The 113,612-nt window shown below is 64.5% G+C and carries 99 protein-coding genes and 1 tRNA gene (2 of these 100 cut by a window edge); 56 read left to right on the top strand and 44 right to left on the bottom strand.

Annotated elements, in window-relative coordinates; translation table 11 throughout:
• Both rnhB and D7S89_RS04165 read left to right on the top strand, forming a co-directional pair.
• Positions 1-245: the 3' portion of a ribonuclease HII gene (rnhB, locus tag D7S89_RS04170; RefSeq protein ID WP_121275806.1), read on the top strand. It extends 484 nt beyond the left edge of the window; only the last 245 of its 729 coding nucleotides appear in the window; its start codon lies off the left edge, out of view; it ends in the stop codon at positions 243-245.
• A 101-nt stretch (positions 246-346) separates the two neighbouring features.
• Positions 347-1,159, top strand: a complete 813-nt coding sequence (locus D7S89_RS04165; RefSeq protein WP_121275804.1) for a TrmH family RNA methyltransferase — start codon at positions 347-349, stop codon at positions 1,157-1,159.
• Here the strand turns inward: D7S89_RS04165 and ppsR are convergent.
• Entirely contained in the window at positions 1,153-1,968 is an 816-nt protein-coding gene (gene ppsR, locus D7S89_RS04160) for a posphoenolpyruvate synthetase regulatory kinase/phosphorylase PpsR (protein ID WP_121276086.1), read from the bottom strand. The two genes, D7S89_RS04165 and ppsR, sit on opposite strands and share 7 nt — an antisense overlap.
• 287 nt (positions 1,969-2,255) lie before the next feature.
• On the opposite strand from ppsR, the gene ppsA reads away from it, so the two are divergent.
• The 3 genes from ppsA (at position 2,256) to D7S89_RS04145 (ending at position 6,171) form a co-directional block, all read left to right on the top strand.
• Complete coding sequence (ppsA, locus tag D7S89_RS04155; RefSeq protein ID WP_121275802.1) at positions 2,256-4,664, top strand: phosphoenolpyruvate synthase; 2,409 nt, start codon at positions 2,256-2,258, stop codon at positions 4,662-4,664.
• 84 nt (positions 4,665-4,748) lie between these two features.
• Positions 4,749-5,228: an NfeD family protein gene (locus D7S89_RS04150; protein ID WP_121275800.1), complete on the top strand. Its 480-nt coding sequence runs from the start codon at positions 4,749-4,751 to the stop codon at positions 5,226-5,228.
• A 4-nt stretch (positions 5,229-5,232) separates the two neighbouring features.
• The gene (locus D7S89_RS04145; protein ID WP_121275798.1) at positions 5,233-6,171 is read left to right on the top strand and encodes an SPFH domain-containing protein; all 939 of its coding nucleotides are present in this window, start codon (positions 5,233-5,235) and stop codon (positions 6,169-6,171) included.
• Positions 6,172-6,207: 36 nt separating this feature from the next.
• Here D7S89_RS04145 and smpB read toward each other — a convergent pair whose 3' ends face one another.
• Positions 6,208-6,654, bottom strand: a complete 447-nt coding sequence (gene smpB / locus D7S89_RS04140) for an SsrA-binding protein SmpB (protein WP_121275797.1) — start codon at positions 6,652-6,654, stop codon at positions 6,208-6,210.
• A gap of 100 nt (positions 6,655-6,754) precedes the next feature.
• Between smpB and D7S89_RS04135 the strand changes: the two genes are divergently transcribed.
• Positions 6,755-7,192 carry a type II toxin-antitoxin system RatA family toxin gene (locus D7S89_RS04135; RefSeq protein WP_121275795.1) on the top strand — a complete coding sequence of 146 codons (438 nt, stop codon included), beginning with the start codon at positions 6,755-6,757 and terminating at the stop codon, positions 7,190-7,192.
• Positions 7,189-7,524: an RnfH family protein gene (locus D7S89_RS04130; protein WP_121275794.1), complete on the top strand. Its 336-nt coding sequence runs from the start codon at positions 7,189-7,191 to the stop codon at positions 7,522-7,524. The genes D7S89_RS04135 and D7S89_RS04130 overlap by 4 nt, the downstream gene beginning before the upstream one ends.
• Before the next feature lie 48 nt (positions 7,525-7,572).
• Here the strand turns inward: D7S89_RS04130 and D7S89_RS04125 are convergent, their stop codons facing one another.
• A complete protein-coding gene (locus D7S89_RS04125) occupies positions 7,573-8,559 on the bottom strand; it encodes a DMT family transporter (protein ID WP_121275792.1) in 987 nt (328 codons plus the stop codon).
• 273 nt (positions 8,560-8,832) lie between these two features.
• Here D7S89_RS04125 and guaB point away from each other — a divergent pair, with 273 nt between their 5' ends.
• From guaB to D7S89_RS04110, 3 genes are all read left to right on the top strand, one after another.
• Positions 8,833-10,293, top strand: a complete 1,461-nt coding sequence (gene guaB, locus D7S89_RS04120; RefSeq protein ID WP_121275791.1) for an IMP dehydrogenase — start codon at positions 8,833-8,835, stop codon at positions 10,291-10,293.
• A 225-nt stretch (positions 10,294-10,518) separates the two neighbouring features.
• Complete coding sequence (gene guaA, locus D7S89_RS04115) at positions 10,519-12,102, top strand: glutamine-hydrolyzing GMP synthase (RefSeq protein WP_121275789.1); 1,584 nt, start codon at positions 10,519-10,521, stop codon at positions 12,100-12,102.
• A 277-nt stretch (positions 12,103-12,379) separates the two neighbouring features.
• Entirely contained in the window at positions 12,380-12,715 is a 336-nt protein-coding gene (locus D7S89_RS04110; RefSeq protein WP_121275788.1) for a helix-turn-helix domain-containing protein, read from the top strand.
• A gap of 71 nt (positions 12,716-12,786) precedes the next feature.
• Here the strand turns inward: D7S89_RS04110 and D7S89_RS04105 are convergent, their stop codons facing one another.
• Positions 12,787-13,551 carry an IclR family transcriptional regulator gene (locus D7S89_RS04105; protein ID WP_121275786.1) on the bottom strand — a complete coding sequence of 255 codons (765 nt, stop codon included), beginning with the start codon at positions 13,549-13,551 and terminating at the stop codon, positions 12,787-12,789.
• Between the two features lie 215 nt (positions 13,552-13,766).
• On the opposite strand from D7S89_RS04105, the gene sauS reads away from it, so the two are divergent.
• The 3 genes from sauS (at position 13,767) to D7S89_RS04090 (ending at position 18,259) form a co-directional block, all read left to right on the top strand.
• Entirely contained in the window at positions 13,767-15,212 is a 1,446-nt protein-coding gene (gene sauS / locus D7S89_RS04100) for an acylating sulfoacetaldehyde dehydrogenase (RefSeq protein ID WP_121275785.1), read from the top strand.
• The gene (locus tag D7S89_RS04095; protein ID WP_121275783.1) at positions 15,209-16,798 is read left to right on the top strand and encodes an AMP-binding protein; all 1,590 of its coding nucleotides are present in this window, start codon (positions 15,209-15,211) and stop codon (positions 16,796-16,798) included. Before sauS ends, D7S89_RS04095 begins: the two co-directional genes overlap by 4 nt.
• A gap of 78 nt (positions 16,799-16,876) precedes the next feature.
• A complete protein-coding gene (locus D7S89_RS04090) occupies positions 16,877-18,259 on the top strand; it encodes an MFS transporter (protein WP_121275781.1) in 1,383 nt (460 codons plus the stop codon).
• A gap of 111 nt (positions 18,260-18,370) precedes the next feature.
• On the opposite strand, the gene D7S89_RS04085 is transcribed toward D7S89_RS04090, so the two are convergent.
• The gene (locus tag D7S89_RS04085; protein WP_121275780.1) at positions 18,371-20,008 is read right to left on the bottom strand and encodes a GMC family oxidoreductase; all 1,638 of its coding nucleotides are present in this window, start codon (positions 20,006-20,008) and stop codon (positions 18,371-18,373) included.
• 285 nt (positions 20,009-20,293) lie between these two features.
• On the opposite strand from D7S89_RS04085, the gene D7S89_RS04080 reads away from it, so the two are divergent.
• Together D7S89_RS04080 and D7S89_RS04075 are read left to right on the top strand one after the other, a co-directional pair.
• On the top strand, positions 20,294-21,271 hold the full coding sequence (locus D7S89_RS04080) for an AAA family ATPase (RefSeq protein WP_121276084.1): 978 nt from the start codon (positions 20,294-20,296) through the stop codon (positions 21,269-21,271).
• Complete coding sequence (locus tag D7S89_RS04075; protein WP_121276083.1) at positions 21,268-22,989, top strand: cobaltochelatase CobT-related protein; 1,722 nt, start codon at positions 21,268-21,270, stop codon at positions 22,987-22,989. The genes D7S89_RS04080 and D7S89_RS04075 overlap by 4 nt, the downstream gene beginning before the upstream one ends.
• A gap of 13 nt (positions 22,990-23,002) precedes the next feature.
• On the opposite strand, the gene pta is transcribed toward D7S89_RS04075, so the two are convergent.
• The 3 genes from pta to D7S89_RS04060 form a co-directional block, all read right to left on the bottom strand.
• Complete coding sequence (gene pta, locus D7S89_RS04070) at positions 23,003-24,022, bottom strand: phosphate acetyltransferase (protein ID WP_121275778.1); 1,020 nt, start codon at positions 24,020-24,022, stop codon at positions 23,003-23,005.
• A gap of 132 nt (positions 24,023-24,154) precedes the next feature.
• Positions 24,155-25,972: a sulfoacetaldehyde acetyltransferase gene (xsc, locus tag D7S89_RS04065; protein ID WP_121275776.1), complete on the bottom strand. Its 1,818-nt coding sequence runs from the start codon at positions 25,970-25,972 to the stop codon at positions 24,155-24,157.
• Between the two features lie 165 nt (positions 25,973-26,137).
• Positions 26,138-26,542 (bottom strand): nuclear transport factor 2 family protein, encoded by a 405-nt coding sequence (locus D7S89_RS04060; RefSeq protein WP_121275774.1) that lies wholly within the window; start codon positions 26,540-26,542, stop codon positions 26,138-26,140.
• 677 nt (positions 26,543-27,219) lie between these two features.
• On the opposite strand from D7S89_RS04060, the gene D7S89_RS04055 reads away from it, so the two are divergent.
• Genes D7S89_RS04055 through D7S89_RS04045 form a run of 3 tightly spaced genes read left to right on the top strand, consistent with a single transcriptional unit; the run spans position 27,220 to position 29,843 of the window.
• Entirely contained in the window at positions 27,220-28,032 is an 813-nt protein-coding gene (locus D7S89_RS04055; protein ID WP_245982652.1) for an ABC transporter permease, read from the top strand.
• A 25-nt stretch (positions 28,033-28,057) separates the two neighbouring features.
• The gene (locus D7S89_RS04050; protein WP_121275772.1) at positions 28,058-29,077 is read left to right on the top strand and encodes a taurine ABC transporter substrate-binding protein; all 1,020 of its coding nucleotides are present in this window, start codon (positions 28,058-28,060) and stop codon (positions 29,075-29,077) included.
• Between the two features lie 28 nt (positions 29,078-29,105).
• Positions 29,106-29,843, top strand: a complete 738-nt coding sequence (locus D7S89_RS04045) for an ABC transporter ATP-binding protein (protein ID WP_121275770.1) — start codon at positions 29,106-29,108, stop codon at positions 29,841-29,843.
• A 40-nt stretch (positions 29,844-29,883) separates the two neighbouring features.
• On the opposite strand, the gene D7S89_RS04040 is transcribed toward D7S89_RS04045, so the two are convergent.
• Positions 29,884-30,696, bottom strand: a complete 813-nt coding sequence (locus tag D7S89_RS04040) for an IclR family transcriptional regulator (RefSeq protein WP_121275768.1) — start codon at positions 30,694-30,696, stop codon at positions 29,884-29,886.
• Positions 30,697-30,862: 166 nt separating this feature from the next.
• On the opposite strand from D7S89_RS04040, the gene D7S89_RS04035 reads away from it, so the two are divergent.
• The 4 genes from D7S89_RS04035 to D7S89_RS04020 all read left to right on the top strand — a co-directional run bounded on the left by D7S89_RS04035 (position 30,863) and on the right by D7S89_RS04020 (position 37,122).
• On the top strand, positions 30,863-32,278 hold the full coding sequence (locus D7S89_RS04035) for an NAD(P)/FAD-dependent oxidoreductase (protein WP_121275766.1): 1,416 nt from the start codon (positions 30,863-30,865) through the stop codon (positions 32,276-32,278).
• Positions 32,279-32,439: 161 nt separating this feature from the next.
• On the top strand, positions 32,440-35,394 hold the full coding sequence (locus tag D7S89_RS04030; RefSeq protein ID WP_121275764.1) for a molybdopterin oxidoreductase family protein: 2,955 nt from the start codon (positions 32,440-32,442) through the stop codon (positions 35,392-35,394).
• Positions 35,391-36,131, top strand: coding sequence for a 4Fe-4S dicluster domain-containing protein (locus D7S89_RS04025; RefSeq protein ID WP_121275763.1), 741 nt, complete (start codon positions 35,391-35,393; stop codon positions 36,129-36,131). Before D7S89_RS04030 ends, D7S89_RS04025 begins: the two co-directional genes overlap by 4 nt.
• 43 nt (positions 36,132-36,174) lie before the next feature.
• A complete protein-coding gene (locus D7S89_RS04020) occupies positions 36,175-37,122 on the top strand; it encodes a dimethyl sulfoxide reductase anchor subunit family protein (protein ID WP_121275761.1) in 948 nt (315 codons plus the stop codon).
• Between the two features lie 15 nt (positions 37,123-37,137).
• On the opposite strand, the gene pdxR is transcribed toward D7S89_RS04020, so the two are convergent.
• Positions 37,138-38,670 carry a MocR-like pyridoxine biosynthesis transcription factor PdxR gene (pdxR, locus tag D7S89_RS04015; RefSeq protein ID WP_121275759.1) on the bottom strand — a complete coding sequence of 511 codons (1,533 nt, stop codon included), beginning with the start codon at positions 38,668-38,670 and terminating at the stop codon, positions 37,138-37,140.
• A gap of 272 nt (positions 38,671-38,942) precedes the next feature.
• Between pdxR and D7S89_RS04010 the strand changes: the two genes are divergently transcribed.
• Complete coding sequence (locus D7S89_RS04010; RefSeq protein ID WP_121276080.1) at positions 38,943-39,140, top strand: type II toxin-antitoxin system VapB family antitoxin; 198 nt, start codon at positions 38,943-38,945, stop codon at positions 39,138-39,140.
• A gap of 74 nt (positions 39,141-39,214) precedes the next feature.
• Here the strand turns inward: D7S89_RS04010 and D7S89_RS04005 are convergent, their stop codons facing one another.
• Positions 39,215-40,864 carry a PQQ-binding-like beta-propeller repeat protein gene (locus tag D7S89_RS04005; protein WP_245982651.1) on the bottom strand — a complete coding sequence of 550 codons (1,650 nt, stop codon included), beginning with the start codon at positions 40,862-40,864 and terminating at the stop codon, positions 39,215-39,217.
• A gap of 264 nt (positions 40,865-41,128) precedes the next feature.
• On the opposite strand from D7S89_RS04005, the gene D7S89_RS04000 reads away from it, so the two are divergent.
• From D7S89_RS04000 to flhD, 10 genes are all read left to right on the top strand, one after another.
• Positions 41,129-41,407: a hypothetical protein gene (locus tag D7S89_RS04000; protein WP_245982648.1), complete on the top strand. Its 279-nt coding sequence runs from the start codon at positions 41,129-41,131 to the stop codon at positions 41,405-41,407.
• A 148-nt stretch (positions 41,408-41,555) separates the two neighbouring features.
• Positions 41,556-41,969: a DnaJ family domain-containing protein gene (locus D7S89_RS03995; protein ID WP_121275756.1), complete on the top strand. Its 414-nt coding sequence runs from the start codon at positions 41,556-41,558 to the stop codon at positions 41,967-41,969.
• A gap of 8 nt (positions 41,970-41,977) precedes the next feature.
• Entirely contained in the window at positions 41,978-42,553 is a 576-nt protein-coding gene (gene tadA, locus D7S89_RS03990) for a tRNA adenosine(34) deaminase TadA (protein ID WP_425470732.1), read from the top strand.
• Between the two features lie 30 nt (positions 42,554-42,583).
• A complete protein-coding gene (ldcA, locus tag D7S89_RS03985) occupies positions 42,584-43,510 on the top strand; it encodes a muramoyltetrapeptide carboxypeptidase (RefSeq protein WP_121275752.1) in 927 nt (308 codons plus the stop codon).
• A gap of 184 nt (positions 43,511-43,694) precedes the next feature.
• Entirely contained in the window at positions 43,695-44,645 is a 951-nt protein-coding gene (gene puuE / locus D7S89_RS03980) for an allantoinase PuuE (RefSeq protein WP_121275751.1), read from the top strand.
• Positions 44,642-45,163, top strand: a complete 522-nt coding sequence (uraD, locus tag D7S89_RS03975; RefSeq protein WP_121275749.1) for a 2-oxo-4-hydroxy-4-carboxy-5-ureidoimidazoline decarboxylase — start codon at positions 44,642-44,644, stop codon at positions 45,161-45,163. The genes puuE and uraD overlap by 4 nt, the downstream gene beginning before the upstream one ends.
• Before the next feature lie 89 nt (positions 45,164-45,252).
• Positions 45,253-46,266, top strand: coding sequence for an allantoicase (gene alc / locus D7S89_RS03970; protein ID WP_121275748.1), 1,014 nt, complete (start codon positions 45,253-45,255; stop codon positions 46,264-46,266).
• 11 nt (positions 46,267-46,277) lie between these two features.
• Complete coding sequence (locus D7S89_RS03965; protein ID WP_121275746.1) at positions 46,278-46,790, top strand: ureidoglycolate lyase; 513 nt, start codon at positions 46,278-46,280, stop codon at positions 46,788-46,790.
• Positions 46,791-47,092: 302 nt separating this feature from the next.
• The gene (locus D7S89_RS27355) at positions 47,093-47,233 is read left to right on the top strand and encodes a hypothetical protein (protein ID WP_183085087.1); all 141 of its coding nucleotides are present in this window, start codon (positions 47,093-47,095) and stop codon (positions 47,231-47,233) included.
• 178 nt (positions 47,234-47,411) lie between these two features.
• Positions 47,412-47,705, top strand: a complete 294-nt coding sequence (gene flhD / locus D7S89_RS03960; RefSeq protein WP_121275744.1) for a flagellar transcriptional regulator FlhD — start codon at positions 47,412-47,414, stop codon at positions 47,703-47,705.
• Positions 47,706-47,824: 119 nt separating this feature from the next.
• On the opposite strand, the gene D7S89_RS03955 is transcribed toward flhD, so the two are convergent.
• Positions 47,825-49,027: a urate hydroxylase PuuD gene (locus D7S89_RS03955; RefSeq protein ID WP_121275743.1), complete on the bottom strand. Its 1,203-nt coding sequence runs from the start codon at positions 49,025-49,027 to the stop codon at positions 47,825-47,827.
• Positions 49,028-49,071: 44 nt separating this feature from the next.
• Positions 49,072-49,425, bottom strand: coding sequence for a hydroxyisourate hydrolase (uraH, locus tag D7S89_RS03950; protein ID WP_121275741.1), 354 nt, complete (start codon positions 49,423-49,425; stop codon positions 49,072-49,074).
• 356 nt (positions 49,426-49,781) lie between these two features.
• On the opposite strand from uraH, the gene D7S89_RS03945 reads away from it, so the two are divergent.
• Entirely contained in the window at positions 49,782-51,200 is a 1,419-nt protein-coding gene (locus D7S89_RS03945) for an 8-oxoguanine deaminase (protein WP_121275740.1), read from the top strand.
• A 107-nt stretch (positions 51,201-51,307) separates the two neighbouring features.
• Here D7S89_RS03945 and D7S89_RS03940 read toward each other — a convergent pair whose 3' ends face one another.
• The gene (locus tag D7S89_RS03940) at positions 51,308-52,240 is read right to left on the bottom strand and encodes a LysR substrate-binding domain-containing protein (protein ID WP_121275738.1); all 933 of its coding nucleotides are present in this window, start codon (positions 52,238-52,240) and stop codon (positions 51,308-51,310) included.
• 278 nt (positions 52,241-52,518) lie between these two features.
• On the opposite strand from D7S89_RS03940, the gene D7S89_RS03935 reads away from it, so the two are divergent.
• From D7S89_RS03935 to D7S89_RS03920, 4 genes are all read left to right on the top strand, one after another.
• Positions 52,519-54,114, top strand: a complete 1,596-nt coding sequence (locus tag D7S89_RS03935) for an ABC transporter ATP-binding protein (RefSeq protein ID WP_121276076.1) — start codon at positions 52,519-52,521, stop codon at positions 54,112-54,114.
• A 99-nt stretch (positions 54,115-54,213) separates the two neighbouring features.
• Complete coding sequence (locus tag D7S89_RS03930) at positions 54,214-55,320, top strand: ABC transporter permease (RefSeq protein WP_121275737.1); 1,107 nt, start codon at positions 54,214-54,216, stop codon at positions 55,318-55,320.
• Positions 55,321-55,382: 62 nt separating this feature from the next.
• Positions 55,383-56,312 carry an ABC transporter permease gene (locus tag D7S89_RS03925; protein ID WP_121275735.1) on the top strand — a complete coding sequence of 310 codons (930 nt, stop codon included), beginning with the start codon at positions 55,383-55,385 and terminating at the stop codon, positions 56,310-56,312.
• An 87-nt stretch (positions 56,313-56,399) separates the two neighbouring features.
• Positions 56,400-57,488, top strand: coding sequence for a BMP family ABC transporter substrate-binding protein (locus D7S89_RS03920; RefSeq protein ID WP_121275734.1), 1,089 nt, complete (start codon positions 56,400-56,402; stop codon positions 57,486-57,488).
• Between the two features lie 113 nt (positions 57,489-57,601).
• Here D7S89_RS03920 and D7S89_RS03915 read toward each other — a convergent pair whose 3' ends face one another.
• Positions 57,602-57,811, bottom strand: coding sequence for a dodecin (locus D7S89_RS03915; RefSeq protein ID WP_121275732.1), 210 nt, complete (start codon positions 57,809-57,811; stop codon positions 57,602-57,604).
• Positions 57,812-57,966: 155 nt separating this feature from the next.
• On the opposite strand from D7S89_RS03915, the gene D7S89_RS03910 reads away from it, so the two are divergent.
• Entirely contained in the window at positions 57,967-58,851 is an 885-nt protein-coding gene (locus tag D7S89_RS03910; RefSeq protein WP_121275731.1) for an NAD(P)-dependent oxidoreductase, read from the top strand.
• 47 nt (positions 58,852-58,898) lie between these two features.
• On the opposite strand, the gene D7S89_RS03905 is transcribed toward D7S89_RS03910, so the two are convergent.
• The gene (locus D7S89_RS03905; protein WP_121275729.1) at positions 58,899-59,381 is read right to left on the bottom strand and encodes a hypothetical protein; all 483 of its coding nucleotides are present in this window, start codon (positions 59,379-59,381) and stop codon (positions 58,899-58,901) included.
• 389 nt (positions 59,382-59,770) lie between these two features.
• Here D7S89_RS03905 and D7S89_RS03900 point away from each other — a divergent pair, with 389 nt between their 5' ends.
• Both D7S89_RS03900 and D7S89_RS03895 read left to right on the top strand, forming a co-directional pair.
• Positions 59,771-61,378: a sensor histidine kinase gene (locus D7S89_RS03900; protein ID WP_121275727.1), complete on the top strand. Its 1,608-nt coding sequence runs from the start codon at positions 59,771-59,773 to the stop codon at positions 61,376-61,378.
• 56 nt (positions 61,379-61,434) lie between these two features.
• Complete coding sequence (locus tag D7S89_RS03895) at positions 61,435-63,426, top strand: hybrid sensor histidine kinase/response regulator (protein ID WP_121275725.1); 1,992 nt, start codon at positions 61,435-61,437, stop codon at positions 63,424-63,426.
• Here D7S89_RS03895 and mscL read toward each other — a convergent pair.
• Entirely contained in the window at positions 63,423-63,869 is a 447-nt protein-coding gene (gene mscL / locus D7S89_RS03890) for a large conductance mechanosensitive channel protein MscL (RefSeq protein ID WP_121276074.1), read from the bottom strand. The two genes, D7S89_RS03895 and mscL, sit on opposite strands and share 4 nt — an antisense overlap.
• 215 nt (positions 63,870-64,084) lie before the next feature.
• Between mscL and D7S89_RS03885 the strand changes: the two genes are divergently transcribed.
• Positions 64,085-64,852 carry a class I SAM-dependent methyltransferase gene (locus tag D7S89_RS03885; protein ID WP_121275723.1) on the top strand — a complete coding sequence of 256 codons (768 nt, stop codon included), beginning with the start codon at positions 64,085-64,087 and terminating at the stop codon, positions 64,850-64,852.
• On the opposite strand, the gene D7S89_RS03880 is transcribed toward D7S89_RS03885, so the two are convergent.
• From D7S89_RS03880 to D7S89_RS03860, 5 genes are all read right to left on the bottom strand, one after another.
• Positions 64,849-65,814, bottom strand: a complete 966-nt coding sequence (locus D7S89_RS03880; protein ID WP_121275721.1) for an alpha/beta fold hydrolase — start codon at positions 65,812-65,814, stop codon at positions 64,849-64,851. The genes D7S89_RS03885 and D7S89_RS03880 overlap by 4 nt on opposite strands.
• Positions 65,815-65,916: 102 nt before the next feature.
• Positions 65,917-67,413: a flavin-containing monooxygenase gene (locus D7S89_RS03875; RefSeq protein WP_121275719.1), complete on the bottom strand. Its 1,497-nt coding sequence runs from the start codon at positions 67,411-67,413 to the stop codon at positions 65,917-65,919.
• Positions 67,414-67,615: 202 nt separating this feature from the next.
• Positions 67,616-68,800, bottom strand: coding sequence for a tetratricopeptide repeat protein (locus D7S89_RS03870; protein WP_121275717.1), 1,185 nt, complete (start codon positions 68,798-68,800; stop codon positions 67,616-67,618).
• A 121-nt stretch (positions 68,801-68,921) separates the two neighbouring features.
• On the bottom strand, positions 68,922-69,602 hold the full coding sequence (locus D7S89_RS03865; RefSeq protein WP_121275715.1) for a PspA/IM30 family protein: 681 nt from the start codon (positions 69,600-69,602) through the stop codon (positions 68,922-68,924).
• Positions 69,603-69,891: 289 nt separating this feature from the next.
• Entirely contained in the window at positions 69,892-70,389 is a 498-nt protein-coding gene (locus D7S89_RS03860) for a plasmid mobilization protein (protein ID WP_121275714.1), read from the bottom strand.
• A 403-nt stretch (positions 70,390-70,792) separates the two neighbouring features.
• Between D7S89_RS03860 and D7S89_RS03855 the strand changes: the two genes are divergently transcribed.
• The gene (locus D7S89_RS03855; RefSeq protein WP_121275712.1) at positions 70,793-73,261 is read left to right on the top strand and encodes a penicillin-binding protein 1A; all 2,469 of its coding nucleotides are present in this window, start codon (positions 70,793-70,795) and stop codon (positions 73,259-73,261) included.
• 307 nt (positions 73,262-73,568) lie between these two features.
• Here the strand turns inward: D7S89_RS03855 and D7S89_RS03850 are convergent, their stop codons facing one another.
• The 3 genes from D7S89_RS03850 to mfd form a co-directional block, all read right to left on the bottom strand.
• Positions 73,569-74,585 carry a threonine/serine dehydratase family protein gene (locus tag D7S89_RS03850; protein ID WP_121275710.1) on the bottom strand — a complete coding sequence of 339 codons (1,017 nt, stop codon included), beginning with the start codon at positions 74,583-74,585 and terminating at the stop codon, positions 73,569-73,571.
• Between the two features lie 41 nt (positions 74,586-74,626).
• Positions 74,627-75,880, bottom strand: a complete 1,254-nt coding sequence (argE, locus tag D7S89_RS03845; protein WP_121275708.1) for an acetylornithine deacetylase — start codon at positions 75,878-75,880, stop codon at positions 74,627-74,629.
• A gap of 168 nt (positions 75,881-76,048) precedes the next feature.
• Complete coding sequence (gene mfd / locus D7S89_RS03840; protein ID WP_121275706.1) at positions 76,049-79,531, bottom strand: transcription-repair coupling factor; 3,483 nt, start codon at positions 79,529-79,531, stop codon at positions 76,049-76,051.
• Between the two features lie 169 nt (positions 79,532-79,700).
• Here mfd and ispD point away from each other — a divergent pair, with 169 nt between their 5' ends.
• Together ispD and ispF are read left to right on the top strand one after the other, a co-directional pair.
• Entirely contained in the window at positions 79,701-80,408 is a 708-nt protein-coding gene (gene ispD / locus D7S89_RS03835; RefSeq protein ID WP_121275704.1) for a 2-C-methyl-D-erythritol 4-phosphate cytidylyltransferase, read from the top strand.
• Positions 80,409-80,474: 66 nt separating this feature from the next.
• Positions 80,475-80,954, top strand: a complete 480-nt coding sequence (gene ispF, locus D7S89_RS03830) for a 2-C-methyl-D-erythritol 2,4-cyclodiphosphate synthase (RefSeq protein ID WP_121275702.1) — start codon at positions 80,475-80,477, stop codon at positions 80,952-80,954.
• 19 nt (positions 80,955-80,973) lie between these two features.
• Here the strand turns inward: ispF and D7S89_RS03825 are convergent, their stop codons facing one another.
• The 3 genes from D7S89_RS03825 to ompR are packed head-to-tail and all read right to left on the bottom strand — an operon-like array spanning position 80,974 to position 83,721.
• On the bottom strand, positions 80,974-81,522 hold the full coding sequence (locus tag D7S89_RS03825) for a peroxiredoxin (RefSeq protein ID WP_121275700.1): 549 nt from the start codon (positions 81,520-81,522) through the stop codon (positions 80,974-80,976).
• Between the two features lie 58 nt (positions 81,523-81,580).
• A complete protein-coding gene (locus tag D7S89_RS03820; protein ID WP_121275699.1) occupies positions 81,581-82,945 on the bottom strand; it encodes an ATP-binding protein in 1,365 nt (454 codons plus the stop codon).
• Between the two features lie 41 nt (positions 82,946-82,986).
• Positions 82,987-83,721, bottom strand: a complete 735-nt coding sequence (ompR, locus tag D7S89_RS03815; protein ID WP_425470720.1) for an osmolarity response regulator transcription factor OmpR — start codon at positions 83,719-83,721, stop codon at positions 82,987-82,989.
• A 234-nt stretch (positions 83,722-83,955) separates the two neighbouring features.
• On the opposite strand from ompR, the gene D7S89_RS03810 reads away from it, so the two are divergent.
• From D7S89_RS03810 to D7S89_RS03800, 3 genes are all read left to right on the top strand, one after another.
• Positions 83,956-84,279 (top strand): hypothetical protein, encoded by a 324-nt coding sequence (locus D7S89_RS03810; RefSeq protein ID WP_121276073.1) that lies wholly within the window; start codon positions 83,956-83,958, stop codon positions 84,277-84,279.
• A gap of 89 nt (positions 84,280-84,368) precedes the next feature.
• Positions 84,369-86,060 (top strand): DUF1800 domain-containing protein, encoded by a 1,692-nt coding sequence (locus D7S89_RS03805; RefSeq protein ID WP_121275697.1) that lies wholly within the window; start codon positions 84,369-84,371, stop codon positions 86,058-86,060.
• 25 nt (positions 86,061-86,085) lie between these two features.
• Positions 86,086-87,309 carry a DUF1501 domain-containing protein gene (locus D7S89_RS03800; RefSeq protein WP_121275695.1) on the top strand — a complete coding sequence of 408 codons (1,224 nt, stop codon included), beginning with the start codon at positions 86,086-86,088 and terminating at the stop codon, positions 87,307-87,309.
• An 11-nt stretch (positions 87,310-87,320) separates the two neighbouring features.
• On the opposite strand, the gene hpnD is transcribed toward D7S89_RS03800, so the two are convergent.
• The 4 genes from hpnD to D7S89_RS28250 all read right to left on the bottom strand — a co-directional run bounded on the left by hpnD (position 87,321) and on the right by D7S89_RS28250 (position 90,581).
• On the bottom strand, positions 87,321-88,154 hold the full coding sequence (gene hpnD, locus D7S89_RS03795; protein ID WP_121275693.1) for a presqualene diphosphate synthase HpnD: 834 nt from the start codon (positions 88,152-88,154) through the stop codon (positions 87,321-87,323).
• Positions 88,155-88,268: 114 nt separating this feature from the next.
• Positions 88,269-89,078, bottom strand: a complete 810-nt coding sequence (locus D7S89_RS03790) for an alpha/beta hydrolase (RefSeq protein WP_121275692.1) — start codon at positions 89,076-89,078, stop codon at positions 88,269-88,271.
• A gap of 82 nt (positions 89,079-89,160) precedes the next feature.
• Positions 89,161-89,832: a B3/B4 domain-containing protein gene (locus D7S89_RS03785; protein WP_121276071.1), complete on the bottom strand. Its 672-nt coding sequence runs from the start codon at positions 89,830-89,832 to the stop codon at positions 89,161-89,163.
• 35 nt (positions 89,833-89,867) lie between these two features.
• Entirely contained in the window at positions 89,868-90,581 is a 714-nt protein-coding gene (locus D7S89_RS28250) for a TetR/AcrR family transcriptional regulator (RefSeq protein WP_121275690.1), read from the bottom strand.
• A gap of 45 nt (positions 90,582-90,626) precedes the next feature.
• Here D7S89_RS28250 and D7S89_RS28245 point away from each other — a divergent pair, with 45 nt between their 5' ends.
• A complete protein-coding gene (locus tag D7S89_RS28245) occupies positions 90,627-91,670 on the top strand; it encodes an MDR family NADP-dependent oxidoreductase (protein WP_121275688.1) in 1,044 nt (347 codons plus the stop codon).
• A 74-nt stretch (positions 91,671-91,744) separates the two neighbouring features.
• Here D7S89_RS28245 and D7S89_RS03770 read toward each other — a convergent pair whose 3' ends face one another.
• The 6 genes from D7S89_RS03770 to D7S89_RS03745 all read right to left on the bottom strand — a co-directional run bounded on the left by D7S89_RS03770 (position 91,745) and on the right by D7S89_RS03745 (position 98,364).
• Positions 91,745-93,178 carry a class II 3-deoxy-7-phosphoheptulonate synthase gene (locus D7S89_RS03770; RefSeq protein ID WP_121275687.1) on the bottom strand — a complete coding sequence of 478 codons (1,434 nt, stop codon included), beginning with the start codon at positions 93,176-93,178 and terminating at the stop codon, positions 91,745-91,747.
• Positions 93,179-93,387: 209 nt separating this feature from the next.
• On the bottom strand, positions 93,388-94,032 hold the full coding sequence (phzG, locus tag D7S89_RS03765; protein ID WP_121275685.1) for a phenazine biosynthesis FMN-dependent oxidase PhzG: 645 nt from the start codon (positions 94,030-94,032) through the stop codon (positions 93,388-93,390).
• A 28-nt stretch (positions 94,033-94,060) separates the two neighbouring features.
• A complete protein-coding gene (locus D7S89_RS03760) occupies positions 94,061-95,263 on the bottom strand; it encodes a PhzF family phenazine biosynthesis protein (protein WP_121275683.1) in 1,203 nt (400 codons plus the stop codon).
• A 39-nt stretch (positions 95,264-95,302) separates the two neighbouring features.
• A complete protein-coding gene (locus D7S89_RS03755) occupies positions 95,303-97,225 on the bottom strand; it encodes an anthranilate synthase family protein (protein ID WP_121275681.1) in 1,923 nt (640 codons plus the stop codon).
• The gene (locus tag D7S89_RS03750) at positions 97,222-97,845 is read right to left on the bottom strand and encodes an isochorismatase family protein (protein WP_121275680.1); all 624 of its coding nucleotides are present in this window, start codon (positions 97,843-97,845) and stop codon (positions 97,222-97,224) included. Before D7S89_RS03750 ends, D7S89_RS03755 begins: the two co-directional genes overlap by 4 nt.
• Before the next feature lie 24 nt (positions 97,846-97,869).
• Complete coding sequence (locus D7S89_RS03745) at positions 97,870-98,364, bottom strand: PhzA/PhzB family protein (protein WP_121275678.1); 495 nt, start codon at positions 98,362-98,364, stop codon at positions 97,870-97,872.
• Between D7S89_RS03745 and D7S89_RS27350 the strand changes: the two genes are divergently transcribed.
• From D7S89_RS27350 to D7S89_RS03735, 3 genes are all read left to right on the top strand, one after another.
• Positions 98,354-98,509, top strand: a complete 156-nt coding sequence (locus D7S89_RS27350; protein ID WP_183085086.1) for a hypothetical protein — start codon at positions 98,354-98,356, stop codon at positions 98,507-98,509. The two genes, D7S89_RS03745 and D7S89_RS27350, sit on opposite strands and share 11 nt — an antisense overlap.
• Before the next feature lie 710 nt (positions 98,510-99,219).
• Positions 99,220-103,737: an RHS repeat-associated core domain-containing protein gene (locus tag D7S89_RS03740; RefSeq protein ID WP_121275676.1), complete on the top strand. Its 4,518-nt coding sequence runs from the start codon at positions 99,220-99,222 to the stop codon at positions 103,735-103,737.
• 11 nt (positions 103,738-103,748) lie between these two features.
• Positions 103,749-104,501, top strand: a complete 753-nt coding sequence (locus D7S89_RS03735; RefSeq protein ID WP_121275674.1) for a PoNe immunity protein domain-containing protein — start codon at positions 103,749-103,751, stop codon at positions 104,499-104,501.
• Positions 104,502-104,568: 67 nt separating this feature from the next.
• On the opposite strand, the gene D7S89_RS03730 is transcribed toward D7S89_RS03735, so the two are convergent.
• From D7S89_RS03730 to D7S89_RS03715, 4 genes are all read right to left on the bottom strand, one after another.
• A complete protein-coding gene (locus tag D7S89_RS03730) occupies positions 104,569-105,123 on the bottom strand; it encodes an inclusion body family protein (protein ID WP_121275673.1) in 555 nt (184 codons plus the stop codon).
• Positions 105,124-105,258: 135 nt separating this feature from the next.
• Positions 105,259-105,828: an AidA/PixA family protein gene (locus tag D7S89_RS03725; RefSeq protein ID WP_121275671.1), complete on the bottom strand. Its 570-nt coding sequence runs from the start codon at positions 105,826-105,828 to the stop codon at positions 105,259-105,261.
• A gap of 233 nt (positions 105,829-106,061) precedes the next feature.
• Positions 106,062-107,075, bottom strand: a complete 1,014-nt coding sequence (locus D7S89_RS03720) for a 2-dehydropantoate 2-reductase (protein WP_121275669.1) — start codon at positions 107,073-107,075, stop codon at positions 106,062-106,064.
• A gap of 7 nt (positions 107,076-107,082) precedes the next feature.
• Positions 107,083-107,862, bottom strand: coding sequence for a class II aldolase/adducin family protein (locus D7S89_RS03715; RefSeq protein ID WP_121275667.1), 780 nt, complete (start codon positions 107,860-107,862; stop codon positions 107,083-107,085).
• A 336-nt stretch (positions 107,863-108,198) separates the two neighbouring features.
• On the opposite strand from D7S89_RS03715, the gene D7S89_RS03710 reads away from it, so the two are divergent.
• Positions 108,199-108,285 (top strand) — tRNA-Leu (locus D7S89_RS03710).
• A 60-nt stretch (positions 108,286-108,345) separates the two neighbouring features.
• On the opposite strand, the gene D7S89_RS03705 is transcribed toward D7S89_RS03710, so the two are convergent.
• Positions 108,346-108,798 carry a MarR family winged helix-turn-helix transcriptional regulator gene (locus D7S89_RS03705; protein ID WP_121276070.1) on the bottom strand — a complete coding sequence of 151 codons (453 nt, stop codon included), beginning with the start codon at positions 108,796-108,798 and terminating at the stop codon, positions 108,346-108,348.
• Positions 108,799-108,879: 81 nt separating this feature from the next.
• Positions 108,880-110,046 (bottom strand): glycerate kinase, encoded by a 1,167-nt coding sequence (locus tag D7S89_RS03700; RefSeq protein WP_121275665.1) that lies wholly within the window; start codon positions 110,044-110,046, stop codon positions 108,880-108,882.
• A gap of 349 nt (positions 110,047-110,395) precedes the next feature.
• Here D7S89_RS03700 and tig point away from each other — a divergent pair, with 349 nt between their 5' ends.
• The 3 genes from tig to clpX all read left to right on the top strand — a co-directional run.
• On the top strand, positions 110,396-111,742 hold the full coding sequence (tig, locus tag D7S89_RS03695; protein WP_121275663.1) for a trigger factor: 1,347 nt from the start codon (positions 110,396-110,398) through the stop codon (positions 111,740-111,742).
• Positions 111,743-111,864: 122 nt separating this feature from the next.
• Complete coding sequence (gene clpP / locus D7S89_RS03690) at positions 111,865-112,518, top strand: ATP-dependent Clp endopeptidase proteolytic subunit ClpP (RefSeq protein WP_121275662.1); 654 nt, start codon at positions 111,865-111,867, stop codon at positions 112,516-112,518.
• 210 nt (positions 112,519-112,728) lie between these two features.
• A protein-coding gene (gene clpX, locus D7S89_RS03685; RefSeq protein WP_121275660.1) for an ATP-dependent Clp protease ATP-binding subunit ClpX crosses the window boundary here: on the top strand, positions 112,729-113,612 show its 5' portion. 388 nt of this gene lie beyond the right edge of the window; 884 of the gene's 1,272 nt are visible here — the first part of the coding sequence; the start codon lies at positions 112,729-112,731; its stop codon lies beyond the right edge, outside the window.

Genomic DNA, 113,612 nt, shown 5'->3' with positions numbered 1-113,612 from the left:
CGGCGGCGTCGATTCTCGCGAAGGTCACGCGCGATCGCATGCTGGTCGAACTGCACGAGCGTTTCCCCGTCTATGGCTTTAACGCGCATGCCGGCTATGGCACGCGGCAGCATCTGGCCGCACTGGCCGAGCACGGCCCGTGCGAGCATCATCGTCGTTCGTTCGCGCCGGTACGCGAGGCGTTCGCACTGCACGGCATGCGCACGGCGTTCGATGCGGCCGACGGCACCGGCGGCGCCAACTGACGACGGCATATCGATCGCGCCACTCGCCGCGCGCGTCGATCCGTCTTACCCGATCCCAGATTGATGCGGCTTGCCTGCCGCCTAACCGCCTGATCCGACCCGTGAAAGCCATCACCTCGCGCGACAATCCGTTCTACAAACGCTTAAAAGCGCTGGCCGGCTCGACGCATCAACAGAAAAAGAGCGGCCATGCGCTGCTCGAAGGATTCCATCTCACGAGCGCTTATCTCGACGTCGCGGGGCAGCCCGAAACGTGCGTCGTGACCGATGGCGCGCTCGAGCACGACGAAGCACAGGCGATCGTCGCGCGTGTCGACCCGGCATGCATCGTGACGCTGCCCGACGCGTTGTTCGGCCAGCTGTCGAACGTCATGAATGGCGTGGGGCTGCTGTTCGTCGTGCCACGGCTCGTGGCGCCGATGCCGGCACGCGTGCAGACGAGCTGCGTCGTGCTCGACGGCGTTCAGGATGCCGGCAATGTCGGCTCGATCCTGCGCAGCGCGGCGGCGGCTGGCGTGCGCCACGTGTTTTGCGCGCCGGGTACGGCCTACGCGTGGTCGTCGAAGGTGCTGCGCTCGGGCATGGGCGCGCATTTCCTGCTCGAGGTGCACGAAGACGTCGAACCGCAGACGCTGATCGAGCGGCTCGATGTGCCGGTGGCGATCACCGATTCGCACGCCGCCGAGGCACTCTACGACTGCGATCTGGCGGGGCCGGTGGCGTGGGTGTTCGGCAATGAGGGGGCGGGGGTGTCGGAGGCCTGGCGCGCGGCCGTCACGCATCGCTTGACGATTCCGCAGCCGGGCGGCATGGAATCGCTGAACGTGGCCGCCGCGGCGGCCGTGTGCCTGTTCGAGCAGTGTCGCCAGCAGCGCGCGCGGTACGCGCGAGCCACAGGCGAGCACCGTCAGTAGGTCGGGCGGTCGAGCTTGATTTCCTGCAGGATCGTCGTGGCGATTTCCTCGATCGACTTGTGGGTCGACGACAGCCATTTGATGCTTTCGCGCCGCATCATCGCCTCGGCTTCGTTGATCTCGTAGCGGCAATTCTCGGGCGCCGCGTACTTGCTGCCGGGGCGCCGCTCGTTGCGGATCTCGGAGAGGCGCTGCGGATCGATCGAGAGGCCGAACAGCTTGTCGCGATGGGCGGCGAGCGCACTCGGCAGCTTGCCGCGTTCGAAATCCTCGGGAATCAAAGGATAGTTGGCGGCCTTCACGCCGTACTGCATCGCCAGATACAGACTCGTCGGCGTCTTGCCGCTGCGCGAAACACCGATCAGGATGACATCGGCGTCGGCCAGATTGCGGTTCGATTGGCCGTCGTCGTGCGCAAGCGAGAAGTTGATGGCCTCGATGCGCGTTTTATATTCCTCGGTATCGGCGTTCTGGTGGCCACGGCCCACCGCATGCGAGGATTTCATCTCGAGCTCCTGCTCGAGCGGCTCGACGAAACGCTGGAAGATGTCGAGCACGAGCGCATTCGAATTCTTCACGATGGCATTCGACGCGCTGTCGACGAGCGTCGTGAAGACGATGGGCCGGCGTCCGTCGAGCACGGCCGCTTCGCTGATCTTCTCGACCGTGGCATAGGCCTTGTCTGCGGAATCGACGAACGGTACGCGGACGAGGCGGAATTTCTGATCGAACTGGGACAGGATCGAGTGCGCGAAGGTCTCGGCAGTGATCCCGGTACCGTCGGAGACGATGAATACGGTAGGCGGCATCGCAAACACTTCAGAAGCAGCAGGGCGCTGCAGGACGGGGCGGCGCATTTGTCGGGCGCAATCAACGCGCGTCGGACAAACCTGCGTCAATCTCATGCGGTCGCCACTATTTGGCGAGGCAGCACGGTAGAATAGCGAGAACCTGTTGGATAAGCAATTGCAATCGGGACTGCAAAGCGATTGCTTTTCCAACAGGTTGTGCATGACGCGCGCAGCGCCTCCAATGGGGCCACGTGCGTTCAAGCCCACATGCACGGCCGAGAATTTTTTTCCACTTAGGGGCTTGTATGACTAACGCAGCAAACGTCGCAAAGGATCAGGCGTATGTAGTGCCGTTCGAGCAGTTGCGGATGACCGATGTCGAAGTCGTGGGCGGCAAGAACGCGTCGCTCGGCGAGATGATCAGCCAGCTGGCTGAGGCAGGCGTGCGCGTGCCGACCGGTTTTGCCACGACGGCGCTCGCTTTCCGTGACTTCCTCAAGCACAACAACCTGACCGAGCGCATCGCCGAACGGCTCGAGTCGCTCGATGTCGACGACGTGAAGGCGCTGGCCGCCGCCGGCAAGGAAATCCGTCAGTGGATCATCGACGCGCCGCTGCAGGCCCGCCTCGAGGCCGAAATCCGCGAAAGCTTCGCCACGCTTGAAAAGAGCTCGCCCGAAGGGCTCTCGTTCGCCGTACGCTCGTCGGCAACGGCCGAAGACTTGCCTGACGCCTCGTTCGCGGGTCAGCAAGAGTCGTATCTGAACGTCTCCGGCATCGAAGACGTGCTCGATCGCATGAAGCACGTGTTCGCCTCGCTCTACAACGACCGCGCGATCTCCTATCGCGTGCACAAGGGCTTCACGCACGCCGAAGTCGCGCTGTCGGCCGGTGTGCAGCGCATGGTCCGTTCGGACGTCGGCGCGGCCGGCGTGATGTTCACGCTCGACACCGAATCGGGCTTCAAGGACGCCGTGTTCATCACGTCGAGCTATGGCCTCGGCGAGACCGTCGTGCAAGGCGCGGTCAATCCGGACGAGTTCTACGTCTTCAAGACCACGCTCGCGCAAGGCAAGTACCCGATCATCCGCCGCTCGATCGGCTCGAAGCTCGTCAAGATGGAGTTCACGAAGCCGGGCGAACCGGGCCGCGTGAAGACCGTCGACGTGCCGCACGAGCAGCGCAACCGCTTCTCGATCACCGACGAGGACGTGATCGAGCTCGCGAAATACGCCGTCATCATCGAGAAGCACTATCAGCGTCCGATGGACATCGAGTGGGGCAAGGACGGCCGCGACGGCAAGATCTTCATCCTGCAAGCGCGTCCCGAGACCGTGAAGAGCCAGGCGATGGGCAAGGCCGAGCAGCGCTTCAAGCTCAAGGGCCAGTCGCAGGTGATCGCCACGGGCCGTGCGATCGGCCAGAAGATCGGCGCGGGCCGTGTGTGCGTGATTCGCGATCCGTCCGAGATGGAACGCGTGCAACCCGGCGACGTGCTCGTGGCCGACATGACCGACCCGAACTGGGAGCCCGTCATGAAGCGTGCCGCGGCGATCGTCACGAACCGCGGCGGCCGTACCTGCCACGCGGCGATCATCGCGCGCGAGCTCGGTGTGCCGGCAGTCGTGGGCTGCGGCGACGCGACCGACGTGCTGAAGGACGGTGCGCTCGTGACGGTGTCGTGTGCCGAGGGCGACGAAGGCAAGATCTACGACGGTCTGCTCGAAACGGAAGTGACTGAAATCGAACGCGGCGAACTGCCGGCGATTCCGGTCAAGATCATGATGAACGTCGGCAACCCGCAGCTCGCGTTCGACTTCTCGCAACTGCCGAATGCAGGCGTGGGGCTCGCGCGACTCGAGTTCATCATCAACAACAACATCGGTGTGCACCCGAAGGCGATCCTCGAGTACCCGAACATCGATCAGGACCTGAAGAAGGCCGTCGAGAGCGTCGCACGCGGTCATGCGTCGCCGCGCGCGTTCTACGTCGACAAGCTGACCGAAGGCATCGCCACGATCGCAGCGGCGTTCTATCCGCGTCCCGTCATCGTGCGTCTGTCGGACTTCAAGTCGAACGAGTACAAGAAGCTGATCGGCGGTTCGCGCTACGAGCCGGACGAGGAAAACCCGATGCTCGGCTTCCGCGGTGCCTCGCGCTACATCGCGCAGGACTTCGCGCAGGCGTTCGAGATGGAGTGCCTCGCGCTCAAGCGCGTGCGTGAAGACATGGGCCTCGACAACGTCGAGATCATGGTGCCGTTCGTGCGCACGCTCAAGCAGGCCGAGCGTGTCGTCGGCCTGCTCGCGAAGTTCGGCTTGAAGCGCGGCGAAAAGGGCCTGCGCCTCATCATGATGTGCGAAGTGCCGTCGAACGCGATCCTGGCCGAGCAGTTCCTCGAGCACTTCGACGGCTTCTCGATCGGCTCGAACGACCTGACGCAGCTCACGCTGGGTCTGGACCGCGATTCGGGCATGGAGCTGCTCGCCGTCGACTTCGACGAGCGCGACGAAGCGGTCAAGTTCCTGCTCAAGCGCGCCATCGAAACGTGCCGCCGGTTGAACAAGTACGTCGGCATCTGCGGCCAAGGCCCCTCGGATCACCCTGACTTCGCGCAGTGGCTGGCGGACGAAGGCATCGCGTCGATTTCGCTGAATCCCGACACGGTCATCGAAACGTGGCAGGCGCTCGCGAAGGGCACGAAGGCGAACTAAGCGCGCCACGCCTGGTAGCAATCATCAGGCTTCGTGCTATAACGCCCCGGTAGATCCGGGGCGTTTTTTTTCAGGAGACCAATCATGGGGCCGAGCGACTTTTTCTGGTGGGTCGGCGCGGGCGCGCTGATCGTGGCCGAGCTGCTGACGGGCACGTTTTACCTGCTCATGATCGCGCTCGGCTTTATCGCGGGGGCGATCGCGCACCTCGCCGGCGCGAGCGCCGCCGCGCAGTACGCGTGGGCCGCGCTGATCGCGCTCGTCGCCGTGATCGCGCTGCGCCGTTCGCGCTGGGGCCAGCGCAGGCAGCGGCGCGACGCGACGTCGAATCCCGACGTCAACCTCGATGTCGGCGCGGTGCTCGAGGTGACCACATGGCACGAGCGCCGCGCGCGCGTGCCGTATCGCGGCGCCCAATGGGACGTCGAGCTGGCACCGGACGCGCACGAAGACGCGCGCGTCTACGAAGTCGCGGCCGTGCGCGGCAGCTGTCTCATTCTGGCCGACAAGAGGCCACCGGCGTCAAGCCGCGCTCATCATCCGCTGTCAACAACAAAGGAGTGAACTCATGGATTTGTCCATCGTCGGGCTAGTGCTGCTCGTGATCGTCATCGTCATCGCGGCGAAGACGGTCAAGATCGTGCCGCAGCAGCATGCGTGGGTCGTCGAACGTTTCGGCCGCTATCACGCCACGCTGGCGCCGGGCTTGAACATCGTGCTGCCGTTCGTCGATCGCGTCGCTTATCGTCACGTGCTGAAGGAGATTCCACTCGATGTGCCGGCGCAGATCTGCATCACGCGCGACAACACGCAGCTGCAAGTCGACGGCGTGCTGTACTTCCAGGTGACGGACCCGATGAAGGCGTCGTACGGCTCGAGCAACTTCGTTTTCGCGATCACGCAGCTGTCGCAGACGACGCTGCGCTCCGTGATCGGCAAGCTCGAACTCGACAAGACGTTCGAAGAGCGTGATCTCATCAATCAGAGTGTCGTCTCGGCGCTCGACGAGGCCGCCTCGAATTGGGGCGTCAAAGTTCTGCGTTACGAGATCAAGGACCTGACGCCGCCGAAGGAGATCCTGCATGCGATGCAGGCGCAGATCACGGCCGAGCGTGAGAAGCGAGCCCTGATCGCGGCGTCTGAAGGGCGCAAGCAGGAGCAGATCAACATCGCCTCAGGCGGGCGCGAGGCCTCCATTCAGAAATCCGAAGGCGAGCGGCAGGCCGCGATCAACCAGGCGCAGGGGCAGGCCGCCGCGATTCTGGCCGTGGCCGAAGCGAATGCGCAGGCGATCCAGAAGATCGCCAACGCAATTCAATCGACGGGCGGCATGGATGCGGTGAACCTGAAGGTGGCAGAGCAGTACGTCAACGCGTTCGGAAATCTCGCGAAGACCGGCAATACGCTGATCGTGCCCGGCAATCTCTCGGACCTCAGCACCATGATTGCCTCGGCGCTGACGATCGTGAGCCGCGGCAAGAGCGCGCAGGCGGGCGAGCTCCGCTGAAGCGGGCGCGCGGCGGCTCGAAGGGGAGGCGGGCCGTCAGCCCGCCGTGCGCATGATGCGGGCCTTTTCGCGTTCCCAGTCGCGCTTCTTCTCGGTCTCGCGCTTGTCGTGCTGCTTCTTACCTTTGGCGAGGCCGACCTCGCATTTGACGCGGCCGCCCTTGTAGTGGAAGTTCAGCGGCACGAGCGTATAGCCGCGCTGCTCGACCTTGCCGATCAGTTTCTTGATCTCTTCGGCGTGCAGCAGCAGCTTGCGCGTGCGGACAGGGTCGGGCGTCACGTGCGTCGACGCTTCGGGCAACGGGCTGATGTGCGCACCGATCAAAAAGAGCTCGGCGTCGCGAATGATGACGTAGCCTTCCTTGATCTGGCCGCGCCCGGCACGCAGGGCTTTGACCTCCCATCCCTCGAGCACGAGCCCTGCTTCGTAGCGCTCTTCGATGAAGTAATCGAAGAATGCTTTTCTGTTATCGATGATGCTCATGAATGGACGGCGTCCAACTCGTTTAAAATCGCGATTTTAGCAAAGCGGCGCCGATTGAGCCCGCCATGCTCGCCCACTTTTGCCGCGTGCAGTGCAATTTATGGCAGATGTCCAGAAAACCGTATTGATCCGTCACTCTGCGGAACGCATGTTCGACCTCGTCAACGACGTGGCCGATTACCCGAACTTCCTGCCCTGGTGCGGGGGCGTCGAAGTCCGCCGGCAAGACGAGCACGGCATGGAAGCGCGGATCGACATCAACTTCAAGGGTATCAAGCAGCACTTCGCCACGCACAACACGCATGAGCGGCCCACGCGCATCGATATGCAATTCGCCGACGGCCCGTTTCGCAAGTTCACGGGCTTCTGGCGTTTCACGCCGCTGCGTACCGATGCCTGCAAGATCGAATTCGCGCTGCACTACGAATTTTCGAGCGTGATCCTCGAGAAGATCATCGGGCCGGTATTCAGTCACATCGCCAATACCTTCGTCGAATCGTTCGTCAAACGCGCCGACGAGCGCTACGGTCGCCCATGAACACGCAACTGTCCATCGAAGTCTGCTACGCGCTGCCCGGTGCGCAGACGCTGATCGCGTTGAGCGTGCCGGCAGGCACGACCGTGCGTCAGGCGATCGAAGCGAGCGGCATCGTCGAGCGCCATCCCGAGATCGATCTGACCACGGCCAAAGTCGGCGTGTTCGGCAAGCTGCAACCGCTCGAGGCGCCGCTGGCGGACCACGATCGCGTGGAGATCTATCGGCCGTTGATCGTCGATCCGAAGCTCGCGCGTCAGCGCCGGGTCCAGAAAACGCGCCGCGAGGGATCGGTCGAAGGGCGCCGATGGCAGCACAAGGACTCGCGCCGCTAGGCTGACGCCGGGGTGCGGTCTCGGTGCACCGTGCCGCCGCCGTTCGGGTCAGTGCGCGGGTGTCCCGGTGCTCGTATCGAGGGCCGGCGCTTCGATCCGCACGCCGCTGTGGCGCTGCACCGACCACATCACGCCCGCCACGAGCAGCATGATTGCCGCGGCCTCGAGCGGGCGCGGCAGGCGCGCATCGTAGATGAAGCCATAGAGCAGGGCGAACAGCGTTTCGAAGACGATCATCTGGCCCGACAGCGTGAGCGGCAGCCGTTTCGACGCTGCATTCCAGAGGCCGTTGCCGAGCCACGACGCGCCCACGGCGAGCCCCACATTCAGCAGCCAGAACACATGCCATCGTGCGTCGGCCTGCGGCGCCGCATCGGCCATGCCCGCCGGCAGCGCGGACGTGGCGAGCCACAGCCCGGCGCCGAGCGCGCCCGTCACGATGCCGAGCAGCACGGACCACTCGTTGCCGTCGAAGTGGGCGTTGCGGTGCAGAAAGCGCGCGTTTTCGACCGCGAACCAGGTCCAGGTCGCGAGGGCGCCGAGCGCGCAGGCGACGCCGATGCTCTTGCCGAGCACGCCGTCGGCCGCGGCAGTCGTGCCGGCCCCGCCTGCGAAGACGTCGACGTTGATGCAGACGATGCCCGCGACGACGAGCAGTAGCGGCCAGACGAGCCGACGCAGCGGCACGGCGCCGTGATCGCGCCGGCCGGCCAGCGTGACGGTGACGGGCAGCACGCCGACGATCAGCGAAGTCGGGCCGATGCCTACACGGTGCACGGCCGCGGTCAGGAACAGGTAGTAGACGACATTGCCGACGAGTGCGAGGCTGGCGAGCGCCACCAGGTCGGCACGGGTGAGTTTCGCCCAAAGGCGGCGCGCGATCGGCAGCGCGGCGGCCAGCGAGACGAGGCCGTACATCATGCAGCGCCCCGCGGCGATCCGTCCGGGGGCGAAATCGGGCAGTAGCCGCGGCACCAGAAAGACCGTGCCCCAGAGTGCACCTGCCATCATTCCGTACATCACCCCGCGCCGCATGACGACCTCCTGTCGATGAGTTTCATGGCGCGCAGCTTACGCGTTTGGCAGACGGCCCGTCTTGTTCGATTCTGCACCTGGGGGGCATGACGCTATCGTCAGTCGTTTCGCGACGCGCGCGCCCGGCAAACGAAACACGATCGAACGCAAGACGAACCGAAAAGCGAAATCGATCCCGATCCGGCTCGAAGAAATTCGCTAACTTGCTGTTCGCACAGTGAAAAAGCAGGGAGGTATCGCGTATAATTCGCTTTTGCGCCTATAGGATTTGCCATGCGTCTGATCCAAAAAGCACTCACGTTCGATGACGTGCTCCTCGTCCCGGCTTTCTCCGACGTTCTGCCGCGCGACACCAGCCTCAAGACCCACCTGACCCGCAACATCGCCTTGAACATGCCGCTCGTGTCGGCCGCGATGGACACGGTCACGGAAGCCCGGCTCGCGATTGCGATGGCGCAGCAAGGCGGCGTCGGCATCATTCACAAGAACCTGACGGCGGCCGAGCAGGCCCGCGAAGTCGCGAAGGTGAAGCGCTTCGAGTCGGGTGTCGTTCGCGATCCGATCACCGTGCCGCCGCAGATGAAAGTGCGCGACGTGATCGCGCTGTCGCAGCAGCATGGCATTTCCGGGTTCCCCGTCGTCGAAGGCGCGCAACTGATCGGTATCGTGACGAACCGCGATCTGCGCTTCGAAACGCGTCTCGATGAACCCGTGCGCACGATCATGACGCCGCGCGAACGGCTCGTGACGGTCAAGGAAGGCACGCCGCTCGCCGAAGCGAAGGCGCTCATGCACAGCCACCGCCTCGAGCGCGTGCTCGTCGTCAACGACGCGTTCGAACTGCGTGGCCTCATGACCGTCAAGGACATCACGAAGCAGACCGAGCACCCGGACGCTTGCAAGGACGAGCACGGCAAGCTGCGCGCAGGGGCGGCGGTCGGCGTCGGCCCTGACAACGAAGAGCGTGTCGAACTGCTCGCGCAAGCCGGCGTCGACGTCATCGTCGTCGATACGGCGCATGGCCACAGCAAGGGCGTGCTCGAGCGCGTGCGCTGGGTCAAGACGAATTACCCGCACATCGAAGTGATCGGCGGCAACATCGCAACGGCTGACGCAGCACGCGCGCTCGTCGAATATGGTGCCGACGCGGTGAAGGTCGGCATCGGCCCCGGCTCGATCTGCACGACGCGTATCGTCGCGGGCGTCGGCGTACCGCAGATCACCGCCATCGCCAACGTCGCGGAAGCGCTGAAGGGCACGGGCGTGCCCGCGATCGCCGACGGTGGCGTGCGCTATTCGGGCGACGTCAGCAAGGCGCTGGCGGCCGGCGCGAATGCCGTGATGATGGGCAGCATGTTCGCCGGCACCGAGGAAGCGCCGGGCGACGTGTTCCTTTACCAAGGGCGTCAGTACAAGTCGTACCGCGGCATGGGTTCGGTCGGCGCGATGAAGGACGGCGCGGCGGACCGCTACTTCCAGGACAACTCGGCCAACATCGACAAGCTCGTGCCGGAAGGCATCGAAGGCCGCGTGGCCTATAAGGGCTCGGTCAACGCGATCCTGTTCCAGCTGATCGGCGGTGTGCGCGCGAGCATGGGCTACTGCGGTTGCCGCACGATCGCCGAGATGCACGAGAAGGCGCAGTTCGTCCAAATCACGGCGGCTGGCATGCGTGAATCGCACGTGCACGACGTGCAAATCACGAAGGAAGCGCCGAACTATCACGTGGACTGACAGGCGATCGGCCGATGACACCGATGTCATCGGCCGCATTACCTGGCGGGCTCATCGCTTCATGGCTGAGGTGCAACGCATCCGCCGCTACGCCGACCATCCCGCCGCAGTGTGTCCGCATGCCGTGGCGCGGCAAGGCCTCGATGACGCTGCCCACCGGTCGATTTCACGCAGCGCATCGAGCGCTGCTTTTTGTATTCGTTCACTACCGATCCGTCCCCTGCCATGCATGACAAGATCCTGATTCTCGACTTCGGTTCGCAAGTCACCCAATTGATCGCGCGCCGTGTCCGCGAAGCGCATATCTATTCGGAAATCCATCCGTACGACGTCGACGACGCATTCATCCGCGAATTCGCGCCGAAGGGCGTGATTCTTTCCGGCGGGCCCAGCTCGGTCACGGAGTCCGATACGCCGCGCGCACCGCAGGCCGTGTTCGAGCTGGGCGTGCCCGTGCTCGGCATTTGCTACGGCATGCAGACGATGGCTGAGCAGCTCGGCGGCAAGGTGGACATCGGCCACCTGCGCGAGTTCGGCTACGCCGAGGTACGTGCGCGCAATCACACGAGCCTGCTCGAGGGCATCGAGGATTTCCACACGGCCGAAGGCCACGGCATGTTGAAGGTGTGGATGAGCCACGGCGACAAGGTCACACAGATGCCGGAAGGCTTCACGCTGATGGCGTCGACCGAGTCGTGTCCGATCGCGGCGATGGCCGACGAAACGCGTCACTTCTACGGCATCCAATGGCACCCGGAAGTCACGCACACGGTGCAAGGCCGCGCGATGCTCGAGCGCTTCGTACTGCAGATCTGCGGCGCGAAGGCCGACTGGGAGATGGGGCACTACATCGACGAGGCAGTCGAGAAGATTCGCGAGCAAGTGGGCAGTGAGCACGTGATTCTGGGCCTGTCGGGCGGGGTCGATTCGTCGGTGGCCGCGGCGCTGCTGCATCGCGCGATCGGCGATCAGCTCACGTGCGTGTTCGTCGACCACGGCCTGCTGCGTCTGAACGAAGCGGAGCAGGTGATGGCGACGTTCGCCGATCACCTCGGCGTGCGCGTGATCCACGTCGATGCCAGCGAGGCGTTCCTGTCGAAGCTCGCGGGCGTGACCGATCCTGAGCAGAAGCGCAAGATCATCGGCGCCGAGTTCGTCGAGGTGTTCCAGGCAGAGTCGGCCAAGCTGACCGACGCGAAGTGGCTCGCACAGGGCACGATCTATCCCGACGTGATCGAATCGGCCGGCAAGGGCAAGAAGGGCACGCACACGATCAAGAGCCACCACAACGTGGGTGGCCTGCCCGAGACGATGAACCTGAAGCTGCTCGAGCCGCTGCGCGAGTTGTTCAAGGACGAAGTGCGCGAGCTCGGCGTGAAGCTGGGTCTGCCGCATGCCATGGTTTATCGTCACCCGTTCCCGGGGCCGGGCCTTGGCGTGCGGATTCTCGGCGAAGTGCGTCGCGACTTTGCGGATCTGCTGCGCCGTGCCGACGCGATCTTCATCGAGACGCTGCGCAACACGATCGACAAGGAAACGGGCAAGTCGTGGTACGACCTCACGAGCCAGGCGTTTGCCGTGTTTCTGCCGGTCAAGAGCGTTGGGGTGATGGGGGATGGGCGGACGTATGAATATGTCGTCGCGCTGCGTGCCGTGCAGACGCTCGACTTCATGACCGCGCATTGGGCGCATCTGCCGCATGAGCTGCTTGGGCAAGTGTCGAACCGCATCATTAATGAGGTGCGGGGGATCAATCGGGTTGTTTACGACATCTCAGGGAAGCCGCCTGCGACGATTGAGTGGGAGTGATTGTGGAGGCTTTGCGTCGGTTCGCCGGTTGGTGACGCGGCGACGTAGGACTCGGAACCCGCCCGTTTGGGCGGGTTTTTTTACGCCTTAGGGGCACGACGTATAGTCCGCCAGTAGGATTCTCTGCACGGATGAGGTGCAGCTTTTTGACCTTTCCATCCGTTTGGCTGCCAGCGGGCGCCCAGTTGCAAGAGCGGGATCGCCACGCCGAAAGAGGACATGGACATCATTCGCGCCAGGCTGAAGGTCGCCGAGGCGCTGGCAAAGGAGCTACGACATGGCAAAGCGCATGATTGAAGGCATCGAGATCGAAACCAGTTCGGGCAACGTCTTCGCCGATCTCGGTCTGCGCGATGCCGAGAAGCTCAAGATCAAGTCAGGCCTAGTGATCGAGATTACCCGCGCCGTGCGTCGTCTCGGACTGACCCAAGAAGAGGCCGGCCGACGCATGGGCATCCCGCAACCAAAGGTGTCGGGGATGATGCGTGGCGACTTCACCAATCTCTCTGAACGCAAGCTGATGGAGTGCCTGAATCGTCTCGGCTACGACATCGAGATCAAGGTGCGGCCGACCGCCGAGCCAGTCGGTCATCTGACGCTCGCAATCGCTTGATCTAGTGCTCGGGGCCAAGGCGATATTTCGTGCAGGACGAGTGCGCACCCAAGCCCGCAGCCGCACCTTACTCACTCCCGAAATGTCTTCGCAGTCTCATCCGCTGCATGTCGTAGGTCGGGCACGAACGCGAGCAGGTCGTCGAGCGTCACGCGCCCGACCGGGGCTTGCACGGCAATCGCCGCGCAGGCCCGATTGCGATCGAGCATCACCGGCACCGCGATCGCGATCAAACCTTGCAAATGCTCCTGGTTGTTGATCGCGAGCCGGCGCCGGCGTGTTGCCGCAAGCTCCTTACGTAACACCTCTCGGTCGGTAATCGTGCGCTCCGAATAGGCCCGCAGCGGCAGCGTTTCGATTACGCGTTCACGCCGGTCTTTCGGCAGGAAGCTGACCAACAGCTTGCCACTTGCCGAGCAGTGCAGCGGCACATGCGATCCCGCCTGCAGATGCATCCTTAACGGCCATTCGGTCTCCACACGGTCCACGTAGACGACATCGTTGCCGGACAGCATGGTCAGGTTGCACGTCTCGCCGATCTTCGCGACGAGCTGCTCCAGCAAAACATGGCGCGCTGCCGCGGGCCCGGCGTGCATGAGCACGTTGACCGCCAACATCCGCACGCGGGGCGAACACTCGTAGAGCTTGTCGCCGGCGCCCCGCGTCACGAGCCACGCGTCAGTCAGCTGCACGAGGATGCGATGCACGGTTTGCTTGGGCAGACCGAGCGTGTTCACGAGATCCATCAAACATAGAGGGTGGCCGGCTTCCGCCAGCGTTTCCAGCACACGAAACGCTCGTACCGCCGCCGCATTGGATTGATTCGACGTCGACATCGTGTCTCCTGAAGATGGCGGCCGTGTCGCAGGTGCCTTTGCCTTCATTGTGCATCTCATAGCGCAGATTTCGGGACTCCGAAAAGTCCCGAAATCTGCGCTTTCAGTTGCCCTGGCCGATGCAGTCGAAGAATGACCGAGAAACGGGACTCGCAACCCGCTGCTGACGAATAGATTGGTAGTACCGCCAATGCTTTCGATCAGGAGTGCCGCGTATGAATATCAGGGCCACAGCAGCCGAAACCGCCGGCACGCCAGCAGAAGAGGAGGTGAAGCAGCGCGTCGCCGCGCTCGTTGCGCGCGCACGCGAGGCGCAGCGCGCATTCGAGTTCGCCGGCCAGGCGGCGCTCGACACGGCTACCGCCGCTGCCGCTTGGGCGATCATGGAGCCCACGCGCAATCGCCAACTCGCCGAGCTGGCGGTACGCGATACCGGGCTTGGCAACGCCGACGACAAGTTTCGCAAGAATTTTCGCAAGACACTCGGGCTGCTGCGCGATCTGCATGGTCGGCCGACCTGCGGCGTGATCGCACGCGACCCGGCAAACGGCATCGTCGAGATCGCACGCGCAGTAGGCGTGGTGGCTGCGGTCACGCCGTCCACCAACCCGGTGGCGACGCCCGCGAACAAGATCATCAACGCGCTCAAATGCGGCAACGCGGTGATCGTCTCTCCTTCGCCAAAGGGCTATTCGTCATGCGCGTTGCTGATCGACTTCATCCACGCGCAGTTCGAAAAGGCCGGACTCGATCCCGCGCTCGTGCAGATTCTGCCTGCGCCAATCAGCAAGGCCGCGACTGCCGCGCTGATGCGCGAGGCGGATCTGGTCGTGGCGACCGGCTCGCAGGCGAACGTGCGCATGGCCTACACGAGCGGCACGCCGGCCTTCGGCGTCGGCGCCGGCAACGTCGCGTCGATCGTCGAGCGCTCGGCCGATCTGCCCGATGCGGCGCGCAAGATCGTGCTGTCGAAGACCTTCGACAATGCGACGAGTTGCTCGTCGGAAAACAGCGTCGTGATCGAGGACGCGGTTTACGACGCCATGCTCGGCGAGCTGCAGCGGTGTGGCAGCGTGCTCCTCGATGCGACGCAGAAGGCACAACTGCAGGCGACGATGTGGCACGACGGCAAGCTTTCCGAGCGCTGCACCGCAAAATCCGCGACGCGGATTGCGCAGACGGCTGGCCTCGACGACGTCGCCGAGCGTGAGCCGCGCGTCCTGATGGTCGAGGAAAGCGGCTTCGGTGCCGACCACCCGTTCTCGGGAGAGAAGCTTGCGCCGGTGCTCGCGGTCTATCGCGCGCGCGATTTCGCCGATGCCACACGCATCGTGCGCAATATCTACGCGTACATGGGCGCGGGCCACTCGGTTGGCCTGCACACGGCACACATGGACCTCGCCGTCGCGCTGGGCGAGCAGTTGCCGGTCGCGCGCGTGATCGTCAACCAGGCGCACTGCCTCGCGACGGGCGGCAACTTCGACAATGGCCTGCCGTTCTCGCTGTCGATGGGCTGCGGCACCTGGGGCCGCAATAACTTCTCGGGCAATCTCGGCTTTCGCCAATACCTGAACGTGACGCGCGTCGCCTATGCGCTCGCAGAGCGTGTGCCGGAGCTCGACGAGCTACTCGGCGACTACTTCAGGAGCGTCGGCCGATGAGCACGCCCATGACTCTGCGCGCCTTGATCGACGCGCGCGCCGCGCAATATCCCGACAAGCCGTTCCTGCTGGCCGCGCCGGAGGGCGACGAGGCGGCGGCCGGCGCGGTGATCACCTTCGCCATGCTGCGTGAGCGCTGCCGCGCGCTCGAAAGGCACTTTCGCACCGCTGGCCTGCGGCCAGGCGACGTCGTCTCGGTGTTCATGGGCAATGGCACCCAGACCGCCGTGCTGCTACTCGGCGCGATGTACAGCGGGCTCATCGCGCATCCGCTGAACCTGCTGTGCCAGGCGTCGCAACTGCGCTACATCGTCGAACATTCGGACACGCGCATGATTTTTGCCTGCGACGAAACGATCGACGCGCTAGCCGCGGTGCGATCCGAGTTACATGAGCAGGGCACGATGCGAGAGGTCGCCCTCGTGCGCACGGCGCCCGATGCTACCGAGCTGCCCGTGCTCGCCGACGCGCCCGAGGCGGCGAGCGTCGGCACGGACGACGAAGCCCTGATGAGCGCCAGCGGCGACGCGAAGGATATCGCCTTGTTGATGTACACCTCCGGCACGACGGGCGCCCCCAAGGGCGTGCTGCTGAGCCACCACAACCTGCTCGCGAACGCGCGCAACATCAGCATCGAACATCGGCTCGGCGCCGAGGATCGCGTGCTCGCGTCGCTGCCGCTTTACCATATCAACGGGCTGGTCGTGACGCTCATCACGCCGCTCTATCACGTCGGCTCGGTCGTCATGGTGCCGCGCTTTTCGGCGCGCACATTCTGGCGCGACGTCGCGCGCTTCGGCTGTACGTGGATCAACGTGGTGCCCACCATCATCGCGTACCTGCTCAACGGCGATGAGCCGGGCGGCCTGGACCTCTCGGCACTGAAGTTTTGTCGTAGCGCGTCGGCCGCGTTGCCGGGCGACCATCACCGCGCGTTCGAGGCGCGTTTCGGCATCGGCATCATCGAGACGATGGGGATGACCGAAACCGCCGCGCCCATGTTCAGCAATCCCTACGATCCGGCTCGGCGGCGCATCGGCAGCATCGGGCTGCCCTCGGGGGGCGAGGCGAAGGTGATCGATCTCGAAGGCCGCGCGTGCGCCCCGCATCACCTCGGCGAAATCGTGCTGCGCGGCGATCAGGTGATGCGCGGCTATTACAAGCGCCCGGAGGAAACCGAGAAGGCCTTCACGGCCGACGGCTGGCTGCGCACCGGCGACCTCGGTTATCAGGACGACGACGGCTACTTCTACATCAACGGCCGTTCGAAGGAGTTGATCATCAAGGGCGGCGAAAACATCGCGCCGCGTGAGATCGACGAGGCGCTGCTGCGCCATCCGGGCGTGCTCGATGCCGCCGCGGTCGGCGTGCCCGATCCCGCCTACGGGCAGGAGATCGTTGCGTTCGTCGTGCCGCGCGAGTCGCATTGGGCCGGCACGCCCAATGTGAAGGAGCTGTACGCCCACTGCCTGCGCGAGCTGGGCCGCTACAAAACGCCGAAGGAAATCCACTTCGTCAAAGAGCTGCCACGCGGCCCGTCGGGCAAGGTGCAGCGTCTGAAGCTGGTGGCCCCGGCGCCCGGCTGAGGCCCGCTGCCCCGGTCACGCCGTGCGGTCCGTCATGGGCATCGCAGTCGTCAAGAGAGGACAGTAGGAGACAACAGCATGAAACAGCTTGCGCAACGCGTGAAGACGCGCCACATCATTTTGGCGGTCATGTGCCTGATGTATTTCATCTCTTACATCGACCGAGTGAACATTGCAGTCGCGGGACCGCTGATCCGCCATGAGATGGGGCTGACGACCGTGCAACTCGGTCTCGTGTTTTCGGCGTTCGCCTACCCGTATGCGGCCATGCAGATCATCGGCGGCTGGTTAGCGGACAAGTTCGGTCCGAAGCTCGTGCTGACGGTGCTCTCGCTGATCTGGGGAGCCGCGACGCTCGGGACCGGCTTCGCCGGCAGCGTCATCGTGCTGGTGATCATGCGCTTCGCGCTCGGTATCGGCGAGGGCGGTGCGTTCCCCACCGCCACGCGCGCATTTACCTACTGGATGCCGGTCGGCGAGCGTGGCTTTGCACAGGGCATCACGCACAGCTTCGCGCGCCTCGGCGGCGCCATTACGCCGCCGCTCGTGCTCGCGGTGGTGGTCGCGAGCGGCTGGCGGCAGGCGTTCATCCTGCTCGGTATCGCGAGCCTTGCGTGGACGGTGCTCTATCTCTTCGTCTTCACGAATTCGCCGGAACAGAATCGCCGCATCACGCCCGAGGAAACTGCCGAAATCGGCTATCGCGCCGGCGACTGTGAGCGCGCGAAGCGCTCGGCGACGCCGTGGCGCAAGCTGATCCACCGCATGTGGCTCGTCACCTTCGTCGACTTCTGCTATGGCTGGCTGCTGTGGGTTTATCTGACCTGGCTGCCGTCCTACCTGAAGGAGTCACGCGGCTTCGACCTCAAGCAGCTCGCGCTCTTCACGGCGTTACCGCTGCTCGCTGGCGTGGTAGGCGACACGTTCGGCGGGGTGGTGTCGGACCGGATCTTCAAGCTCACCGGGCGGCTGCGTTTCGCACGCTGTGCGGTGCTGGTGGTCGGCATGGGCGGCTCGCTCGCGTTCCTGGTGCCGATGATCTCGGTGGCGAACCCGTTGACGGCGGTGTGGTTGCTGACCGGGTCGTTCTTCTTCCTCGAAATCACGAATCCGGTCCTCTGGACCCTGCCGCTCGATATCGCAGGCAAGTACGCTGGCACGGCGGGCGGCATGATGAACACCGGCTTCGGTATCGCCGGCATGGTTTCGCCGGTCGTGTTCGGCTACCTGATCGAACGTACCGGCAGCTATAACGTGCCGTTCACGATCTCGGCCGGGCTGCTCGCGCTCGGCATCGTCGCGGCGCTGTTCATCAACACGAATCGCACCGTCGAGGCCGACGAGGAGCGCGAGCGGCGCGAGGGCGCCCGCGACGGTGGTGCGTTCGCGTTTCTCGACAGGGTGCCGACCGTGCGGATCGAGCGGCATACCCTGCGCCGGCCGCTGCACTGGCGGCGTTGAGCGGGCCAAGGCGTGCGAGCGAAGGGCTCACGGACTCACATGGGACCGGCCGCGTCGTCCACACGGTTCGTCGCCATGCGCCTCGACTGCTGGCGCTTGCCCGCCCACGCTTCACGTGCCCGCATCGGTGTGCTCGCACCTCGATATGGCTCGCGACGCCCGGTCTTCGAGGATCATGTCCGCGGCCTTCTCGGCGATCATGATGACGGGCGCGTTGGTGTTGCCCGAGACGAGCTCCGGCATGATCGACGCGTCGACTACGCGCAGCCGCGCGACGCCGTGCACGCGCAGTCGCTCGTCGACGACCGCGAGTCGATCGCGGCCCATCTTGCAGGTGCCCGCCGGGTGATAGATCGACTGGCTGAACTGGCGCGCCGCCTCGAGCAGCTCGGCATCGCTTCGATAGTGCGCGCCGGGCACGAACTCGGAAACGATGTGCGGCGCGAGCGAGGGCGCGGCGGCGATGCGCCGTGCGACCTTGATCCCGCCGATCACGACCGGATGGTCGCGCTCGTCCGACAAATAGTTGGCGTGGATGGCCGGATACTGCAGTGGATCGGCCGAGCGGATCTCGATGCTGCCGCGGCTGAACGGCCGCAGCTGGCACACCGACGAAGTGAACGCCGAGAACGGGTGGGGGCCTTTGCCGGGCTTGTCGGCACTGAGCGGCTGCATGTGGAACTGGATGTCGGGACGATCGACGTCCGGGTTGGAGCGCGTGAAGATGGCGACCTGGCTCGCGGCCAGCGTGAGCGGCCCGGTACGCCAGAGCGCGTATTGCATGCCGATCCACGCTTTGCGAAGCGGATGGTTGATCTCATCGTTGAGCGTGCGTTCGCGCGTGCGGAACACGAGTCGAACCTGCAAGTGGTCCTGCAGATTCCGTCCGACGCCGGGCAGATCGAGGCGCACGGGTACGCCGACACTTTGCAGCAGCGTCGCGGGGCCGATGCCAGAGTGCTGGAGCAGTTGCGGCGAGCCGATCGTGCCGGACGCGAGGATGACCTCAACACGCGCGCGCGCCGTCTTGCGCTCGCCGCCCTGCACGTACTCGACACCGATGGCCGCGTTGCCTTCGAAGAGCACGCGCAAGGTCTGGGCATGCGTCTCGACGTGCAGGTTAGCGCGCGAGCGCACCGGCTTCAGAAAGCCCTTCGCGGTGCTCCAGCGCAAGCCCTTATACGCGGTTTGCTGGAAGTAGCCGACGCCTTCCTGGCTGGCGCCGTTGTAGTCGGGATTGAACGGGATGCCGAGGTCCTGCGCGGCCGCGATGAAATGATCGGCGATCGGCCGGCGCAACCGCAGATCGGAGACTTTCAGCGGCCCGCCTACGCCGTGATAAGCGTCGGCGCCACGCTCCTGGTCTTCGGATTTCTTGAAGTAGGGCAGGACGTCGACATAGCGCCAGCCACGATTGCCGAGTTCTGCCCATCGATCGTAGTCCTCACGCTGTCCGCGCACATAGAGGAGGCCGTTGAGCGAACTGGAGCCACCCAGCACTTTGCCGCGCGGCCAATCGATCCGGCGGCCGGCGACGTTGTCGGCCGGCTCGGTGCGATAGCACCAGTCGAGTTCGGGATCGTGCATGGTCTTGAAGTAGCCGACCGGCACGTGGATCCAGGGATTGGTGTCAGCGCCGCCCGCTTCTAGCAGCAAGACCGAATTGAGCGGATCGGCGCTCAAGCGATTGGCCAGCACGCATCCCGCCGATCCCGCGCCAACGATCAGATAGTCGACTTCCAGGTCCATGAAAGGCGTCTCCCGACAGTCCATGCGAAACATCGCGTTTCATGCTGTTCGCTTCAATGTCGTGGATGGCGAGGGCATTCGCAAGCCCACACCCGTTCGCGTGGTCGAAAGTGAAACGCAAAGTGCCGATTCGGGATCAAAAGACGCGGCTGTACCAGCCGAAACCCGGCCACTGGTCCTATCAGCGGGCGAAAATCAGCCGATACAATTTGTACCGAGATTTGAGTTGGCTTGCGGTGGCGTGGTCGTGAGGAGAGTGCTGTGACGACGGATTTCACGAAGGAGATGCCGGATCGCATGGTGTCGGTGCGCGAACACTTCGGCATCGACTCCAATCTGATGGTCCCGGCGTTCAGCGAGGGCGACGACCACGTGCCAGACGTCGATTCGGCCTACCGCTTCAACGCGGAGGTGACGCTCGCGATCCTCGCCGGTTTCACGCGCAACCGGCGCGTGATGGTTCAGGGCCTGCACGGCACGGGCAAGTCGACGCACATCGAACAGGTCGCCGCACGGCTGAACTGGCCGTGCGTGCGCGTGAACCTCGACGGTCATATCAGCCGGCTAGATCTGGTCGGCAAGGATGCGATCGTCGTGCGCGACGATCGTCAGGTCACCGAGTTCCAGGAAGGCATCGTGCCGTGGGCGTTGCAGCGCCCGGTCGCGTTGATCTTCGACGAATACGACGCGGGCCGTCCCGACGTGATGTTCGTCATCCAGCGGATTCTGGAGCGCGATGGCAGTTTCACGCTGCTCGATCAGAACCGCGTGATCCATCCACATCGGTACTTCCGGTTGTTCGCGACGACGAATACAGTCGGCCTCGGCAATCTCAACGGCCTCTATCACGGCACGCAGATGCTCAACCACGCGCAGATGGATCGCTGGAACGTGGTGGCGACGCTCAACTATCTGCCGCGCGAGGAGGAGGCGGGCATCGTGCTCGCGCGCGTGCCCGACATGGCCGACGAGGCGGGCCGCGCGCTCGTCGAGTCGATGGTCAGCATGGCCGCGCTGACGCGCAAGGGGTTCGCCACCGGTGATCTCTCTACGTTGATGTCGCCGCGCACCGTGATCAACTGGGCCGAGAATTGCCAGATCTTTCGCGATCCCGCGCTCGCATTCCGGCTGACGTTCTTGAACAAATGCGACGAGTCCGAGCGGCCGATCGTCGCTGAGTATTACCAGCGCTGCTTCGGCGTCGAGCTCTTCGGGGCGTCGCTGGACGGTGAATCGAGCGGCGGCACGCCGCTGTGCCCGTGACTGCGTCGCCTGAGGCCGTGTGCGCCGCGCGGCGCCGAGAGGCGTTGTGCGCGGCGGCCGTGCGTGCGCTCACCGGCGACGCCGCGCTGCATTATCGGGGCGGCCGCCTGTGTCGGCAGTTGCGGCCGCTACCGCTGCATGCGCCGCATTTGCGCAGCAACGCCCACGAAGATGATTTCGCCTCGCTGCGCGGCGCAGCCGACGGCGCTGCATTGCGGCTCACGCATTCCGACGCGGCGCTGCATCGGCTACTGTCTCCCGGAGATCCGGTCGAGCGCCTGTTGTTCGAACTGTTCGAGCAGGTGCGCTGCGAAGCGTTGGCGTTGCCCGGCATGCATGGCCTTGCGCACAACCTGCGCTACCGCTTCGAAGCGTGGTCGAGGGCATACTGCCGCGCGGGGCTTACCGATGGTCATCTCGGCATGCTCATCTACACGGTCGTGCAGATCGTATGGTCGCGCGTGACCGGCTGGCCGGTGCTCGAAGCGACCGAAGACCTGATCGAGGCCACGCGCGCCGGCATCGGTCCGACGATCGGCGTGCCTCTCGCCGGCCTGCGCCGGCACCGGCTCGACCAGCGCGCCTACGCGCACGACGCGCGCGAGTTGGCGTGTCGCGTCGCGGCCATGCTCGACCACGCACGTGCCGCGCTCGCTACCGAAACTGGCGACGACGCGTCCGAACCCGACGACGCCTTGACGTCGTTCTCGCTATGGGTCGACTTCGATGAATCGGAGGAAGCACAGCCCGCGCGCGCGCAGACGGGCGATAGTCGCGTGTTGGGTGCGGCCGAGCGTGGCTATCGTGCCTATACGACGCAGTTCGACCGCGAGATTCGGCCGGGCACGCTCGTGCGCAAGGCCTTGCTGCGCGAGTACCGCGAGCGGCTCGACGAGCGCATTGCTGCGCGTGGCATCAATGTCGCGCGGATCGCGCGCGTGTTGCAGGCTGAGCTCGCGGTGCCGCAGCGAGACGGCTGGTCGTTCGGCGAAGAGGACGGGCGTATCGACGGGCGGCGCCTGGCTCAGATCATCAGCTCGCCCGCCGAGCGGCGCGTGTTCACGCGAGAGCGGCTGCGGCCGCGCGGCGATTGCGTGGTCGGCTTCCTGATCGACTGCTCGGGGTCGATGAAAGCGCATATCGAACCCGTCGCGATGCTGGTCGACACCCTCGTGCGCGCGAGCGAGCAGGCCGGGCTGGCGACCGAGGTGCTCGGCTTTACGACGGGGGTGTGCAATGGCGGCCGCGCGCGGCTCGAGTGGCTTGCGCGCGGACGGCCGCCGCATCCGGGGCGCCTGAACGAGATCTGTCATTGGGTGTTCAAGGGTGCCGACGAGACCTGGCGGCGCACACGTGCCGAGATCGCCGCGCTCTTCAAGGCAGATCTGTTTCGAGAGGGTGTGGACGGCGAGGCCGTCGAATGGGCATGTACGCGGCTGGCCGCGTGCGCGCAAGCGCGACGCATCCTCGTCGTGATCTCGGACGGCAGCCCGATGGATGCGGCGACCGCGCAAGCCAACGACGCGTTTTATCTCGACAACCATCTGAAGGATGTGGTCGCACGGCACGAGATGCTGCGCGACGTGGACGTGATCGGACTCGGCGTCGGGCTCGATCTGAGCCCGTATTACCGGCATTGCGTGGCGCTCGATCCAGCTGCGCCCCTCGACATGGCGCGGTTCGTGGCGCTTGCTCGGTGGATCGGGGCGCGGCGGTAGGGGCGTTAGGGGGCTAGCGGGGCGTCGCGCGTTGGCGTGCCGCTTGTGCCTGGACCGCCGTCACGGCGATCACGTAATAAATATCTTCGGCGCTGCAGCCGCGTGACAGGTCGTTGGCGGGGCGGTTGAGGCCCTGCAGCATGGGCCCGATCGCCTTCGCACCGCCGATGCGTTCAGCGAGCTTGTAGCCGATATTGCCCGCGTCGAGGTTCGGGAAGACGAGCACATTCGCGTGCCCCCCCACCTGCGAGTGCTCGATCTTGCGTTCGGCGATCTCTGCAACGATCGCTGCGTCGAGCTGTACGTCGCCGTCGATCGCGAGGCCGGGGCGCAATGACTTCACCCGCTGCGTCGCGTCGATCACTTTGTCGACGTGCGCGTGATGCGCGCTATGGCTCGTCGAGAATGACAGCATGGCCACGCGCGGCTCCTCCATCAGGAGGCTGCGCGCGCTGTCGGCGGCGGCCATCGCGATCTCGGCAAGCTGGGTCGCGTCGGGATCGACGACGAGCGCGCAGTCCGAGAAGATCAGTCCGCCCTTGTAGTGGTGGAACGGCTCGCAAAGCATCATCAGGAAGAAGCTCGACACGAGCTTGAACGATGGCTCGAGACCGATCAGTTGGATCGCCGTGCGCACGACATCGGCGGTCGTGTGAATGGCGCCCGCTACGGAGCCGTCCGCGTGGCCGAGGCGCACCATCAAGTCGGCGAACACGAGCGGCTTGAGCACTTCGGCTTGCGCGAGCTCGCGCGTCATACCTTTGCTGCCGCGTAGCGCGACGAGCTCGTCGACGAACGGCGCACGCCACGCGGACGTGGCCGGGTCGACCAGTGCGATCTCGTCGAGCGCGAGCGCTTCCTGCCGGGCGGCCGCGCCGATCGCGTCCGGGTTGCCGACCAGCACGATGCGCGCAACGTCCTCGCGGCTCGCACGCACGGCGGCGGCCAGCACGCGTGGATCTTCGGCCTCGCAGAGCACGATGCGCGTCGGCGAGGTGCGTGCGGCTTCGACGATGCGGTTCAGGGGTTTCATGGCGTGATGGGCTCGCAACGGGACGGGGGCGTCCGCAGATGAAGGGCGGCCGAAGGCAGCAGAGCAATCCGCTGGTTCGGCCGACCGGCGGCCCGCGAGCCCGCAACGCACAGGCTCGCGGCCGCAGAACGCTCAGACGTAATCCTTGTACTTATCGAGCAGGCGCACGGGCTTGGACAGCGCATCGCGCCGGAACGGATCGCCGAGCTCCCGTGTACACATGATTTCGATGATCGTCGTCTTGCCTTCGTTCATCTGCATGTCGATCGCACGCTTGAGCGCGGGACCGACGTCCTCCAGCTTGTCGACGACGATGCCTTCGGCACCCATCGCGCGTGCGATCGCCGCGAAGCTCTGGTTATCGAGCTCGCCCGCCACGAAGCGGCGGTTGTAGAAGTCGACCTGGTTCTTCTTCTCAGCCCCCCATTGCCGATTGTGGAACACGACGGCCGTGACGGGGATGTTGTGGCGCACGCAAGTCATCGTTTCCATGAGGCTCATCCCCCACGCGCCGTCACCCGCATACGACACGGCTGGGCGATGCGGCGCCGCGACCTTCGCGCCGATGATCGTCGGGAACGCGTAGCCGCAGTTGCCCCAGCTCATTGCCGCGAAGAAGCTGCGCGGCTTGTTGAAGCGCAGGTAGCTGTTCGCGACCGAGTTGATGTTGCCGATGTCGGTCGACACCATGACGTCTTCCGGCATCGCCTTCTCGAGCTCGCGCAGCACTTGGCGCGGATGCAGGTAACGGCCGCCGCTGAACGTGCGTTCGTGTTTCTGCTCCTCGATCATGTCGAGGCTATACGCGTCGAGCTCGTGCGTCCATTGGTCGAGTTCTTTTTCCCAGGTTGCCTTCTCGTTCGCGATCTGGTCGCCCCGTTCGTTGCGCGTCGCGTCGCAGGCGAGCGTGCGGTTGGCGAGACGCTGCGTGAGCGCGATCGCCGAGGCTTTCGCGTCGCCGCAGATGCCGACCGAGATTTTCTTCACGAGGCCGAGCATCTTGTGGTCGGCGTCGATCTGGATGATCTTGGCGTCTTTCGGCCAGTAGTCCATGCCGTGCTGCGGCAGCGTGCCGAACGGCCCGAGGCGCGAGCCGAGCGCAATGACGACGTCTGCGCGCGAGAGGAGCTTCATCCCGGCCTTCGAGCCTTGGTAGCCGAGCGGGCCGCACCATAACGGATGGTTGGCCGGAAACGAGTCGTTGTGCAGGTAGCTGTTGACGACCGGTGCGCCGAGGCGTTCGGCAAGCGCCTTGCACTCCTCGATGGCATCGGCCATCACGACGCCACCGCCCGAGATGATCACCGGGAATTTCGCCTGAGCGATGAGTTCGGCTGCGTCGTCCAGGCTTTGCTCGCCACCGGCGCCACGATCGAGCTTGCGCGGCTGCGGAATCTCGACCTTGATCTTGCCGTAGAAGTAGTCGCGCGGGATGTTGAGCTGGGTCGGGCCCATCTCGGCCTGCGCGCGATCGAAGCAGCGCGCGGTGAATTCGGCCATCCGCGCCGGGTGCGTGACGTGGCCCTGGTACTTCGTGAATTCCTGGAACATCGGCAACTGGTTCGCTTCCTGGAAGCCGCCGAGACCGATGCCCATCGTGCCCGCCTCGGGCGTGACGATCACGACCGGGCTGTGGGCCCAATACGCGGCTGCGATCGCGGTGACGCAGTTGCTGATGCCGGGGCCATTCTGGCCGATCACGACGCCGTGGCGGCCCGACACGCGCGCATAGCCATCGGCCATATGGCCTGCGCCTTGTTCATGCACGACCGGGATGAGGCGGATACCCGCGGGCGCGAAGATGTCCATCGCGTCCATGAACGCGGAGCCCATGATGCCGAACATGTCGGTGACGCCATTGGCCGCGAGGGTCTCGACGAAGGCTTCGGACGGCGTCATGTCTTGCGGACCGCTGGCCGAGGGGCGCTGGGAAGTGGAATGGTCGCTCATGGGTTGTCTCCGGGACATCATCTAACGGAATGGGTTGTTCCAAATACTATTGACTGTCGAACTCGGGTCAAGCCATTCCCTCTATCGATGAGAGATTTGGAATGAAATGGAATGATTCGTTTCAAAATGCCCGCGCGGGGTACGCGACGCTGCGCGCGCGGCCTGTTACGCCGGCTGCTTCGGGCGGTCTTTGCGGAACGCGCGCTTGACGGCGATGAGCCCGTCGCGGAACTCGAACAGGTCGCAGCCTTCGGCTTCGATGCGCCAGCCTTCGGTGTGCGTGCCGGTGAATACCCACTCGGAGACGCCGCGTTCGCCGGCGACGTAGTGCCGGCCATGGCCCCAGTGCGCATCGGGAAAGCTTTTGAACACGGCTTCGAACGCTGCGCGAACGGCGTCGCGGCCGACGAAACGCGTGCCGTGGACATCAAGCCCGGCGGCCGCGTCGAACATGCAGTCCTCGGTCATGAAGCCCATTAGTGCATCCAGGTCATGGCGGTTGAATGCGTCGGAAAACGCGGCGAGCGTGTCGGCCGTGATGGCGGAAGAGGCGAGGGGCATGTTGGTCATACGTGTCTCCTGTCGATCAGAGTTAGCGCTTCAGCGCTTACTCTGGTCCCATGCCGAAGTATTCCCAGTTGGCGCTTTAGCGCTTACTGGGAGTTGTTCGGCGCTCTTATGCAGAGCACTTACTCCGGCATTGCACGATGCAGCACCTGGTATCGACACGTTAGCGGGCGCGGGTTTCCGGGGGTAGCGCCAGTTCAGAGGTTTCGCTTGGGCCAGCGAAAAAGCCAGCCGCACGGGGCACCGCCGCTCGGACTCACGTCGTCCATGAAACTGTCCATGAAACACAAGCAGTCCGAATCGACGATCTCGAGGCTGGACCCATCGGATCCTTTCGCCTGGTACTACCCGCTGCCTTATTGTTTGCCGATGCTTGGTCAAACGGGCGAGCTTGCAGGTGCGTGCTCCTCGAGAGACCGAAATCCGTTTCGTCGACGCTGACTATACTTTCAGTCAGAAGCAAAACGGGCTCCTGGCTACCGATCAGCGGCCTCAGGCCGCTCTCTGTCCATGGCTATCTTCGGTTGGTTGTACGAGCAATAAACGGCCTGCGTCATCGACGTGTTGGCGCACGGATTGCATGACGAAGAGGATTCGGTGTGACGTTCCCATAGGAACTGGAACTTGAGGAGACGGCAGTGAGAGCCCTACACGAGCATGGCAAGTCGATCAAACGTCCCTTGGCGTCGCCGAGCGCGCCGAGGATCAAGCAGTTCCTCGCCCGCGCAGGCATGAATTCTTACTGGTTGACCGCGGCCGTACTGCTGATCACCGTCTTGCTGTGGCAGGCGGTGTCGATGGCGGGGATCTTCCCTTCGTTTGCGCTGCCTTCGCCCGTGGCCGTGTGGCAATCCTTCGTCGAAATCCTGCGCAGCGGATACGGCGGGCAGTCGTTGATCAGCGACATCTTGATCAGCTGCTTTCGCATCGCCATCGGCTTTGTCGGCGCGGTCTTGATCGGCGTTCCAATCGGCCTGCTGATGTCACGCAACAAGGTCGTGTTCGACATCATCGACCCCTTGCTGCAGTTCGTCCGTCCGGTTCCGCCGCTCGCCTACATCCCGCTTCTCGTGGTGTGGTTCGGCATCGGGGAATTGCCCAAAGCCATCCTGATCCTGGTCGGCACCATCCCGGTCATCATCATCGGGACCATGTCGGGGGTCAAGAGCACACCGGGGCTGCGTATCGCGGTGGCTCGCACCCTGGGCGCGAGCAACGCACAAATCTTCCGCAAGATCGTGTTGCCTTCGGCGCTGCCGGAGATCTTCACCGCGATGCGGGTGGGGATCGGCGTCGCCTGGACTTGCCTGGTCGCAGCCGAACTGATCGCAGCCAGCAGTGGGCTGGGGTGGCTCGTGCAGTTCGCCGGACAAGCGCTGCAGGTCGGCGTCGTGATCGTGGGCATCGTCATCATTGGGCTCATCGGCTATGGGATGGAGCTGGTGATTCGCAAGATCGAGAATTTGGTCGTGCCCTGGCGTGGGCATAACTGAATCGAACTGTCGCAGGAGACGAGAAATGAACAAGACGCAAAGGGTCCAAACCGTGACTGCGGTTCTGCTGGTCGCCGGCTGCTTCATCGCCGGAGCGGCCCATGCCGAGAGCAAGCCTGAAGTCATCGTCGGGTACGAGGACAACGGCGCCGATCCGTACATGGTGTCGATGGCCGAGCATTTGTTCGAACATCAGATGAACGCCGACGTCCAGTACAAGCTGTTCAGTTCCGGCCCGGCGGCGATGAGCGCGCTGGCGTCGAACAGCCTGACGTTCATGTGCGGCATCGGCATTCCGCCGCTCGTTACCGCCATCGCGCAGGGCTTGCCGATGACCATCGTGTACAACCAGGAACGCTACACGAATGCGGCCGGCATCGTGGTCAAGCCCGAGAGCGGCATCCACGACGTGTCCGGTCTGCAAGGCAAGAAGATCGCGATCGTCGCCGGCTCGCAGGCTTCTTTCGAATTGGCGACCTTTCTCGCCGAGGCGCATGTGCCGTACGCGTCGGTGACCCAAATCAACATGGCTCCCCCGCAGATGCGCACCTCCTGGGTGACCGGCGCGATCGACGCGGCAATCGTCTGGGATCCGGTATTCAGTGCGCTGCGCACGGCCGGCGGCAAGGCGATCAAGACGGACGGCGATCTGCCGCGAGGCGCTTCGAGCTACAACGTCTGCATCGCCAATGCCGACTGGGCGAAGGCCCATCCGGATCTGGTCCGCGGCTTCGTCACCGCCCTTGATCAGGGCTATCAGATGACGCTGAAGGAGCGCGACAAGGCGCTGGCCGAGATGGCGCGCGAGACGGGCGTCACCGTGCCCGTCGCGCAAAGCGAGTTGGCCGGCTACGAGCTGTTTTCCGGTGCCGATCAGACTACGCCGAAAGTCATGGGCATCGACGCGGGCGTGAAAACCTCGGCGACCTACGAAACCTTGGTCAATACCGCCAAGGTGCTGAACTCGATCGGGCGTATTTCGTCAGTGCCGGCGAGCTTCGACACCAACGTCGCGCCGCAGTATTCGAAATCGCTTGCCCATTGAGGGCTTACTCGCCTAGCAGGAGACGAACTTGAATATCGTCATCGATTCCCTGTACAAGACCTTCGGCGCCATCGCCGCGCTCGAAAACATCAACCTGCAGTTCCAGGGCGGTGAGTTCGTCACCGTGCTCGGGGCCTCCGGCTGCGGCAAGACCACCTTGCTGCACCTGCTGGCTGGTCTGGAAACGCCGAGCCGGGGCAACATTTACGTCGACGGCGAGGTCAAGGATCAGCCCGGCGCAGACCGCGTCGTGGTGTTCCAGCAGGCCGGGCTGTTTCCGTGGCTCAGCGTGGAAGACAACATCGAGTTCGGTCTTTCGCTGCATGCGGTGCCCAAGGCGAAGCGTCGACAGGCCTCGGCTGAAATCCTGCACACGATCGGCCTGGAGTCCTTCGCGCGACACAAGCCCTACGAGCTGTCAGGGGGCATGCAGCAGCGCGTGGCGATCGCTCGTGCGCTCGTCATGAAGCCCAAGGTATTGCTGATGGACGAGCCCTTCGGTGCATTGGACGCGCAAACCCGCAGCGCCATGCAGACTTTCCTGACGGCGCTGTGGGATCAATTGCACTGCACCATCGTGTTCATCACGCATGACATCGACGAAGCGATCTTTCTCGGTACGCGTCTTGTCGTGCTCTCGGCGCGACCGGGACGGGTCGCGCTCGACGTACCGATCGAGCTCGATCGGCCGCGAACGCCGGATGTCGCATTCGAGCCGCATTTCCTGGAGCTGAAAAAACGCGCGATGGACATCCTCGCGCATTGAACGAACGCGCGACCTCGTCGCCCGCTTCGTCCAGCAGCGACTAGGCGTCGTTCATGTGCAGGAGCGGCGCCAGGCGGCTTGCGGCTTCCTTCATCTGCGGGACCGCCTTTAGCAGGTCATCGAGCGTGGCGCGTGCAGTCGGCGCATGCACGGCCAGCGACGCGAGCACGTGCCCGTCGGCGGCCGCTCTGACCGGCACCGCCACGGCCACCATTCCTCGCACGAATTCCTCGTTGTCGATACCGACACCGCGTCTCCCGAGGCGGTCCAGTTCGGCTGCGAGCAGTTGCGGATCGGTCAGGGTCCGGTGGGTCATTTTCTTGAGCGTCAGTTGGGCGAGCAGCGCGTTGCGCTCGAGTATCGTCATCTGCGACAGAAACAGCTTGCCGCTGGCGGTGCAATGCAGCGGCACGCGCATGCCGGGCCGCATCTCGAGCCGCAATGGCTCGGTCGTTTCCACACGCTCCACGTACAGCACCGTGTCATTGTCGAGCGCGGTGAGATTGCAGGTTTCGCCGAGCACGTCGGCGAGCGCGCGCAGCACTGACCGGCATGCGCGCGTGAACGTATTGTTCCCGAGTGTCGCCAGTGCGAACTGTGCCGCGCGCGGGCCGAGTGCGATGCCGCGATCATGGCCGCGCGAGTCCGGCAGGTGCATCACGTAGCCACGCGCTTCCAGTGATTCGATCAGCCGCAGCAGCGTGGCTTTGGGAATGTGCAAGCGCACGGACAGCTGCGACAGCGTGCAGGGCTGTCCCGCCGAGGCCAGCGCTTCGAGCACGGCCAGCGCGCGCAGCACGCGCGCGTCGTCGGCGGGCGCGGCATCGGGCGGCGCAGGGGTGGGGGCGGGCATGTCTTTCCTCGGGGGGGCGCTGGAAATGAACCATTTTGTGCCACATTGACTACCCCCGCAACGCGCTAACGCGCTGGTCCAAGCGAATTCGTGCCACTGGTTCTACCTGAGTGAAATTGGCCTACCTAAACTTTCTTCAACAGATTGCCGCATAGGAGTGCTAATCATGGGATACAGCTCTGTCGATCGAGTGGCGGGCGGCTTGATCACGGGTGCGTCGGCCGACACGCGTTACGATCCGACTTACGATCCGCTCGTCTCCCCCGGCCCCGGACAGGGCAAGGACTACGCGCCGACGTACTGGGTTGCGACCGCCGGCAGCCCGCCGCCCGACGACGGTCCCATCACGAAGGACATCGACGTCGACGTCGCGATCATCGGTGCGGGCTATACGGGACTCGCCACGGCGCTATGCCTCGCGCGCGAGCACGGCATCAAGGCCGTCGTCCTCGAGGCGAATCGCACGAGTTGGGGCTGCAGCAGCCGCAACGGTGGGCAGGGGCAGAACGCGTCGGGGCGCCTCTCGCGCTCGCAATGGATCGACCGCTGGGGCAAGGACGTCGCGCTGAAGATGCACGAAGAGATCCTCGAAGGCTTCAATCACTTCAAGTCGTTCGTGGCCGAGATCGATTGCGACCCGCAGCCGGGCGGCCACTTCCTGATTGCGCATCGTCCTCGCATCATGGCGAAGCTCGCCGCCGAGGCGAAGGTCTGGAAGGATGTGTTCGGCTATCCCTCCGAACTGCTTAGCGCGGAGACCTTCCGTCGTGAATTCCTGAACGACCACGAGGCGGCCGGGGCACTGCACGAGCCGGAAGGCATCGGCATTCACGCGTTGAAGCTCGCGTTCGGCTATCTGCGTCTCGCACGCGCGGCCGGTGCCCGAGTTCATACGAGCAGCCCCGTGATCGGGTGGGAGACGATCAACGGCGTGCATCATCTGCGTACGCCAGGGGGCATCGTCCGCGCGCGGGCGGTCGGCATCGCGACCGGTGCCTATACGGCGCAGACGTTGCATCCGTCGCTGCGCAGCAAGGTGATGCCGATCCTGTCGAATTCGATGGTCACGCGTGTGCTCACCGACGAGGAGATCGGCGCGTGCAACTTCCGCACGACGCAGGTGCTGACCGACACGCGGACGCTGCGTTTCTACTATCGCTTCCTGCCTGACCGCCGCCTGCAGATCGGCAGCCGCAGCGCGATCACAGGTCATGACGCGCCGAATCCGCGCCACCTGGACTTGCTGAAGGAGGGCATGGCGCGCAAGTTCCCAGCGCTGCGCGGCGTGCCGATCGATTACTCGTGGTGGGGGTGGGTGGACGTGAGCCACGACATGATGCCGCGGGTTTGTCAGCCTGATCCGAAACAATCGGTGTTCTACGCGCTCGGATATGGCGGCAACGGCGTGTCGTACTCGCAGCAAGCGGGGCGGCGGCTGGCCGAGCGCATCGCGGGAAAGGGCGCGCATCAGACGCTGCCGATCTTCACGAGCCCGCTGCCGGGCCATCTGTTCGCACCGTTCCGTCGGATCGGACAGCGCATGCTTTATCTCCAGTACTTCAGGCACGACGAAAGGCCCTGACTGGGTGACTAGCTGCATTGAACTATCTGGCGGGCCGATAGTTTCGATCATGGAAAGCGACTTTTTGTCGGCTCCTGCCGCACGTAGCATAAGTGATGCCGAATTGCCGGCCCCTTCCTCGTCGAGGTTCGGGGGCCGCTATCCGTGAAGGAGGAAGGACGATGGACCATCACGCGCGCACGCAGAACGAGAAGCTCGAGGTCAAGACCACGACGTGCTACATGTGCGCGTGCCGCTGTGGGATTCGCGTGCACCTGCGCGACGGCGAGATTCGCTACATCGACGGCAATCCGGACCATCCGCTGAACCAGGGCGTGATCTGTGCGAAAGGCTCGTCGGGGATCATGAAGCAGTACTCGCCGGCGCGTCTCACGCGGCCGCTGATGCGCAAGCGCGGCGCGGCGCGCGGCGACGCGCAGTTCGAGCCCGTGTCGTGGGACGTCGCCTTCGCGACGCTCGAGAAGCGCCTCGCGCATCTGCGTGCGACCGATCCGAAACAGTTCGCGCTCTTCACCGGCCGCGATCAGATGCAAGCGCTGACGGGTCTGTTCGCGAAGCAGTTCGGTACGCCCAATTACGCTGCGCATGGCGGGTTCTGCTCGGCGAACATGGCGGCCGGCATGATCTATACGATCGGTGGCTCGTTCTGGGAGTTCGGCGGCCCCGATCTCGACCACGCGAAGCTGTTCTTCATGATCGGCACAGCCGAGGATCATCACTCGAATCCGCTGAAGATCGCATTGTCGAAGTTCAAGCGGGCGGGAGGGCGCTTCATTGCGATCAATCCCGTGCGCACCGGCTATGCGGCGATTGCCGACGAATGGATTCCGATTCGCCCCGGCACGGATGGCGCGCTGTTCATGGCATTGATTCGCGAGCTGATCGAGCTCGATGCCTACGATCGCGCATTCGTCGAGCGATTCACGAATGCGGGCGAGCTCGTCGATTTGCGCGAGGAACGCGACACGTTCGGCCTTTTCGTCCGCGATCCCGATGCGCCTGAAGTCAACGCACTGTACCCGCAGAATCATCTCTGGTGGGACGCGCGCACTAACCGTGCGGTGCTGCATCACACGGACGGCGCGGAGCCCGCGCTCGACGGCCGCTACACGCTCGAGGACGGCACGCCGGTCGCGCCGTCGTTCACGCTGCTGCGCGAGCAGGTTGCGCCTTGCACGCCGGAGTGGGCGGCGGAGATCTCCGGTATCGCGGCCGACACGATTCGGCGCATCGCGCGCGAGATGGCGGCCGTCGCGCGCGAGCAGCGGATCGCGCTGCCGATTCAGTGGACCGATTCGTGGGGCAAGACGCACGACACGGTGGAAGGCGCGCCGATCGCGTTCCATGCAATGCGCGGACTGGCCGCGCACTCGAACGGCTTCCAGACGATTCGCGCGATGGCGGTGCTGATGTCGCTGCTCGGCACGATCGATCGTCCGGGCGGCTTCCGTCACAAGGCGCCGTACCCGCGGGCGGCACCGCCGTCGGCCAAGCCGCCGAGCGATCCGGCGTCGATCAAGCCGAACACGCCGCTCGCGACTGGCCCGCTTGGCTGGCCTGCCAAGCCTGAGGATCTGTTCGTGCACGACGACGGTTCGCCTGCGCGCATCGACAAGGCCTTCTCGTGGGAATATCCGCTCGCGGTGCATGGGCTCATGCATTCGGTGATCACGAATGCGTGGCGGGGCGATCCGTATCCCATCGACACGCTACTGATCTTCATGGCGAACATGGCATGGAATTCGTCGATGAACACGACGGAAGTCCGCAACATGCTCGTCGACAAGCGAGCGGACGGCGAATACAAGATCCCGTTTCTCGTCGTTTGCGACGCGTTCGAATCGGAGATGACCGCGTTTGCCGATCTGATCCTGCCCGACACGACCTATCTCGAACGCCATGACGTGATGTCGGTGCTCGACCGCCCGATCTCCGAATTCGACGGTCCCGTCGATTCGGTGCGCGTGCCGGTGGTGCCGCCGACGGGCGAATGCAAGCCGTTCCAGGAGGTGTTGATCGAGCTCGCCAGCCGGCTCAAGTTTCCGGCGTTCACGACGCCGGACGGCAAGCGCAAGTTCCGCGATTATCCCGACTTCGTCATCAACTTCCAGACCGCGCCTGATTCGGGCACGGGCTTTCTGATTGGCTGGCGCGGCACGGACGGGACGAAGGCCGTCATCGGCGAGCCGAATCCGAAGCAGTGGGAGCAGTATGCGAAGAACAACTGCGTCTATCACCACCGGCTCCCGGAGTCGTTGCAGTACATGCGCAACTTCAACGGCCCGTACATGGAATGGGCGGTCGAGAACGGGATGCGTAAGTACGGCGTGCCGATCGTCATCCAGCTCTATTCGGAAGTCATGCAGACTTTCCGTCTCGCTGCGCAGGGCAAGACGAAAGGACGGCAGCCGCCCGATCACCTGCGCGCGCGCATCGCGCGCTACTTCGATCCGTTGCCGTTCTGGTATCCGCCGCTCGAGCGCGATGCAACCGATCTCGATCGTTATCCCCTCGCGGCGATCACGCAGCGGCCGATGGCGATGTATCACTCATGGGATTCGCAGAACGCCTGGCTGCGGCAGATTCACGGCGAGAACCATCTGTTCGTGAATCCCGCAATGGCAGCAGCAGAGGGCATCGACGACGGCGGGTGGATCTACGTCGAATCGCCGTGGGGCAAGGTGCGTTGCCGCGCGCGCTACAGCGAGGCGGTCGAGCCGGGCACGGTGTGGACCTGGAACGCGATCGGCAAGGCCGCCGGCGCATGGAACCTGGGGCCGGGCGCGGGTGAGTCGCAGCGCGGCTTTCTGCTGAATCATGTGATCACCGACGAGTTGCCGAGCGACATGCGAGCCGGCGAGCGGATCTCGAATTCCGATCCGATCACGGGCCAGGCCGGCTGGTACGACGTGCGCGTGCGGGTCTATCCGGCCGAGGCCGATGCGACGACGACGCTGCCGCAGTTCGCGCCGATGCAACCGCTGCCCGGCTCGACGAATGTGCTGCAGCGCGTGCAGGCGTACTTCGCGGGCAAGGGTGAGTTCGCGGCACGGTTGCGGCGCGCGTTCGCGTCCGATGCGACCCAGAAGGACTCTGAGGGAGGAACCGTAACATGACCCAAATGGCCCTCGTCATCGACTTGAACGTCTGCGTCGGCTGCCATGCCTGCGTGACGAGCTGCAAGGAGTGGAACACGTCCGGTGAGGCAGGCAGCCTCACGGACATCCGACCGTACGACGACGATCCGTCGGGCACGTTCTTCAATCGCGTGCAGACGTACGAGGCGGGCGTGTTTCCCCTGACCGACACGATCCACTTCCCGAAATCCTGTCTGCACTGCGAAGATCCGCCGTGCGTGCCGGTCTGCCCGACCGGTGCGAGCTACAAGCGCAAGTCGGACGGGATCGTGCTCGTCGACTACGACAAGTGCATCGGCTGCAAGTATTGCGCGTGGGCGTGCCCGTACGGCGCGCGGGAGCTGGACGAAGGCCGCAAAGAGATGACGAAGTGCACGCTCTGTGCGGACCGGATCTACAACGACGCACTGCCCGAGCGCGATCGCAAGCCGGCTTGCGTGCTCGCGTGCCCGACGTCTGCGCGGCTCTTCGGCGACATTCACGATCCGGAGTCGGAGGTGTCGCGCGCGATTCGCGAGCGCGGGGGGTATCAGTTGATGCCGGAGTGGGACACGAAGCCGTCGAACCACTATCTGCCACGCGTGAAGACCGAGCCGTCGTGCGGCTGCGGGAAGGGCGGCGGGTGCGGGAGCACGTCGTCAGCGGCGGACGATTCGCTCGAAGCGCGCTACGAACGCGGCGAGATCGATCTCGCGGCAATGGCCGTGCGGCGATGAATCGGGCGGTTCACATCAATCCATCGGCATCGAGGGAGTTTCCATGCGGCCCGCTTTCTCAGTCATTTTTCTCACCACGCTCTGCGGGACCGCGCAGGGCCTGCTGCTTACGCTCGTGGCGATCGAAGCGGTTGCACGGGCAACGAGCACCGACATTCCGTCGGCGTTCTATATCGTCGGCGCCGCGTTGACGGTCACGCTCGGCACGCTCGGCCTGTTCGCGTCGTTCTTCCATCTCGGGCATCCGGAGCGCGCATGGCGTGCCATCGCGATGTGGCGCACCTCGTGGCTGTCGCGTGAATGCATCGCGCTGCCCGTGTTCCTGTCGCTCGCGTTTGGGTACGGCATCGCGCATTGGGTCGGGTTCGGCGGCACGCTCGCGATCGGCGTACTCGGTGCGGCGGCGAGCGTCGCACTGTTCGTCTGCACCGCGATGATCTACGCGTGCCTGCGCTTCCTGCAGGAATGGGCGAGCCCGCTCACGCTTGTGAACTTCGTGCTGCTCGGCTGCGCGTCCGGGTGCACCCTTGCAACCGCGTGCGCAGCGTGGCTCGCGCCCTCGCTCGTCGGCTTGGTCGCACCGTGGGCATGTGTCTTGACGCTCGCGGGCTGCGCGACGCGTGTCGCATCGCTCAAGCGCAACGCGCGACTCGTGCCGAAGTCGACCGTGCAGAGCGCGACCGGCATTCGCGACGCGAAGGTTGAGCAGAAGTCGCGTGGCTTCACGGCGAGCGCGTTCAACACGCGCGAGTTCTTTCACGGGCAGAGCAGCGGCACGGTGCGGATGGTCAAGGTCGGCTTCCTGGTCGCCGCGTTCGCGGTGCCATTCGTGCTGACGGGCGCGGGCGCGCTCGCGCAGATGTCGACGGCTGTCGCTGTCGTACTCGGCGCTGCGTTCGTGATCCAGTATGCGGGCCTTGTCGCGGAGCGCTGGTTCTTCTTCGCGGATGCGCGGCATCCGCAAAACCTTTACTACCAGCGCGCGTCTTGACGGGTGGGCCGTGCGTCAGGCAGTGGGCTGCTGCGCGCGCACGCATTGCGCGAGCGCACGCACGCCGGGCTCGATCCGATCCAGTGCAATGGCCGAGAAGCCCATACGGAAATAGCGTCGTGCGTCCTGGTCGTCGTTCATGAAGAACACGCTACCGGGCTCGATCAGAATGCCGGCCGCCTGCGCGTCGGCCGCAAGGCGCGTGTCGTCGAGCCACTCAGGACCTTCGACCCAGGACGACGCACCGCCCGTGATAGGCACGTAACGCGCTTCCGGCAGATGCGCATCGAGCGCGGCCATCAGGGCCTGCGAGCGCTCGCGGTACGCGTGCGCGAGCCGGCGCAGCAGCGCGTCGTGGTGCCCGAGGGCGAGAAACGTCGCGAACGCGCGCTGGATGTACCCGACAGGATGCCGCACCATCAGGCGTCGCAGCGCGCGCAGCTCCCGAATCAGCTCGCGCGGGCCGACCACGTAGCCGAGCCGCAGGCCAGGCGCGAAGGTCTTCGAGAGACTGCCGACGTAGATCACGCGATCGGCCGTGTCGAGGCTTTTCAGCGCTGGGTGCGGCGTGCCGGAGAACGTGTTCTCGCTCTCGTAGTCGTCCTCGACGATGACGAAGTCGTGCTGCCGGGCGCAATCGAGCAGCGCGTGGCGGCGCTCGACCGGCATCGTCGCGGTGGTGGGGCACTGGTGGCTCGGCGTCACATACACGTAGTCGCAGCGCGCGAGCGAATCGCGGAGCGCATCGGGTGCAATCCCGTTGCTGTCGACCGGCAGCGGCAGCAGCCGCGCATTGCGGTTTTCGAAGATGTTGCGGGCGTCGGGATAGCCTGGATTCTCGAAACCGACCGTCGTGTCCTCGCCGCAGAGCAGGTCGGCAATCAGGTACAACGCCTGCTGGCAGCCGTTCGTGATGATGATTTCGTCGGGCATCGCGAAGACGCCACGCCGCGGCAGCACGCGCGTGCGGATCTGCTGGATCAGCGATTCGTCGTCACGCTCGATCAGGTCAGGTGCCCAGTTGCGGATCTCCATGACCGACAGGGCTTTCATGCAGCACTCTCGCCAGTCGTTGATGGGAAACAGCGACTGGTCGAACTGGCCATAGATGAAGGGAAATTCGTAGTGCTGCCAATTCGCGGGCTTCACGATATTGCGCTGCTGCGACGGCGGGCGCGCGATGCGCTGTTGCCAGATGGGTCGGCCCGGTGCGTCTGCGTCGGCGGACGCGGACGCCACGGACGGAGCGGCGTCGAGGCAAGGCCGGCCTCCGAGCATCGCTGCGTTCACGAAGTGTCCGCTACGTTCGCGCGAGATCAGATAGCCTTCTTCGACGAGCATTTGGTAGGCAAGCACGACCGTGTTGCGGGCGACGCCCAACTGATCGGCGAGTTCACGGCTCGACGGCAGCGCGGCGTCGGGCGGCAACTGGCCGTCGAGGATCGCGGCCACGAGCATCTGCCGGATCTGATCCTGCAGACTTGCCTTGGATGCCGACGACCGCCGGAACTGTTGGGCCCACAAGGCGGTCGGGGGACGACTCGGCACGCTTGCTCCTGTAGTCGATGCGAGAGATCGCGAGACTTGCGTTTCTGCCCGCGCAGTCTTGCGAGGAGAGCGCGTCTGGCCGCAGGTATGGATTGAATGGACGGTTGCGTCTGGCACCAATATACGCCGCCACGATGGAATGGTACGCAAATTCGTCGTGCGTCGACGATTGGGAAAAAGCCTCGGTCTTGGTAGTGTTCGCGGAGGCTGCCGGGCATCAATTTGTGCGTCAGTCGATGCGATAATTCATGCCCCATTCAACGGAGGTCAAGATGCGCACGACACTCGTTATAGACGACGACTTGCTGGCGAAGGCGCAGGTCTATACGGGTTTGAACGAGAAATCGGCGCTCGTCAGAGAAGCACTTAAAGCCTTGATCCAACGTGAGGCGGCACGCCGTCTTGCGGCGCTCGGCGGCAGTAACCGGGGTATGGAGGACATCCCACGCCGGAGGCCTGACGCGGAATGATCATCGTCGACGTCTCGATCTGGATAGGCCACATTCGCAGTCGGCATTCCCTTTTTGCCTGCCACCGGGCACTACTAGGGGCCTAACAGCCCAAACACCGCCACACCATTCGTGGTCCCCACATAGACCTTTCCGTTCGCGATCATCGGCGTGATGAACTTGTTGCCCATGCCGAATTGATCTCGACCGTTCGGCGCCTGATTGCTGTTGTAGAGCTCATGCGCGAGATTCGTCGCGTCGTACGCATAGAGTCCCGCGATGGTGCCGTTCTGCGCTGCCCACACAATCCCATTCGATGTGCCATTGGCCGACACGCTGGGTGTCGCTCCTGGGTAAACGAACGTCTCGGGAGACTTGCTGGCCGGGACCGTCGACACCCTTGCCTGCACAACGCCGAACGCTTTGATGTTGTCGCCTACCGCCCCAAAGTAAATTGTGTTGTTGAAGTAGGCAGGCATCCCGAACACGCTCCCGCCGAGCTGGCCGCTGATCTCCTGGTAGATGTCGTTCGCGTTTGGATTGAATTTGCCCATCGCGTCGCGGTTCACGACGTAGATGTTCGCATCCTTTCCCGCGCCGACCGCAAGATGATGAATGCCGCCGGCCGCGTCGGTGAAGTCCGGCAGCACCAGTGCTCCGCCTGAGCCGAGATCTTCGTCCGCTTGCGATTCGGCCACCGTATTCGACACGCTGAAGTAGTCAGAGACCGTGAGCCCGTTCGTCGTTCCGAGCTTGATGAATGCATTGCCGAAGTCGCCGAGCGATGGGAAGCCATTCGCGTCCAGCGTCGTGTCGAACGTACCGTTCGCGTCGAGAAAGTAGATGGACTGGCCGTCCGATGCCATGCCGGTTCCACTCATCCAGATCGACCCTTCCGTGCCGTTCGGCGTCAGGTTCAGCACGTTCGTCTGCGTGAGCGTGTCGGCGCTATACACGATCACCCAGCCGTTGTAGGGGGCCAGGTCGCAGTGGGACGTCCAGCCCGTATAAATCTTGCCATTGAGCTCCAGCAGCGACTGGCGCTCCGCATACTGCGCCGGATTGAACGTCACGACGCCGCCAGCACTGTTCGGGCCGTTACCGGGGAACGACGCGGTGACTTCCGTCGGGCTGCCGAACAGCTCGGAGCCGGTCGTGATATCGAGCGCATGGATGCGCTGGTGATAGCCGCCCGAGCTGTCCTTCGACATCCCGACCACGTAGATCGTGCCATGCGGTCCCCGCGATCGGTCGATGACGGGCGTTGACGTGATGCCGATTTCAGGTGTGATCTGGGTGCAGTTCCTGTTGTCACTCGGCGTTTCATTGTTGCCTAGCGTGGAAACCTGCCAAATCAGCCCGCCATTGTCGGCATCGAACGCATAGACGCTCGCGTGCTCCGTCACGACAACCAGCACGTTGTGGTTGCCCCCGGCGATCGACACGGCAGACAAATAAAGCGGCTCGCCATCGACCTTGCCGTCGACGGCATCGAAGCCGATCTTGCCGAACGTCGTGGCGTTCACATTGGCGGGCGTGAGCGTCGTTTCCACCCGTTGCTGACCGGTACGCGCGATGTCGTTGTGATAAGTCAGAACATCGACGGACGGTGACCCCGGTGAGCCGCTTCCCGAGCCGGAGCCAGACCCCGAGCCTGAACCGCTTCCGAGCCCCGAACCAGAGCCGGAAGAAATCGAAATGCTGCCACCGCCGCCACCGCAACCGATGAAGACGGCGATAAGCATGGGGAGCGCGTAAGCGCTTTTCATCCGAAGGGGTGGTTTCATCTGCGACTCCCAACCGCTGGCGTGCTACTGACAATCCTAGACGGGCTTGGGCGAAAAATCGGCGCCCCCAAAAGAAAGCACATTCGCAACGTAAGCCGGGCGCGGTGTTAGCCGGGTAGTGGACGCGGGCAAGCCGCAGGTATATAAAAACGTACCGGGGCCATGCGTACCGCCACGACTCACGACGGCACGCGGCCCGAGCGAACGTAGGGGAATGACGCCATGACGCCCGATCCGTCAGACAAGCCCACCGAAGATGCGTCCACCAAGCGCGAGTCCGAACCCGAACAACTCGAGGATCTGGACGCCGCGCTCAATCACGTCGATACGCTGCTGTCGTCCGGCAATATCGCGGTCAGCGCCGCGAAGGGGATTCTGTACAGCCTCATCGAGACGCTCGGCGCGCTCGTCGGCGATCCCGATTTACCCGAGCACAGCCGCGCCGGCTACGAGGGGCTCCTCGAAACCGCGCGCGAACTGCGGGTGCGGCTCGGCAAGTGACGTCACGTCCGCCGTCGGCATGCCCAGGCGAAGTCGCCGGGGCCGGATATCGGTAAAAAAGTCACTGGAGCAGTGTCTCGGTAAAACACAGCTAGGCGCGGTCGGACACCCTGTTAAAATGCCGGCGCCGCCATGTAGTGGATTGCAGATGAAATTGCTTGATGCCTTGGTCGAACAGCGTATTGCCGCGGCTGCCGCGCGCGGTGCGTTCGACGACTTGCCGGGGGCCGGTGCGCCGCAGGCGCTCGATGACGACTTGCTCGTCCCCGTAGAGGTTCGCGTCGCGAATCGAATTCTGAAAAACGCTGGTTTCGTGCCGCCTGCGGTCGAACAGTTGCGCTCGCTGCGTCACTTGCAGGACGAGTTGAAAGCCGCGGGCGACCGCGCCACGCGCTGCCGCGTGCAAGCGAAGATGCTGGCACTCGACATGGCGCTCGAGTCGCTGCGTGGTGAGCCCACCGCGGTGCCACGCGATTACTGCCGCCGCATTGCCGAGCGGCTGTGCGAGCGCGTGCAGGGCGATCCGGTGGCTGACGCGGCGGGCTTGGTGGGGCACTCGTGAATGCGCCGCTGACGACGCCGGGCAGCGCGATCGAGCCCGTCGATTCGCGCGAAGCCGACGCGTCGCTGGAGCGCGATCGTCGGTTCATGGCGCAAGCGCTTGCCGCGGCCGAAACCGCGCGCGCAGCGGGCGAGGTGCCGGTCGGCGCCGTGCTCGTGTGCGGCGACGAAGTCATTGCAACGGGTTTCAACCATCCGATCGGTGCGCATGACCCGTCGGCGCATGCCGAAATGGTTGCACTGCGCGCGGCTGCGCAGGTCCAGCAAAACTATCGTCTGCCGGGCTGCGAGCTCTATGTGACGCTCGAGCCCTGCCTCATGTGCGCCGGCGCGATCATGCATGCGCGCATCGCCCGCGTCGTGTTCGGCGCCCACGATCCGAAGACGGGCGCATGCGGCAGCGTCGTCGACGTCTTCGCCAACACACAGCTGAATCATCACACGCGGGTGGCCGGCGGCGTACTCGAAACCGAATGCGGCAACGCGCTCAAATCGTTCTTTGCCCATCGGCGCCAGGCCGTTCGCGAGGCGCGGGCCGCAGCGGCGGCTCAGGCTGCCGCCTGTACACCGCCCGAGCCTGTTTGAGCCTCCTCACTTTTTGACTTCAACGCGCCCATGACCGCTTCGCGCACGATCGAACTCATCGCCCCATCGGGCTATCCGCCTGACGGCGAAGCGGTCGAACGTGCGGTCACCCGGCTGCGCGAGGCGGGACACGACGTGCGCGGCATCGAGGCGACGCAGCGCCGGCATCAACGCTTCGGCGGCAGCGACGACGCGCGCGCACTCGACCTGAACCGGCTCGCCGACACCGCTCATGCGTTGCCCGACATCGTCCTGTCCGTGCGCGGCGGCTACGGCGCCATTCGCCTGTTGCCGCAGCTGGACTATGACGGCTTGAAGCGCCGTCTGCTCGAGCGGCCCGTCGCGCTCGTCGGGCACAGCGATTTCACGGCGATTCAGCTGGCACTGCTCGCCCGCGCGGGCGTGACGACGTTCAGCGGCCCGATGCTGGCCACGAACTTCGGTGCGCAGGAGCTCAGCGCGTTCACGGCTGCGCATTTCTGGCAAGCGCTGACGCAGCCGTCGTTCACGCTCGTCGCCGATGTGCCGCAGACGCAATCCGTCAACTTGAAGGGCACGTTGTGGGGCGGCAACCTCTCGACGCTGGCCGCGCTCGTCGGCACGCCGTACATGCCGCAGATCGAGGGCGGCATCCTGTTCATCGAAGACATCAACGAACAGCCGTTCCGCATCGAACGGATGATCTATCAGCTCCATCTGGCTGGCATTCTCGCGCGCCAGCAGGCGCTCGTGCTCGGCGATTTTTCGGGCAGCAAGGAGTACGCGTACGACAACGGCTATGGTCTCTCGGCCATGATCGAGCAGATCCGCGCGGTCACGGGCCTGCCGGTCCTGACCGGGCTGCCGTTCGGACACATCGCCGACATCGTGACGCTGCCCGTCGGCGCGACGGCCGAGCTCATCGCCAATGCGCACGGCCTGCGTCTCAGCGTGTCGGGCCACCCCTGCCTGACTTGACGCGCACCCACATACACGCCGTCTGACTCGCAGTATTCTCGCCGCTGTATGGGCGCTCCGAGTCGTTTTCGCTACACTGGTTTTCGTCCTGGTGCCGCTTGCGGTAGCCCGGTTCGGTAGCCTGCGGGCGGCCGGCCGGCGTCCGCGCGGGCACCGTTCCTTCACCGCGGTTTTTGGCGAAACCATGGCATTCGACTCTTCCTATCCGCGCGATCTGGTCGGCTACGGCCGTCATCCCGTGCAGGCCGACTGGCCTGGGCGTGCCCGCGTGGCCGTGCAGTTCGTCCTCAATTACGAAGAGGGCGGCGAGAACTGTGTGCTGCATGGCGATGCGGCGTCCGAGCAGTTTCTGTCCGAAATCGTCGGCGCAGCAGCCTATCCGGCGCGCCACATGAGCATGGAGTCGATCTACGAATACGGCTCGCGGGCGGGTGTGTGGCGCATTCTGCGCGAATTCGAAAAGCGCGGCCTGCCGCTGACGGTGTTCGGCGTGGGAATGGCGATCGAGCGTCACCCCGAGGTCGCGCGCGCATTCGTCGAGCTCGGCCACGAGATCGCTTGCCACGGCTGGCGCTGGATCCACTATCAGGACATGTCGCCCGAGCGCGAGGCCGAGCATATGCGGCTCGGCATGGAAGCGATCGAGCGCGTGGCGGGCGTGCGTCCGCTCGGCTGGTACACGGGCCGCGACAGTCCGAACACGCGTCGGCTCGTCGCCGAATATGGCGGCTTTCTGTACGACGCCGACTATTACGGCGACGACCTGCCGTTCTGGACCGAAGTTGAAGTGACGGGCGGCGAGAAGCGGCCGCAATTGATCGTGCCGTACACGCTCGACACGAACGACATGCGCTTTGCGACGCCGCAGGGCTTCAATACGGCCGATCACTTCTTCGCCTACCTGCGCGACGCGTTCGACGTGTTGTATGAAGAAGGCGATGAGGCGCCGAAGATGCTGTCGATCGGCATGCACTGCCGGCTGCTGGGCCGTCCGGGGCGTTTTCGCGCGTTGCAGTGTTTTCTCGATCACATCGAAAAATACGGTCGCGTCTGGGTGACGCGGCGTATCGACATCGCGCGGCACTGGCACGCGCGGCATCCCTATCAGGCACGAACGGACGGCAAGACGGCATGAAGCTTATGCAACACACGTTGGCACAACTAAACACCATGGACGAAGCCGCGTTCGTCGCGGCTTTGGGCGGGATCTTCGAACATTCACCATGGGTCGCGCGCGAAGCGGCCGGTGCGCGTCCGTTCGCGAACGTCGATGCGCTCTATCGCAAGATGGCCGACATCGTCGCCGCCGCGGGCGAGACACGTCAGCTCGCGCTGATCAATGCTCACCCGGAGTTGGCCGGCAAGGCGGCGGTGCGCGGCGAGCTGACCGCCGAGTCCACGCGCGAGCAAAGCGGAGCAGGGCTGTCGCAGTGCTCGCCCGAGGAATTCGACGCGCTCCAGCGCCTGAACCGGGCCTATCGCGAGAAGTTCGGCTTTCCGTTCATCCTCGCGGTACGCGGCTACGACCGCAAGGGCGTCATCGCGAACTTCGAAGCGCGCGTGAATCACAGCCGCGCCGACGAGCTGCGCACGAGCCTCGAGCAGATCTATCGCATCGCGCGTTTTCGCCTCGACGATCTCGTCGCGGCGTAGATCGCTGCACGTATCCCGGCACCCACGCCGCGCGCAAGCGCCCATTTTCTACGACAAGAACACACCGACAGACTGGAAGGACGACAACGATGGCTGTTTCGATTCTCGACCCCAATGCCCCCGACTTCACACGCCGTTACGTGAACCTCGCGGACCCGCGGCTCGGCGCGCAGGCGCTCGAAGCGAGCGACGAATTCTTCGCACCGAAGGAGCGGATGCTCAATCCGGAGCCTGCGGTGTTCATTGCCGGCAAGTACGACGATCACGGCAAGTGGATGGACGGCTGGGAGACGCGCCGCAAGCGCACGACGGGCTACGACTGGTGCATCGTCAAGCTCGCGCGCGCGGGTGTCGTGAAGGGGCTCGACATCGACACGAGCCATTTCACGGGCAACTTTCCGCCCGCCGCTTCGGTCGAGGCCGCGTTCGTGCCGGGCGCAGGCACGCCCGGCAGCACGACCGAGTGGGTCGAGATCGTGCCGTCGACGACGCTGCAAGGCAATAGCCACCACTATCTCGACGTGACGAACGGCCAGGCATTCACGCACCTGCGGCTGAACCTGTATCCGGACGGCGGCGTCGCGCGGCTGCGCGTGTACGGCCAGCCGCAAGTCGATTGGGCCGGCACCAACCGCAGCGAGCTCGTCGATCTGGCCGCGATGGAAAACGGAGCCCATGTCGTGGCCGCCAACAACCAGCACTTCGGTGCGGCGTCCAATCTGCTGATGCCGGGCCGCGGCGTGAACATGGGCGATGGCTGGGAGACGCGCCGCCGTCGCGAGCCCGGCAACGACTGGGCGATCATCGCGCTCGCGCATCCTGGCGCGATCAAGCGGATCGAAGTCGACACGGCGTACTTCAAGGGTAACTATCCGGACCGATGCTCGATTCAGGCGGCCTATGTCTCGGGCGGCACCGATAGCTCGCTCGTGACGCAGGCGATGTTCTGGCCCGTGCTGCTGGGCGAGCAAAAGCTGCAGATGGACAAGCAGCATTTCTACGAGAGCGAGATTGCCGCGCTGGGCGCCGTCACGCACGTGCGCTTGAACATCATTCCGGACGGCGGCGTCTCGCGGCTGCGTTTGTGGGGCGTGCTCGATTGACGGATGGCCCGATGACAACGCTCTTGATCGAACCGCTTACCCGCACGGCATTCGCGCCATTCGGCGACGTGATCGAACTGGCCGGCGCGCGGCAAATCCCGATCAACCTCGGCACGACGATGCGCTATCACGATCTGGCACACGTCGACGTGACCGACGAGGGGGGGCGGCCGCTCGTGAACCTGTTTCGCGGCCAGCCGCGCACGCTGCCGTTCGAAGTGACGATGCTCGAGCGCCATCCGCTCGGCAGCCAGGCGTTCATTCCGCTGACCGAGCGGCCGTATCTGGTCGTCGTCGCGCCGGCCGGCGAGATCGTGCCCCAAAAGATCCGCGCATTCGTCACGCAGGGCTGGCAAGGCGTGAATTATGCGAAAGGTGTATGGCACCACCCGCTGATCGCGCTGGGCGAGTCGAGCGATTTCATCGTCGTGGATCGGGGTGGGGAAGGACACAACTGCGACGAGCAGACGCTGCCCGAATCGCTCTGGCTCACCGAGCAGGCTTTGCGCGAAGCGATGGCCTGACGCAAAAGAGCGTAGTGCGGGCGAGGCAAGCCGTGCCTGACGCGCCTTCCGGGAAATGGGTTGCGACGAGACGCCCGCGGCTTGCCGCGGGCGTCGTCGTTTACGTCAATGTTGCCGACTCTCGATGTAGGAATGTGCTGACACGACAGCCTCCACGTATTACGCGAGGTTCAGCGGCGGCTGATTTGATTCGGCAATCGGCTGATCAATACTTTGGGCGTGGGGAATCGATTCCTGTGATGAACCGAAGCGCAACAGCAGTAACCGCAGTCACTGCGCACCGACCTAACGGAGAGATTCAGATGAGCCTCATTGCCCAAGACCTGCTCGAACTCAAGCGTCTGACCGAAGGTGGCGCGGGCGCGCTGACGCAACATCTGCTGCTCGAAGTGGCGCGTAACCTCATCGCAGCCGGCGTGGCCGACGAGCGCCGCGGCTGCTGACCGATTTTGTTTGGGCGGCGCTGCAAACGTTTGCAGCGCGCCGCTGAAGACCGCTGTTGAAGACGGCTGTTGAAGACGATACGCAACGCAGTTTGCGACAGGCACCCCGCGACACGATCGGGGGCAATCAGGGACGGATAAAAGACCACTCCAACGCATAAATACCTCGGGGGACGCCATGAACGGTTGCGACATGCTCGACTCGATCAAGGAAATCAATTTGACGTATTTGTCGCTGGTGCAGCGTCTGCTGCGCGAGGACCGCGCGGCGGGCATGGCGCGGCTCGGGCTGACGGCGCCGCTTGCCGATCTGCTGTCGAATCTGTCGGTCGCGCAAATCGTGAAGCTCGCGTCGTGCGATCAGCTGCTGTGCTTTTTTCGCTTCAATGACCGCACGATGCTCTCGACGCTGGTGGCACCCGTCGCGCGCGGGAACGTCACGAGGACTGTGCTGGCTGAGCAGGCTGCCTGAGCGGGTCAAACCGGAACATTGAAATCGAATTGAAAGTGAGCGACAAGGCCCGCCTATGACGGCGGGCCTTGTGCTTTTCGGCGGGCGGGTTGGCTGGCCCGCCTACGTCGACGGCGGACTTAGTTCAACGCGCCCTTTTCAAACCATGCGGCGATCTTTTGCCGCTCGTCGTCGGTCATGTGCGTGACGTTGCCGAGCGGCATCGCCTTCAGCGTGACCGCTTGCTGGTAGATGCGCTGCGCGTTCTGGGTAATTTCTGCTGGCGTGTCGAACATCACGCCGACCGGTGCGCTGCCCATCAGCGTCGGATGCGCCGAATGGCACGCCGCACAGCGTTGCTGGAGCACGGGGGCGATGTCGGCCACTCGCACGGCCGGGGTAGCGGCCGCATTGGCCGAGGCCGCCTGGGCGGCTTGCGGATGCGGCAACGTCCAGGCCAGGGCGCCGGAGAGCAGCACGACGCCGCCGGCCGGCAAATACCACAGCACCTGGCCGCGATGGCGCATGACGAAGAACTGCCGGATCAGGGCGCCAGCCAGCATGATCAGCGCGAGCACGGCCCAGTTGTAACGGTGCGTGTACGTCATCGCATAGTGATTCGACAGCATCGCGAATACGACGGGCAGCGTGAAGTACGTGTTGTGCACCGACCGTTGCTTGCCGCGCTTGCCGTAAATCGGGTTCGGCGTGTCGCCCTTGAGCAGCGCGTCGACCATCTTGCGCTGGCCCGGGATGATCACGAAGAACACGTTGGCCGACATGATCGTCGCCAGCATGGCGCCGACGATCAGGTAGGCGGCGCGGCCCGAAAAGATGTGGCAGGCGAGCCAGGCGGCCGCGAGCACGTACAGGCCCACGCAGATACCGAGCACGGTGTCTTTGGCGCCGAGCAGCCGGCACAGCGAGTCGTAGACGATCCAGCCGGCCATCAGGAAGCCGAGCGCCGAGGCGATCGCGACGACGGGGCCCATGTCGAGCACGGTCTTGTCGATCAGGTAGGTGTTCGGCGAGAACAGGTACAGGACCGTGAACAGCGCGAAGCCCGACATCCAGGTCGTATACGAGGGCCACTTGGACCAGTGCAGGTCCTCGGGCATCTCGGGCGGCGCGACCAGGTACTTCTGCATGTTGTAGAATCCGCCGCCGTGCACGTGCCAGAGCTCGCCGAATACGCCGCGGGTCGTCAGTGCGGGGTCCTTCGGCTTTTTCAGGCTATTGTCGAGTGCGACGAAGTAGAACGATTCGCCGATCCACGCGATCGCGACCACGACATGCAGCCAGCGAAGCGCGAGATTCAGCCAGTCGGTGATGAAGCCTTCCATGAAACGTCTCCTAGCTCCTGTTTGTCGTTGATATCGGTGTTGGGTCAGCTGCCGCGGTAGGTGCTGTAGGCCCACGGCGAGACGAGGAGCGGCACGTGATAATGCGCGGCGCAATCGGCGATGCCGAAGCGCAGCACGACGCGGTCGACGAAGCGCGGCTCGGGCAGCGCGACGCCGGCGCGCGCGAAGTAATCGCCAGCATGAAAGACGAGCTCGTATTCGCCATTGGTGAATGCTTCGCCTTCGAGCAGCGGGGCGTCACAGCGTCCGTCGTGATTCGTGACGACGGTCTTGAGCGCGCGGCGTGCCTCGCCGCCGAGCGCATAGAGCTCGATCCTGATGCCGGCGCCGGGGCAGCCGTGCGCCGTGTCGAGCACGTGGGTAGTGAGCTTTCCCATTCGCAGTTTTCCTTATGTGAATGCGAGTGTTGCGGCGAGCGAGCTCGATCGCGGCGGATCGAGGCTCCACGTGCGTGGCTTTCATACCCGTCGGCGATGTGATGGCTGAGCGCCGTGCAGGCATTCTAAGAACTCGTGGGCGACTGCGCGCGAGCGATAGGAAAGATAATCGCCGCAGCATGAAGCGGCGGCAACCGGGGGCAGCTTGCCCGTCGCCGAACCCGGTATCGGCGGCATCAGCACGCCAAATTGATCGGAATATATGGCAGACGTGAAGGCGAGTATCGCGGGACGACGCATTGTCAGCGCTATTTTGGCCTTCGATCGTTATGCCGACAGCCCTACGCGGAGAACTCATGACGACTCATCAAAGCAGCGTTGCCGGCGTGGCTAGCGCCACATCGAGCAACCGCGGCCCACGGACATTGCTCGTCAAGCATGCCGACGTGCTCGTGACGATGGACGGTGAGCGGCGCGAGCTCAAGGATGCGGGCCTCTATATCGAAGGTAACCGCATCGTTGCGGTAGGCCCCACGAGCGAGCTGCCCGCGAGCGCCGACGAAGTGCTGGACTTGCGCGGCCATCTCGTGATGCCGGGTCTCGTCAACACGCACCACCACATGTATCAGAGCCTCACGCGGGCGATTCCGGCCGCGCAGAACGCCGAGCTGTTCGGCTGGCTCACGAATCTGTACCGCATCTGGGCGCACATCACACCCGAGATGATCGAGGTCTCGACGCTGACGGCAATGGCCGAGCTGCTGCTGTCGGGCTGCACCACCTCGAGCGACCATCTGTATCTGTATCCGAACGGCAGCCGCCTCGATGACAGCATCGCAGCCGCGTGCCGCATCGGCATGCGCTTTCACGCGAGCCGCGGCAGCATGAGCGTGGGCCGCAAGGACGGCGGCTTGCCGCCCGATTCGCTGGTCGAGCGCGAGAGCGACATCCTGGAGGACACCGCGCGCCTCATCGAGACCTATCACGACGAAGGCCGCTACGCGATGCTGCGTGTCGTCGTCGCGCCGTGCTCGCCGTTCTCGGTCAGTCGCGACCTGATGCGCGAGTCGGCCGTGCTCGCGCGCCGCTACGGCGTGTCGATGCACACGCACTTGGCCGAGAACGTCAACGACGTCGCCTACAGTCGCGAGAAGTTCGGCATGACGCCCGCCGAGTACGCCGAGGATCTCGGCTGGGTCGGCCCCGACGTCTGGCACGCGCATTGTGTGCAGCTCGACGCGTCCGGCATTGCGCTGTTTGCCCGCACGCGCACGGGCGTTGCGCATTGCCCTTGCTCGAACATGCGGCTGGCCTCGGGCATCGCGCCGATCCGCAAGATGCGCGATGCGGGCGTGCCGGTGGGGCTTGGCGTGGATGGCTCCGCGTCGAACGACGGCGCGCAGATGATCGGCGAGGCGCGTCAGGCCCTGCTGTTGCAGCGCGTGGGCTTCGGTCCTGACGCGATGACGGCGCGTGAGGCACTCGAGATCGCGACGCTTGGCGGTGCGGCCGTGCTGGGCCGCGACGACATTGGCGCGTTGGCTCCGGGCATGGCGGCCGACTTCATCGCGTTCGATTTGCGCCAGCCGTTGTTTGCGGGGGCACTGCACGACCCGGTCGCGGCGCTGGTGTTCTGTGCGCCGTCACAAGTGGCCTATAGCGTGATCGACGGCAGGGTCGTCGTGCGCGAGGGGCGTCTTGCGACGGTGGACTTGGGGCCGTTGGTCGAGCGCCACAACGCGCTCGCGCGCACATTGACGCAAGCGGCGCGCTGACGCGGCTCGAACGAGGAGGCGTTAGCGCACAGAGGCGTCCGGACGCCGCGCGCACGATCTCGGTGCGCGCGGGCGGTAGTCCTCATGCACTGACGCAAGCAAGCGAGTCATGGCTGCTCGACGAGCGTACGCGTGGCATCGGCGATGAGCCCGCGCAGCCAGCGCACTTCGTCGGAGTAATGGCAGCGCTCGTGCCACAACTGGTAGTACTGCATCGGCGGAAAGTCGAGCGGCGCGGGCAGTACCGTGAGGGGCAGGAACTTCGCGTAGTGATCGGCAAATAGCCGGGTCGTCGTGAAGATCAGATCCGACTTCACGAGGACGTACGGTGCGAGATTGAAGTAGGGCAGCGTGACGACGACGTGGCGCTTGAGCCGCTCGCGTGCGAGGTGCACGTCGATGGCGCCGCGCTGGCCGACCGAATAGGGCGTGGGCGCCAGATGCGGAGCGTTCAGGTACTGGTCGAGCGTCAGCGTGCCGCGCTTGGCGAACGGGTGCGTGTTGCTCGTCAGGCAGACGATCTGGTCGACGAACAGATTCGACAGATGCAGCTGCTCGGGCGGCTCGGGCCAGTTGCCGACGACGACGTCGAGCTTGCCTTCTTCGAGTGCGAGCTCGTAGTCGAAGGCAGGGCCCAGCGAGTGGAATTCGAGCGTCGCGTTAGGGGCGGCCTGCCGAAAGCGTTCGACGACGGTCGGCACGAACAGCACGTTCAGGTAGTCGGGGCAGCCGATGCGGTAGCAGCGGATCGAGGTGCCAGGGTCGAAGCTGTGCTGCTGAAAGCGGATGCGCTCGATCTCGCGCAGCGCGTTCTGCACGGGATCAAGCAGGCGCAGGCCGTATTCGGTCGGCACCATGCCTGACTTGCCGCGCACGAGCAGCGGATCGCCCGTGATGTCGCGCAGGCGCCTGAGCGCTGCGCTGATGGCGGGTTGGGACTGATTGAGCTTGACGGCGGCGCGCGTCACGCTGCGCTCCATCAGGAGGGTGTGCAAGACGCGCAACAAGTAGGTGTCGATCGCCTCGCGTTGCTGACTCATGATCTCTCCGGGATATATGTGGCGGCTGATCGAACGGGGATGGGGGTATCACGGTTTTAATATGTGCATAAAAACGCGTCAAGCACAGACATACCCGTGTGGCACGCGGAAAATAAGGCGTTCTGCTCGATATTGGCGGCTCGACGATGGCGCCCGATTTGGGTATCGTCGGGCCACGACGAAAACGCGCGCGAACGGCGGGCAAAATGCGCGCCAACGGCGAGCAAAATGCCGCGAGCGGCGGGCAGTTCAGGTTGCAGGGTAAGACGACACAGTTCATGAGCGATACCTCCTTTCTTCACGGCCAGCCGGGCCAAGGCACGGCGAGTGTCAAGCCACGCCTCGCGCTGACCGGCATCAGCAAGCAATACCCGGCCGTACGGGCGAACGATGACGTGAGCCTCGTCGTCGCCCCGGGCGAGATCCATGCCGTTCTCGGCGAGAACGGCGCCGGCAAAAGCACGCTGATGAAGATCATTTACGGCGCCGTGCGGCCCGATGCGGGCGAAATCCGTTGGGAGGGCGAAGTAGTCGAGATCGGCAACCCCGCGGCTGCGCGCAAGCTCGGCATCGGCATGGTGTTTCAGCACTTTTCGCTGTTCGAGACGCTGACGGTCGGCGAGAACATCGCACTCGCGCTCGACGAGCCGTTCGATCTCGCCGCGTTGAGCCAACGCATTCGCGAGGTATCGGCCGACTACGGGCTCGACATCGACCCGCAGCGCCATGTCCACAGCCTGACCGTCGGCGAGCGCCAGCGCGTGGAGATCGTGCGTTGCCTGTTGCAGTCGCCGCGCCTCCTGATCATGGACGAGCCGACCTCGGTACTGACGCCGCAAGCCGTTCGCAAGCTGTTCGAGACGCTCAAGCGGCTCGCTGCGCAAGGCTGCAGCATCCTCTACATCAGCCACAAGCTCGACGAGATCCAGGAGCTGTGCGATACGGCCACCGTCATGCGTGGCGGCCGCGTGACGGGGCACGTGAAGCCGCGCGAGCAAACGCATGCCTCGCTTGCGCAGCTGATGGTCGGCCATTCGTTGCCCGATTACACGCGCCGTTCTCATCGGCCCGGCGACGCGCTGTTGGCGGTCCGGCACCTGTCGGTCGCGAGTGACGATCCGTTCGGCACGTCGCTGCAGGACGTGTCGTTCGACGTGCACGCGGGCGAGATATTCGGCATCGCCGGTGTCTCGGGTAACGGGCAGGCCGAGTTGCTGGCCGCGCTGTCGGGCGAGAAACGCGGCAACGCCCAAGCCGACGCGGTGACATTGTGCGGCAAGCGCGCGGGGCGCTTGGGCCCGGCCGCGCGGCGCCGGCTCGGCTTCGCATTCGTGCCCGAGGAGCGTCTGGGGCGCGGCGCGGTGCCGGCGATGTCGTTGGCCGAGAATGCACTCCTGACCGCCCATCGTCAGCCGGGCATGGTCCGGCGCGGCTGGATCGGCGCGCGCGCGATGCACGCATTCGCGGCGCGTTGCATCGAGGCGTTCGACGTGCGCTGCGGCGGCCCCGATGCGCTCGCGCAATCGCTGTCTGGCGGCAATCTGCAGAAATACATCGTCGGCCGCGAGATCCTGCAGGCGCCGAACGTGCTCGTGCTCGCGCAGCCGACCTGGGGTGTCGACGTGGGTGCCGCGGCGTTCATTCGCCAGCAGTTGCTCGACCTGTCCGCCAAGGGCGTCGCGGTGCTCGTCATTTCAGAAGAACTCGACGAACTGTTCGACATCTGCGATCGCATCGCCGTGCTCGCGCGGGGACGGCTGTCCCCGGCGCGCAAGACCGGCGAGACCAATGCCGAAGAGATCGGCCTGTGGATGGCCGGGCTCTTCGGCGACAAGGGTGCGGCGCCGCCCGAGCCGCAGCCGCTGCACGCATGAACGACGATGCAGGGCACCCGACACGAGACGGTGAAGCAGACCGACCCGGTGCCTTGCCTCTAACGAACGACGACGAACGCCAACGCTTCTTTTTCTGCCATGCCTTTCCCTTATCGACTCGAAGCCCGCACGACGCCTTCCCGCGCGATGCAGCTTGCCGTGCCGCTCATCGCCGCGTTGCTGACGCTTGCGCTCGGCTTTCTGATTTTCAGCCTCGTCGGGCGCGATCCTGCTGAAGCGATGCGCGCGTTCTTCATCGATCCGCTGTCGTCGGTGAACGGTTGGTCCGAGCTGCTGCTCAAGGCGTCGCCGCTGTGCCTGATCGGGCTGGGCCTTGCGATCGGCTATCGCGCCAATGTCTGGAACATCGGGGCCGAAGGACAGATGGTCGTGGGCGGCATCGCGGCAGGCGGCGTGGCGATCTACTTCGATCAGGCGAGTGGCTGGTGGATCCTGCCGCTGATGATGATGGCCGGCGTGGTCGGCGGCATGGTGTGGGCCGCGATCCCGGCATTTCTGAAGAGCCGCCTGAATACGAACGAGATCCTCACGAGCCTCATGCTGACGTACGTTGCGACGCAGCTGCTGATCTACCTCGTGAGCGGGCCGTGGCGCGATCCGCAAGGCATGAACTTTCCGCTGTCCGAGATGTTCTCCGGCGATGCGCTGTACCCGACGTTCGGCGGCGACTGGCACTGGAAGTTCTTGCACGGCACGCGCCTGAACGCGTCGGTGCTGGTCACGCTCGCCGCGATTCCGCTTGCCTGGGTGTTCATGCGCAAGAGCTTCGCGGGTTTTCGCATGAACGTCGGTGGACTGGCGCCGCTGGCGGCCCGCTATGCGGGCTTCTCCGATGCGCGCACGGTGTGGATGTCGCTTTTGCTGAGCGGAGGGCTGGCCGGTCTCGCGGGGATGGGCGAGATCGCAGGCCCGATCGGTCAATTGCAGGCGACCTGGTCGCCTGGCTACGGCTTCACGGCGATCATCGTCGTCTTCGTGGGGCGCCTGCATCCGATCGGCATCGTGCTCGCGAGCCTGCTGATGGCGCTGCTGTACCTGGGGGGCGAGGCCGTCCAGACGTCGCTGCAATTGCCGCAGGCGCTCTCGGGCGTGTTCCAGGGCCTGCTGCTGTTCTGCCTGCTCGGCGCGGACCTGTTCGTCAATTACCGCGTGCGCCGCGTCGTGGCCACGGCTGCGTCGCACTGACGGACACAGGAACGCATGGACGCGGCACCGCTTGCCGACAGACTGACTGAACCGATCGACTCATGGATATTCAACAAGCCAGCACGCTCGCCTCGAGCGCCGTCATCGCCGCCATTCCGCTGATGCTCGCGGGCCTGGGCGAGCTCGTCACCGAAAAGTCGGGGGTGCTGAATCTCGGCGTCGAGGGAATGATGCTGATGGGCGCCGTCGCCGGCTATGCGACGACCACCGTCACGGGCAGCCCGTGGCTGGGCGTCGCGGCAGCGATTGTCGCCGGCATCGCGATGGCGCTGGTGTTCGCGTTTCTGACGCTGACGATGCTCGCCAATCAGGTCGCCACCGGCCTGTCGTTGACGATCTTCGGCGTCGGTTTGTCGGCGTACGTCGGCAAGCCGTACACGTCGGCCGCCGCGCGCGCGACGATCGAGGCGTTGCCCATTCCGGGACTCGCGCAGATCCCCGTGCTCGGCCCGGCGTTCTTTTCGCTGACGCCGCTCGGCTACGTGGCCTTCGCGATGTTCGCGGTCGTCGCGTGGTTCCTCTATCGCACGCGTGCGGGACTGGTGTTGCGCTCGGTCGGCGAGTCGCCGCAGGTCGCGCATTCGGTCGGGTTTCCCGTGCTCGGCGTGCGCTATGGCGCGACGCTGTTCGGCGGCGGCATGGCTGGCCTTGCCGGCGGCTACTACTCGATCGTCTATCTGCACTTGTGGCAGGAGCAGCTGACTTCGGGCCGAGGCTGGATCGCGCTGGCGCTCGTCGTGTTCGCGACGTGGCGGCCTTGGCGCCTGCTCGTCGGCGCGTTGCTGTTCGGTGCCGTGATGGCGCTGCAGTTCTACGCGCAGGCGATCGGCGTGCCGGTGCCGACGCAGTTTCTCGCCATGCTGCCGTATCTGGCCACGATCGTCGTGCTGGCGGTCATCTCGCGCAATCCGAACACGATCAAGCTCAACGCGCCGGCCTCGCTCGGCAAGCCGTTCTTCGCGACGAGCTGACGGCGACACCGATACTTGCACGCGTGCGCAGGTGCATGCCGTTCGCAAACCGATCCATCAATCAACCCACACTACCGGAGCCATCCGATGAAAACAAAAATGTTGACCTCGCTTGCCACAGCTGCGGCGCTCTCGCTTGCCGGCGCGCTGCCCGGCACGGCACAAGCCGCCGACGCGCCCGGCGTCGCGTTCGTCTATCTGGGCAACCCCGGCGACGCGGGCTGGACGTACGCGCACGACCTGGGGTCGAAGGAGGCCGAAGCGAAGCTCGGCAACAAGATCAAAGTCACACGCGTGGAGAACGTGCCTGAGTCGGCCGATTCGGAGCGTGTGTTCCGCGAACTGGCAAGCAAGGGCAACAAGATCATCATCGGATCGAGCTTCGGCTATCAGGACTTCGAACTGAAGGTGGCGAAGGATTTCCCCGATACGGTGTTCCTGCACGCGACCGGCTATAAGAAGGGCGCGAACTTCGGCACCTACGACGTGCGCATGTATCAAGGCGCGTATCTGGCCGGCGTCGTCGCCGGTTCGGTGACGAAGACGAACACGCTCGGTTTCGTGGCGTCGGTGCCGATTCCCGAAGTCGTGCGCAACATCAACGCCTACACGCTCGGCGCGCGCTCGGTGAACCCCAAGGTGCATACGAAGGTGATCTGGATCAACAGCTGGTTCGATCCGGGCAAGGAGAAGCAGGCCGCCGAAACGCTGATCGGTCAGGGCGCCGACGTGCTGCTGCAGAACACCGACTCGACGGCTACGCTCGCTACCGCCGAAGAAAAGCACGTGCATGCATTCGGCTGGGACTCCGACATGAAGAAGTTCGGTCCTGACGCGCACCTCGGCTCGGTCGTCGCGCATTGGGGCGTCTATTATTCGGCCGCGATCCAGCAGGTGCTCGATGGCAAGTGGAAGAACGATCCCGTTTGGTGGGGCGTGCCGCATAAGGCCATCGATCTCGAAGACCTGAACGCGAAGGCAGTGCCGGCCAATGTGCAGAAGGATGTCGACGCCAAGCGCGCGCAGCTGGCCGGCGGCAAGTGGGACGTGTTCACGGGCCCGATCAAGGATCAGTCCGGTGCCGTCAAGGTATCGGCGGGCAAGACGCTCGGCGATGCCGAACTGCAACGCCTGAACTGGTACGTGGAAGGCGTCGACGGCGCGTTGCCGAAGTAATACCCGACGCACCGGTGCGCGGCCCATGCGGCGCGCGCATCGGTTCGACGCGACGAGACAGGGCTGTGCCGCACCGGCGCGGCCCTTTTTTATGCGCGCGTGGCGCGCGGCAGCTACTCTTCGAGACGGATGCCGACCTTCAGCGTCACCTGCCAATGCGCAACGTTGCCGTTTTCGATGCTGCCGCGCGTGCCGGTGACCTCGAACCATTGCAGGTTGCGCAGCGTCTTCGACGCGCGGGAGATGGCGTTGCGAATGGCGTCGTCGCACGATTTCGTCGATGAGCCGGTCAGTTCGATGAGCTTGTAGACATGGTCGTCCATGAGCGTCTCCGTCCTTGCGAGGGGGGAGAGAAAAGTATAGGCAACGAGTCGGCCGTCACCGGACTCGTGTAACACCAGCGGCAGGGCATGGGTCAGCCGCGGCAGCGCGAAGCATGCGGGGGCGTCCCCCGTTTTGAACGAAGGGGAGAACAGGGATGGAAATCGGATTTTGCGGTCCAGGCCTCATGGGCGCGCCGATGATCGGGCATCTATTGAGCGCGGGCCATACCGTGTGGGTCTGGAATCGCACGCGCGCGAAAGCCGAGGCCATGCGCACTCAAGGGGCGCACGTCGTCGCGACGCCGCATGAACTTGCCTCGCGCGTGGAGGCTGTTTTCCTGTGCGTATCGGACGCGTATGCCGTCGAAGAAGTGGTATTCGGTCTCGGTGGCGTGCTCGGAGAAGACACGAGCGACGCCGGCGCGGGGCGCGTGCGCTACATCGTCGACCATTCGAGCATTCCGCCTGCGGCTACGCGCACGTATGCGGCGCGGGCGGCGCAGCTCGACGTGGCCTGGATCGATGCGCCGGTCTCGGGTGGCGTCCCGGGTGCGCAAGCGGGCACGCTCGCCGTGATGGCGGGCGGCGCGCCGGAGGCCGTCGCGGCGATGGAGCCGGTGATCAAGGCCTATGCAGCGCGCGTCACCCATATGGGAGAAGTCGGCGCGGGGCAGACGACGAAGCTATGCAACCAGGCGATCGTGTGCGCGACGGTGGCCGCGATTGCCGAAGCCGTAGGGCTTGCGCAGCGCAGCGGCATCGACGCCGCACGCCTGCCCGAAGCGCTGGCCGGCGGCTGGGCCGACTCGGTGCTGCTGCGCACATTCGTGCCGCGCATGACCGAAGCGGGCCATGCGCCGCTCGGCTCGTTGAAGACGTTTCAGAAGGATATCGACACGGTGGCCGAGGCGGCACGCGAGGCGGGGGCGGTGATGCCCGTGACCGCCATCGTGCAGCAGGTGCTGCGGCTCGGTGCCGCAATGGGGTTTGCTGGGGCGGACCTGTCTGCCTTTATCGAGGTGATGCAACCGAAGTCCTGAACGGGTGCGTCCGCGTCCGCCTCCGGCAGGCGAGCGCGGGCCATCCTTCAGCGGAGCGAGCGTGGCGTCGCATCCCCCGCATTTTGCCGGCGGGCACCGCGTGCGGCGACGCCTGCTCCGAACTCGGGCAGGATCCTTGCCCGCGCCCGGCTCGCAAAGACGAGGAAGCCGAAGCCGTTTGCTTCATACCAGTAGCCGCCGTTCTCGAGGCCGTCGAGCGGCTGCTCGAGCGCGTTGGCAATCGATTCGATGCAGCGCCGGTGCAACTCTTCGACCGCGGGATAAGGCGGTTGCGCCCCGCGCACGCTGCATAGCAGGACGTCGAGCCCCGGCAGTACATGTTCGTAGAGGACAGGTTCGTCTTGCGCGCGAGCGCGTGCGATTTTCGTGTCGAGCTGACCGAACGGTTTGAACTGACGCAATATGGCGAGAAACGACTCCTCGCTCTCCGCCACTGCGCGCCTACGCTTTCTCGGGAAAGACATAAACATTCGCCTGAAAAAGGATTGCAAGAAACACAGCGTCCTCATGCGACCACTCCCGGCTTATCGCGCGCCGCACGTCGATCTTTTATAGCATACGAAAACGGCGTATTCACGATCGTGTACGGCCTCGCCCGCATTGCGCACCGCCAGTATGCAGTCATGCCGAGCCGCCGTGTGGCACCCCCGGCGTTCGCTCGACATCTATGCCAATAATAGGCCCGAGATACGCGCAGGTGCTGATCAAGCTCAATAAAAAAAGCGATTTTCTGTGTGGCACCGCTTCTAAAGCGTCGTTGAAATATCTCAAAACTGCACGGATAATAGGTCGGTTTCACCTCTCGCACGTTGTTGGTGCGATTGCGAAGTGCCGTGCCGCGGTGCTCTTTCGGGAGGCGTGGCGCGCGACTCACGGGAAGAGGGGCCGCCAAGGACACATGAAACTGTTCACGAAGGGGCTGTTGCTGATCGCAGTGCCGAGCCTCGTCGAGCTTTTGCTCGTGGGCATGCTGTCGAAGACGCAGGAGCAGACGACGCAGGCCGCGCAATGGGCGTCGCATAGCAAGCAGGTGCTCTACCAGGCATCGGTGATCGTCGATCCGCTTCTGCGCGAGGCATCGCGCACGCGAGCGAGTCTGATCGTCGGTGATCCTTCTTTCATCGACCGGCACGTCGTCTGGATCGAACTCAACGATCGTTTGGCGAGGCTCGAGAAGTTCGTCGCCGACGATCCGCTGCAAGTCGAGCGTGTGCGGCGCATGCGTGAGGCGGTCAATGCGTTTCGCGCACAAACGGAGTCGCTGTACGCGGCGCTGCGCGACGGGCGCCGCACGGAACTCGCGGCCTACGAGCGCGAGCCGCTTCCGGCGCCGATCCAGGCATTTCGCGACGAACTCGATGCATTCGTGGCCGCCGAGTCGCGGCTCGATGCGCAGCGCAGCCTCGAGCTCGCCGCCACGCGCGACAAGCAGCGCTATGCGCTGATCGCTGCCATTACAGGTTCCATGCTGACGTGGGCGCTGGCCGCGCTGGCCTTTGCCGGCAACATCGGCCGTCGGCTCGCGACGCTGACCGGCAACGCGCAGCGGCTAGGGCGTGCGCAGCCGCTCTCGGCGCCGCTGGCCGGGAACGACGAGATCGCGCAGCTCGACGCTGTCCTGCACAGGACGGGCGCGCGGCTTGCCGAAGCCGAGCACGAGCAGGTCACGTTGCAGGCGACGCTCGAAGCGCGCGCGCAGGAACTGACGCAGGTGAACGATAATTTGCGTCAGCAAAAGCAGGACAACGACATGTTCATCTACAGCGTGTCGCACGATTTGCGTTCGCCGCTCGTCAATCTGCAAGGGTTCTCGCGCGAGTTGCAGGTATCGTGCGACGAATTGCGCTCGATGCTCGATAGCGTGCGCCTGCCTGACACGGAGCGCAGTCGGATTGCGCGCGTACTCGACGGCAATCTCAGTGAAGCGTTGCACTATTTGCGCACGGCCGTGGCGCGCTCGGCCTCGATCATTGACGCACTGCTACGCATCTCGCGTGCCGGTCGCCTAGAGTATCAATGGCAGCGTGTGAGCGTCGCGCGTGCCGTGGCCCGCGTCGTCGAATCGCTGCATCAGGCGATCGGCGAGCGCAGCGTGTCGGTATCGGTCGGCGAGTTGCCGCCCGTGTGGGGGGACCCGACCGCAGTCGAGCAGATTTTCGCGAATCTGATAGGTAATGCGGTCAATTATCTCGACCCGGCGCGCTCGGGGCGCATCGAAATCGGTACCCTGGAGCAGCCGGCACGCGATCCGGGCGAGCGCGCCCCGCGGATGCGCACGTATTTCGTGCGCGACAACGGGCTCGGTATTCCGGCCGCCTGCATGCCGAAGATGTTCAGCGCCTTCCAGCGCCTGCACGGCGACCGCGCGAAAGGCGACGGCATCGGCCTTGCGCTCGTGCGGCGCGTAACCGAACGGCATGGCGGGCGCGCGTGGGTCGAATCGACCGAGGGAGTGGGCTCGACGTTTTTTGTGACGTTGCCGGAACAACCGCTACGCGTGTCGTGACGTATAAGGGCAGAGCGCCCACCCGAACACGACCGAAACGATAGACAAGAATCAGCATGATCGACGCAGTGGTTCGCCAGGAACGCGCCCGGATACTCGTCGTCGACGACGACGAGGGGATCCTGCGCCTTGCCCGCAAGTCGCTCGAGCGCGCTGGGGCTAGCGTATTCGCTTGCGCGAACCTCGCGCAAGCGCGCGACAGCATCGAGCGCGATGCGCCCGATTTGCTCGTGCTCGACTATCAGCTCGACAGCGCCGAAACGGGGCTCGATTTCTTCCGCCGCTTGCGCCGCGAAGGGGTGAGCCTGCCGGCCATCCTCGTGACGGGCTTTACCGACGAGTCGCGCGTGATCGAGGCGCTGCGCGCGGGCGTGTCCGACGTCGTGCCCAAGTCGGGCGGCTACCTCGACTACCTGCCTGAAGCGGTAGAGCGGGTGCTCACGCAGGTGTGCCTGCAGCGCGCATCGGACGAGGCGCGGCTGTTGCGCGACCGCGAAGCGCATTACCGCAGCCTGTCGGAGGCCCTGCCGCACCTCGTGTTCACGAATAACGCACACGGCGAATGCGACTTTTTTTCGAAGCAGTGGTATGCCTATACGGGCCTCGACGAGGCGGCGTCGCAAGGCCTCGGCTGGCTAGAAGCCGTCCATCCCGACGATCGCGAGACGCTGCGCAGCAACTGGCTCGATGCCGTGCGCGGCGACGCATTCGATTACCGCCATGAACTGCGCCTGCGGTCACACGGGGGCGCGTATCGCTGGTTCGACATGCGCATCGCCGCAGTACGTGATGCGAGTGGCGGCGTCGGCAAATGGTTTGCGAGCTGCACCGACATTCAATCGCAACGCGAAGCGATGGAAGAGCGCGAGCGGCTGCTGGCCGCCGAGCAGAGCGCGCGGCAAACCGCCGAGGAGGCCAACCGCGCGAAGGACCGCTTTCTCGCGATGCTGTCGCACGAGCTGCGTACGCCGCTGACGCCGGTGCTGGCCGGTACGCGCGTCCTGGAGCTGATGCCGGGCTTGCCCGAGGCCGCGCAGTCGAGCGTGAAGATGATTCGTCGCAACATCGAGCTCGAAGCACGGCTCATCGACGATCTGCTCGACCTGACGCGCGTCGCGAACGGCAAGCTGAGGCTTTCGCTGGAGACGGTCGACGTGCATGAGGTCGTCGACAGTGTGCTCGAGCTGTTTCGCAGTGAAATCCAGGTCAAACAGCAGGACGTGCATATCGAGAAGCTCGCGCAGAATCACCATGTGTTGGCGGATCGGGCGCGGCTGCAACAAATGTTGTGGAATCTCGTGCGCAATGCGGCCAAGTTTACGCCCGACGGCGGGCACATCTACGTACGTACACGCGATGGACGCATGCAAGTGGAGGTCTCGATCGAAGACACGGGCATCGGCATCGCGCCCGAACAAATCGGCAAGTTGTTCAATGCGTTCGAACAAGGTAGTCAACGCATGACCCAGCAGTTCGGTGGCCTGGGCCTGGGGCTCGCGATCACGAAGGCCTTGACCGACGCGCACGGCGGTACCGTCAGCGCGCAAAGCCCGGGCCCGCATTGCGGGGCGACGTTCACGCTCGCGTTGCCGACCGTGGCCGCGCCCGAGGCTGAACCCGTGATCGTCGCACCGGCCGCGGCAGGGGTCGACGAGCGGCTGGCGATCCTGTTGGTGGAAGATCACGCCGATACGGCTGAAGTGATGGCGCAACTGATGCGCGGGCTGGGTCACGAAGTGACGGTGGCCGCTTGCGTGGTCGACGCGCTGGCCGCCACGCAAGTGACGGCATTCGACCTCATCGTCAGTGATGTGGGATTGCCCGACGGGACGGGCATCGACTTCATCGGCGCAGTGCGCAAGCGCTCGCAGGTGCCGGCCGTCGCGCTGACGGGCTTCGGTACCGACGAGGACGTGCGCCGTTGCCTGGCGGCGGGCTTCACGTCGCATCTGACGAAGCCCGTCAACTTCATGCAGCTCGAGGCGCTGATTCAGCGCGCCGCCGATACCAAATCGAGCGGCGGTGTACCGCGCAGCGCCACGGCTTAGCGCGTTTCGCGCGTGAGCGCGTCGCGAATCTCGCGCAGCAGCACGACATCTTCGGGCGGTGCCGGCGGTTCGCCGGCCTCTGCCGGTGTCGGGTTACGCAGCTTGTTGATGAACTTGACCATCGCGAACACGATGACGGCCAGGATCAGGAAATTGATCGTGACGGTGATGAACGAGCCGTAGCCGAACACGGCTACGCCGGCCGTTTGCAGGTCCTTGAACGAGTCAGGGTTGCCCTTGAACGTCGGCGGGATGTCGCCGAGCCGGATGAACTTGTTCGAGAAGTCGAGCCCGCCCGTTGCCACGCCGACGAGCGGCATGATCAGGTCCTTGACGATGGAGTTCACGATCGTCGAAAAGGCGCCACCGATGATCACGCCGATGGCCAGATCCATCACATTGCCCTTGACGGCGAACTCTTTGAATTCCTTGACGATGCCCATGCTTTTTCCTCCTTGTAGAACAAAGCGCATGCGGCAAAGGCGAGGCCACCGCACGCGCAAGGCGTCGCGGCCATGATAGCGAAGCGATGCGGCTTGCGCGCGCTTTTTTTGAGACGCGCGCGCCCAGTACGCTGCGCTCGCACCTGCGCTGACGGCATAATTCAAAGGCATCGCGCGGGCCATGCCGGCGCGCGCCTTTCGGAGCATGCCAATCAATGACTCGTCCCGCCACTGAACGCTTTACCGATCGCGTCGCCGACTACGTCAAATACCGGCCCGGCTATCCTGCGCAACTGATGGCCTTTCTGCACGAGACATGCGGCGTCGCGCCGGGCGCGCGCGTGGCCGACATCGGAGCGGGCACGGGGATCTCGGCGAAGATGCTGCTCGATGCCGGGCATCCCGTTGTAGCGGTCGAGCCGAACGCGGCGATGCGCACGGCCGCCGAGGCATGGCTGGGCGATCATTCGGGCTTCACGAGCGTGGCGGGCACGGCCGAAGCGACGACACTGGCCGATTCGAGCATCGCGCTCGTCATCGCCGCGCAGGCCTTTCATTGGTTCGAGCCCGTCGCGGCCAAGCGCGAGTTCGCGCGCATCCTGATGCCGGGCGGCTGCGTGGCGCTGTTCTGGAACAGCCGACGCTTGAGCGGTACGCTGTTTCTCGAGCACTACGAGGCGTTGCTGCAACGGTATGGCGTGGATTACGTCGAGGTGGCGGAGCGCTACGCCGACGATGCACACATGGACCAATGGTTCGGTCACGGCCGGATGCGCCACGCCATGTTCGACAACGTCCAGCGGCTCGACTTCGACGGCTTGCTCGGGCGCTTGATGTCGTCGTCCTATGCACCGAAGGCAGGCCATCCCAATCACGAGCCGATGCTCGCCGCATTGCGCGAGCTGTTCGATGACGATGCGCGCGATGGCGTGGTCGAATTCGTCTATGACACCCGCGTCTACGTTGGGCCGGCCGAGGGCTAGCGCGCTGCTTGTCTCTCGTCGCTGGGCGCCGTATGTGCCGTGGCGAGAAACGCTTGCAGATCGGGGAGTACACGCTGCGGCGCTTCTTCCATCGGGATATGGCCGAGCTCGGGATAGACGATCAAACGCGCCCCAGGGATGCGTTGTGCGAATTGCTGAGCATGCGCGGGCGGAATCCAGCGATCCTTGCCACCCCACAGCACGAGCGTGGGGATGTCGAGCGTGGCGAGGGCGTCGGTCGGCAACGCATCGAAGTTGAGCGTCGGCACCATCTTGACGATGGCCGCGCGCGTGTCTTCGCCATGAAAGAAGTCGACGTAGCGCGCGAGTGTGACCGCATCGAGCTTGCGCTTGTCGCCGTAGACGTCGCGTACCGCGCTTTTGACGATCGTCTCGGGCATTAGCCAGGAGGCGCTGACGCGCACGAACGGGTTGTTGAACAGGCCCACGTAGAAGGGCAGCTTCATCGGGAAACCGACCGCGTCGATCAGCACGAGCTTGTGGACAGCGCCCCGGTGCCGCAGGGCGTAGTCCCACGCGATGAGCCCGCCGAGCGAGTTGCCGACGAAACTTGCGTGGGTCAGGCCCAGTGCGTCGACGAACTGATCGATGAAGCGACGGTATGCGTCGATATCCATTGTTTCGAGCGTGCCGCCGGCCGCGCGCAGTGGGCCTGTGACGCCGAATGGCGGCAAGTCGACGCGAATCACGCGCCGCTCGCGCGCGAGTTCGGCGGCGACGCCGTTCCATGTATGCAGTGAGGCCCCGAACCCGTGCAGTAGCACGATGGGTTTGCCGTGCCCTTCGTCGACGTAGTGAATCGTGTTGCCGGCGATCGTCACGAACCGGGAAGCGGGCAGGGCATGGCGGCGAACGAGTTCCTCGCGCGCAATGCTCGTGATGCCAAGGCGTGCGGCGAGTGAGCGCCGCGGCAGGCTGGGATGGGACGGCAGCGTTTGCATGGGCTTCTCCCTGTCAGCGGCCCGCGCTCGGTCAGGCCATGACTGGGCAGTATCGTGCGGCGCGCGTGGTTTGTATGGCGCGCGCAGGCGAATTAGAACTGTTTATCGGTTCGCGAAGCGGTAGTCGGCCGCTTGCGCGCGCCGCGTAAGTCGGCGGAACGTGAACGTGAACCCGGGCCACAGCGCCGTGTTCTTGCCCGTCTCCGCCAGATACCAGCTGCGGCAGCCGCTCGCCCACACGGTGCCGCGCATGGCGCGCTGCAACCGCTCGTTGTACGCATGCTGCGTATCGGCCTTCACTTCCATCGTGCGGGCACCACGTCGGCGCAACAAGCGCAGGCAGTCGGCGATGTAGGCGATGTGGGACTCGATCATGTAGATCATCGAGTTGTGACCGAGGCCCGTATTCGGGCCGATCATCATGAAGAAGTTCGGAAAGCCCGCGACGCTCGTGCCCAGATAGGCCTCGGGCCCAACGCTGCGCCAGCGCGCATCGAGATCGGCGCCATGCGCGCCGATCACCGTGAACGGCGCGCCCGCGTCGTTGACCTGAAAGCCCGTGCCGCAGATGATCGCATCGACGCGATGGTGAGTGCCATCGCTCGTGACGACACCGTCGGCGACGATCTCGCGAATCGGCGTCGTCACGACGTCGACGTTGGGCTGCGTGAGCGCCGGGTAATAGTCGCTCGAGAGCAGCACGCGCTTGCAGCCGAGCAGGTAGTCGGGCGTGAGCTTGGCGCGCAAGGCCGGGTCTTTCACGCGGCGCCCGAGGTAGCTGAGCGCGAACCGGCTGGGTCCCTTCGTCCATTTCGGGTTGACGACGAATGCGAGCGCACGCGCTTCATGCTGCCAATAGAGCGCCCAGCGTGCGAGACGCTGCGCGATCGGCAATCGCCGAAAGAGCCGCTGCTGGCGCGCATCGATCTCGCGATCGGGGCGCGGCATGATCCACGGCGCGGTGCGCTGGAACAGGTGCAGCGTGGCGACTCGTGGCTGAATGTGCGGCACGAACTGTACGGCGCTTGCGCCGGTGCCGATGACGGCGACCGTCTTGCCCTCGAGCGGATAGTCGTGATCCCAGCGCGCCGAGTGAAACAGCTTGCCCTCGAAGCGTTCGAGGCCCGCGATCCGGGGCAGCGCGGGCCGCGAGAGCGGGCCGTTCGCCGCGATGACGACGTCGGCCTCGACCTGCTCGTGCGTGGCACCCGACCGGCCCGTTGCCAGGTCGAGCCGCCATACGCCTGCGGCATCGTCAAAGCGTGCCGCCTGCACGCGCGCGTGACAGCGAATGAACGGCTCGATGCCGTATTTATGTGCGCAGTGCTTCAGATAAGCCAGGATTTCGCGCTGCTCGCCGAACGCGCGCGACCATGACGGGTTCGGCTCGAACGAGAACGAGTATAGATGCGAGGGCACGTCGCAGGCCGCGCCAGGGTAGCGATTGTCGCGCCACGTGCCGCCGATGTCGGCCGCTGCTTCGTAGATCGCGAACGACGTGATGCCCATGCGCTTCAAGCGGATCGCCATGCCGATGCCGGCAAAGCCGCTACCGACGATCGCGATGCGAGGCGAAGCGGAAACAGGCGAGTGCGGCATGCTGGGGAGTCCTTCGAATGGCCAAGAGGGCGAAACGTCGCGCACATCGGCGACAGATCATGCTTGCAACAAACGTTGCTCGGGTAAATACATCGGCAACGCATGTTGTAAAAGAGGCTCCGCGAACGGGAGCCTCGTGCAACATGGAACACAGTACGGTACTCGGAGCCCGCGCGCGATGAGCTCGCGGGCAGCATCTGGCTTAGCTATCGCTCCAGCTGCCGGAGTCGTCGCTGCTGCCGTAGTCCGTGCCGCCGCTGTCGCCGTCGTTCCAGTCGTTAGAGCCTTGGCCGAAGTCGATGCCGTCGCCGCCAGAAGAACCGCCCGAGCGGCGCCGCGCGTCGTCGTCGACGTAGACGTCACGTTCGATCACGCGGTCGCGTTCAATCACGCGATCACGTCCGGGCGAGAGCGCTTCGCCGAGCAGCACGCCCGTCAGAAAGCCGCCCAGGCCACCACCGCCGCCTTGTTGCACGACGACGGTCGGCTGCTGCTGATACGGTTGCTGCGGCGGATACGGCGCCTGCTGCTGAAGTCGGGCCGCTTCTTGCGCATAGGCGGAGCCGCCGCCCATCGGCGTCGCAGCCGCGTTCGGATCGGGGCGTCCTTCGAGGCGCGCGCGCAGGCTTGCGATCTGGCGATCGATATCGTCGAGACGGTACGACGGAACAGGGTTCGTGCCGTTCGACAGTGTGTCGACGAGTTCACGCAGCTGCCCCTCGAGCGCTTCGACTTCGTTCGCGAGCGTTTCATGTCCCGGCACGGTCGACAGGCGTGCATCGAGCTTGAGCGAGCGCGTGGCGTTGAGCAGCTCGGTGGCGCGCTTCAGTTGCTGACGGCGCTCTTCGCCCGTGCTCGCGTCGGCGTTCGAGCGGGCACGACGCAAGCCCCAGCGCAGCACGAGCACCATCCCGACGATGACGGCGAGGATCAGCAGCCATTGCAAGCCCGACAGGCCTTGGTGCACCTTGGCGGGATGTACCGGCGCCGCTTGGGCGAACGGGTTGGCGGCTTGCTGGGTCTGCACCGATGGCGCGGGGGGCGCAGCCGGCGCCGCGCTGCGGTCGGCCTGCGCACGCACGCTCGCTTCGGTTTGCGCAAAGCGCGACGGTGTCGTGAAGTGCAGACTCGGATCGAGCGTCTTGGCCTGTTCGATCTGGGCCAGGCCGTCGCTATAGCGGCCTTCGCGCGCGAGCACCTGCCCGTACAGATAGTGTGCGTGCGCGTTGTTCGGGTGGGCTTGCAACACCTGCGTGAGCTCGGTATCGGCCTGCTGCCAGTTGCCTTGCGCCATCGCGCGCTCGACTTGCTGAGCGGTCGGCAAGGCGAAGGCCGTGCCGGCCATCAGCAGCAGCGAGGTGCTCGCAGCTGCGAGAAATCTCTTCATTCTCTGAACCGGGCTAAAAAAGCCCGTCTCCGTAACGATCGTTTACCGCCAATGATGCAACGGACGCCGTGCGCGCGAGGGGCGGCGTGCGGCGTCCGTATCGGTTTCTCCGCGCCGCGCGTTATTGCGCCGGCGGGTTCATCTGCTTCTTGAGCGCTGCGAGGCGGTCTTCGACCGACGGGCCGCGATCGAGCGCGGCCAGCTTGTCGTCGAGGGCCTTGCCGCTCGATGTGTCAGCGGAGTTCAGGCGCGCGTCGGAGCGTGCGTTCTCCAAATCGACCTTGTCCTCGAGCTTGCGGAAATCCTCCGACAAATTCTTGCCACCGATGCCGCCGAGCGCGGTGGAGGCGACGTCCTTGGCTTGCGCGATCTGCTGCTTGGCCTGAAGGATGTTCGAGCGTGCATTCAGATCGTTGCGGCGCTGGCGCATATCGGCGATCTGGCTCTTGAGCTGATCGACCGACGGCTCGAGCTTGGCGAGTTCCTGCGCGAGCGCGTCGCGCTCGGACTCGGCATTGGCTTGCGCCGAGAGGGCTTCACGGGCCAGGCCTTCGTCGCCCGTTTGCAGCGCGCGCTTGGCGCCGTCTTCATATTTCTTCGCCTTTTCGTCGGCCGCGTCGCGCTTGCTCTTTTGTGTCGCGACCTGCGCTTCGATTTCGATCAGCGCGTTTTCGGCCTTGCCGATGCTGTCATCGAGTTCGCGCACGATCTGCCGCGCATCGCGCGAGGGATCCTGCACGGAATCCGCCGCGTCGTTCAAGAGCCCCTTGACGGTGCGCGAAATAGAGTCGAATAGCGACATGAAATCCTCCGTAAATTGAATCGGCGCCGCACGTTGGACGTATTGGCGTTTAGACGATCATTACTTTACGCCGCATTTTCTTCCATGCGACGGCGCACGCGCGCGTGGGCAGATGTCGGGGCGAACGTGCCAATTACAATAGCCGCACTTTTGTTTCGCGCCCCAATTGTTTGCCGCTCGCGGATATTACATCAGTCGATCGTTAAAGCACGCTTAAAGAGAGGCGGGCGAGCAATTTGTCTAATCTTTCGGCTCGTAATTTTGCAGGAGCCGCACAAAAAGCGCGTCGCTATTCACGTCGTTCGTCGATCTGTGCCGCGTCGACGCCCGCAGTGGCACTGCCTGCATCGACTTGCGCCGTGTGCTGAGCGATCACGCGTGCCACGATCTCTTCGTGCCACTGTGCGTCGCGGCCTTCGTCACCCGTTTCGCGCGCGGCCTCGAGGGCTTGCGCGATCTTCGCCGCGAGCGGCGGTGCCGCGCCTGGCTCCACCGCCGGTTGCGGCAGTGGTTGGCGTGCATGGGTAGCTGGGTGCGCGGCTGGCGTCGGATGCGAATGGTGAGCGATGCGCTTGAGCGTATCGTTCAGCGCATCGAGCCGTGCGGCCTCGCCCAGACGATCGACGATACTGGCAGCCCGCACGGACTCGCCGGTCGTATCGAACGCGAGCAGGGCGCGCCTGAGCAGTTCGCTGACGCTGACGCCGAGCCGTTGCGCGGTCGCCGTAATGACGCGCTTTTGGGCCGGCGTGACGAATACGACGAGACGTTCGCTGCTGTTTTTCATGGTCGGCTCGGGCAACGGTGGTCGGCAATGGCGCAATACGCAATAGCGCAGGAGCAAGCGGATTCAATCAATGATAGGTGCTCGTACCGCATACCTGCACGCATCAAACGCGCGCGCCGCGAAATATCTGCGACGCATCAACGACTTGCTGAGCTTTTCAGCGGCTTCTCCACAGGCCTTTCAACATTTTCTGTTGATAACCGGCCGGCGCAACGTGGGAAAACCATAGTGGGGAATTCTTACAAAAAAATTCAGTTGCGCTCGGGACGATTTCATTAAAATGCGCTGTTGCGTCCACGGACGGCGCCCCGTGCCGGCCGTGGCGATCCTACAATTACGATTACCTTGCGCCGCCCCCCGGGCCAGCGTGAAAAGGCGCCTGACCCGCGTCCTACAAGCCGTCATGCCTATCATCAAACGACCGCATTCTTCCGAGCCCACGGCCGACGACCGCTACTCCCCCCGACATGCCGACGAACGCCCCCATGCTTCACTGGGCGGGCGTATCGCGTTGACCTTTGCCGGCCTTGCCGCGACGCTCCTCGCCATCGGTGCGCTGATCGTCGGCTATGCGCTGATCGTGATGGCACCGCAGCTGCCGTCACTCGATGCGATGACCGACTATCGCCCGAAGGTGCCGCTGCGCGTGTATACGGCCGATCACGTGCTGATCGGCGAGTTCGGCGAAGAGCGGCGCAGCCTCGTGCGTTTCGCCGACATTCCCGACGTCATGAAGAAGGCGGTGCTCGCGATCGAGGACTATCGCTTCTACGAGCATGGTGGCGTCGACTTCGTCGGCATCCTGCGCGCCGGCACGACGGACTTGCTCCATGGCGGTGCTTCGCAGGGCGCGAGCACGATCACGATGCAGGTCGCGCGCAACTTCTTCCTCTCGAGCGAAAAGACCTACACGCGCAAGATCTACGAAATGATGCTCGCGTACAAGATCGAGCGCGCGTTGACGAAGGACCAGATCCTCGAGCTGTACATGAACCAGATCTATCTGGGCGAGCGTGCCTACGGCTTTGCCGCGGCCGCGCGCGTGTACTTCGGCAAGGACCTCAAGGACATCACGGTGGCCGAAGCGGCCATGCTCGCGGGGCTGCCCAAGGCGCCGTCCGCGTATAACCCCGTCGTCAATCCGAAGCGCGCGAAGATTCGTCAGGAATACATCCTGAAGCGCATGCTCGAGCTCGGCTACATCACGCAGCCGCAATACGATCAGGCCGTCAAGGAAGAGATCCATACGAAGGCGGCGGGGAACGAATACAACGTGCATGGCGAATACGTCGCCGAAATGGTGCGGCAGATGATGTACGCACAGTACAAGGACGAGACGTACACGCGCGGGTTGTCGGTCGTCACGACGATCGATTCGGCCGATCAGGATGCGGCCTACAAGGCTGTGCGCAAGGGCGTCATGGACTACGAGCGGCGCCACGGCTATCGCGGGCCCGAAGGTTTCGTCGAGCTGCCGGCCGACAGCGACGGCCGTGACGAAGCGATCGACGATGCGCTGGCCGATCATCCCGACAACGGCGAACTCGTGGCGGCCGTCGTGACGGCGGCCAGCCCGTCGCAGGTGACGGTGCAGTTCGTCGATGGAACGAGTGCGAAGGTCGCGGGCGATGGGCTGCGCTTCGCACAAGGGGCGCTGAGCCCGCGCGCGTCGCAGGCACAGCATATTCGTGTCGGCTCGATCGTGCGTCTGATCGCCGACGCCAAGGGCAACTGGCAGATCACGCAGTTGCCGCAAGTGGAGGGCGCGCTCGTCTCGCTCGTGCCGCAGGACGGCGCGATCCGTGCGCTGGTCGGCGGCTTCGACTTCAACAAGAACAAGTTCAACCACGTGACGCAGGCATGGCGTCAGCCCGGTTCGAGCTTCAAGCCGTTCATCTATTCGGCGTCGCTCGAAAAGGGCCTGGGGCCGGCGACCATCATCAACGATGCGCCGCTGTATTTCCCGCCGAGCGCGCCAGGCGGTGACGCCTGGGAGCCGAAGGACGACGATCAACCCGAGGGCCCGATGCCGATGCGCCTCGCGCTCGCGAAGTCGAAGAACCTCGTGTCGATCCGCATCCTGTCATACATCGGCACCAAGTACGCGCAGGACTACGTCACGCAGCGCTTCGGTTTCGACGCCGACAAGACGCCGCCGTATCTGCCGATGGCGCTCGGTGCGGGGCTCGTGACGCCGCTGCAATCGGCCGCGGGCTACTCCGTGTTCGCGAACGGCGGCTATCGCGTCAATCCGTATCTGATCGCCGAGGTCGACGATGCGCACGGCGAGCCGCTGTCGAAGGCTCAACCGCTCGTGGCGGGCCGCAATGCGCCGCGTACGCTCGACGCGCGCAACGCCTACGTCATGTCGAGCCTGCTGCACACGGTGGCGACGTCGGGTACGGGCGCAGGGACGAACGCGCTGCATCGTTCCGACCTGTACGGCAAGACCGGGACGACCAACGAAGCGAAGGACGGCTGGTTCGCCGGCTATCAGCCGACGCTCGTCGCCGTCTCCTGGATGGGCTATGACCAGCCCAAGACCCTTGGCAGCCGCGAATTCGGCGCGCAGCTCGCGCTGCCGATCTGGGTCGAATACATGGGCCGTGCGCTGCGCGGCGTGCCGCAGCAAGAGATGTCGATGCCCGATGGCGTGACGACGGTCGACGGCGAGCTGTATTTCGCCGACATGATGCCTGGCAACGGCTTCGTGGCAAGCATCGGCCTCGATACGGGCAATGCGCTGGCCGGGGCCAGCGATGCGGTCGGCAACATCGGCCCGGCAGGGCTCGCGACGCCGGCTGCGCCGCCCGATGTGTCGACGCAAGAGAAGAAGCAGATCATGAACCTGTTCGAGGACAACAGGCCTTGAACGGTCAGCGGCGCGTGGGCCACCCCTGCGCGCCGCTAGTCACACTGCCTGCATTTGTGCGGCACAACTAAAAAACGTTGTGCCGACAACCAGTTAGGCGCATCGCTCAGCGCTTATTCACAGACTTGTTAACAAAAACTGGGGATAACTGGCAGGCTGTGAATTTCCCGCCCCTCGCCACCTCACGCGACGCATTTTGCACCGCGCCTCGAAAAGCTAAGCGCATCAAGCGCTTAGCTTAGTTGCCCGAAGCTTTTCAACAGGCTCTTCAACACAAACTGGGGATAACTGGCGCCTGGGTGCCGGCTCAAGGTTTCGCCGCATCGGCGATTTGCGCCGCGAACGTGCCGGGGTCGGTGTTGGTCCCGCACAGCAGCACGCCGACGCGCTTGCCTTGCAGCGTTTCGCGCAACGGGCCCAGCAGCGCGGCCGTCGCAGCGGCGCAAGCGGGCTCGACGGCCAGCTTGAGCTGCGTGAACAGCTTGAGCATCGCGCTGCGCAGTTCGTCGTCGGAGACGGTCACCAGCCGGTCGATATGGCGCCGGCACAGCTCGTAGCTGTATTGCTCCGTATGCGGCGCCATCAGTGAATCGGCGATCGAATGCATCGCCCCCATCTTGATCGTGTGATTGGCCGCGAAGCTCTTGGTCATCGCATCGGCGCCCTCGGGCTCGACGCCGTACACATGGACGCGCGGGTTGGCGAGACGCAGTGCCGTGGAGACGCCCGCCGCCAGACCGCCGCCGCCGACCGGCACGATGACGGCATCGAGATCGGGCGACTGCGTGGCCCATTCGTAGCCGAGCGTGGCCGTGCCGAGCACCGTGCGATAGCCATTGAACGGATGCACGAAGAAACGGCCTTCCTCGGCTTCGATGCGGCGCACGATCTCGAATGCTTCGGCGGCCGTATCGGCGACGACGACTTCAGCGCGGTACTGCTTGCAGAGCGCGATGCGCGCAGGGCTTGCGGTCCGGAACGTGACGACCTTCGCGCTCATGCCGAGCCGCATCGCGGCATACGCGACTGCGGCTGCGTGATTGCCGCCCGAGACGCACGTGACGCCGACGCTGCGTTGTTGCGCGTCGAGCGCGAGCAGGTTCGTGAACGCGCCACGCACCTTGAAGCTGCCCGATGCCTGCAGCAGTTCGAACTTGAAGTTGATACTCGTGCCTTCGAGCGAAGGGAAGTCGTGTCGTTCGAACACCGGCGTGCGCAGCACCCACGGCGCAAGCGCGAAATGTTGCGTGGCGATGGCGTCCAGCGTCGGGATCGGTTCGCCGTCGATCGTGCGATCGGTGGGTTGCGGAATGGCGGTGGACATGGGCGGGGACGCGTCGTGATGAGAGGAAGGCGACGCGCGTGTCACACGTGCGCGTCGACGGACATGCTACGGATGAATTTGCGCAAAAACGCTTCGCATTGCTGAAGCTGCGCGAGTTCGACGTATTCGTCGGGCTTGTGCGCCTGCTGGATGTCGCCGGGCCCGCATACGATGCTGGGCACGCCCGCGAGCGCGAAGAGCCCGGCTTCGGTGCCGTACGCGACCTTGCGCTTGGCGTGGTCGCCCGTCAGCGCGCGCACGAGCTGCGTGATCGCGGCCTGCTCGGTCGCGTCGAGCCCGGGCGCCGACGAGATAGGCGCGAATTCGATCGATGCGTTCGGATGCTCGCGCTTCATCTGCGGCAGCAAGGTGTCGTGCGCATAACGTTCGATGCGCGCGAAGATCGGTGCCGGATCGAGTGCAGGCAGGTTGCGGAACTCGAACGAGAAGCGGCATTCGGCCGGCACCGTATTGATCGCAATACCGCCTTCGATCATGCTCGTCTGTGCGGTCGAGAACGGAACGTCGTAGTGCTCGTCGAACGGCCCCAGGCGACGCATCTCGTCGGCCATGTCGCGGATGTAGCAGATGAGGCGTGCCGCATATTCGATCGCGTTGAGCCCCTTGGGCGTCAGCGACGAATGCGCGGCATGGCCGCGGATGCAGCAGCGATAGGCATTGATGCCCTTGTGCGCAACGATGGGCCGCATGCTCGTCGGCTCGCCGACGATGCAGCCTTCGGGCCGGATGCCGCGCTTTTGCAGATCGGCGATCATCAGCGGCGCACCGGCACAGCCGATTTCCTCGTCGAATGACAGCGCGAGATGAATCGGCTTGGCGAGCGTGGCCGCCTGCATCTCGGGCACGAGCGCGAGCGCCGCGCCGATGAAGCCTTTCATGTCACAGGTGCCGCGGCCATACAGCCGGCCTTCACGCACTTCGGGCTTGAACGGGTCGCTACTCCAGTCCTGGCCGTCGACGGGCACGACGTCCGTATGCCCCGACAGCACGACGCCGCCATGGGTTTCGCCGTTTGCGGCCGGTATCGTCGCGAACAGGTTGGCCCATTGACCACGCGCATCGCGTGTCAGCGTCGACTCGATGCCGAGCGCCGCCAGCGCGTCGCGCACCGTTTCAATGAGGCCGATGTTGGGCAGACGGCTCGTTGTATTGAACGATACGAGACGTTCGACCCAAGGCAGGCTCAACAGGGATTCCGAGGCGTGGGGGGAAGGAGGAGCGGCGGGCCGGAGCGAAGAAGAGGGGGTATGCGGCGTTTCTGCGTCCTGCAACATGACAAAGCTCCGGCTCGTAGGTGCCTTTGATCATACCCAAAATTGGGCATGGACCCAAACGGTGGGTGCAATGCGCTATGTTGCGGTGCGCAAAAACGCGCTCGCCGGGCGACGTCTGGTGGGACATCGCGCGGCGGTCGGGTTGGGGTGACGGACGGTGAGGGCGGATCAGCGTGCCGCCGCGGCTGGGCTCGTGCGCGCCGGCGCGCCGAGCGAGCGCAGCGTTTCCTTGACCGTCGCCACACGCACGGCCAGGTCGGGGCTGCGCGTCTCGATGCGCAGCTTGTCCTGGCCGGCCAGCTTGATGTGCTTGTGCTTCTGCACCATCTCGATGATGCGCATGCCGTCGATCGGCGGATTGGGCACGAACTGCACGCTGATCGCATTCTCGCCGGCGTCGATCTTCAGGATGCCGAGCGGTTTGGCGGACAGCCGCAGCCGATGCGTTTCGACGAGCGCGTGGGCCTGTTGCGGCAACTTGCCGAAGCGGTCGATGAGCTCCTCCTGGATGTCGTCGATCGAATCGTTGTGTTCGCAACTGGCGAGCCGCTTGTAGATCGATAAGCGCTCCTGAACGTCGCCGCAATAGTCGGCGGGGAGGATCGCGGGTGCGTGCAGGTTGATCTCCGTCGTCGCGGCGAGCGGGGCGGTGAGGTCCGGCTCCTGGCCGTTCTTGAGCGCCTTGACCGCATCGTTGAGCATTTCGGAGTACAGCTGGAAGCCGATCTCGTGGATCTCGCCCGACTGCTTGTCGCCGAGCACTTCGCCGGTGCCGCGAATCTCGAGATCGTGCATCGCGAGGTAAAAGCCCGAGCCGAGCTCTTCCATCTGCTGGATCGCCTCGAGGCGGCGCTGCGCCTGTTTCGTGAGCCCCTGCGGATCGTGCACGAGCAAGTAAGCGTAGGCCTGGTGATGCGAGCGGCCGACGCGTCCGCGCAACTGGTGCAGCTGCGCGAGGCCGAACTTGTCGGCACGGTGGATGATGATCGTGTTCGAGCTCGGCACGTCGATACCGGTTTCGATGATCGTCGTGCACAGCAGCACGTTGGCGCGCTGAGCCACGAAGTCGCGCATCACGCGCTCGAGCTCGCGTTCGTGCATCTGGCCGTGCGCGACGGCGATGCGCGCTTCGGGCACGAGCGCTTCGAGCATCGCGCGGCGATTCTCGATCGTCTCGACTTCGTTGTGCAGGAAGTAGACCTGGCCGCCGCGCTTGAGCTCGCGCAGCATCGCCTCGCGAATGACGCTGTCTTCCTCGCGGCGCACGAACGTCTTGATCGCGAGGCGCTTTTGCGGCGCGGTCGCGATCACGGAGAAGTCGCGCAGGCCCTCGAGCGCCATGCCCAGCGTGCGCGGGATCGGCGTGGCCGTCAGCGTCAGCACGTCGACTTCGGCCCGCAGCGCTTTCAGCGCTTCTTTCTGCCGGACCCCGAAACGATGCTCCTCGTCGATGATGACGAGGCCGAGGCGTTTGAACTGAACGTCGGAGGACAGCAGCTTGTGCGTGCCGATCACGATGTCGACAGAGCCTTCGTTGATTTGCCCGATCGCCGTGTTGACTTCCTTGGCCGACTTGAAGCGCGACAGCTCCGCGATGCGCACGGGCCAGTCGGCGAAGCGGTCGCTGAAGGTTTGCGTGTGCTGTTCGGCGAGCAGCGTGGTCGGCGCAAGCAGCGCCACCTGCTTGCCGGCCATCACCGCGATGAACGCCGCGCGCAGCGCGACTTCGGTCTTGCCGAAGCCGACGTCGCCGCACACGAGGCGGTCCATCGGCCGGCCCGCCGTCATGTCGCCGATGACGGCCGCGATCGCGGAGGCTTGATCAGGCGTTTCCTCGAAGCCGAAGCTCTCCGCGAACTTCACGTAGTCGCGCGGATCGAGCGCGAACGCATGGCCTTCGCGCGCGGCACGGCGCGCATAGAGGTTCAGCAGCTCGGCGGCCGTGTCGCGGATCTGCTGCGCGGCGCGGCGCTTGGCTTTTTCCCATTGACCCGAGCCCAAGGAATGCAGCGGCGCCGTTTCCGGGTCCGCGCCGCTATAGCGCGAGATCACATGCAACTGCGCGACGGGCACGTAGAGCTTGCTATCGCCTGCGTACTCGAGATGCAGGAACTCGGTTTCACCTTCGCCGAGGTCCATCGTGACGAGCCCCATGTAGCGGCCGATGCCGTGCTGCGAGTGGACGATGGGATCGCCGACCTTCAGTTCCGACAGATCGCGCACCATCGAATCGACGTTGCTCGCCTGTTCCTGACGGCGGCGTCCCGCGCGGCGCCCGAGGCCGCCGTAGAGCTCGGTTTCCGTGACGATCGCGCAGCCTTCGCCGGGCAGCAGGAAGCCGTTCGCCAGCGGCGCGACGCCGAGCGCGAACGGTGCGTCGCTCGTCGTCCAGCCTTCGTAGCTGTCGATCGACGCAGGGCGCAAGCCGTGTTCGGCCAACAGTTGCGCGATCGTCTCGCGCCGGCCCGCGGATTCGGCGGCGATCAGCACGCGCTTGCCGCTCGATTGCACGTAGGCGCGCAGCGCGAGCACGGGGTCGTCGGCATGCCGGTCGAGCGCGAGCGTCGGCAGCGCGATGGCCCAGTCGCCGCCGCCGTTGGTCGGCAGCGTGAGGCGCGCGAACGGCTTGGCGAGCGCGTAGAAGTCCTCGTCGGTGAGAAAGAGCCGCTGCGGCTCGAGAATCGGCCGTTCGCGGTCGTGCGACAGAAAGTTGTGGCGCTGCTTCGTATCGGCCGTGAAGCGCCGGATCGCGCTGTCGAGGTCGCCGACGAAAGCGAGCTGCGCGCCAGGCGGCAGGTAATGAAACAGCGTGGCCGTCTCGTCGAAAAAGAGCGGCAGGTAGTACTCGATGCCGGCCGACGGCACGCCGTTGCCGATGTCCTTGTAGATCGACGCGCGGCTCGGGTCGCCCTCGAACACCTCACGCCAGCGGCTGCGAAACGCGCTGCGCGCCGCTTCGTCGAACGGAAACTCGCGGCCCGGCAACAGGCGCACGTCGCGTACCGGATAGAGGCTGCGCTGGGTATCGGGATCGAACGCGCGGATCGAGTCGACCTGATCGTCGAACAGGTCGATCCGGTACGGCAGTGGCGAGCCCATCGGATACAGGTCGATCAGCGAGCCGCGCACGCAGTACTCGCCGGGCCGCACCACCTGGCTCACGTGCTCGTAGCCGGCCAGCGTCAGCTGCGCCTTGAGCTTGGCTTCGTCGAGCCGCTCACCCTGCGAGAACGAAAACGTGTAGGCCGCCAGAAACGACGCGGGCGGCATGCGGTAGAGCGCCGTCGTCGCGGGCACGAGCAGAATGTCGCAACGGCCCTCGCCGAGATCGTGGAGGGTGGCCAGGCGTTCGGAGACGAGATCCTGGTGCGGCGAGAACGTGTCGTACGGCAGCGTTTCCCAGTCCGGCAGCAGGCGCACGCGCGCGCTCGGCGCATACCATGCGATCTCCTGCGCGAGCCGCTGCGCGTCGACGGCGCTGGCGCAGACGACCGCCAGCAGCGGCACCTGCTCGCGCGAGGCCTGCGAGTAGCGCGCGAGCAGCAGCGCATCGGATGAGCCGTGCGTGCCGTCGAACACATGACGCTGACCGGGTTTGACAAGCGCAAAAGGCAGGCTGGGGAAGCGGGACGATGCAGCGGTTTCGGGCATGACGAAGAGGGTACGGCCGTAGCAGTAGTCGGAGCTCGCGCGAGACAATGTCACACGAGGTGAACGCGTGACGGCGAGCAAGATTCGGGCTCGACGCGGCGCCGGGCGCCTCGCGCGAAACACCTATTATAAAATCCGTCCTTTAATTTTGACTTTGCGGCCAGCTTTCGTGACTTCCCGTCTCTTCGCCCTGATCCCCTGCGCGGGTACCGGCAGCCGCTCCGGCGCGCCGATGCCGAAGCAATACCGTACCGTTGCCGGTCACGATTTGCTCCATTTCACGCTGGCTGCGTTCGACGCGTGCAGCGAGTTCTCGCAGACGCTCGTCGTCATCGCGCCTGACGATGCGCATTTCGATGCGCGCCGTTTCGCCGGCCTGCGCTTTGCCGTGCGTCGCTGTGGCGGCGCGTCACGGCAGCAATCGGTCAAGAACGGGCTCGATGCGCTGGCCGAATTCGGCGCGAGCGACGACGACTGGGTGCTCGTGCACGATGCCGCGCGGCCCGGCATCACGCCGCAGCTGATCCGTTCGTTGATCGCCGCGCTCAAGGACGATGCGGTCGGCGGCATCATGGCGCTGCCCGTGGCCGACACGCTCAAGCGCGTGGCCGATGACGGCGAGCGCATCGCGCGCACCGAGCCGCGCAGCGGCCTGTGGCAGGCACAAACGCCGCAGATGTTTCGCATCGGCATGCTGCGCGAGGCCATCGAGCGCGCGCAAGAACAGGGCCACGACCTCACCGACGAAGCCAGCGCGATCGAATGGCTCGGCCATGCACCGCGGCTCGTGCAAGGGAGCCTGCGCAACTTCAAGGTCACGTATCCCGAAGACTTCGACCTGGCCGAGGCGATCCTGCGTCAGCGTCCCGACGCGTGACGGCAGTCGTGCCGGCCGCGCGCCCACTGTTTCACTCACTTCATGCAATCGCAATCGGACTCACGGATGGACTACAGAATCGGACAAGGCTATGACGTGCACGCGCTGGTGCCGGGGCGCCCGCTCATCATCGGCGGCGTAACGGTGCCTTACGAACGCGGCCTGCTCGGTCACTCGGATGCGGACGTGCTGCTGCACGCGATCACCGACGCGCTGTTCGGCGCGGCGGCGCTTGGCGACATCGGCCGGCACTTTCCCGACACCGACGAGCGTTTTTCGGGGGCCAACAGCCGGGTGCTGCTGCGCGAATGCGCGGCACGGCTGGCCCAGGCGGGCTTTCGAATCGAAAACGTCGACAGCACGGTGATCGCGCAAGCGCCCAAGCTCGCGCCGCATATCGACGCGATGCGCGCGAACATCGCCGAGGATCTCGGCTTGCCGCTCGATCGCGTGAACGTGAAGGCGAAGACGAACGAGAAACTGGGCTACCTCGGACGAGGCGAGGGCATCGAGGCGCAAGCAGCGGCGCTGGTCAGCAAGGGCTAGCCTGCCGGCGGGCGCGCGCCTACAGCATTGCGCCGCCCACCTCACGGTTGCTCGGGCACGGCTCGTCGGTCTGCAGACCGTCCAGAATCCGCAGGATTTCCTGCGGGCTGCGGCCGACGTTCAGGTTGTTGACCGAAACGTGCTGGATCGTGTTGTCCGGGTCGACGATGAACGTCGCGCGCAGGGCCACGCCGGATTCCTTGTCGCGCACGCCGAGCTGGTCGATCAGCTCGCCCTTGACGTCGCCGAACGCATAGTGGTTCAGGCGGTCGAGAGTTTTGTCTTCGCGGCGCCATGCGAGCTTCACGAACTCGTTGTCGGCGCTGCCGCCGAGCAGGATGGCGGCACGGTCGGCGAAATCTTTTTGCAGCTTGGCGAATTCGACGATTTCGGTCGGGCAGACGAACGAGAAATCCTTCGGATAGAAGTAGATGATCTTCCACTTGCCCGGGAACGATGCTTCCGTAATCGCTTCGAACGCCGATTGACCGTTTTCCTCGGGGTGGTTGAAGCCCGGCTTCGCGGCAGTAACGGTGAACGCTTCAAGTTTATCGCCGACGGTTTTCATGCGCTCACTCCTCGGTGTGGATCGACAAACGCCACTGTTCAGGCCGCGGCTCCAGGCGCTAAGTACTAGGCACCAGGTGCTTGCGTACGAGCGGAAACTCGATGGTGACTTCGAGCCCCGGCCCCGGCGTGCGGTTGCGCAGCCGCAGCGTGCCGCGATGGCGGCTCACGAGCCGCTGCACGATCGCCATGCCGAGCCCGGTGCCGTTGGCCTGGCTGCGCGCCGAATCGACGCGGTAGAACGGCCGCGTAACGAGACCGATCTGGTCCTCGGGGATACCGGGACCATCGTCGAGCACGGATAGCTCGACTTTCGAATGCATCACACGCGTCTCGAGCATGATGTGCGGGATGCCGTCGGTTTCGCTGATACCGTACTTTCTCGCATTCTCGAGCAAGTTGCCGACCACGCGCCGCACGTCGGTCGGATCGGCTTCGATGACGGCGTCGAGCGCGAGCCGCGTGATGAGGCGCACGCCGTCCTCGCCCGCCATGCGCGAGGCCATATCGCCCGCGATCAGCGACAAATCGACGGGCTCGGGCAGGCGCTGCACGGGCCGGGCGTAGTCGAGGAAGCGCCCGATGATCATGTCCATCTGTTCGATGTCGTCGATCATCGCGTCCTTCGTGGCCTGATCGGACGGACTCATCTCGGTTTCGAGCCGCAGCCGCGCGAGCGGCGTGCGCAGATCATGCGAGATACCGGCCAGCATCAACGCGCGATCGGCCTCGAGCTGCTCGAGGTCCTGCACCATCTGGTTGAAGCTGCGGTTCGTTTCGGCGGCCACGCCCATGCCGCGCTCCGGCAGCGGTTCGGGGAACTGGCCCGAACCGACGTTGCGCGCGGCCGCAGCCAGGCGCGAGAACGGCCGGTTCACGAGGCTCGTGATGAACGCCGCGCCGAATAGCGACAGCGCAAGCGCGAACACGCCCCAGCCGGCCCATTGCAGGCCCGTCACGTTGTCGAGCTGCTCGCGATCGAGCGCGACCCAGTAGTCATCGTCGTCGATCTTGAAGCTGATCCACACGCCGGGAATGTCGTTGACTGTTTGAGCGATGACGGTGTCGTCGCCGAGCCTGCCGCGGATGTCGTGCTCGATGAGCCGGTTCAACGACTCGTCGGGCTGCAGGCGGTACTTGTCGGTCGTCTCGCGCGGATAGACGCGCACGCCTTCGTTGCTTTCGAGATCCTGCAGCAGCGCGCGGCGCAGGTCCGGATCCGAATAGAGCAGCGCCGTGCGCGTGAGCTTGACGATGGCCACGAGCTGCAACGCGACGCGCTGCGCCCGCGGCTCGCGCTCGATCACGCGAAAGCTCTGGAACCACGCGGCGAGGCTGACCGCGATCAGCAGCGCGATCAGCAGGAACGTGCGCCAGAACAGGCCCCCGAAGACGTGCGCGAGGAAGCGCCGGTCGATCCGCATGGGGCCTTACTGGAGGAGGGGAAAGTGCGACAAGCTGCCCGTCACGCCGAGCCGTCGGGGATGAACACGTAGCCGAGGCCCCAGACGGTCTGGATGAAGCGCGGGCTGCTCGGGTCGACCTCGATCAGCTTGCGCAGACGCGAGATCTGCACATCGAGGCTGCGATCGAATACTTCATATTCGCGACCACGCGCAAGCTCCATGAGCTTTTCGCGCGACAGCGGCTGGCGCGGATGGCGCGCGAACACTTTCAGCACCGAGAACTCGCCCGTCGTGAGCGGAATTTCCTGGCCTGCTTTCGTGAGCGTGCGCGTGGCCAGATTCAGCGCGAAATCACCGAACTCGAATACCTCGGCCGTTTCGGAGGGCGCACCCGGCAGCTCCGACGGCGATTGCCGGCGCAGCACGGCGTGGATGCGCGCGACCAGTTCGCGCGGGTTGAACGGCTTGGGCAGGTAGTCGTCGGCACCCATCTCGAGACCGACGATGCGGTCGACGTCCTCGCCCTTGGCCGTGAGCATGATGATGGGCGTGCGGTCGTTGCTGCCGCGCAGACGCCGGCAGATCGACAAGCCGTCCTCGCCGGGCAGCATGAGGTCCAGCACGAGCAGATCGAAACGCTCGCGGACCCACAGCTTGTTCATGGCCGGCGCGTTTTCCGCGACATAGACGTTGAAGCCTTGCTCGCCGAGATAACGGCGCAGCAGATCGCGCAGCCGCGGGTCATCGTCGACGACGAGAATCTTGGAGGGATTTTTGGTTTCCATGACCGGCATCTTAGCGCGATTGGAATGAGGGACGCGAAAGCGTGATTTATGGGGTTACAGTCAGTTACAAAATTTACCTGGCAAGACGCGCCGCGTAAACCTCGTCCTCATAAACTTCTTCACTGATAGCGGCTGTTCGGTGGATACTTCATCCCATAAGACCTTTCTCCGTCCGACCGTTTTGTTCGGGCCTAAGCATACGTAATTCGAGGTAGCCGGTTGCCGCATGACGAAGGGAACAAGATGACGGTAAGAGCGTGGCCGTGCCTGAGAGCGCGCGCTGCCGCGGTAGCGATTGCCGGCGCCCTTGCGGGGACGCTCGGCGCGATCGATGCCCATGCTCAGCCGTCGATGCGATCAGGTGTGCCGGAGCATCCGCCACACGGGCGGTTCTTGCCGCCGCGTTCGCCCCGTCAAGCGCCGGTCGGCGCCGCGTCCGTGCCTGTCATGCGCACGGCAGTACCCGATTTCGACGAGCACCAGCGTGATGGCCACATGACGCCCGAAGAGCGCCGCCTTCTGCGCCAGCACATCGAAGATGCCGTGCGCGAGCTCTACAAGCGCTGAAGCCAGCGCCTTCGCGCCGCCTGACTGTGTCGAACCGGCGAATCGATTCCTGATCCTATCTCTATCTGACCGATGATGAGCGCGAGACGATGAAGCTCTTTCGTGCGTTCAGGCTCGCCTTGACGGCGGTGGCCTGTGCAGGGCTTGGCGCGGGGCATGGGGTGGCCCACGCGGACCCGATGTCGCCTGGCAAGCATGCGCCTGCCGCTCGCCATGCTGCGAAGGCGCCGCATCGAGTCGTACCGGCCTCGGCCTCCGTCGCGGCAGCAAAGTCGAACGAGGCAAGCGAGAGGGACGAGGCGCTGCTCGATGCCGACGCTGCCCGCTTTTTCCTCACGCGGGTGGGATTCGCGCCCGATGCGGCCGAACTCGCGCCATACATCGGACTCACGCGCGAGGCTGCCGTCGACAAGGTGCTCGGCGAGGCGAACACGCGAGCCGTCACGCCGTCGCCTGCGTGGGCGGCCGAGCCTACGCCGACGCGCGCGGAGATGCGTGTCTGGACGCCCGAGGAACGCCGCGCCGAGGGGGCCGTGCGAGGCCAGCGCTACGAGCAGCTGCGCGAATGGGCGGTGCGCGAAATGTTGACGACGCGCTCGCCGCTGACCGAGCGCATGACGTTGTTCTGGCACAACCACTTCACGTCGGCTCAGGACAAGATCGCCTATCCGCAATTGATGGCGCAACAGGACGCGCTGCTGCGGCGTCAGGCGCTCGGCAGTTTCGCCACGATGCTGCACGAGGTCGCGAAGGATCCGGCCATGCTGCTTTACCTCGATGGCGCGAGCAACCGCAAAGGCAAGCCCAACGAGAACTTCGCACGCGAGGCGATGGAGCTCTTCACGCTCGGTGAGGGACATTATTCGCAGCGCGACGTCAGCGAGGCGGCCCGCGCGTACACGGGATGGGGCCTCGATCCCGACACGCAGCAGTTCGTGTTCCGTCATGAGCAGCACGACGACGGCGTGAAGACCGTGCTCGGCCGCAGCGGGCCGTTCGACGGCGATGCGGTGCTCGACATCCTGCTCGCCGAGCCGCAGACGGCGACGTTCGTGACGACCAAGCTGTGGCGCGAGTTCGTCTCCGAGACGCCCGATGCGGCCGTCATCTCACCGATCGCCGTGCGTTTTCGGGCGAGCGGCTACGACATCAAGACGGCGCTGCGCGCGCTGCTGCTGACCGACGCGTTCTGGGACGAGCGTAACCGCGGCGTGCTCGTGAAGTCGCCGGTGGAGTTCGTCGTCGGTACCGTGCGTTCGCTCGACGTCGCTTACGACAGCACGACGCCGTTCGTCGGATTGACCCGCAATCTCGGTCAGAACCTGTTCTATCCGCCGAACGTGAAGGGCTGGCCAGGCGGCTCCATATGGATCAACAGCACGACGCTGCTGGCGCGGGATCAATTCGTCGAGCAGCTGTTCCGGGCCACCGAGGCGGCCAAGCCAAGTCCAGCCGCAGCCGTCAAGCACGAGGCTAGCCGCGCCATGGCGGGGCAGGCGATGCCGAACGCGATGCCGAACGCGATGGCGGGCGGCATGGCGGGCCCAAGCCCCATGCAAAAGAGTCCGGCCCGGGCGGGTGCGGGCGGGATGCGCTTCGACCTGAGTGCCTGGCTGGCGCGCTATCGCACGGCGCCGAGCGAGCAGCCGAGCTTGTCGACGGAATTGCAGATGCAGCACGCCATGCTGCCGATCGAACCTGTCGATGCGATCGACGTGGGCCTGTCGAGCAGCGCCTATCTGCGCGCGCTGATGATGGACCCCGCGTATCAGTTGCAGTAAGGCGCGTGCCCGAGGGGATACCGACATGAAACGACGTGACTTCGTTCTTTCGCTGAGCGCCGCGGCCGGCGTCACGCTGCTGCTGCCGCGCATGGCCGCGGCGCAGGCCGGACACGAGAAGGCTGGCCCCACGCGCGCCGACTATCGCAACCTGCTGATCCTCGTCGAACTCAAGGGCGGCAACGACGGGCTCAACACCGTGATTCCGTATGCGGACCCGGCCTATGCGACGCTGCGTCCCAGCATCGGCATCAAGCGGGATCGGGCGATCGCGCTCGACGAGCGCACGGGCTGGCATCCGTCGCTCGAGCCGATGCTGCCGCTCTGGCACGACGGGCAGCTTGCGATCGTGCAAGGCGTCAGCTATGCGCAGCCGAACCTGTCGCATTTCCGTTCGATCGAAATCTGGGACACGGCATCGCGCGCCGACGAATATCTGCCCGAGGGGTGGCTGACGCGCGCCTTTGCGCAAGCGAGCGTGCCTCGGACGTTCGTGGCCGACGGCGTCGTGATCGGTAGTGCGGAGATGGGGCCGTTCGCGAACGGCGCGCGCGCCATCGCACTCGTGAATCCGACGCAATTCGTGCAGGCGGCGCGGCTCGTGCGACCCGTTGCGCTGCGCGAGCGCAATCCCGAGCTCGAGCACATTCTCGATGTCGAGCAAGACATCGCGCGGGCGGCCGAGAGGCTGCGGCCGCACGGTGGCCAGTTCGCGTTGAAGACGACGTTTCCGCCCGGTGCGTTCGGCGCGGCAGTAAAGACGGCCATGCAGGTGCTCGCGAGCGCCGATACGCCGGCCGGTCAGCCGATCGCGGGCGAGGGCGTGGCGGTGATCCGCCTCACGCTGAACGGCTTCGACACGCATCAGAATCAGCCGGGGCAGCACGCGGCACTGCTGACCCAGCTCGCACAAGGCTTCGCGGCGATGCGCTCGGCACTCGTCGAACTGGGACGCTGGAACAACACGCTCATCATGACTTACGCCGAGTTCGGCCGGCGCGTGCGCGAGAACCAGAGCAACGGTACCGATCATGGCACCGTCGCGCCGCATTTCGTCGCAGGGGGCCGCGTGCGTGGCGGGTTGTACGGCGTGCCGCCGATGCTCGCGCGGCTGGACGGCAACGGCAATCTGCCGGTCGGGGTCGACTTCCGGCAACTGTATGCGACCGTGCTCGGGCCCTGGTGGGGACTCGATGCGGCGAGCGTGCTGCGCGGCCGCTTCGAGCCGTTGCCGTTGTTGCGCGCTTGACGGTTTGGCGCTCAGCGTGCGCGGGCCGCGCGCCAGGCGATCCACAGCTTGCGGATCGGCGTCAGTGCGATGCGCTGATGCAGCACCTGATAGCCGTCGCGTTCGATTTCCTCGAGCAGTGCCAGCGCCAGCGCCGATTGCGCGCGCAGCGTGCGCTGCGTCTTGCGCTCCTGGGCAGGGATGCCTGCGACGGCCGTGGTCAGCGCCTCGCGCGCGCGATTCGTCTGAAAGCGCATGAGCTCGACGAATGCGTCGCTGTAGCGGCGGTTCAGCAAGTCGGCGGCCGTGACCTGATAGCGCTGCAATTCGTCGATGGGGAGGTAGATGCGGCCGTGGCGCGCGTCGTTGCCCAGCTCTTGGACGAGCTGCGCGAGCATCAGCGCGTTGCCGAGCGGTTCGGCCCATTGCGCCGCGTGCTGCGGCTCGCGTGCCGTCGCGCGGGCGACGGCCGCCGCGAACGTGCCACCGGTGCGCTCGATGTAACGGCGCAGGTTCGCGAAGTCGAGGTAGCGCGCCTGATCCAGATCCATCTGAAAGCCCGCCACGAGCGCGAGCAGTGTCGGCTCTTCGCGCTTGATGTCGGCGCAATGCGCAGCCAGCGCTTGCGAGACCGGATGCGACGGGCGGCCTGCGACGAGCGCGGCCGTTTCCTGCTGCCACCAGGCGAGCTTCGTGCGGCCGATCGTCGGATCGCTGACGTCCTTGACGGTTTCCTCGAGCTCGCGGCGCAGCGCGAAGAGGGCGGTCAGGAACGGTTGGCGCGCGGCCGGCGCCTGGCGCAGCGCGTAATAGGCGCTCGAGCCCGCGGGCGCGGCCTTTTGCGCGCAGTATTCGTCGAAATTCACGGAAGAAGCAATGCGTGGGAAAGGGGGACGGTGCCCGTCCGATACGGTGCGGATACTACCTCATTCGTGCCGTCCCCGTGCGGCCTGGGCGATGTGCCCGCCGCGGCAGCGCCCTCAAGCCGATCGAGACAGTTCGCGCAGAAAGGCCAGCATGAGCGCATCGCCGCCCTTGGCCCACACATCGATGTGATCAGCGCCCTCGATCACGATGAGCCGCCGTGAGGCGCGCACAGCGTCGAACAGACGTGCGAAGTGCTGCGGCGGCACGACGCGGTCGCGGCTGCCGCCGTAGATCAGCACGGGCGCCTCGACGTGACCGATCTTCGCGAGATTGTCGTAGCGGTCGCGCACGAGCCAGCGCATGGGCAGGAACGGAAAGCGCGTGCGCGCGACGTCGGCGATGCACGTGAACGGCGCTTCGAGCGCAAGGGCCGAGATCGGATATTCGGTCGCCAACTGCACCGCTACGCCGGAGCCAAGGGAATAGCCGTGCAGCACGATGCGCGAGGTGCGCGCGGCGACGAACGCGAGCGCCGCCCGGCCGTCGGCGTACAAGCCCGCTTCGCTGGGGTGGCCTGCGTTGCCGCCGTAGCCGCGATACTCGGCAAGGAACACGCCATACCCCTCGGCGACGAGATCGTGCGCGATGTGCACGCGCTGTGACAGGTCTTCGCCGTTGCCATGAAACAGCACGACCGTCATGCCGTCGGCGCGCGTGCTGGCCTGATAGCGGCAGGTGAGCTCGATGCCGTCGACCGTACCGATGGGCACGAGCGCAAGGCGTTCGGCGTCCGGGTTCGGCGTGACCTCGCGCAGCCGTTCGAGCGGATAGATCAGCCGGCCTTCGAGCCAGCGCAGCGCGGCCACGGCCAAGCCATACAGCAGCACGACGATGCCGGCCAGTGCGATTGCGAGCGTGCGCATGGCATTTCCTCGAGCAGGTGTCGATATAGACCCTCGCATCGGGGGGTGCGTTCGCACGCTGCGCCGCACGCCGCGTTTCGGCTCAGCCGATAGCGTGGACCCAGCGAGCCGGCCATGCAGCAGCAAGCCCGGCGCGCAACGTCGTATCGAGGCGCGCGAGGTCGGATTGCGCCGTCTCGTGCATCGCTTCGGCCACGATCAGCACCGAAGCGGTCTCGGTACGCACGGCCGAGGCACCGCTTTGCCGGTTCGTCCAGCGGCGTGCGTGCGCCTCACCCGCCTCGTCGGCAAAGATCACCTCGTGCGGTTCGGGGTGCTCGATCTCGCCCGAAAACGTTCGGTATGTCTCGCTGCCGTCGGCATGGCGCACCGTCAGCGCGCCGGCCACCTGTCGAAGATCGAAGACCGCGAGCGGAATCGCGAACGCGAGCGATACCGCATTGCACAGATCGACGAGCGGATGAATGTGCGGCAGCGCACCCTCCTTGCGAAAGCGCCGCAGCAGCGCTTCGGACGCGCAGCGATATTGCGTGGGTTTCAAGCCCATCTTCGCGAACGCGTGCCGCCAGGATCGGATCTCGGGAAGCTCGCCTTCGCTGCTCGAGGCCAAGCGCTCGGCCGCAAGGGCGGTCAGGCGATCGACGAAGCCGTTCGTATCGGCCGAGGCCGGGCACGTGATGCCGTCGACACGCCACGCGCGCGAGACGAGTTCGGGGAATGCATGCAGCACGGAAGGGGCGTAGCGCAAGGTCATGGCAGTCGAGGCAGCGAAGTCGATCGGACTTGCCACTATGTGTGCCGGCCTACCTTGTGTCTTGAACGAAATTGCAATGGGGAGCGATGAGAGCCTTCGCATACGCATTCGACCAGCGCGATCAACTCCTGCCGCAGGATCGGCGAATGCAGCGTGCCTTGCTTTGCCGCGTCGTGAACCGCGCCCGCAACCGCGGACGCGAGCACCTGCGTAGCGATCGACAGACGATCGGCATTCGTCGCGCGTGCGTCGCCCGCGCTTTGGACGAGTGCCCGACATCCCTTCTCGTACCAGGCGCGGAATTCGTCCTCGACCTGCTGTTCGTCGATGCTGTCCGGCGCTTTTTCGAGCAGCACCTGGTGAGAGGCGGGATATCGGCTATGGGCGGCGATGAGGCCGTCGACGAACGCTTCGATGCGCATCGCATGCGGCACGGTGTCGTCGGTCGCGGTGCGCAGTGCCGTCAGGACCTCGTCGAAATGCCGTCGCTTGACTGCTTCGACCAATCCCAGCTTGTTCGGAAAGTACTGGTACAGGGAACCGATGCTGACGCCGGCGACGTCGGCGACGGCGTTCGTGGTGAGCCCGGTCCATCCGCGCCGCCCCAGAATCTGAGCGGTTGCGTCGAGAATCGAGTCGATCGTGACGCGCGCTCGCTTCTGGCGTGGTTCTCTGCGCGCCGCATTCACGGGCTTGGAAAAGCGAGTAGCCAAGTGGGCACCCTGCAGCAAGAATATTTTGGCTGGCATATTCGCCCGCTGGGCGAACAGGGTCAAGCGATCAGAGGATCAAACATGACTGCGTCCACTATGACGAACCGTGAAGTGAGATTGAAGGCCAGGCTCAAAGGCCTGCCTACACCCGAAGATTTCGAAATCGTCTCGACGTCCGTGCCCGAGGCCGGCGCGGGCGAAGTGCTGGTCCGCAATCACTATTTCCTGGTCTCGGCGTCGCTGCGCGCGATGGTGAGCGAGGGCGCCGAGGATGTGCCGGGCGTGCCCTTTCCGGCATTGAACGCAGGCGACGCGCTGCGCGGCGAAGCGCTTGGCGAGGTGATACAGGCGCCGGCCGGCAGCCCGCTGCAGCCGGGCGACATGGTCACGCATTTCAAAGGGTGGCGCGATTACGCGGCCGTTCCAGTGGCGCAATGTTATCGCGTCGGCCAGCCGTTGCCGGAGCCGGTCGGGTATCTCGGCCACATGGGGCACGGCTGGACGGCTTATGCGGCGTTGACGTGTGCGGTGCAAATCCGCCCGGGCGACACCGTCTTCGTGTCCAGTGCCGCCGGTGCGATCGGTTCGATGGCGGGGCAGATTGCACGCCGGCTGGGGGCGCGGCGCGTGATCGGCAGCACCAGCTCGCGCGAAAAGGCACGGCGGCTGGTCACGGAGCTGGGCTACGACGCAGCGGTCATTCGCGGCGACGGCCGGTCTTTCGTGAGTCAGCTGGAGGACGCGGCCCAGGGCGGTATCGACGTCTTCGTCGACATGGTCGCGGGCGAGCAGCTGCAGGCCGCGCTGGCCGTCGCGCGGGAGGGGGCGCGCTTCGTGATCATCGGTACGCTGTCGGGGCAGCTTGCCGCCACCGGCACGGGCCGGACCGCTGTCGTCGCGCTCGACGCGACTCAGATCCTCCTGAAGCGAATCACGATGCGCGGCTACAGCGCCGACGATAATTCTGAGGCCAAGCGTGAATGGTCCGAACGGTTCCCCGAGTGGCTGCGCACCGGAGCAATCAAGTTCCCGCACACGGTGATCGAAGGCCTGGACCAGGCGCCGATCGCGTTGCGCGATACGGTTCATGGGCATCATCTCGGCACCGTATTCGTGAAGCTATAGCGGTAGCTGCATTGCGCCTGGCGGCAGCCGCTGTGCTTCCAAGCAGCGGCTGCCGGTTTCAAGCCGGCCTGTTCTCAGACCGGAAGTTGCATGGCTCCGTTGGCCTGGCTCGCGTGGCGCTTCGCCTCGATGTCGGCAATCGAGGCCGCGCGGCGCTTGCGCACGATTGCCATGGCGATTTCCAGCGACTGTTCGTAGTTCAAGCGCGGGTCGACAGTCGACTTGTATGCACGAGCCAGATCTGCTTCGGTCAGATTGCGTGCACCGCCGAGGCATTCGGTCACGTTCTCGCCGGTCAGCTCCAGATGCACGCCACCCAGACGCGTGCCGCAGGCCGCATGAAGGTCGAATGCCGCTTCGAGCTCCGCACGGATATTCTCGAAGCGCCTTGTCTTCACTCCGCCGGGCGTCGTCTCGCCGTTGCCATGCATCGGATCGCAACACCACAGAACGTGCTTGCCCTCCGCCTTGACGGCCCTCAGATGCTGCGGCAATTCTGCTTCGATCTTTGCCGCACCCATGCGTGTGATGAGCGTCAGTCGACCGGCCTCGTTGTCCGGATTCAACGCATCGATCGTGCGCAACAGCAGGTCGGGCGTCACGCCGGGCCCGACTTTCAAGCCGATCGGATTGCGGATACCGGAGCAATACTCGACATGGGCGCCGTCGAGCTGCGCGGTACGCATGCCGATCCACGGCAAGTGCGTCGACAGATTGAACCAGCCCCAGTGTTGCGGCACCTGCCGGGTGACGGCTTCGTCGTAGTTCAGCAGCAGGACTTCGTGAGAAGTATAGAAATCCACGTTCGCATAGCTGTCGAACGGTTCGCCTGCGAGCGTCTCCATGAAGCGCATCGATTCGCCGATGGACTGCACCATCTTCCGATACTCATCTTGCAGCGGCGCATGCGAACCCCAGGCCAGATCCCAATACTCGGGGTGATGCAGATCGGCGAAACCGCCGTCGACCAGGGCCCGCACGAAGTTCATCGTGAGCGCGGATTTGGTGTGCCCCTCGATCATGCGCCGCGGATCGGGTTCACGCGCCTGCGCGGAAAACTCGCTCCCATTGACGATGTCGCCGCGGTAGCACGGCAGCGTCACGCCATCGCGCGTCTCCGTGTCCGCCGAGCGCGGCTTCGCATATTGACCGGCGAACCGGCCGACACGCACGATCGGCAGCTTCAAGCCATGGGCCAGCACGAGGCTCATCTGCTGCAAGACCTTCAGGCGATCGGCGATGACGCTCGCCGTGCAGTCGGCAAAGCGCTCGGCGCAATCGCCGCCTTGCAGCAAAAAGCAGCGGCCGTCCGCCGCGTCGGCCAGCTTGCGCTTGAGCGCCAGCACTTCCCACGACGCAACCAGAGGCGGCAACTGGCGCAGCTCGGCAACTGCACAGTCGAGCGCGGCCGTGTCGGGGTACGTCGGCTGTTGCAACGCCGGCTTCGTTTGCCAGGAAGCGGGCGACCAATCTTTGGCGATATGCAGGGGAGAGAGAATGCGGTCCATAGTCATGCACAAGGGGTGAACCTACTTTGGATCAGAGGGGGCGGACCGCGGCGGCGACATGAGCAACCTGTCGTCGCCGCGGACTGCGCCTACCGGTTCGCGCTACCTCAGCGCGTCAAGCTCAGCGTGTCGATGAACAATGCGGTCTGGCCGACACCGACCGGGATATCGAGAGTAGTCACAGCGTAAGTTGCTTATCGGCAAGCGCGTCACGGTTGCAACCGCGTGGTTTTCCAGATGCCGCCGTCGAGGTCGTATTTCAGGCGACGGTGGAGCCTGTCGGAGCTGGCTGCCCAGAATTCGAACTCGTGAGGTTCGAGGCGATAGCCGACGAATTGGGGCGGTCGAGGTAAGGCGACGCCGAGCGCGAGGAGATCTTCGGCTTTTTCGCGCAATGCCTCTCGATCGACGAGCTCGTCGCTCTGATGCGATGCGCTCGACATTGCGTGCATCGGTATCGATCTTGCGAACCACATGGCTTCCGATACCGTTTCTTCGAGCTCGATCGTGGGGCCGGAAATCATGATCTGCTGTCCCGTTTCGCGCCAGTAGAGGAGGCCGGAGGCCCAGCCGTTTTCGGCCAGCTCGCGGCCTTTGCGGCTCGACGAATGCGAGCAGAAGATCAGGCCCCGATCGTCGATCTTCGAGAACGCGACGACGCGCGTGGACGCGCGTCCGTCGGCGCCCGCCGTCGCAAACGCGAGCGCCTTCGGTTCCCGTACGCGGGCGGCTTCCGCTGCCGCGAGCCAGCTTCGCAGCAGCGTGAGGGGATTGGGCGGCGGATCGTCATATTCGGGGAATTGGACGTCGACGCGTCCTGTCAGACTTTCGAAACGACTGGTGTTCGTGCTCATGACTGGGGTTCCGTGAAGGCGATGGACACTAGATGCCAAGCCGGCCGCGTGCGATGACGGTGCCATGTCCGCTGACCTTGACGGACTGGATGTGATGCTCCGTTCCGGTCACGTGCGCGTACATGTGCGAAGGCCGTTTGATCTCGACGCCCTGGAGGATGTGCAGCGGCTGGTCCCAGGGAATCCGTCCATGGCGGGCGAGGTGAATGGCGATGGGGCCGGCCGCGGACCCGGTCGCCGCATCTTCGACCACGCCATAGGCGGGTGAAAACATGCGGGCGCGCCAGTGGTCTCCGGCCGGGGCGATACAGATTGCCGACATGTCATCGAATGCCGTCAGCGCGCGATGGTCCGGGTGAACGTCGGAGAGCGCGGAGGCGTCGGGGCACGTGACGAACACGTGACGCGGGCCGTTTCGATAGGCCTCGACGGGCAGCAAGGACGCTTTCACGCCGAGGGCGTCGAGCAGTCGGTCGGCATGCTCGTAGCGTTGCCAGGTCGGGATCGGCTGCTGCATCGTGACGAACGCGAGGCCGGGGGCTTCGGATTGCACCTCGAACGGGACGAGCCCCATGCCGGTTTCGAACACGAAGCGATCCTGCGCCTTGACGTGCCTGAGGGCGACGGCCGTACCGAGCAGCGGGTGGCCAGCGAACGGCAGCTCGTTGACCGGCGTGAAGATGCGGACATGCACATCTCCGCCTTGCTTGGGCGGCATCACGAACGTCGTTTCCGACAGATTCATTTCGCGGGCAATTTGTTGCATGCGCTGCGCGGGCAGCGGCTCGTCGAGCAGAAACACCGCGACCGGATTGCCTTCGAGCGGGGTACGGGTGAAAGCGTCGGCAACGATGTAGTCGATCGGGCGCGACGTACGCCCCGAACCTGCCGCGTCGGTGTGAAGCAGAGCAGGTTCGAGCGTGCGCATGAACTGCTGGACGTCGCCGCTTTCGGCGGTCGCCGCGACCGTGAAGCGCGAGCGCTCGGCAACCGGCCGCCCGATCAGGTTCTGCGCATCGTTCGGGGGCAGCAAGTGGGCGGCAGGACGGTCTCCTTCCCAGAGCATGATCGCGCCCCACCGATTCTTTTCCGCATCCGCTATCCAGTGCTTGGCTCGCAGGCCGGGTACGTTCGCCCAGCGGCCGACGGTATCGTCGTCCAGATGGGCCTTCAGCGATTCGATGGTTTGCGTGGATCCGTCCAGATCCCACCAAACAATGTCGACAATCATGAAACGCGTGTCCTATAGGGTCCGAAGGGGGGGGGAGCGTCAGGCCGTCAAGGCGCCCGTGCGTGCTTCACTGCGCAGCGCATGCGTGATGGCTTCGCCGAGAATGCGCGGTCCGTCGACAGTCAGGACGGATTCGGCATGAAACTGCATCGAACTGAACGAAGGGCCACGCAGCGCGTGCACTTCGCCGCTGTGCGGGTCGCGGCTGACCTGGACGATGCCCACGCCATCGATGTCGAGTTCGTCATACGCGGTTCGCGCCGAGTAGGTGTTGTAGAAACCCACGCGTTCGCGCTGACCGAAGAGATCGATCTCGACCTGCAGGCCTTGATTGGGGACCTCGCGCCGCACGAGCGGTATGCCGAGGGCGGTGTTCAGGACCTGATGGCTGAGGCAGACGGCCACGAACGGTTTCTGTTCGTTCAGCAGGCGGCGCATCAGCACATGCAGCTGACCGATGCGCAGGTCGCGCGTGTCGCGGGGATCGCCTGGTCCAGGCCCCATGACGACGATGTCGTAATGCGCGAGGACGATGGGATCGTGGACGCCACGAATCGCCGTGACGAGGCCCAGCGACGCGAGTTCCTGAGCGATCATCGCCGTGAAGTGGTCCTCCGCATCGACGATGAGTGCGCGGCGGCCGTTCAGATGAGGCACTTTGCCGTGCCGTGCGCCATACGGCCGGAACCAGAAGTCCGCGATGCCTTCGTTGCGCTGCTTGAGCGCCGCCTGCACCGACGGATGCTGGCCGAGCGGCAGACCGGCATCGGGCGGATCGAAAGCGTTCGATAGCGCCGCCACCTTGGCATGCGTTTCCATGACTTCCGAAGCCGCTTGGGAGTGACGAACGAGCGTGGCGCCGACACCGATGCTGACCTGACCACGACGATCGATCTCCGCCGTCCGGATCAGAATGGCCGAGTCGAGCGTGCGCTCACCGTCCGCGTCCCGGCCGATGAGGGCCGCCATGCCGCTGTAGTATCCGCGGCCGACCGGTTCGTGCCGCGCGATGACATGCGTGGCGCTCTCGATCGGACTGCCGGTCACGGTCGGGGCAAACATCGTCTCGCGCAACAGGTCGCGGACATCGGCGTGGGTGCGGCCGACGATGAAATATTCGGTATGGGCGAGCCTCGTCATCTCGCGCAGGTGAGGGCCCGTGACCTGTCCGCCGGATCGGCAGATGCGCGCCATCATCTTGAGCTCTTCGTCGAGCACCATGTAGAGCTCGTCCGATTCCTTCCGGTCGCTGAGGAACGCTTTGATCCCTTCCAACGTCGGGCCGGTCTTCGGATACCGGTATGTCCCGCTGATCGGGTTCATCGTGGCCTCGCCCTTGTGCAGGGTCAGGTGCCGCTCCGGTGTGGCGCCCACAAAAGTTTGCTCGCCGGTATGGACGAGAAAGATCCAATACGCGCCGGCTTCCTTTCGAAGCAGTCGCTTGAACACGGCGAGCGCCTGGGCGACGGAGTAGTCATGAAGCTCACCCTTGAGGGCACGCTTGATGACGAAGTTGGAACCCGCGCCGGTACCGATCTCATCGGTGATGACTCGTTCGACGATACGGGCGTATTCGTCGTCGTCGATGTCGAAATGACGGTTGCCGAGCTCGGTCTTCACGTCCGGGATTCTCGCCAATGCCTGCGACACGGGCACGGTTTCGTGTTCGGCGCAGGTAAGGGCGACGAGCGGCGCGCCATCGTCGCGGCTTTCGAAACCGCGCTCGTGCAACTGGCGATACGGCACCATCACGAGGAGTTCCTGCCGGGGTCCGGCGGCCCCGGCATGCGGCGGCTGGAGCGGAAGGTCGGCCAGGGTCGCCGGATACGAGACCTCGCCCGCGATGACGTCGACGTTGGCATGCTCATGCTCGCTGCCGGCGGAACGGCTGAGCAGCGCGAAGCACGGCGTGCGACCGTTCAGGATGCGTTCGAGAAGGTCATGGTGTTGGGCTGCGTTCATGCGAGCACCTCCTCTGTCGTCACGACCTTGCCGCAGCGCTGGGCCACGTATTCCAAGGCTTGATGGTGATGGCGCTCCGAGAAGTCCGCCACACCGTCCGCGACGAAGAATGTCTGGATGTCGTTCGTGTAGGCGTCGACAGCCGTCGTCAGCACGCCGATATGCGCATAGACGCCACAGAGCACCAATTGATCGCGGCCGCTGTCCAGCATCCGCTGACGCAATTCGGTGCGAAAGAACGCGCTGTAGCGCCACTTGGTGAACATCCAGTCGTCGTCGGACGGCCTGATGGCCTGCGCGACGTCCCGGTCGGCGGGCGTGGTTTCCATGCCCGGCCCCCAGAAGTCGCGCAGCAAGCCGCGCTCCTTGTCGCTCATGCGGCCCGGGTGGGCCGTATAGGCAACCGGGATGCCGGCTTGCCGGCATCGCGTGCGCACCGACGCGACGTTGGTCGTCAGCGTCTCCCGCAAGGTCGGCGGCAACGGCGACAGGAAATAGTTCTGCATGTCATGGATCAGCAACAAGGCACGAGACGGGTCGATGCTCCACGACACCATGTTGTCGGGCAGGCTGCTTGAAACGGGCAGGTCGTACTGTTGAATCGAAGGAATGCCAGCCATTGAGCTTCTCCAATGGGCGGGTGTTTAGTTCGGAAGACCATCCCGGCGAACCACAGGAACCTCGATGCCCAGCGCACGGAATTGCTCGCAGGGATTCATGAATTCGCGCTGCTCCTTGATGAGTCCGTTTTCGTCGAACCGGAAGGAGTGGAGGAAGTGATTGCGGTAGAGCCCTTGCGGATAGCCGGGGAAGACAATGGCGCCCTCGCCGCGGCACTCGACCCAAAACCAGTTCGGATCCTGGGTATCGAAGATCTGGATGTCGGTCCACGCCCAGTCGGGGAAGCAGCGCAACGACCAGACGGCGTGCTCGCCCAGGAGGTCGCGGCCGCGAATCATGATGGGCTGGCCGGTATCGGTGGTCCAGAGACCACCGACGCCGTCTTGCGCGAACAGCAGATGGCGCTTGAGCCGTGCTTCGCCGCGCGTGTGCATGTACTGCTCGACGATCTTGCGATTGCGCTCGCGGATCGCGTCCTGACTCGACGGCGGGCTGACGAGCGTTTCGATGTCCGACATGACTGCTCCTGAAGTAGAGGGCGGCTGCCGCGATGGCAGCCGCGATGGGTTACACGAGGCAACTGATTTCACGAGGATTGGGGCCGACCAGCGCCCGACCATAGACAAGTTGGGGAATGCCCATTCCGAAGCGAAGGCGAAATGATCAGTGCGGTGAACGCTGGTAAGTGCCTATCGCGTCCACAATTTCTCCCAAAGTCCATTGAAAATCTTCATGGTCATAAAGCTGCAAGCAACGTGAAGCATTGCCGGTTTAGAAAATATACATTTCACAAATTCTTATAATGGGGTGCGTTACTTTTTTTGAAATCGTAAAGTCGACAAGGGCCAAGCCGATGCGACGAGTCTTTGCAAGACCAGGTCGCGAATCGGCTGGGGAAATTTTTTCAGTGATTTGCTAAGTAGCGCAAAGTATGCGCGAGAGATTATGTAATTCAACTACCGGAACTGGTAGATGAGATAGGCATGACGCGGGTTTCGAGTCGGTTTGCATATTTCCGGTGTCGTGCAATATGCTGGAGTGGCATTCCGATTTCGCATTTCGTGGTGGGCCGAAAAATGGTCTGGCGCGAAAAAATCAGCTACCTGGCCTGTGATGGGTAATTTGGTGGCTTCCTTGTATTTATTGGTGTTAAAGGGGTGTGTCGCATGAAAATTTAGAAACTTAATATCTTCAATATCGAAAATGCTTATTGGGTGAATGCTTCATTCCTTGAATTCGAGCGCACAATCGGCGACAGCTTCGACGCCGTCGCCTCGATTTGCCATTTATCGGCTACCTCCTAGTATTGATAGGATCAAAGCGCTGAATGGCCGTTCCGGCAATGCGCGCATCGAAAGAGGGCCACTGCACCGATGTCGGATTCCGAAAGCCAGCCGCGTCGTGCCGCGTCCAGCCCGTCGTCGGGTAAGGCGCCGCCTCAGCCGATCATCGAGGCTACCGGCAATACGCAGGCCGACACGTTCATTCACGCCGTCGATGAAACGGCCGATCCGTTCCAGCAGGCCTTTGCGTCCGACGGCACGCCATTGCACCGCATCAGCGAGGCTGTCAACGGCGTGATCGGCTTGCCGTTCGCGGCGGCGCAGCTACTGAACGGCGGCATCGCCGAGATTCCCCTTCTCGACAAGGTGCCCGGCATGCCTGCCGCCGTGATCGGCGCTCCGCACCTTGGCGTGCCGCACGCGCATGATCATCCGCCGAGCGACGGCATCCCGCTGCCGAGCATCGGCGCGACGATCGGCAGCGGATGCCTGAACGTGCTGATCGGTGGCGCCCCGGCCGCGCGCGTGCTCGACATCGGGCTCGCGCCGACGTGTGGCGGCCTCACGCCGCTGTTCGAGATCAGCACGGGATCGAGCAATACGTTCATCGGTGGGCAGCGCGCGGCGCGCATGGGGATGGACATCACGCGGCATTGCAATCCGATGGGCAACGAGGGTGGTGAGGCCGAGCAGACGGAGACGAAAGGGCCGAGTGCTTTGCGGCGCGCTTGGGGTGCGGCGAATGTCGCGGCACCGATCGTCGGCGGTGCGCTGTCCTCGGCGGACGAAGCTGCCGACGGCGACGCCGAGTCGGCTGCGCTGACTGCCGCTCAGACGGCCGCCAACGCGGCCACGATGGCGCTGTCGATGCTGATGGGCAAGGACCCCGGCATCGAGCCGAGCATGGGTATGTTGACCGCCGGCAATCCAACCGTGCTGATCGGCGGCTTTCCGATGCCCGACGCGCTCGCCCTGCTGCATGCAGGCCTTGGCTTGCGAAAAAAGTTCAAGGCCGATGAAGAAGAGCCGCATACGTGCCAACACGAATGTGACGGCGAGGGCGAGCCCGTCAATCCTGTGACAGGGCAGGTCGAGAATTGCTTCGTCGACTACAAGACGGATGAGATCGCACTTTTCGAATGGGCGCGCTATTACAGCGGTGCTTGGCGCACGCGTGACGGTCCGCTCGGAGTTGGCTTTCGCCATGTGTTCGAACACGAGTTGCAATTGCAGCGCACGCGTGCGATCTACACCGCTCCGCGTGGCCGCACGTTTGCGTTCGCTCGGCGCGCCGACGGTCGTTGCGGCGGATCGTGCGATGGCCATTGGCTCGAGCAACGCGAGGAGAATCTATTCGTTATCCTTAATGATGAGATCGGAGAGATTGGCTTCGCGCTTGAAAACGCACACGATACGTCGATGCGTTGCAGATACGTTGAGCGAGACGGCTTTCGTCATGCGCTGCACTGGAACGAACAAGGCCTGCTGGAGGGTATCGCTCAGTCCGATAGAAGCGGCAGTGTGCGCCGCACGCTTCGCTTTCGTTACGACGGCCGCGCGCATCTCGTCGAAGTTTGGCTGACAGAGCCCGATGGCCACCGCTCACGTATCGCGCAATACGGCTATGGCACGTCGGGCTGTCTCGTCATGCATCGCGATGCGCTTGGCGCAACCTCGAGCTACGACTACGACGCGCAACACCGTCTCGTTCGGCTGACCGATCCCAACGGCTACAGCTTCGCTTATCGCTATGACCGCGAGGGCCGCTGCGTCGAAAGCGCTGGGCGCGATGGCATGTGGCGTGTCGTCTTCGCCTATCAGCCGGGGCGCACGATCGTGACGCGTGCCGACGGCGGAAAATGGACCTATATCTACAACGCGGCCGGCACGATTACTCGTATCGTCGATCCCTACGGGGGCGCACAGGAGCGCGTCACGGGTGCCAACGGACGCGTCGTGCAGGAGATCGATTCGGGCGGACGCACGCTGCAATGGCTATACGATGCGAACGGCCGGCATACGGGACGCATGGACCGATGGGGCAACACGTGGCCGTCGATCGACGACATGCCCGTGCTGCCGAATGCGCTCGAACACCCTGTGCCGGCGACGCCGCTCGGTTTGCAGTGGGGTGACGCAGACGACGCGATGTCGGCTAATACGTCGATGTTGCCGCCGGCTATTACGGCGCATGCCGCAACGATCGACGCGCGGAGCACGCGCCAAAGCATGCTCGAGCCGTCCCTACAGCGCAACGCGGCTGGGCATATCGTCACGCGAACCGATGCTTGCGGTCGATCCGAACGTTATACGCGTGACGCCGCCGGCAATGTCATTCGACGTCGCGACAGTGATGGCCGCGACTACGTCTACGGCATCACGTCGCTCGATCTGATCGAAAGCCTGACCGATCCGCTCGGTCAGGCCGTCCGGTATCGATACACGTGCGCGCAGTCGATCGAATCGGTCATCGACGCGAACGGCAACGAAAGCGCCTATGCCTATGACCTCAAGAACAGGGCGATCGGCGTTACGCGGCACGGCACGCTGCGCGAGACATACACGTACGATGAAGGCGACCGACTCATCGAGAAGCGCGACGGCGCAGGCAATTGGCTGCTGCGCTATGAGGTCGGCGACAACGGGCTGCACAAGACGCGCAAACTCGCGAATGGCGAAGTGCACCGCTACGAATACGACACGCGCGGCAGGTTCACCAAGGCATCGACGAGTCGCTTCGACGTTTCGCTGTCGCACGACGCGCGCGGGCGCCGACTGATCGACAAGCGCGATGGGCTCGGCATTGAACACGCCTATGCGCGTGAACGGTTGGCATCCACGAGGTACTTCGACCGATTTGTGATTGGGTACGAACGCGAACGCTCGTCGAATGGCGGGGTGTTCGTGCACACGCCCGTCGGCGGCGTCCATCGGTTCGAGCGCACGGCCGACGGCAAAATCGGCGTGCGGCTCGGTAACGGAACACACGCGCTGTGGTGCTTCGATGCGCTCGCACGCTGCACGGGCCGGCTGGTGTGGACCGACGGCGCCGAGGACGATTGCGCTTGCGTGCAATACGAATACAGCGCGACGGGCGAGCTGCGGCGCGTCATCGACCGAGCGAACGGCACGACTCGGTACGAGTACGACGCAGCGCATCGTTTGATCGGCGAGGTGAACAACGGATGGCCCGTGCGTCGCTTTGACTACGATCGTGCGGGCAACCTGCTGTCGACGCCCATGTCTGGCCCGATTCGATACGTCGAAGGCAATCGGCTCGCGGCCACGCGCGCGGAGCGCTTTCGCTTCGACCATCGCAATCATCTGGCCGAGCGTGTCGCGAACGACGGCCGGCGTATCGACTATCGCTACGACAGCCTGGACTTGCTGGTGGGCGTCGAATGGTCCGATCGCGCCGACGTGTGGACGGCCGACTACGACGGTCTCAGTCGACGCGTCGAGAAGCGCCTGGGCACGGCGTGCACGCAGTTCTATTGGGACGGCGATCGGCTGGCTGCGCAGATAGAGCGGAACGGGCGCCTTCGACTGTACGTCTATGCGAACGCAGAGGCGTTCGTGCCTTTCATGTTCATCGACTATGCATCGCTGGATGCTGCGCCTGACTCGGGCGAGGCGTACTACGTGTTCGTCAATCAGGTCGGCATGCCCGAGTACATCGAGGATGATGCTCGGCGAACGGCGTGGCGCGCTACCGATATCGATCCGTATGGCCTCGTGCAGGTGGCGCCGGGTAACGTCGTCGACTACGCGTTGCGTTGGCCCGGGCATTACTTCGATCAGGAAACCGCACTACATGAGAACCGCTATCGCACGTACGACCCCGCGTTAGGCCGTTATCTGCAATCGGACCCGAAAGGGCAGGCCGGCGGGATCAATCTATATGCGTATACGGCCAATCCGCTTGTGTGGGTCGACGTGCTGGGGCGCAAGTGTGAGCACGGCAACGAGAACTCGCGCGAATGTCCGGAGTGCCAGGGAAAAGAGGAAATCGAAGCGCTCGAGCAGGAGCTGAAGAAGCTGAACCTGGACAAATATAATCTCGATGGAGGCGTCGAGAAGCCGGTCAAGGACCAGGATTCGCGGTACAGGACGTTGCTGGCAGATATCAAGAGGAAGCGTGACCAGCTGTTCAACCTGCGAAACCCGGACGAGCGCCACAAGAACGCGGCGATGGCCGAAGACCTGGCGAATCAACGCATGAAGGCGATCGGCGGGGTGCCGTTAGGCAAGACCGACGAGCCGTATGAACCCGGTAAGCAAGGGATCGACGGAATCTACAAGAACACGCGCAACCCGCCGCCTGATTACATCATTACAGAGGTCAAGTACGGAACCGCCGACCTTGCGAAGGGGCTTGCCGACGGCACCGACCAGATGGATGACCAATGGGTCAAGAATCGACTCGACGCGGCGGTCGGCAAGCCGCAAGCGGACGAGATCAGGAACGCGATCGATGAAGACCGCGTGCTCGATGAAGGCCGCGTGCAGAAGTGGTTGATTCACGTCGACGAAGACCGAAGAATGACTGCTTCGCTGATCGGCCCGGACGGCAATGTCATCGAAAATTCGACGATTGGGTACTTTTAGCGGCAATCGATATGACGATACGCGACAAGCTGAAGAACGTGGAGTACTTCGATCGCTGGCTCGACTACGACGCGGAGCAGGCGCGCAAGGTACAGAACAAGCTCGACACGTACACCATCGCGCTGCCGTACGGGCGGGTTACGGCCAGTTATGACCAGTTCCGGCGCGCATTGGATCGCCTGATCATGCGCTATTCGCGCGGCGACGCGCTGATCGATCTGCGCGGCGATGCGGCAGCGTTGCTTGCGGCTCGCCAACAGATCGTGCGCCATTGCGATGCGCTGCCCGCCCACGAGCAGCACTTGCGCCGTATCTATGAGCGGTTGTCGCTCGACAGCTACGTCAGCTGGTTCAGGTGGCTGTCGTTTGCTGTCTGTCTTGGTTTACCGCGCGACCACGTGATGCAAGTGTTGGCGCTGATTGACAGCGCCGGTCAAGACGCACTGCTCGATCGCATCGCGGCCAAGCTCGGCGATGTGCGGCCGATCGCACAGAACGTTAGATTTCCTGATCAATACGCGCGCCTGAATGGGGCACTCGACGCGTTAGGCGATGAGCAGGCGCGATTGATCGGCGAGTTTCTCGACGGATGGTACGCGAGCCATTATCAAGCAGGTTGGTTCGACACGCACGAGCGCGACGATGCCGGCTACGTCGGCTATTGGTGCTTCGAAGCCGCGCTCGTGGTCAAGCTGTTCGAGATCGACGACAGCACGTTTCGCGACAATCCGTTCTATCCGGCCGATCTCGTCAGGGCGTTTTAGTTCGTTTTGTTGGTATTGGGCACGGCATCACGCAAGGGCGCGAGGGCCCTTGCGCGTGAAACGCGGATCAGGCTACGGTGATGGTCGGATCCCACCAGTAGTAGCCATAGAGATTTTGCTTTTGGCCATTGCTGTCCAGCGTGTAAAGCGCGAAACAGACGCCGAATCCTTCGGTGCCGCTCTTCTTGACCTTCGAATCGTAGGTCGCGAAGGTCTGGAGCCGGTGTGAGGCGGGCAGGCCGTCGGCCGTATCCTCGTTCGGCTGCGCCGCTCCCGTTCTCTCGATATGGTTGTATTGGAACCGATTGAAGACATCGTCGCCGCTGAAGTGCTTGATGGCGTACACAATGACCGCGTCGTCGGCATTCTCATAGATCGACACGCCGGCGAACGAGACCATGTCGCCGACGTTGGCACGGAAATGCAAGTCGCCCGAGCCCTGGCCACTGATGATTTCGCGTGCACCCGTGCAAATCATGTATTGATTGGAGTGACTGATGCCCTGAGGCTGCTCCTTCGGCAGTTGGTTCGGGCCATACGTTTTTTTGACGAATTCGGTGTCGATGACGACGAGGATATTGATGTTCTGCGAACTGGATTGCAAAACGACGTCGGATGCCATGATGAATCCTCCAATATGGTGGAATTCTCCGGGACAACTCCGGGACACGCTGGTTTACGTGTCTCGCGTCAATTTCCTCTTATTCAATCGCTTGCACACCTGTCAATCGTGATAGGTATCCAATTAGTGGGAATTTCATCGAATCGTGATGGTCGGACCCCACCAGTAGTAGCCGTACAAATTTTGCGTTTCCGAGTACTCGTCGAGCGCGTAAAGCGCAAAACAGATCGCCAATTGCTCGTTGCCGACCGATCTTATTCTTGAATTGCAGGTCGTAAAGCTCGCCTTTTCGTGAGTTGCCGGCAGGCCGTCGTTATCGGGCGAGTCGGGATGAGGCTGCGCCGCCTCGGCCCTGGCGATGGTGCCGACTTCGAATGGCTGAAACAGCGGTCTTTGCCTCGAGAGCCCCTTGACGGCGTACACGATGACGGCATCGTCGGCGTTGGCGTAAATCGAGGTGGCCGCAATCGAGACGATGTCGCCGACCCTCGCGTCAAAACGCAAGTGGCTCGATGCCTGACCGTAAACGGAACCGCGTGAGCCCGTACAAATCAGGTATTGATGCTCATAATTAATTGGAATGGGATGCTGCCACGCGTGCTTGTCATGGCAGGGTCCGTGACGACGCTTGATATAACCGGTATCGAAGACGGCCAGCAGATGGATATGCTGCACGTCTGGTCGGAAAATGACGTCGGGTTCCATCGCTATCTCACGAATTGTTACGAGCGGTCGGCGCGCCTATGAGCGCGGCATTGATCAATGTCCTCTCATCGTCATCATTGCACACCTATCGGAGCAGTTAGGTCTGAGCGCGCAGCGTCCATTATCCGATTGGTTCGGTATCCGTCATGCGGGCACGAACTTTCTCCGCAACGGGGGGGGGGCGTGCCCGCGTGGGTGGCCACTTGTGGCGCGATCGATGGCCACCAGCCTTGCTATAGCCCGCTATTGGCGGCGCGTTGCCGCAGCAAGCCGAGTACGGCATCGCAGAATGGCGTCGGTACACCGAGCTTGCGGCCGAGTTCGGGGAACACGCCCAGAATCGGATCGATCTCGAGCGGCCGTCCCGCTTCGAGGTCTTGCAACATCGACGTCTTGAACGCGCCAAGCTCACGCGTGACGGTCACGCGCGCTTGCGCCGACATGCCCGTCGACAGGCCCAGACGCCGGCCGATCGCGTCGGCTTCCTCCATCATCCGCAGCACGAGCTCGTGCGTGAGTGGATCGTCGAGCAGACGATCGGCCGTCGAGCCCGTCAGCGCGCTGAGCGGGTTCATGTTCATGTTGCCCCACAGCTTTGCCCAGATTTCGCTGCGGATGTCGCTACTGCGCTCGACATCGAAGCCACCCGCTTCGAGTCCTCGCGCGAAAGCGTGTGCGGTAGGCTCGAGCGTCGCGCGTGCGGCGCCGATGATGAGCCGATTGCCGCGGCCGCGACGGATCACGCCAGGCGCTTCGGTTGACGAAGAAAGGTGCACGACGCAGCCGATCGAGCTCGCCGCCGGCAACACGGCGGACACGGCGCCACTCGGATCGACCGCTTCGATCGGCTGGCCGGCCGGCCACGCGCCGATGCCGTCGAGGAACCACCACGGCAAACCGTTCATGGCACTGATCACGGCCGTTCGCGGGCCCACGAGCGGGTGCAAGCACGCCGCCATGGAGGGGAGTGCCTGCGCCTTCAGTGCGAGCACGACGAAGTCCTGCGCGCCGAGCTCGACCGGCGAATCGCTGGCCAGGACGGGGAGGCCTGACGCTGGTACGGCGCCGTCGCGTTCGGCGACGCGTATGCCGTGTTCGCGAATCGCCGCGAGCGTCGCGCCGCGCGCGAGCACGCTGACGGTATGACCGGCTCGCGCGAGTGCGGCGGCCAGCAATCCGCCGATCGCGCCGGCACCGACGATGACGGTGCGCGGCGCGTGGCCGGTCTTCTCGGAAGCGGGATGCATCGTGCGTTCACTCCTTGTAAGACGGATCAATGCGCTCGGCTTGGCGCAGCAGTGCGTCGAGCACGTCCTGGCCTGCGCCATACTTGGGCTCGAATTGCAGCGAATCGCGCGTGCAGCGCTGCGCCACCTCGTCGGGGATCAACCGCGCCGGGCCCAGCGCGGCCGTCGCGAGTTGAATCTCGCAGGCGCGGTTCAGGGTCCAGAGTCTCGCGAACGCCTGAGCGATCGTCTCGCCGATGGCGAGCAGTCCATGATTGCGCAGAATCAGCAGGCGCTTGTCGCCGAGGTTCGCGACGAGCCGTGGCCCTTCGTCGGCACGCACGGTGATGCCCTCGAAATCGTGGTACGCGACCATGCCGTGCAACTGCGCGGAGTAGAAGTTCGAATTCTCGAGCCCCCCCTGCGAGCAGGCGACGGCGAGGCCCGCCGTCGTATGGGTGTGCATGATGCAGTGCGCGTCGGGCAGCGCGCGGTGCAGCGCCGCGTGAACGACGAAGCCAGCCGGATTCACGCGCTGCGCTCGAGGGCCGACGACGTGCCCGTCGAGATCGATCTTTACCAGATTGGACGCCGTCACTTCACTGTAGTGCAGGCCGAACGGATTGATCAGGAAATGGCGGTCGGGCCCCGGAACGCGCAGCGTGATGTGGTTGTAAATGAGCTCGCTCCAGCCGAGCATCGCGAACACGCGATACGTGCCGGCAAGCTGCTCGCGCAGCATTCGCTCCTCGTCGCCGAATGGCGACGCAGGTTGTCCTGGGGTCTGCCGAAACTCGGTGGGTTGCATTGCGCATCTCCTCGCAAGCACGCGCCTTTACTTAGGTTGCGCGTGGCGCGCGACGGGCGCGTGAGTCGAACGCCGCGGCCATGTGAGCCCAGGGGGCTCGGTGCTCCGAGAATAGAGCAAACTAGTTGTGCGCACAACCAATTTGGCTCATCCCGGGTGAGTGCCGAGGCCGTGCGCCAGACAAGCGATTCTGTAAGGGGATGCAGACAATGCTTCTCGGATCAGTTACAATCTCGCGCTTACGCTTTTTGGCCTTGCGACACGCTTCCATGCTGCAAGGCGCGCAACGAAAAGCGATGCCATACATCGGGATACGCCATAGGCGTTGTCCCGGCTGCGAGGATGGCGAAATTGGTAGACGCACCAGGTTTAGGTCCTGACGCCAGCAATGGTGTGGGGGTTCGAGTCCCCCTCCTCGCACCAAATCCCTTCAAAAGCGCGCCTCGGCGCGCTTTTGTTTTTCCCCGTCTTATCTGCGATTGTTCATTCGCCGCTCGCAAGCGCGTTCGCGATGACCTTATCGAGCGCACGCCCCAGCGCATCCAATTCGGCTTCGTCGAGGCAGCCGAACAGATCTGCATTCCACTTGCGCGCAATCGGCATGACCTTGCGAAAGAGCTCGCGTCCCGCCTCGGTCAGCGAGATCAACACGACGCGGCCATCGTCGCTGCTCGTCGCGCGCTCGATCAGCCCGCGCTTGATGAGTGCTTCGGCCGCGCGGCTGGCCTGACTCTTGTCGAGGTTCGCGTGCTTGGCCAGGTCCATGATCGAGAACGGCCCGAACGATCCCACCGACGCGATCACCCGCGCCTCGGGCAGCGTGATGTCGAGCTTGCTCTGATAGCGCTCGCCGATGCCGCGATCGGACAGCTTGTTCAGCACGTGCATGCGGTAAGTCAGGAATTGTTCGAGCCCGGCTTTGGCGGCGGCCTTCATAGTCATCCTGTAGTGTGGGTGCAGAGTACGGCGCGCTGAAATTGTTGCCCTATCACCCCGCGTGGTCAACGCGCTGCGTGCTCAAGCTCCGTATTTTAGGCGGGCCATTTGCTCGGCTGCGTCGGTGATGAGCCGGGCTGCATCTCGGATCGCCGCATCGAGCGAGATCGGCCCCGGCGCCGGCGAGAAGCAGCCGCAGAAGTGTTCGGACAGTCGCGCAAGCGCGGCGGGGTCGACCGCGCCCGAGAGCAGCGACGCCGGCACGCCGGCCGCACGCGCATGCCGGCACGCGATGAACGGCGCCTTGCCGTGCAGCGTTTGCGCGTCCGAGCGGCCTTCGCCCGTAATGAGCCAGTTCGCGTCGGTCAGTGCTCGATCGAGGCCGACCTGGGCGGCGACGACTTCGGCGCCGGCTTCGAAGCGCGCGCCGAGCATATGCAGCGCGAACCCTAGACCACCGGCCGCGCCGGCGCCCGGCAAGTCGCGTGCGTGCCCAACGGAAGTCCCTGTGGGGCGTCGCCCAAGGGCTGCTTCGAGCAAGTCGGCGAAGCGGCCCAGCGCCGCATCGAGCGGGGCCACCTGCGCTGGCGTTACCCCTTTTTGCGGGCCGAATACGGCCGTTGCGCCATGCTCGCCGGTGAGCGGGTTGTCGACATCGGACATCGCGACGAACGAGGCCTGTGCAAGCCGCGCATCGAGCTGTGACGCGTCGATGCGGGCCAGGCGCGGGAGCTGCTCGGGCGTGGGCTCGAGTGCGTGGCCGTCCGCATCGAACAGCTGAAGGCCCAGGCCTGCGAGCAGACCGGCGCCGCCGTCGTTGGTGCTGCTGCCGCCCAGCGCGACGAAGAAGCGCCGTACGCCGGCATCGAGCAGTTGGCCGATCGCCTCGCCCATGCCGCGCGTGCTGCGCGCCTGAACGGGCGTCTCCAGTGCTTGCGCGTCGGTGATGCCGACGATCTCGGCCGTCTCGATCACGGCGCTGCCGTCAGGCAGCAGTCCCGTGGCGGCCTCGCGCAGGGCGGTCCCGGCGCTGTGCACGCGCAGCATGCTTCTGGTGCCGCCCTGGGCGAGCATCGCGTCGAGCGTGCCTTCACCCCCGTCGGCCATCGGGCACAGCCGAACGACGGCGTCGGGCCGTGCACGCCGTATGCCGAGCGCGATGGCATCGGCGACGGCGGCGGCGCTCAGCGAGCCTTTGAACGAATCGGGCGCGATGACCACGATCGGTGCGGCGCTAGGGATCGGCATGGTGTCTCCGGGAGAGGGGATGGCCGCTCTGGGCTGGCGGCGTCTCCTCGAGCTTATCAGCGAAGCGCAGGCAGACGGATATGTGCACCGGCATGACGGGCATCGGCGGCGGCGGATGCCGGGAGGCGATTGGCCCGGGGTGTGCCAGGGCATACCGAAAAGCACCAAATCGCGGTGGACCCCGTCAATAGTTTGCTAGAATATTCGATTCTTCCGATCCAACCGTGCTGCCGGAAGCCAGGTGATCCAGGCAATGGGAGCGGTGATGCCTCCTCCCGAGAGCGAGGCGCAACACGTAAGCACGGCGAAGATAACCGATTCGCTTGAACAATTTAGGACGATTGAAGCCATGGCTAACGTTGTTGAAAACCTCGGCAAGCTCGAACGCCGTGTGACGATTTCCCTGCCGAAGGAAGTGGTGCAAAAGGACATCGATTCGCGCATCCGCCAACTCGCGAAGAACGTTCGCATGCCGGGTTTCCGTCCTGGCAAGGTGCCGCTGAAGATGGTGACGCAGCAGTACGCAGGGCAGGTCGAGGCCGAAGTGCTGAGCGACAAGATCGGCAAGCAATTCTTCGATATCAGCCGCGCTGAAAACCTGCGCGTGGCCGGTCAACCGAGCTTCAGCCCGAAGGAAGGCGCCGCCGAAGACACCTATGCGTTCGACGCGACGTTCGAGGTGTACCCGGAAGTGAAGCTCGGCGACCTGTCGAGCGCCGAGCTCGAGCGCTCGGTCACGACGATCAGCGACGCCGAAGTCGACCGCACGCTCGAAATCCTGCGCAAGCAGCGCGTGCACTACCATGCGCGCGGCGAAGCCGGCGAACACGGTGACGGTGGCGCGGAACAAGCAGCCCAATCGGGCGACCGCGTGACGGTCGATTTCGTCGGCAAGCTCGACGGCGAAGTGTTCCAAGGCGGCAGCGCAGAAGATTTCGCATTCGTGCTCGGCGAAGGCCGCATGCTGGCCGAATTCGAACAAGCAGCAACGGGCCTGAAGATCGGCGAGTCGCGCGAGTTCGATCTCAAGTTCCCGGACGATTACCACGGCAAGGAAGTGGCCGGCAAGACGGCGCAGTTCACGATCACGATGAAGGGCGTCGAGTGGCCGCACCTGCCCGAAATCAACGCCGACTTCGCGAAGTCGCTCGGCGTTGCCGACGGCGATCTGACGAAGATGCGCGCCGAGATCAAGGAAAACCTCGAGCGTGAAGCGAAGCGCCGCACGCAGTCGCTGGTGAAGAACCAGGTGATGGACGCGCTGCTTAAGATCTCCGAACTCGAAGTGCCGAAGGCGCTGATCGAGCAGGATCAAGAGCGCCTCGTCGAAATGGCGCGTCAGGACCTGACGCAGCGCGGCGTGCCGAATGCGGCGAACGCACCGATCCCGGCCGAAATGTTCAAGGAACAGGCTGAGCGTCGCGTCAAGCTGGGCCTCGTGCTGGCCGAGCTCGTGAAGGAAAACAAGCTCGAAGCCAAGCCCGAGCAGATCCGCGCGGAAGTCGAGGAATTCGCTAAGAGCTACGAAGACCCGAAGGAAGTGATCCGCTGGTATTATTCGAACCAGCAGCGTCTGGCCGAAATGGAAGCGTACGTCGTGGAAAGCAACGTCGTCGAATTCGTGCTCGGCAAGGCGAAGGTGACGGACAAGGAAGTGAGCTTCGAAGCCCTGGCGGGCGCCTCGGCGCAAGCGTAAGGCATCGCCGCAATCACGGCGTGCAGGCTGTCGGAGCGACGGCCGCACGCCGTTTTTTTCTGCTGCGGCGCGACGCGCTTGCCGTTCACGTTGAAGACCCATTCCGAACAAGGATCCATTGCATGACCTTTCGCGCTCAATTGCTGGACACGTTGGCCTCCCACGCGCCGCGGGATCTGGAGGCGCAGGCGTTGGGGCTCGTTCCGATCGTCGTCGAAACGAGCGGCCGGGGCGAGCGTTCTTACGACATCTACTCGCGTCTGCTGAAGGAGCGAGTCGTCTTCATGGTCGGTGAAGTCAACGACCAGACGGCGAACCTCGTGGTCGCGCAGTTGCTGTTCCTCGAAAGCGAAAACCCGGACAAGGACATCAGCCTTTACATCAATAGTCCGGGTGGCTCGGTGTCTGCCGGCATGGCGATTTACGACACGATGCAGTTCATCAAGCCCGACGTGTCGACGCTGTGCATGGGTCTTGCGGCCAGCATGGGCGCGTTCCTGCTGGCGGCCGGCGCCAAAGGCAAGCGCTTTGCGCTGCCCAACGCCCGCGTGATGATTCACCAGCCGCTCGGCGGCGCGCGCGGCCAGGCATCGGACATCGAGATTCAGGCGCGCGAAATCCTGTATTTGAAGGAACGCCTGAATCAGTTGCTCGCGCACCACACCGGTCAGCCGGTCGAGCGCATCGCCCGCGATACCGATCGCGACAACTTCATGTCGAGCGAGGACGCACAAGCATACGGCCTCATCGATCAGGTTCTGCAGAAGCGCCCGTAACGATCCGTAACATCGTCGCAATAAATGGGGGCTGGCATTGTCTATTTAGTGAGAATGCCGCCTCAAGCGACGCCGTAAATGGTCGATAATAGTTCTGGGCGCCGACGGCGGAAACGCCAACCAACGTTTCGCCGATTTGCTCCGACCCTGAAGTAGCGGGTCAGCAAGCGGCGTGCCTTGTCATTCGAGTGTCCGGAGGCTCGTATATTCATGGCGGACAAAAAAGGTTCGAACAGCGAAAAGCTGTTGTATTGCTCGTTTTGCGGCAAGAGCCAGCATGAGGTGAAAAAGCTGATTGCGGGCCCATCGGTCTTCATCTGTGATGAATGTATCGACTTGTGCAACGAGATCATTCGCGACGAAGCCGCAGGAGCGGGGACGGACACAGGCCTGTCGAAATCCGACTTGCCGAGCCCGCAGGAAATTCGCGACATCCTCGATCAATACGTGATCGGGCAGGAGCGCGCCAAGAAGATTCTGGCCGTGGCGGTGTACAACCACTACAAGCGCCTCAAGCATCTCGACAAGAAAGACGACATCGAGCTGTCCAAGAGCAACATCCTGTTGATCGGGCCGACCGGCTCGGGCAAGACGCTGCTCGCGCAAACGCTCGCTCGCCTGCTCAACGTGCCGTTCGTGATCGCCGACGCGACCACACTGACGGAAGCCGGCTATGTCGGCGAGGACGTCGAGAACATCATTCAGAAGCTGCTGCAGAACTGTAACTACGAAGTCGAGAAGGCCCAGCGCGGCATCGTCTACATCGACGAGATCGACAAGATCAGCCGCAAGTCCGACAACCCGTCGATCACGCGTGACGTGTCCGGCGAAGGCGTGCAGCAGGCGCTGCTCAAGCTCGTCGAGGGCACGATGGCATCGGTGCCGCCGCAAGGCGGGCGCAAGCATCCGAACCAGGATTTCATCCAGGTCGACACGACCAACATCCTGTTCATTTGCGGCGGTGCATTCGACGGGCTCGAGAAGGTCATCACCGACCGGACCGAAAAGACCGGCATCGGCTTTGGTGCTAGCGTCAAGAGCAAGCAGGAGCGCGACGCCGGCGAAGTGCTGCGTGAGGTCGAGCCCGAGGATCT

This window comes from Trinickia fusca (genome assembly GCF_003628145.1).
Taxonomy (GTDB): Bacteria; Pseudomonadota; Gammaproteobacteria; order Burkholderiales; family Burkholderiaceae; genus Trinickia; species Trinickia fusca.
Note: the sequence above shows the minus strand (reverse complement) of the source record. Positions and strands in the feature narration are given on the sequence as shown.

What these genes read in the sequence shown, in the direction of transcription:
- D7S89_RS03865 (WP_121275715.1), bottom strand. Translation starts at nt 69,602, where the DNA reads ATGTCGCTATTCGACTCTATTTCGCGCACCGTCAAGGGGCTCTTGAAC.
- D7S89_RS03755 (WP_121275681.1), bottom strand. Translation starts at nt 97,225, where the DNA reads ATGAACGCAGCCCAACACCATGACCTTCTCGAACGCATCCTGAACGGT.
- D7S89_RS03770 (WP_121275687.1), bottom strand. Translation starts at nt 93,178, where the DNA reads ATGGACCGCATTCTCTCTCCCCTGCATATCGCCAAAGATTGGTCGCCC.
- D7S89_RS03905 (WP_121275729.1), bottom strand. Translation starts at nt 59,381, where the DNA reads ATGAGGACGCTGTGTTTCTTGCAATCCTTTTTCAGGCGAATGTTTATG.
- D7S89_RS04150 (WP_121275800.1), top strand. Translation starts at nt 4,749, where the DNA reads ATGGGGCCGAGCGACTTTTTCTGGTGGGTCGGCGCGGGCGCGCTGATC.
- pta (WP_121275778.1), bottom strand. Translation starts at nt 24,022, where the DNA reads ATGAAACCCCTGAACCGCATCGTCGAAGCCGCACGCACCTCGCCGACG.
- D7S89_RS27355 (WP_183085087.1), top strand. Translation starts at nt 47,093, where the DNA reads ATGAGCCTCATTGCCCAAGACCTGCTCGAACTCAAGCGTCTGACCGAA.
- D7S89_RS03700 (WP_121275665.1), bottom strand. Translation starts at nt 110,046, where the DNA reads ATGCCGATCCCTAGCGCCGCACCGATCGTGGTCATCGCGCCCGATTCG.
- D7S89_RS03720 (WP_121275669.1), bottom strand. Translation starts at nt 107,075, where the DNA reads ATGCATCCCGCTTCCGAGAAGACCGGCCACGCGCCGCGCACCGTCATC.
- D7S89_RS03740 (WP_121275676.1), top strand. Translation starts at nt 99,220, where the DNA reads ATGTCGGATTCCGAAAGCCAGCCGCGTCGTGCCGCGTCCAGCCCGTCG.
- uraH (WP_121275741.1), bottom strand. Translation starts at nt 49,425, where the DNA reads ATGGGAAAGCTCACTACCCACGTGCTCGACACGGCGCACGGCTGCCCC.
- ppsA (WP_121275802.1), top strand. Translation starts at nt 2,256, where the DNA reads ATGACTAACGCAGCAAACGTCGCAAAGGATCAGGCGTATGTAGTGCCG.
- D7S89_RS04060 (WP_121275774.1), bottom strand. Translation starts at nt 26,542, where the DNA reads ATGACCAACATGCCCCTCGCCTCTTCCGCCATCACGGCCGACACGCTC.
- guaA (WP_121275789.1), top strand. Translation starts at nt 10,519, where the DNA reads ATGCATGACAAGATCCTGATTCTCGACTTCGGTTCGCAAGTCACCCAA.
- D7S89_RS03910 (WP_121275731.1), top strand. Translation starts at nt 57,967, where the DNA reads ATGGAAATCGGATTTTGCGGTCCAGGCCTCATGGGCGCGCCGATGATC.
- D7S89_RS03995 (WP_121275756.1), top strand. Translation starts at nt 41,556, where the DNA reads ATGAAATTGCTTGATGCCTTGGTCGAACAGCGTATTGCCGCGGCTGCC.
- D7S89_RS04040 (WP_121275768.1), bottom strand. Translation starts at nt 30,696, where the DNA reads ATGCCCGCCCCCACCCCTGCGCCGCCCGATGCCGCGCCCGCCGACGAC.
- ldcA (WP_121275752.1), top strand. Translation starts at nt 42,584, where the DNA reads ATGACCGCTTCGCGCACGATCGAACTCATCGCCCCATCGGGCTATCCG.
- D7S89_RS03875 (WP_121275719.1), bottom strand. Translation starts at nt 67,413, where the DNA reads ATGCCGCACTCGCCTGTTTCCGCTTCGCCTCGCATCGCGATCGTCGGT.
- D7S89_RS04035 (WP_121275766.1), top strand. Translation starts at nt 30,863, where the DNA reads ATGGGATACAGCTCTGTCGATCGAGTGGCGGGCGGCTTGATCACGGGT.
- uraD (WP_121275749.1), top strand. Translation starts at nt 44,642, where the DNA reads ATGAAGCTTATGCAACACACGTTGGCACAACTAAACACCATGGACGAA.
- D7S89_RS03850 (WP_121275710.1), bottom strand. Translation starts at nt 74,585, where the DNA reads ATGTCCACCGCCATTCCGCAACCCACCGATCGCACGATCGACGGCGAA.
- D7S89_RS04050 (WP_121275772.1), top strand. Translation starts at nt 28,058, where the DNA reads ATGAACAAGACGCAAAGGGTCCAAACCGTGACTGCGGTTCTGCTGGTC.
- D7S89_RS03855 (WP_121275712.1), top strand. Translation starts at nt 70,793, where the DNA reads ATGCCTATCATCAAACGACCGCATTCTTCCGAGCCCACGGCCGACGAC.
- D7S89_RS04010 (WP_121276080.1), top strand. Translation starts at nt 38,943, where the DNA reads ATGCGCACGACACTCGTTATAGACGACGACTTGCTGGCGAAGGCGCAG.
- D7S89_RS03820 (WP_121275699.1), bottom strand. Translation starts at nt 82,945, where the DNA reads ATGCGGATCGACCGGCGCTTCCTCGCGCACGTCTTCGGGGGCCTGTTC.
- clpP (WP_121275662.1), top strand. Translation starts at nt 111,865, where the DNA reads ATGACCTTTCGCGCTCAATTGCTGGACACGTTGGCCTCCCACGCGCCG.
- D7S89_RS03735 (WP_121275674.1), top strand. Translation starts at nt 103,749, where the DNA reads ATGACGATACGCGACAAGCTGAAGAACGTGGAGTACTTCGATCGCTGG.
- D7S89_RS04020 (WP_121275761.1), top strand. Translation starts at nt 36,175, where the DNA reads ATGCGGCCCGCTTTCTCAGTCATTTTTCTCACCACGCTCTGCGGGACC.
- flhD (WP_121275744.1), top strand. Translation starts at nt 47,412, where the DNA reads ATGAACGGTTGCGACATGCTCGACTCGATCAAGGAAATCAATTTGACG.
- D7S89_RS03925 (WP_121275735.1), top strand. Translation starts at nt 55,383, where the DNA reads ATGGATATTCAACAAGCCAGCACGCTCGCCTCGAGCGCCGTCATCGCC.
- D7S89_RS04095 (WP_121275783.1), top strand. Translation starts at nt 15,209, where the DNA reads ATGAGCACGCCCATGACTCTGCGCGCCTTGATCGACGCGCGCGCCGCG.
- D7S89_RS04125 (WP_121275792.1), bottom strand. Translation starts at nt 8,559, where the DNA reads ATGCGGCGCGGGGTGATGTACGGAATGATGGCAGGTGCACTCTGGGGC.
- D7S89_RS04085 (WP_121275780.1), bottom strand. Translation starts at nt 20,008, where the DNA reads ATGGACCTGGAAGTCGACTATCTGATCGTTGGCGCGGGATCGGCGGGA.
- phzG (WP_121275685.1), bottom strand. Translation starts at nt 94,032, where the DNA reads ATGAGCACGAACACCAGTCGTTTCGAAAGTCTGACAGGACGCGTCGAC.
- smpB (WP_121275797.1), bottom strand. Translation starts at nt 6,654, where the DNA reads ATGAGCATCATCGATAACAGAAAAGCATTCTTCGATTACTTCATCGAA.
- D7S89_RS04110 (WP_121275788.1), top strand. Translation starts at nt 12,380, where the DNA reads ATGGCAAAGCGCATGATTGAAGGCATCGAGATCGAAACCAGTTCGGGC.
- D7S89_RS03805 (WP_121275697.1), top strand. Translation starts at nt 84,369, where the DNA reads ATGAAGCTCTTTCGTGCGTTCAGGCTCGCCTTGACGGCGGTGGCCTGT.
- D7S89_RS27350 (WP_183085086.1), top strand. Translation starts at nt 98,354, where the DNA reads ATGTCCGACATGACTGCTCCTGAAGTAGAGGGCGGCTGCCGCGATGGC.
- alc (WP_121275748.1), top strand. Translation starts at nt 45,253, where the DNA reads ATGGCTGTTTCGATTCTCGACCCCAATGCCCCCGACTTCACACGCCGT.
- D7S89_RS04130 (WP_121275794.1), top strand. Translation starts at nt 7,189, where the DNA reads ATGAACACGCAACTGTCCATCGAAGTCTGCTACGCGCTGCCCGGTGCG.
- D7S89_RS03825 (WP_121275700.1), bottom strand. Translation starts at nt 81,522, where the DNA reads ATGAAAACCGTCGGCGATAAACTTGAAGCGTTCACCGTTACTGCCGCG.
- D7S89_RS03920 (WP_121275734.1), top strand. Translation starts at nt 56,400, where the DNA reads ATGAAAACAAAAATGTTGACCTCGCTTGCCACAGCTGCGGCGCTCTCG.
- D7S89_RS03915 (WP_121275732.1), bottom strand. Translation starts at nt 57,811, where the DNA reads ATGGACGACCATGTCTACAAGCTCATCGAACTGACCGGCTCATCGACG.
- D7S89_RS04025 (WP_121275763.1), top strand. Translation starts at nt 35,391, where the DNA reads ATGACCCAAATGGCCCTCGTCATCGACTTGAACGTCTGCGTCGGCTGC.
- tig (WP_121275663.1), top strand. Translation starts at nt 110,396, where the DNA reads ATGGCTAACGTTGTTGAAAACCTCGGCAAGCTCGAACGCCGTGTGACG.
- mfd (WP_121275706.1), bottom strand. Translation starts at nt 79,531, where the DNA reads ATGCCCGAAACCGCTGCATCGTCCCGCTTCCCCAGCCTGCCTTTTGCG.
- D7S89_RS03810 (WP_121276073.1), top strand. Translation starts at nt 83,956, where the DNA reads ATGACGGTAAGAGCGTGGCCGTGCCTGAGAGCGCGCGCTGCCGCGGTA.
- ispF (WP_121275702.1), top strand. Translation starts at nt 80,475, where the DNA reads ATGGACTACAGAATCGGACAAGGCTATGACGTGCACGCGCTGGTGCCG.
- D7S89_RS04145 (WP_121275798.1), top strand. Translation starts at nt 5,233, where the DNA reads ATGGATTTGTCCATCGTCGGGCTAGTGCTGCTCGTGATCGTCATCGTC.
- ppsR (WP_121276086.1), bottom strand. Translation starts at nt 1,968, where the DNA reads ATGCCGCCTACCGTATTCATCGTCTCCGACGGTACCGGGATCACTGCC.
- D7S89_RS03965 (WP_121275746.1), top strand. Translation starts at nt 46,278, where the DNA reads ATGACAACGCTCTTGATCGAACCGCTTACCCGCACGGCATTCGCGCCA.
- D7S89_RS04080 (WP_121276084.1), top strand. Translation starts at nt 20,294, where the DNA reads ATGCCGGATCGCATGGTGTCGGTGCGCGAACACTTCGGCATCGACTCC.
- D7S89_RS03885 (WP_121275723.1), top strand. Translation starts at nt 64,085, where the DNA reads ATGACTCGTCCCGCCACTGAACGCTTTACCGATCGCGTCGCCGACTAC.
- D7S89_RS03725 (WP_121275671.1), bottom strand. Translation starts at nt 105,828, where the DNA reads ATGGAACCCGACGTCATTTTCCGACCAGACGTGCAGCATATCCATCTG.
- D7S89_RS03750 (WP_121275680.1), bottom strand. Translation starts at nt 97,845, where the DNA reads ATGGCTGGCATTCCTTCGATTCAACAGTACGACCTGCCCGTTTCAAGC.
- D7S89_RS03790 (WP_121275692.1), bottom strand. Translation starts at nt 89,078, where the DNA reads ATGCGCACGCTCGCAATCGCACTGGCCGGCATCGTCGTGCTGCTGTAT.
- D7S89_RS28250 (WP_121275690.1), bottom strand. Translation starts at nt 90,581, where the DNA reads ATGCCAGCCAAAATATTCTTGCTGCAGGGTGCCCACTTGGCTACTCGC.
- D7S89_RS03930 (WP_121275737.1), top strand. Translation starts at nt 54,214, where the DNA reads ATGCCTTTCCCTTATCGACTCGAAGCCCGCACGACGCCTTCCCGCGCG.
- D7S89_RS03705 (WP_121276070.1), bottom strand. Translation starts at nt 108,798, where the DNA reads ATGAAGGCCGCCGCCAAAGCCGGGCTCGAACAATTCCTGACTTACCGC.
- D7S89_RS03785 (WP_121276071.1), bottom strand. Translation starts at nt 89,832, where the DNA reads ATGACCTTGCGCTACGCCCCTTCCGTGCTGCATGCATTCCCCGAACTC.
- ompR (WP_425470720.1), bottom strand. Translation starts at nt 83,721, where the DNA reads ATGCCGGTCATGGAAACCAAAAATCCCTCCAAGATTCTCGTCGTCGAC.
- D7S89_RS28245 (WP_121275688.1), top strand. Translation starts at nt 90,627, where the DNA reads ATGACTGCGTCCACTATGACGAACCGTGAAGTGAGATTGAAGGCCAGG.
- D7S89_RS03895 (WP_121275725.1), top strand. Translation starts at nt 61,435, where the DNA reads ATGATCGACGCAGTGGTTCGCCAGGAACGCGCCCGGATACTCGTCGTC.
- D7S89_RS03940 (WP_121275738.1), bottom strand. Translation starts at nt 52,240, where the DNA reads ATGAGTCAGCAACGCGAGGCGATCGACACCTACTTGTTGCGCGTCTTG.
- xsc (WP_121275776.1), bottom strand. Translation starts at nt 25,972, where the DNA reads ATGAGCGACCATTCCACTTCCCAGCGCCCCTCGGCCAGCGGTCCGCAA.
- D7S89_RS03880 (WP_121275721.1), bottom strand. Translation starts at nt 65,814, where the DNA reads ATGCAAACGCTGCCGTCCCATCCCAGCCTGCCGCGGCGCTCACTCGCC.
- D7S89_RS03730 (WP_121275673.1), bottom strand. Translation starts at nt 105,123, where the DNA reads ATGGCATCCGACGTCGTTTTGCAATCCAGTTCGCAGAACATCAATATC.
- mscL (WP_121276074.1), bottom strand. Translation starts at nt 63,869, where the DNA reads ATGGGCATCGTCAAGGAATTCAAAGAGTTCGCCGTCAAGGGCAATGTG.
- D7S89_RS04030 (WP_121275764.1), top strand. Translation starts at nt 32,440, where the DNA reads ATGGACCATCACGCGCGCACGCAGAACGAGAAGCTCGAGGTCAAGACC.
- D7S89_RS03935 (WP_121276076.1), top strand. Translation starts at nt 52,519, where the DNA reads ATGAGCGATACCTCCTTTCTTCACGGCCAGCCGGGCCAAGGCACGGCG.
- D7S89_RS04000 (WP_245982648.1), top strand. Translation starts at nt 41,129, where the DNA reads ATGACGCCCGATCCGTCAGACAAGCCCACCGAAGATGCGTCCACCAAG.
- guaB (WP_121275791.1), top strand. Translation starts at nt 8,833, where the DNA reads ATGCGTCTGATCCAAAAAGCACTCACGTTCGATGACGTGCTCCTCGTC.
- D7S89_RS03955 (WP_121275743.1), bottom strand. Translation starts at nt 49,027, where the DNA reads ATGGAAGGCTTCATCACCGACTGGCTGAATCTCGCGCTTCGCTGGCTG.
- D7S89_RS03860 (WP_121275714.1), bottom strand. Translation starts at nt 70,389, where the DNA reads ATGAAAAACAGCAGCGAACGTCTCGTCGTATTCGTCACGCCGGCCCAA.
- D7S89_RS03760 (WP_121275683.1), bottom strand. Translation starts at nt 95,263, where the DNA reads ATGATTGTCGACATTGTTTGGTGGGATCTGGACGGATCCACGCAAACC.
- D7S89_RS03800 (WP_121275695.1), top strand. Translation starts at nt 86,086, where the DNA reads ATGAAACGACGTGACTTCGTTCTTTCGCTGAGCGCCGCGGCCGGCGTC.
- argE (WP_121275708.1), bottom strand. Translation starts at nt 75,880, where the DNA reads ATGTTGCAGGACGCAGAAACGCCGCATACCCCCTCTTCTTCGCTCCGG.
- D7S89_RS04005 (WP_245982651.1), bottom strand. Translation starts at nt 40,864, where the DNA reads ATGCTTATCGCCGTCTTCATCGGTTGCGGTGGCGGCGGTGGCAGCATT.
- D7S89_RS04105 (WP_121275786.1), bottom strand. Translation starts at nt 13,551, where the DNA reads ATGTCGACGTCGAATCAATCCAATGCGGCGGCGGTACGAGCGTTTCGT.
- D7S89_RS03945 (WP_121275740.1), top strand. Translation starts at nt 49,782, where the DNA reads ATGACGACTCATCAAAGCAGCGTTGCCGGCGTGGCTAGCGCCACATCG.
- D7S89_RS03870 (WP_121275717.1), bottom strand. Translation starts at nt 68,800, where the DNA reads ATGAAGAGATTTCTCGCAGCTGCGAGCACCTCGCTGCTGCTGATGGCC.
- D7S89_RS03900 (WP_121275727.1), top strand. Translation starts at nt 59,771, where the DNA reads ATGAAACTGTTCACGAAGGGGCTGTTGCTGATCGCAGTGCCGAGCCTC.
- D7S89_RS04135 (WP_121275795.1), top strand. Translation starts at nt 6,755, where the DNA reads ATGGCAGATGTCCAGAAAACCGTATTGATCCGTCACTCTGCGGAACGC.
- D7S89_RS04090 (WP_121275781.1), top strand. Translation starts at nt 16,877, where the DNA reads ATGAAACAGCTTGCGCAACGCGTGAAGACGCGCCACATCATTTTGGCG.
- puuE (WP_121275751.1), top strand. Translation starts at nt 43,695, where the DNA reads ATGGCATTCGACTCTTCCTATCCGCGCGATCTGGTCGGCTACGGCCGT.
- sauS (WP_121275785.1), top strand. Translation starts at nt 13,767, where the DNA reads ATGAATATCAGGGCCACAGCAGCCGAAACCGCCGGCACGCCAGCAGAA.
- D7S89_RS03715 (WP_121275667.1), bottom strand. Translation starts at nt 107,862, where the DNA reads ATGCAACCCACCGAGTTTCGGCAGACCCCAGGACAACCTGCGTCGCCA.
- D7S89_RS03745 (WP_121275678.1), bottom strand. Translation starts at nt 98,364, where the DNA reads ATGTCGGACATCGAAACGCTCGTCAGCCCGCCGTCGAGTCAGGACGCG.